The organism is Bacillus sp. J33, from assembly GCF_000518885.1.
Lineage (GTDB): Bacteria > Bacillota > Bacilli > Bacillales > Cytobacillaceae > Cytobacillus.
Map to the genome: position 1 here is coordinate 1 of NZ_JAEL01000005.1, position 115,343 is coordinate 115,343.

Annotated in this window: 129 protein-coding genes and 3 pseudogenes (1 of these 132 running past the window's edge); 19 read left to right on the forward strand and 113 right to left on the reverse strand. The window is 41.2% G+C overall.

All coding sequences use genetic code 11. From position 1 onward, the window contains the following. The 4 genes and pseudogenes from L634_RS33190 to larB form a co-directional block, all read right to left on the reverse strand. A pseudogene (locus L634_RS33190) lies at nt 1–155 on the reverse strand (IS5/IS1182 family transposase); the annotation flags it as partial. 163 nt (nt 156–318) lie between these two features. Beyond that, a complete protein-coding gene (larE, locus tag L634_RS0101685; protein ID WP_026580948.1) occupies nt 319–1,149 on the reverse strand; it encodes an ATP-dependent sacrificial sulfur transferase LarE in 831 nt (276 codons plus the stop codon). Between the two features lie 18 nt (nt 1,150–1,167). Next, complete coding sequence (locus tag L634_RS0101690; RefSeq protein WP_026580949.1) at nt 1,168–1,890, reverse strand: LarC family nickel insertion protein; 723 nt, start codon at nt 1,888–1,890, stop codon at nt 1,168–1,170. Between the two features lie 26 nt (nt 1,891–1,916). Further along, entirely contained in the window at nt 1,917–2,657 is a 741-nt protein-coding gene (larB, locus tag L634_RS0101695; protein ID WP_026580950.1) for a nickel pincer cofactor biosynthesis protein LarB, read from the reverse strand. 58 nt (nt 2,658–2,715) lie between these two features. Here larB and larC point away from each other — a divergent pair, with 58 nt between their 5' ends. Next, the gene (gene larC, locus L634_RS0101700; protein ID WP_026580951.1) at nt 2,716–3,171 is read left to right on the forward strand and encodes a nickel insertion protein; all 456 of its coding nucleotides are present in this window, start codon (nt 2,716–2,718) and stop codon (nt 3,169–3,171) included. A 90-nt stretch (nt 3,172–3,261) separates the two neighbouring features. Here the strand turns inward: larC and L634_RS0101705 are convergent, their stop codons facing one another. The 30 genes from L634_RS0101705 to L634_RS0101865 form a co-directional block, all read right to left on the reverse strand. Further along, the gene (locus L634_RS0101705) at nt 3,262–3,903 is read right to left on the reverse strand and encodes a bifunctional 4-hydroxy-2-oxoglutarate aldolase/2-dehydro-3-deoxy-phosphogluconate aldolase (protein WP_026580952.1); all 642 of its coding nucleotides are present in this window, start codon (nt 3,901–3,903) and stop codon (nt 3,262–3,264) included. A gap of 16 nt (nt 3,904–3,919) precedes the next feature. Continuing rightward, complete coding sequence (locus L634_RS0101710) at nt 3,920–4,876, reverse strand: sugar kinase (RefSeq protein WP_026580953.1); 957 nt, start codon at nt 4,874–4,876, stop codon at nt 3,920–3,922. A 5-nt stretch (nt 4,877–4,881) separates the two neighbouring features. Next, nucleotides 4,882–5,763, reverse strand: coding sequence for a fumarylacetoacetate hydrolase family protein (locus tag L634_RS0101715; RefSeq protein WP_026580954.1), 882 nt, complete (start codon nt 5,761–5,763; stop codon nt 4,882–4,884). 16 nt (nt 5,764–5,779) lie between these two features. Beyond that, nucleotides 5,780–6,739 (reverse strand): C-terminal binding protein, encoded by a 960-nt coding sequence (locus tag L634_RS0101720; protein ID WP_034261747.1) that lies wholly within the window; start codon nt 6,737–6,739, stop codon nt 5,780–5,782. A gap of 68 nt (nt 6,740–6,807) precedes the next feature. Beyond that, a complete protein-coding gene (locus L634_RS0101725) occupies nt 6,808–7,755 on the reverse strand; it encodes a U32 family peptidase (RefSeq protein WP_026580956.1) in 948 nt (315 codons plus the stop codon). Then, nucleotides 7,752–8,735: a dihydrodipicolinate synthase family protein gene (locus L634_RS0101730; RefSeq protein WP_232233686.1), complete on the reverse strand. Its 984-nt coding sequence runs from the start codon at nt 8,733–8,735 to the stop codon at nt 7,752–7,754. Before L634_RS0101730 ends, L634_RS0101725 begins: the two co-directional genes overlap by 4 nt. After that, on the reverse strand, nt 8,680–9,828 hold the full coding sequence (gene dgoD, locus L634_RS0101735; RefSeq protein ID WP_026580958.1) for a galactonate dehydratase: 1,149 nt from the start codon (nt 9,826–9,828) through the stop codon (nt 8,680–8,682). Before dgoD ends, L634_RS0101730 begins: the two co-directional genes overlap by 56 nt. Before the next feature lie 89 nt (nt 9,829–9,917). Continuing rightward, entirely contained in the window at nt 9,918–11,384 is a 1,467-nt protein-coding gene (gene gucD / locus L634_RS0101740) for an alpha-ketoglutaric semialdehyde dehydrogenase GucD (RefSeq protein WP_026580959.1), read from the reverse strand. Between the two features lie 429 nt (nt 11,385–11,813). Then, nucleotides 11,814–12,986: a UxaA family hydrolase gene (locus tag L634_RS0101750; RefSeq protein WP_026580961.1), complete on the reverse strand. Its 1,173-nt coding sequence runs from the start codon at nt 12,984–12,986 to the stop codon at nt 11,814–11,816. Then, nucleotides 12,979–13,275 (reverse strand): UxaA family hydrolase, encoded by a 297-nt coding sequence (locus L634_RS0101755; protein ID WP_026580962.1) that lies wholly within the window; start codon nt 13,273–13,275, stop codon nt 12,979–12,981. Before L634_RS0101755 ends, L634_RS0101750 begins: the two co-directional genes overlap by 8 nt. A 4-nt stretch (nt 13,276–13,279) precedes the next feature. Then, a complete protein-coding gene (locus L634_RS0101760; RefSeq protein ID WP_026580963.1) occupies nt 13,280–14,176 on the reverse strand; it encodes a fumarylacetoacetate hydrolase family protein in 897 nt (298 codons plus the stop codon). Between the two features lie 264 nt (nt 14,177–14,440). Beyond that, nucleotides 14,441–15,208 carry an IclR family transcriptional regulator gene (locus L634_RS0101765; protein ID WP_026580964.1) on the reverse strand — a complete coding sequence of 256 codons (768 nt, stop codon included), beginning with the start codon at nt 15,206–15,208 and terminating at the stop codon, nt 14,441–14,443. Nucleotides 15,209–15,270: 62 nt separating this feature from the next. Beyond that, on the reverse strand, nt 15,271–17,475 hold the full coding sequence (locus L634_RS0101770) for a dihydroxy-acid dehydratase domain-containing protein (RefSeq protein ID WP_026580965.1): 2,205 nt from the start codon (nt 17,473–17,475) through the stop codon (nt 15,271–15,273). A 55-nt stretch (nt 17,476–17,530) separates the two neighbouring features. Then, nucleotides 17,531–18,781: a lactate racemase domain-containing protein gene (locus L634_RS0101775; RefSeq protein WP_026580966.1), complete on the reverse strand. Its 1,251-nt coding sequence runs from the start codon at nt 18,779–18,781 to the stop codon at nt 17,531–17,533. Between the two features lie 43 nt (nt 18,782–18,824). After that, nucleotides 18,825–20,099 (reverse strand): TRAP transporter large permease, encoded by a 1,275-nt coding sequence (locus L634_RS0101780; RefSeq protein WP_026580967.1) that lies wholly within the window; start codon nt 20,097–20,099, stop codon nt 18,825–18,827. Nucleotides 20,100–20,129: 30 nt separating this feature from the next. Next, nucleotides 20,130–20,681: a TRAP transporter small permease gene (locus tag L634_RS0101785; RefSeq protein ID WP_034261750.1), complete on the reverse strand. Its 552-nt coding sequence runs from the start codon at nt 20,679–20,681 to the stop codon at nt 20,130–20,132. Nucleotides 20,682–20,759: 78 nt separating this feature from the next. Beyond that, nucleotides 20,760–21,788 carry a TRAP transporter substrate-binding protein gene (locus L634_RS0101790; RefSeq protein WP_157452327.1) on the reverse strand — a complete coding sequence of 343 codons (1,029 nt, stop codon included), beginning with the start codon at nt 21,786–21,788 and terminating at the stop codon, nt 20,760–20,762. Between the two features lie 160 nt (nt 21,789–21,948). After that, nucleotides 21,949–23,214: a TRAP transporter large permease gene (locus L634_RS0101795; RefSeq protein WP_026580970.1), complete on the reverse strand. Its 1,266-nt coding sequence runs from the start codon at nt 23,212–23,214 to the stop codon at nt 21,949–21,951. Between the two features lie 30 nt (nt 23,215–23,244). Continuing rightward, nucleotides 23,245–23,778 (reverse strand): TRAP transporter small permease, encoded by a 534-nt coding sequence (locus L634_RS0101800; protein WP_026580971.1) that lies wholly within the window; start codon nt 23,776–23,778, stop codon nt 23,245–23,247. Between the two features lie 69 nt (nt 23,779–23,847). After that, nucleotides 23,848–24,900, reverse strand: a complete 1,053-nt coding sequence (locus L634_RS0101805) for a TRAP transporter substrate-binding protein (RefSeq protein WP_026580972.1) — start codon at nt 24,898–24,900, stop codon at nt 23,848–23,850. A 707-nt stretch (nt 24,901–25,607) separates the two neighbouring features. Beyond that, nucleotides 25,608–26,721 (reverse strand): peptide chain release factor 2 gene (gene prfB / locus L634_RS0101810; protein ID WP_157452328.1). Its coding sequence is split into 2 segments (ribosomal slippage): nt 25,608–26,648 and nt 26,650–26,721, totalling 1,113 coding nucleotides; the frame shifts between segments, so codons are not numbered across the junction. Between the two features lie 416 nt (nt 26,722–27,137). Beyond that, complete coding sequence (gene secA / locus L634_RS0101815) at nt 27,138–29,651, reverse strand: preprotein translocase subunit SecA (RefSeq protein ID WP_026580974.1); 2,514 nt, start codon at nt 29,649–29,651, stop codon at nt 27,138–27,140. 313 nt (nt 29,652–29,964) lie between these two features. Continuing rightward, the gene (locus L634_RS0101820) at nt 29,965–30,957 is read right to left on the reverse strand and encodes a nuclease-related domain-containing protein (protein ID WP_026580975.1); all 993 of its coding nucleotides are present in this window, start codon (nt 30,955–30,957) and stop codon (nt 29,965–29,967) included. 275 nt (nt 30,958–31,232) lie between these two features. After that, nucleotides 31,233–32,291: a YecA family protein gene (locus L634_RS0101830; RefSeq protein ID WP_026580976.1), complete on the reverse strand. Its 1,059-nt coding sequence runs from the start codon at nt 32,289–32,291 to the stop codon at nt 31,233–31,235. Between the two features lie 13 nt (nt 32,292–32,304). Then, nucleotides 32,305–32,958 (reverse strand): UPF0158 family protein, encoded by a 654-nt coding sequence (locus tag L634_RS33720; RefSeq protein WP_026580977.1) that lies wholly within the window; start codon nt 32,956–32,958, stop codon nt 32,305–32,307. 241 nt (nt 32,959–33,199) lie between these two features. After that, nucleotides 33,200–35,524 carry a TOTE conflict system archaeo-eukaryotic primase domain-containing protein gene (locus L634_RS0101845; protein ID WP_026580978.1) on the reverse strand — a complete coding sequence of 775 codons (2,325 nt, stop codon included), beginning with the start codon at nt 35,522–35,524 and terminating at the stop codon, nt 33,200–33,202. A gap of 280 nt (nt 35,525–35,804) precedes the next feature. Beyond that, nucleotides 35,805–36,644, reverse strand: a complete 840-nt coding sequence (locus L634_RS0101850) for a DUF1028 domain-containing protein (protein ID WP_026580979.1) — start codon at nt 36,642–36,644, stop codon at nt 35,805–35,807. Nucleotides 36,645–36,657: 13 nt separating this feature from the next. After that, nucleotides 36,658–37,188: a chromate transporter gene (locus tag L634_RS0101855; RefSeq protein WP_026580980.1), complete on the reverse strand. Its 531-nt coding sequence runs from the start codon at nt 37,186–37,188 to the stop codon at nt 36,658–36,660. Further along, a complete protein-coding gene (locus L634_RS0101860; RefSeq protein ID WP_026580981.1) occupies nt 37,185–37,760 on the reverse strand; it encodes a chromate transporter in 576 nt (191 codons plus the stop codon). Before L634_RS0101860 ends, L634_RS0101855 begins: the two co-directional genes overlap by 4 nt. Before the next feature lie 147 nt (nt 37,761–37,907). After that, on the reverse strand, nt 37,908–39,518 hold the full coding sequence (locus L634_RS0101865) for a gamma-glutamyltransferase family protein (protein WP_026580982.1): 1,611 nt from the start codon (nt 39,516–39,518) through the stop codon (nt 37,908–37,910). A gap of 370 nt (nt 39,519–39,888) precedes the next feature. On the opposite strand from L634_RS0101865, the gene L634_RS33200 reads away from it, so the two are divergent. The 5 genes from L634_RS33200 (at nt 39,889) to L634_RS0101895 (ending at nt 43,698) form a co-directional block, all read left to right on the forward strand. Next, nucleotides 39,889–40,017, forward strand: coding sequence for an FbpB family small basic protein (locus L634_RS33200; RefSeq protein ID WP_157452329.1), 129 nt, complete (start codon nt 39,889–39,891; stop codon nt 40,015–40,017). A gap of 66 nt (nt 40,018–40,083) precedes the next feature. Beyond that, nucleotides 40,084–40,473: a sporulation protein gene (locus tag L634_RS0101880; RefSeq protein ID WP_026580983.1), complete on the forward strand. Its 390-nt coding sequence runs from the start codon at nt 40,084–40,086 to the stop codon at nt 40,471–40,473. A 156-nt stretch (nt 40,474–40,629) separates the two neighbouring features. Beyond that, nucleotides 40,630–40,908, forward strand: a complete 279-nt coding sequence (locus L634_RS0101885; protein WP_026580984.1) for a YkvA family protein — start codon at nt 40,630–40,632, stop codon at nt 40,906–40,908. Nucleotides 40,909–41,043: 135 nt separating this feature from the next. After that, entirely contained in the window at nt 41,044–42,021 is a 978-nt protein-coding gene (locus tag L634_RS0101890; RefSeq protein WP_026580985.1) for a BMP family lipoprotein, read from the forward strand. A gap of 12 nt (nt 42,022–42,033) precedes the next feature. Then, nucleotides 42,034–43,698, forward strand: a complete 1,665-nt coding sequence (locus tag L634_RS0101895) for a methyl-accepting chemotaxis protein (RefSeq protein WP_026580986.1) — start codon at nt 42,034–42,036, stop codon at nt 43,696–43,698. Nucleotides 43,699–43,739: 41 nt separating this feature from the next. On the opposite strand, the gene hpf is transcribed toward L634_RS0101895, so the two are convergent. The 6 genes from hpf to flaG all read right to left on the reverse strand — a co-directional run bounded on the left by hpf (nt 43,740) and on the right by flaG (nt 47,857). Then, on the reverse strand, nt 43,740–44,294 hold the full coding sequence (gene hpf, locus L634_RS0101900; RefSeq protein ID WP_026580987.1) for a ribosome hibernation-promoting factor, HPF/YfiA family: 555 nt from the start codon (nt 44,292–44,294) through the stop codon (nt 43,740–43,742). A 504-nt stretch (nt 44,295–44,798) separates the two neighbouring features. After that, nucleotides 44,799–45,185 carry a hypothetical protein gene (locus tag L634_RS0101910; protein ID WP_026580988.1) on the reverse strand — a complete coding sequence of 129 codons (387 nt, stop codon included), beginning with the start codon at nt 45,183–45,185 and terminating at the stop codon, nt 44,799–44,801. 9 nt (nt 45,186–45,194) lie between these two features. After that, complete coding sequence (locus L634_RS0101915; RefSeq protein WP_026580989.1) at nt 45,195–45,539, reverse strand: flagellar protein FliT; 345 nt, start codon at nt 45,537–45,539, stop codon at nt 45,195–45,197. Further along, complete coding sequence (fliS, locus tag L634_RS0101920) at nt 45,539–45,940, reverse strand: flagellar export chaperone FliS (RefSeq protein WP_026580990.1); 402 nt, start codon at nt 45,938–45,940, stop codon at nt 45,539–45,541. The genes L634_RS0101915 and fliS overlap by 1 nt, the downstream gene beginning before the upstream one ends. Before the next feature lie 18 nt (nt 45,941–45,958). Beyond that, nucleotides 45,959–47,476, reverse strand: a complete 1,518-nt coding sequence (locus L634_RS0101925) for a flagellar hook-associated protein 2 (RefSeq protein ID WP_026580991.1) — start codon at nt 47,474–47,476, stop codon at nt 45,959–45,961. 24 nt (nt 47,477–47,500) lie between these two features. After that, entirely contained in the window at nt 47,501–47,857 is a 357-nt protein-coding gene (gene flaG, locus L634_RS0101930; protein ID WP_026580992.1) for a flagellar protein FlaG, read from the reverse strand. A gap of 141 nt (nt 47,858–47,998) precedes the next feature. Here flaG and L634_RS0101935 point away from each other — a divergent pair, with 141 nt between their 5' ends. Continuing rightward, nucleotides 47,999–48,853 carry a DNA endonuclease gene (locus L634_RS0101935; protein WP_034261754.1) on the forward strand — a complete coding sequence of 285 codons (855 nt, stop codon included), beginning with the start codon at nt 47,999–48,001 and terminating at the stop codon, nt 48,851–48,853. Nucleotides 48,854–49,317: 464 nt separating this feature from the next. On the opposite strand, the pseudogene L634_RS34125 reads toward L634_RS0101935, so the two are convergent. The 12 genes and pseudogenes from L634_RS34125 to L634_RS30405 form a co-directional block, all read right to left on the reverse strand. Continuing rightward, nucleotides 49,318–49,434 (reverse strand): annotated as a pseudogene (locus L634_RS34125) (flagellin); the annotation flags it as partial. A 341-nt stretch (nt 49,435–49,775) separates the two neighbouring features. After that, nucleotides 49,776–50,816, reverse strand: a complete 1,041-nt coding sequence (locus L634_RS0101945; protein WP_026580995.1) for a flagellin N-terminal helical domain-containing protein — start codon at nt 50,814–50,816, stop codon at nt 49,776–49,778. A gap of 146 nt (nt 50,817–50,962) precedes the next feature. Continuing rightward, complete coding sequence (gene csrA, locus L634_RS0101950) at nt 50,963–51,193, reverse strand: carbon storage regulator CsrA (RefSeq protein WP_026580996.1); 231 nt, start codon at nt 51,191–51,193, stop codon at nt 50,963–50,965. Continuing rightward, complete coding sequence (fliW, locus tag L634_RS0101955; protein WP_026580997.1) at nt 51,193–51,633, reverse strand: flagellar assembly protein FliW; 441 nt, start codon at nt 51,631–51,633, stop codon at nt 51,193–51,195. Before fliW ends, csrA begins: the two co-directional genes overlap by 1 nt. 15 nt (nt 51,634–51,648) lie before the next feature. Continuing rightward, nucleotides 51,649–52,212, reverse strand: a complete 564-nt coding sequence (locus tag L634_RS0101960) for a DUF6470 family protein (RefSeq protein WP_026580998.1) — start codon at nt 52,210–52,212, stop codon at nt 51,649–51,651. Between the two features lie 54 nt (nt 52,213–52,266). Beyond that, a complete protein-coding gene (gene flgL, locus L634_RS0101965) occupies nt 52,267–53,130 on the reverse strand; it encodes a flagellar hook-associated protein FlgL (RefSeq protein WP_026580999.1) in 864 nt (287 codons plus the stop codon). A gap of 13 nt (nt 53,131–53,143) precedes the next feature. Next, nucleotides 53,144–54,703 (reverse strand): flagellar hook-associated protein FlgK, encoded by a 1,560-nt coding sequence (gene flgK, locus L634_RS0101970; RefSeq protein WP_026581000.1) that lies wholly within the window; start codon nt 54,701–54,703, stop codon nt 53,144–53,146. A gap of 18 nt (nt 54,704–54,721) precedes the next feature. Further along, nucleotides 54,722–55,204, reverse strand: coding sequence for a flagellar protein FlgN (locus L634_RS0101975; RefSeq protein ID WP_026581001.1), 483 nt, complete (start codon nt 55,202–55,204; stop codon nt 54,722–54,724). A gap of 61 nt (nt 55,205–55,265) precedes the next feature. Further along, a complete protein-coding gene (gene flgM / locus L634_RS0101980) occupies nt 55,266–55,532 on the reverse strand; it encodes a flagellar biosynthesis anti-sigma factor FlgM (protein ID WP_026581002.1) in 267 nt (88 codons plus the stop codon). Nucleotides 55,533–55,686: 154 nt separating this feature from the next. Next, the gene (locus L634_RS0101985; RefSeq protein WP_026581003.1) at nt 55,687–56,118 is read right to left on the reverse strand and encodes a TIGR03826 family flagellar region protein; all 432 of its coding nucleotides are present in this window, start codon (nt 56,116–56,118) and stop codon (nt 55,687–55,689) included. A 32-nt stretch (nt 56,119–56,150) separates the two neighbouring features. Then, complete coding sequence (locus L634_RS0101990) at nt 56,151–56,792, reverse strand: ComF family protein (RefSeq protein ID WP_232233687.1); 642 nt, start codon at nt 56,790–56,792, stop codon at nt 56,151–56,153. Between the two features lie 49 nt (nt 56,793–56,841). Beyond that, nucleotides 56,842–57,801 (reverse strand): annotated as a pseudogene (locus L634_RS30405) (DEAD/DEAH box helicase); the annotation flags it as partial. A 210-nt stretch (nt 57,802–58,011) separates the two neighbouring features. Between L634_RS30405 and L634_RS0102000 the strand changes: the two are divergent. Beyond that, on the forward strand, nt 58,012–58,800 hold the full coding sequence (locus L634_RS0102000) for a helix-turn-helix domain-containing protein (RefSeq protein WP_026581005.1): 789 nt from the start codon (nt 58,012–58,014) through the stop codon (nt 58,798–58,800). Here L634_RS0102000 and L634_RS0102005 read toward each other — a convergent pair whose 3' ends face one another. The 4 genes from L634_RS0102005 to L634_RS32145 all read right to left on the reverse strand — a co-directional run bounded on the left by L634_RS0102005 (nt 58,801) and on the right by L634_RS32145 (nt 61,360). Next, entirely contained in the window at nt 58,801–59,376 is a 576-nt protein-coding gene (locus L634_RS0102005; protein WP_198029672.1) for a replication-relaxation family protein, read from the reverse strand. After that, nucleotides 59,369–60,649, reverse strand: coding sequence for an FtsK/SpoIIIE domain-containing protein (locus tag L634_RS0102010; protein ID WP_026581007.1), 1,281 nt, complete (start codon nt 60,647–60,649; stop codon nt 59,369–59,371). The genes L634_RS0102005 and L634_RS0102010 overlap by 8 nt, the downstream gene beginning before the upstream one ends. Before the next feature lie 152 nt (nt 60,650–60,801). Next, complete coding sequence (locus L634_RS0102015; RefSeq protein WP_026581008.1) at nt 60,802–61,071, reverse strand: hypothetical protein; 270 nt, start codon at nt 61,069–61,071, stop codon at nt 60,802–60,804. Then, nucleotides 61,046–61,360, reverse strand: a complete 315-nt coding sequence (locus L634_RS32145; protein WP_051428161.1) for a hypothetical protein — start codon at nt 61,358–61,360, stop codon at nt 61,046–61,048. Before L634_RS32145 ends, L634_RS0102015 begins: the two co-directional genes overlap by 26 nt. Nucleotides 61,361–61,520: 160 nt before the next feature. Here L634_RS32145 and L634_RS33725 point away from each other — a divergent pair, with 160 nt between their 5' ends. Both L634_RS33725 and L634_RS0102030 read left to right on the forward strand, forming a co-directional pair. Then, nucleotides 61,521–61,721 (forward strand): helix-turn-helix transcriptional regulator, encoded by a 201-nt coding sequence (locus L634_RS33725; RefSeq protein WP_026581009.1) that lies wholly within the window; start codon nt 61,521–61,523, stop codon nt 61,719–61,721. Between the two features lie 3 nt (nt 61,722–61,724). Further along, the gene (locus L634_RS0102030) at nt 61,725–62,234 is read left to right on the forward strand and encodes a hypothetical protein (protein ID WP_026581010.1); all 510 of its coding nucleotides are present in this window, start codon (nt 61,725–61,727) and stop codon (nt 62,232–62,234) included. 20 nt (nt 62,235–62,254) lie between these two features. On the opposite strand, the gene L634_RS0102035 is transcribed toward L634_RS0102030, so the two are convergent. Together L634_RS0102035 and L634_RS34130 are read right to left on the reverse strand one after the other, a co-directional pair. Continuing rightward, complete coding sequence (locus L634_RS0102035) at nt 62,255–62,476, reverse strand: LexA family protein (RefSeq protein ID WP_026581011.1); 222 nt, start codon at nt 62,474–62,476, stop codon at nt 62,255–62,257. Beyond that, a complete protein-coding gene (locus L634_RS34130; protein ID WP_232233688.1) occupies nt 62,469–62,696 on the reverse strand; it encodes a hypothetical protein in 228 nt (75 codons plus the stop codon). Before L634_RS34130 ends, L634_RS0102035 begins: the two co-directional genes overlap by 8 nt. A gap of 102 nt (nt 62,697–62,798) precedes the next feature. On the opposite strand from L634_RS34130, the gene L634_RS32410 reads away from it, so the two are divergent. After that, nucleotides 62,799–63,128 carry a YolD-like family protein gene (locus L634_RS32410; protein ID WP_084028803.1) on the forward strand — a complete coding sequence of 110 codons (330 nt, stop codon included), beginning with the start codon at nt 62,799–62,801 and terminating at the stop codon, nt 63,126–63,128. Nucleotides 63,129–63,130: 2 nt separating this feature from the next. Continuing rightward, on the forward strand, nt 63,131–63,490 hold the full coding sequence (locus tag L634_RS0102050; protein ID WP_026581013.1) for a hypothetical protein: 360 nt from the start codon (nt 63,131–63,133) through the stop codon (nt 63,488–63,490). Nucleotides 63,491–63,957: 467 nt separating this feature from the next. On the opposite strand, the gene L634_RS32415 is transcribed toward L634_RS0102050, so the two are convergent. The 26 genes from L634_RS32415 to L634_RS0102190 form a co-directional block, all read right to left on the reverse strand. Beyond that, nucleotides 63,958–64,683 (reverse strand): M15 family metallopeptidase, encoded by a 726-nt coding sequence (locus L634_RS32415; RefSeq protein WP_084028804.1) that lies wholly within the window; start codon nt 64,681–64,683, stop codon nt 63,958–63,960. Nucleotides 64,684–64,727: 44 nt separating this feature from the next. After that, entirely contained in the window at nt 64,728–64,994 is a 267-nt protein-coding gene (locus tag L634_RS0102065) for a phage holin (RefSeq protein WP_026581014.1), read from the reverse strand. Nucleotide 64,995: 1 nt separating this feature from the next. After that, nucleotides 64,996–65,274 (reverse strand): hemolysin XhlA family protein, encoded by a 279-nt coding sequence (locus tag L634_RS0102070; RefSeq protein WP_026581015.1) that lies wholly within the window; start codon nt 65,272–65,274, stop codon nt 64,996–64,998. A gap of 34 nt (nt 65,275–65,308) precedes the next feature. Next, nucleotides 65,309–65,503, reverse strand: coding sequence for a hypothetical protein (locus tag L634_RS0102075; RefSeq protein WP_026581016.1), 195 nt, complete (start codon nt 65,501–65,503; stop codon nt 65,309–65,311). After that, a complete protein-coding gene (locus tag L634_RS0102080) occupies nt 65,500–65,697 on the reverse strand; it encodes a hypothetical protein (protein ID WP_026581017.1) in 198 nt (65 codons plus the stop codon). Before L634_RS0102080 ends, L634_RS0102075 begins: the two co-directional genes overlap by 4 nt. After that, on the reverse strand, nt 65,663–69,364 hold the full coding sequence (locus L634_RS0102085; protein WP_026581018.1) for a phage tail spike protein: 3,702 nt from the start codon (nt 69,362–69,364) through the stop codon (nt 65,663–65,665). The genes L634_RS0102080 and L634_RS0102085 overlap by 35 nt, the downstream gene beginning before the upstream one ends. Continuing rightward, the gene (locus L634_RS0102090) at nt 69,361–70,794 is read right to left on the reverse strand and encodes a distal tail protein Dit (RefSeq protein WP_026581019.1); all 1,434 of its coding nucleotides are present in this window, start codon (nt 70,792–70,794) and stop codon (nt 69,361–69,363) included. Before L634_RS0102090 ends, L634_RS0102085 begins: the two co-directional genes overlap by 4 nt. Further along, on the reverse strand, nt 70,794–74,603 hold the full coding sequence (locus L634_RS32150) for a phage tail tape measure protein (RefSeq protein ID WP_051428164.1): 3,810 nt from the start codon (nt 74,601–74,603) through the stop codon (nt 70,794–70,796). The genes L634_RS0102090 and L634_RS32150 overlap by 1 nt, the downstream gene beginning before the upstream one ends. 15 nt (nt 74,604–74,618) lie before the next feature. After that, a complete protein-coding gene (gene gpGT / locus L634_RS30430; RefSeq protein WP_034261760.1) occupies nt 74,619–74,807 on the reverse strand; it encodes a phage tail assembly chaperone GT in 189 nt (62 codons plus the stop codon). Then, complete coding sequence (gpG, locus tag L634_RS0102105; protein WP_026581020.1) at nt 74,804–75,154, reverse strand: phage tail assembly chaperone G; 351 nt, start codon at nt 75,152–75,154, stop codon at nt 74,804–74,806. The genes gpGT and gpG overlap by 4 nt, the downstream gene beginning before the upstream one ends. A gap of 56 nt (nt 75,155–75,210) precedes the next feature. Further along, nucleotides 75,211–76,293, reverse strand: a complete 1,083-nt coding sequence (locus L634_RS0102110; protein ID WP_026581021.1) for a hypothetical protein — start codon at nt 76,291–76,293, stop codon at nt 75,211–75,213. A 6-nt stretch (nt 76,294–76,299) separates the two neighbouring features. Continuing rightward, on the reverse strand, nt 76,300–76,923 hold the full coding sequence (locus tag L634_RS0102115) for a major tail protein (RefSeq protein WP_034261763.1): 624 nt from the start codon (nt 76,921–76,923) through the stop codon (nt 76,300–76,302). A 16-nt stretch (nt 76,924–76,939) separates the two neighbouring features. Further along, a complete protein-coding gene (locus tag L634_RS0102120; protein ID WP_026581023.1) occupies nt 76,940–77,317 on the reverse strand; it encodes a DUF3168 domain-containing protein in 378 nt (125 codons plus the stop codon). Next, nucleotides 77,314–77,706, reverse strand: coding sequence for an HK97-gp10 family putative phage morphogenesis protein (locus tag L634_RS0102125; RefSeq protein WP_026581024.1), 393 nt, complete (start codon nt 77,704–77,706; stop codon nt 77,314–77,316). The genes L634_RS0102120 and L634_RS0102125 overlap by 4 nt, the downstream gene beginning before the upstream one ends. After that, on the reverse strand, nt 77,703–78,071 hold the full coding sequence (locus L634_RS0102130) for a hypothetical protein (RefSeq protein WP_026581025.1): 369 nt from the start codon (nt 78,069–78,071) through the stop codon (nt 77,703–77,705). Before L634_RS0102130 ends, L634_RS0102125 begins: the two co-directional genes overlap by 4 nt. A 15-nt stretch (nt 78,072–78,086) precedes the next feature. Next, nucleotides 78,087–78,422 carry a hypothetical protein gene (locus tag L634_RS30435; protein ID WP_051428166.1) on the reverse strand — a complete coding sequence of 112 codons (336 nt, stop codon included), beginning with the start codon at nt 78,420–78,422 and terminating at the stop codon, nt 78,087–78,089. Between the two features lie 15 nt (nt 78,423–78,437). Next, nucleotides 78,438–79,604 carry a phage major capsid protein gene (locus tag L634_RS0102140; RefSeq protein WP_026581026.1) on the reverse strand — a complete coding sequence of 389 codons (1,167 nt, stop codon included), beginning with the start codon at nt 79,602–79,604 and terminating at the stop codon, nt 78,438–78,440. Nucleotides 79,605–79,630: 26 nt separating this feature from the next. Further along, the gene (locus L634_RS32155) at nt 79,631–80,338 is read right to left on the reverse strand and encodes a head maturation protease, ClpP-related (RefSeq protein WP_051428168.1); all 708 of its coding nucleotides are present in this window, start codon (nt 80,336–80,338) and stop codon (nt 79,631–79,633) included. Beyond that, nucleotides 80,335–81,474 (reverse strand): phage portal protein, encoded by a 1,140-nt coding sequence (locus tag L634_RS0102150; protein ID WP_026581027.1) that lies wholly within the window; start codon nt 81,472–81,474, stop codon nt 80,335–80,337. The genes L634_RS32155 and L634_RS0102150 overlap by 4 nt, the downstream gene beginning before the upstream one ends. Nucleotides 81,475–81,492: 18 nt before the next feature. After that, nucleotides 81,493–83,178, reverse strand: a complete 1,686-nt coding sequence (locus L634_RS0102155; protein ID WP_034261766.1) for a terminase TerL endonuclease subunit — start codon at nt 83,176–83,178, stop codon at nt 81,493–81,495. Beyond that, complete coding sequence (locus tag L634_RS0102160) at nt 83,175–83,495, reverse strand: hypothetical protein (RefSeq protein WP_026581029.1); 321 nt, start codon at nt 83,493–83,495, stop codon at nt 83,175–83,177. The genes L634_RS0102155 and L634_RS0102160 overlap by 4 nt, the downstream gene beginning before the upstream one ends. 131 nt (nt 83,496–83,626) lie before the next feature. Then, nucleotides 83,627–83,854, reverse strand: a complete 228-nt coding sequence (locus L634_RS0102165; RefSeq protein ID WP_026581030.1) for a hypothetical protein — start codon at nt 83,852–83,854, stop codon at nt 83,627–83,629. A gap of 5 nt (nt 83,855–83,859) precedes the next feature. Beyond that, the gene (locus tag L634_RS0102170) at nt 83,860–84,198 is read right to left on the reverse strand and encodes an HNH endonuclease (protein WP_026581031.1); all 339 of its coding nucleotides are present in this window, start codon (nt 84,196–84,198) and stop codon (nt 83,860–83,862) included. Nucleotides 84,199–84,409: 211 nt separating this feature from the next. Further along, complete coding sequence (locus L634_RS30450; protein ID WP_034261772.1) at nt 84,410–84,604, reverse strand: hypothetical protein; 195 nt, start codon at nt 84,602–84,604, stop codon at nt 84,410–84,412. 140 nt (nt 84,605–84,744) lie between these two features. Beyond that, the gene (locus tag L634_RS0102185; protein ID WP_026581032.1) at nt 84,745–85,143 is read right to left on the reverse strand and encodes a hypothetical protein; all 399 of its coding nucleotides are present in this window, start codon (nt 85,141–85,143) and stop codon (nt 84,745–84,747) included. Between the two features lie 472 nt (nt 85,144–85,615). Next, complete coding sequence (locus L634_RS0102190) at nt 85,616–87,481, reverse strand: DNA primase family protein (protein ID WP_026581033.1); 1,866 nt, start codon at nt 87,479–87,481, stop codon at nt 85,616–85,618. A 98-nt stretch (nt 87,482–87,579) separates the two neighbouring features. Here L634_RS0102190 and L634_RS32160 point away from each other — a divergent pair, with 98 nt between their 5' ends. Further along, complete coding sequence (locus tag L634_RS32160) at nt 87,580–88,410, forward strand: hypothetical protein (protein ID WP_051428170.1); 831 nt, start codon at nt 87,580–87,582, stop codon at nt 88,408–88,410. Nucleotides 88,411–88,437: 27 nt separating this feature from the next. Here L634_RS32160 and L634_RS0102200 read toward each other — a convergent pair whose 3' ends face one another. The 16 genes from L634_RS0102200 to L634_RS34590 form a co-directional block, all read right to left on the reverse strand. Further along, nucleotides 88,438–90,123 carry a DNA polymerase gene (locus tag L634_RS0102200; RefSeq protein WP_026581034.1) on the reverse strand — a complete coding sequence of 562 codons (1,686 nt, stop codon included), beginning with the start codon at nt 90,121–90,123 and terminating at the stop codon, nt 88,438–88,440. A 134-nt stretch (nt 90,124–90,257) separates the two neighbouring features. Further along, nucleotides 90,258–90,503, reverse strand: a complete 246-nt coding sequence (locus L634_RS0102205) for a hypothetical protein (protein WP_026581035.1) — start codon at nt 90,501–90,503, stop codon at nt 90,258–90,260. Next, a complete protein-coding gene (locus tag L634_RS0102210; protein ID WP_026581036.1) occupies nt 90,503–91,231 on the reverse strand; it encodes an NUMOD4 domain-containing protein in 729 nt (242 codons plus the stop codon). Before L634_RS0102210 ends, L634_RS0102205 begins: the two co-directional genes overlap by 1 nt. A gap of 193 nt (nt 91,232–91,424) precedes the next feature. Next, a complete protein-coding gene (locus L634_RS33215) occupies nt 91,425–91,586 on the reverse strand; it encodes a hypothetical protein (protein ID WP_157452332.1) in 162 nt (53 codons plus the stop codon). Between the two features lie 256 nt (nt 91,587–91,842). Beyond that, nucleotides 91,843–92,016, reverse strand: a complete 174-nt coding sequence (locus L634_RS33220) for a hypothetical protein (RefSeq protein ID WP_157452333.1) — start codon at nt 92,014–92,016, stop codon at nt 91,843–91,845. 162 nt (nt 92,017–92,178) lie between these two features. Then, nucleotides 92,179–92,670, reverse strand: coding sequence for a DUF669 domain-containing protein (locus tag L634_RS0102230; protein WP_026581038.1), 492 nt, complete (start codon nt 92,668–92,670; stop codon nt 92,179–92,181). Then, complete coding sequence (locus L634_RS0102235; RefSeq protein ID WP_026581039.1) at nt 92,670–93,017, reverse strand: hypothetical protein; 348 nt, start codon at nt 93,015–93,017, stop codon at nt 92,670–92,672. Before L634_RS0102235 ends, L634_RS0102230 begins: the two co-directional genes overlap by 1 nt. A 105-nt stretch (nt 93,018–93,122) precedes the next feature. Further along, complete coding sequence (locus tag L634_RS0102240; protein WP_026581040.1) at nt 93,123–94,985, reverse strand: AAA family ATPase; 1,863 nt, start codon at nt 94,983–94,985, stop codon at nt 93,123–93,125. After that, nucleotides 94,982–95,275 carry a hypothetical protein gene (locus L634_RS0102245; protein ID WP_026581041.1) on the reverse strand — a complete coding sequence of 98 codons (294 nt, stop codon included), beginning with the start codon at nt 95,273–95,275 and terminating at the stop codon, nt 94,982–94,984. The genes L634_RS0102240 and L634_RS0102245 overlap by 4 nt, the downstream gene beginning before the upstream one ends. Continuing rightward, entirely contained in the window at nt 95,272–95,553 is a 282-nt protein-coding gene (locus tag L634_RS0102250) for a nuclease (protein WP_026581042.1), read from the reverse strand. Before L634_RS0102250 ends, L634_RS0102245 begins: the two co-directional genes overlap by 4 nt. 173 nt (nt 95,554–95,726) lie before the next feature. Then, on the reverse strand, nt 95,727–96,044 hold the full coding sequence (locus L634_RS0102260) for a hypothetical protein (protein WP_026581043.1): 318 nt from the start codon (nt 96,042–96,044) through the stop codon (nt 95,727–95,729). Next, entirely contained in the window at nt 96,044–96,295 is a 252-nt protein-coding gene (locus L634_RS0102265; protein ID WP_026581044.1) for a hypothetical protein, read from the reverse strand. The genes L634_RS0102260 and L634_RS0102265 overlap by 1 nt, the downstream gene beginning before the upstream one ends. Nucleotides 96,296–96,309: 14 nt before the next feature. Next, entirely contained in the window at nt 96,310–96,576 is a 267-nt protein-coding gene (locus tag L634_RS0102270; protein WP_026581045.1) for a hypothetical protein, read from the reverse strand. Further along, nucleotides 96,573–97,799: an SNF2-related protein gene (locus L634_RS0102275; protein ID WP_026581046.1), complete on the reverse strand. Its 1,227-nt coding sequence runs from the start codon at nt 97,797–97,799 to the stop codon at nt 96,573–96,575. The genes L634_RS0102270 and L634_RS0102275 overlap by 4 nt, the downstream gene beginning before the upstream one ends. 74 nt (nt 97,800–97,873) lie before the next feature. Further along, a complete protein-coding gene (locus L634_RS33225; RefSeq protein WP_157452334.1) occupies nt 97,874–98,032 on the reverse strand; it encodes a YqaI family protein in 159 nt (52 codons plus the stop codon). A 33-nt stretch (nt 98,033–98,065) separates the two neighbouring features. After that, entirely contained in the window at nt 98,066–98,194 is a 129-nt protein-coding gene (locus L634_RS34590; RefSeq protein WP_269521414.1) for a hypothetical protein, read from the reverse strand. A gap of 285 nt (nt 98,195–98,479) precedes the next feature. Between L634_RS34590 and L634_RS0102295 the strand changes: the two genes are divergently transcribed. Further along, complete coding sequence (locus tag L634_RS0102295) at nt 98,480–98,725, forward strand: hypothetical protein (protein WP_026581047.1); 246 nt, start codon at nt 98,480–98,482, stop codon at nt 98,723–98,725. 417 nt (nt 98,726–99,142) lie between these two features. Here L634_RS0102295 and L634_RS0102305 read toward each other — a convergent pair whose 3' ends face one another. After that, on the reverse strand, nt 99,143–99,385 hold the full coding sequence (locus tag L634_RS0102305; RefSeq protein ID WP_232233689.1) for a helix-turn-helix domain-containing protein: 243 nt from the start codon (nt 99,383–99,385) through the stop codon (nt 99,143–99,145). Between the two features lie 187 nt (nt 99,386–99,572). Here L634_RS0102305 and L634_RS0102310 point away from each other — a divergent pair, with 187 nt between their 5' ends. Further along, entirely contained in the window at nt 99,573–100,217 is a 645-nt protein-coding gene (locus L634_RS0102310) for a LexA family protein (protein WP_026581050.1), read from the forward strand. Between the two features lie 14 nt (nt 100,218–100,231). After that, nucleotides 100,232–101,587 (forward strand): recombinase family protein, encoded by a 1,356-nt coding sequence (locus L634_RS0102315; RefSeq protein WP_026581051.1) that lies wholly within the window; start codon nt 100,232–100,234, stop codon nt 101,585–101,587. A 34-nt stretch (nt 101,588–101,621) separates the two neighbouring features. Here the strand turns inward: L634_RS0102315 and L634_RS0102320 are convergent, their stop codons facing one another. Next, a complete protein-coding gene (locus L634_RS0102320; RefSeq protein ID WP_026581052.1) occupies nt 101,622–102,167 on the reverse strand; it encodes a hypothetical protein in 546 nt (181 codons plus the stop codon). A gap of 142 nt (nt 102,168–102,309) precedes the next feature. Next, nucleotides 102,310–103,149: a DegV family protein gene (locus tag L634_RS0102325; RefSeq protein WP_026581053.1), complete on the reverse strand. Its 840-nt coding sequence runs from the start codon at nt 103,147–103,149 to the stop codon at nt 102,310–102,312. Between the two features lie 243 nt (nt 103,150–103,392). Here L634_RS0102325 and L634_RS33230 point away from each other — a divergent pair, with 243 nt between their 5' ends. Beyond that, complete coding sequence (locus L634_RS33230; RefSeq protein ID WP_157452335.1) at nt 103,393–103,542, forward strand: hypothetical protein; 150 nt, start codon at nt 103,393–103,395, stop codon at nt 103,540–103,542. Between the two features lie 93 nt (nt 103,543–103,635). On the opposite strand, the gene L634_RS0102335 is transcribed toward L634_RS33230, so the two are convergent. Continuing rightward, the gene (locus L634_RS0102335; protein WP_026581054.1) at nt 103,636–104,316 is read right to left on the reverse strand and encodes a response regulator; all 681 of its coding nucleotides are present in this window, start codon (nt 104,314–104,316) and stop codon (nt 103,636–103,638) included. Between the two features lie 62 nt (nt 104,317–104,378). Next, nucleotides 104,379–105,521: a sensor histidine kinase gene (locus tag L634_RS0102340; protein WP_026581055.1), complete on the reverse strand. Its 1,143-nt coding sequence runs from the start codon at nt 105,519–105,521 to the stop codon at nt 104,379–104,381. Nucleotides 105,522–105,937: 416 nt separating this feature from the next. On the opposite strand from L634_RS0102340, the gene L634_RS0102345 reads away from it, so the two are divergent. Then, nucleotides 105,938–106,576 (forward strand): YigZ family protein, encoded by a 639-nt coding sequence (locus L634_RS0102345; protein ID WP_026581056.1) that lies wholly within the window; start codon nt 105,938–105,940, stop codon nt 106,574–106,576. A gap of 91 nt (nt 106,577–106,667) precedes the next feature. After that, nucleotides 106,668–107,687, forward strand: a complete 1,020-nt coding sequence (locus tag L634_RS30460) for an LCP family protein (protein WP_034261776.1) — start codon at nt 106,668–106,670, stop codon at nt 107,685–107,687. A gap of 40 nt (nt 107,688–107,727) precedes the next feature. Here L634_RS30460 and L634_RS0102355 read toward each other — a convergent pair whose 3' ends face one another. The 8 genes from L634_RS0102355 to L634_RS0102390 all read right to left on the reverse strand — a co-directional run. Then, nucleotides 107,728–108,249: a hypothetical protein gene (locus tag L634_RS0102355; protein ID WP_157452336.1), complete on the reverse strand. Its 522-nt coding sequence runs from the start codon at nt 108,247–108,249 to the stop codon at nt 107,728–107,730. Between the two features lie 139 nt (nt 108,250–108,388). Continuing rightward, on the reverse strand, nt 108,389–109,867 hold the full coding sequence (locus tag L634_RS0102360; protein ID WP_026581058.1) for an O-antigen ligase family protein: 1,479 nt from the start codon (nt 109,865–109,867) through the stop codon (nt 108,389–108,391). Between the two features lie 83 nt (nt 109,868–109,950). Continuing rightward, on the reverse strand, nt 109,951–110,661 hold the full coding sequence (locus L634_RS0102365) for an acyltransferase (RefSeq protein WP_026581059.1): 711 nt from the start codon (nt 110,659–110,661) through the stop codon (nt 109,951–109,953). A 17-nt stretch (nt 110,662–110,678) separates the two neighbouring features. Continuing rightward, a complete protein-coding gene (locus L634_RS0102370; protein ID WP_026581060.1) occupies nt 110,679–111,791 on the reverse strand; it encodes a DegT/DnrJ/EryC1/StrS family aminotransferase in 1,113 nt (370 codons plus the stop codon). A gap of 16 nt (nt 111,792–111,807) precedes the next feature. Further along, nucleotides 111,808–112,941, reverse strand: a complete 1,134-nt coding sequence (locus tag L634_RS0102375) for a glycosyltransferase family 4 protein (RefSeq protein ID WP_026581061.1) — start codon at nt 112,939–112,941, stop codon at nt 111,808–111,810. 24 nt (nt 112,942–112,965) lie between these two features. Further along, entirely contained in the window at nt 112,966–114,183 is a 1,218-nt protein-coding gene (locus L634_RS0102380) for a glycosyltransferase family 4 protein (RefSeq protein ID WP_026581062.1), read from the reverse strand. Between the two features lie 13 nt (nt 114,184–114,196). After that, complete coding sequence (gene wecB, locus L634_RS0102385) at nt 114,197–115,249, reverse strand: non-hydrolyzing UDP-N-acetylglucosamine 2-epimerase (protein WP_026581063.1); 1,053 nt, start codon at nt 115,247–115,249, stop codon at nt 114,197–114,199. Nucleotides 115,250–115,330: 81 nt separating this feature from the next. Next, nucleotides 115,331–115,343, reverse strand: partial view of a nucleotide sugar dehydrogenase gene (locus L634_RS0102390; RefSeq protein ID WP_026581064.1) — the 3' end only. Its footprint extends 1,322 nt past the window's final position; the window shows 13 of its 1,335 coding nt (coding positions 1,323–1,335); its start codon lies off the right edge, out of view; its stop codon occupies nt 115,331–115,333.

The window sequence follows — 115,343 nt, forward strand, 5'->3', positions numbered from 1 at the left end:
CCGTTGTCCTCACTATAATATGGGCGAACCTTATCTAAAATGGTTGAAAAATCTATGTACTGATCTATTTTTCGCAGAAGGTGGTCCGAAGGAACAAGTTCATCAATAGACACAAATTCAATTTCATTTTGCGAAGATTCTTTGGGTTTAAACATGTAAATTCACCACAATCTATAGGATTTAATGGGTTAATTATAACATATTAACGCGGTGAATAATTAAAGTTAACTATTAAAATAAAGGCTGTCGATAGTTTCTCGACAGCCTGTGAGCTGGCCAGTATATGGCCAGCTTTTTTTATAAATGACTGTACTTCTTCTATCCTTTAGCAGTCAAACCCTCCAATAGCTGATTCATGCTCCCGCTCTTATATCCCGTCAGGTCCATTGCAACATACTTAAATCCAATAAGCTTCAATTGTTCTGAAACCTGATCGCGGTATTTCAGGAGAGTAATCATCTCGGCCGGCTCTACTTCTATTCTGGCCATTTCATTATGGACTCTGACACGAACCTGCTTTATTCCATACCCCTTAATAAATTGCTCAGCTTCATCAACTTTCCTTAACTTTTCAATTGTAATTTTTTCTCCATATGCAATTCTGGAGGACAAACATGCGAGTGAAGGCTTATCCCATGTATCAAGTCCGAGCTCCTTTGACCGGATTCTGATATCTTCTTTGGTAATATCAGCCTCTGCCAGCGGACCTCTTACATTTTTTTCGATCGCAGCCTTTACTCCAGGACGGTGATCACCTAAATCATCTTTTATAAGCCCGAATGTCAAATTATGGTATCCTTTTTCAATCATGATTGGATATAGATTTTCAAATAGTCCTTTTTTGCAATAATAGCACCTGTTTGAATCGTTTTCGGAGTATCCCGGAATGGAGAGTTCTGACATCGTAATAATTTGATGTGGCGCATTTAAAGCTTTAGCGATTCGAATGGTTTCCTCAAGCTCGGAGGCAGGAAAAGATTCAGAATCCGCTGTAATAGCCAGGACATTTTCTTGTCCTAAGGTATCCAAAGCCACCTTCAATAAATAGGTGCTGTCTACTCCCCCTGAAAAAGCAATAATAATTCGTTCCATCTCGGAGAGTATACCCTTAAGCTTTTGTTCTTTCAGCAGACTGTTATGTACATCCATTTTAATGCCCTCCTCCTTTTATTGTTCACCCATAACAAACCGAACAACATTTGGGTGAGTCACAAAATCTTTGGTTCCTGCACCATATCCAATTTTCTGCACCTTCATAGACGGCATATTTCCAAATTCATTGGCGAGAGTACGAACAATCGCTGCCCCTGTGGGTGTTGTTAGTTCACTCTGAACACTGGTTTCCCGCAGCGGGATATTTTTAAGAATTTCCAATGTGGCTGGTGCTGGTACAGGATAGAGGCCATGAGCAATTTTTATATATCCATTGCCTGCTGCAACTGGAGAACAGACAACTTTTTCAATATTGAGCGAGTGAAAAGCGATTGCGGTCCCTATAATATCAATCATGGAGTCCACACCGCCAACTTCATGGAAATGCACCTTTTCCAGGGTGCTATTATGAATTTGGGATTCGGCCAGCCCTATGGCTTCAAACATTTTTAAGGCAGTTTCTTTTTCGGCCTCATCCAGCTCTGATTCTTCTATGGCTTTTTTTATGTGTGTGTAATGGCGATGTGAATGCTTTTCCTCTTCTGTATTAATGACCAGCTCTGTACTGGCAATGCCTTTCTTAACAACTTTTTTAGCTGAAAGAGAGAAATCCTCCTGAATAACCGTTTTAAGCTTCTTTTCAACAATGGATAAATCAGCGCCCAACTCTGTAAAAGCAGCCAGCGACATATCTCCCGCAATACCTGATATTCCGCAATCTATAAATAATATATTCACTTTACATACCTGCCTTTTTTCTATATTTATACTCTAAGCATCAAGGAGGCTGAATAGCCTGCGCCAAAGCCATTATCAATATTGACAACTGTTACACCGGAAGCACAAGTGTTCAGCATGCTTAACAATGAGGTGATTCCGTTTAAATGGGCACCATACCCAATGCTGGTTGGCACAGCAATAACAGGCATGGATACCAATCCGCCCACAACACTTGGCAGTGCCCCCTCCATTCCAGCAACAACAATTAGCACATCGCATTTTTTGATTTCTTCCAGCTGCGCAAACAGCCTGTGAATCCCTGCTACACCTATATCATAAAAACTTGAATATTGATGCCCCATCGCTTCGATTGTCACTTCAGCCTCCCTCGCCACCGGAATATCTGAAGTTCCTGCACAGATGACACCAATCTTCTTTTCCGTCTTCATCTCATACCCCTCGGGCTTGTAAAGAAGGGTACTTCCAGCTGAATCGTAAACAGCCTCCTCTACATGCCTGCACACTTCTTCAGCAGCTTTCACATCCACCCTTGTGGCTAAAACGGTTTTTTCCTTTTTAACCAAATGCATGAAGATCTGTAAAATCTGCTCTGTTGTTTTTCCAGCCCCAAAGATGACTTCAGGAAACCCTTGCCTGAATTCACGCTCATCATCCACTTTTGCAAATCCATAGTCTGTAAATCCCTTAAGCTGTTCTTCAGCTTCTTCTATGGAGAGAAGGCCGCTTTTTAATTGTGTTAAAATATGTGTAGTATATGATTGCATGAGTTTCGTCCTTTCTTTTATCTCTTAATCTCGTAAAAAACCAGGAGGCTTATAAAAGATGCAGCATAATCAAGAGCATACCGATCATGAAATGATCAAGATAGAAGTGAACCTGGATGACATACCAGGTGAGTGGCTGGGACATGTTATGGATTTATTATTGGATGCAGGAGCAAATGATGTCTTCTATATACCGATATATATGAAAAAAAACAGGCCAGGCACAATGCTTCAGGTTCTATGCCAAAATAAGCAAAAATCTGAGATGATGGATATCATTTTTAAAGAAACCACTACTTTGGGCGTACGGTATTACCCAATTTCCGTGAAACGGCTTGGCCGGCAATTTAGAAAGGTCGAGACACCTTGGGGAACCGTCTCAGTTAAAGAGGGGCTAATGCAAGGCAAAGTTGTACAGCAAGCCCCTGAATATAGTGATTGCAAAGCAATATCTGATAAAAAAGGCATTCCATTAAAGCTGGTTTTTCAAGAAGTTTGGAAGCAGCTAAAATAAATAGCAGAAATACCCATTCCGGCTTTTCTTTGCAAAGAATGCCTACAAGCTTCTGCGCCAGTTCCTTTTTCGGCTTTTAAATCTTCTAAATTAGAAGGAAAGGCAATTAGTTGAACATTCAGAAATCTGCTTCGCCTTTTCAGTCAGGGTTAAATAATCCTCATCTGAATTTAGATTCTTCGCATTAACCAATGAGCTGCCTACTCCTGCGGCAACAGCACCTGCTTTCAAATAGTCCTGTATATTTCCAGCTCCTATGCCTCCTGTAGGCATTAACGGGATATGGGGAAGCGGCCCCTGCAGGCTTTTAAAATAAGAGACACCCATGACATCGGCAGGAAACACTTTGATAATATCTCCTCCCTGTTCATAAGCTGTCAGGATCTCTGTTGGCGTGAGGGCGCCGGGTATACTGAGGACACCGTAGCGTTTTGCCATTTTAATGGTTTCGGCATTGACGGTTGGCGAGAAAATGAATTCAGCCCCGGACATAATTACTGCACATGCTGTTTCTGGGTCCAGCACCGTCCCTGCCCCGACGATTACCTCATTTCCAAACTCTTCTTTCACTTTTTCAATTAACTTGCATACTTTGGGTGTTTCGACTGTAATTTCAAATGTGCTGATACCGCCGGCCTGCAGCGCACGGGCAATGGGCAAAATCTGCTCAGGGCGTGCACCGCGAATAACTGCAACAATTTTGCGCTTCTTTAATTCTTCTAACTTGTTCATTGATTTTCCTCCTTTTTTACCTTGTTACATCTTCAAGGCCGCCGTTCATAAAGGTTACAAGATCCGTGCGATTTGGCAAACCCTCGGCATCCCCATTTACCATGGCTGCCATCGCTCCCATCGCGTTGCCCCGCAGCACTGCTTCTTCCAGTGTTATTCCGTCCAGCAGCCCTGAAAGCACGCCAGCTGCAAATGCATCGCCTGCGCCAACTGGATCGACTACCCGCTCAACCATAAAGCCTGAAATTCTCGTCATTGGATAAGTTGGAGAGGAAACCAGTGCTCCTTCTTTACCCAGTTTCATAATGACTGTTTCAATGCCAAGGTCATGAAATTTTTCAGCATAATCCTCGGGGGTGCAGGCGCCAAATAAAAATTCGGCTTCGGAAATACCCGGAAGGACTATATCGCTTTCAGAGGCATATTTCTTTAAAAACTGCCGGGCTTCTTCTTCATCACGCCAAATTTTTAAGCGGAGATTCGGATCAAAAACTATTTTCGTTCCATTCCCCTTTGCTATTCCTATTGCTTTTTCAATCATTTCCCTGCATGATTCACTGAGTCCTGGGGTAATGCCTGTAATATGAAGATACTCAGCATCTGAAAGGGAGTTTTCGGGCAGCCATTCAGCACTCATTTTGCTTGCGGCAGAATCTTTTCTATAGTAATACACACGCGTATCGTTCAAGCGCCTGAACTCTTTAAAAAATACGCCGGTCGGTGCACTTTGATCGCGTGTTACATAAGAAACGTCCACTCCTTCACCTCTGATGAATGACAGCATCGCATCACCGAATTCATCCTTTCCAAGGCGGCTGATCCACCTTGAGCGATGCCCGAGACGGCTCAAACCGATAACAACATTCGATTCTGCGCCGCCAAATTTCATTGAAAAAGAATGGGCATGGCGAAGCATGCCCTCTTCATTCGGTGTAAAAAGAGCCATCGTTTCCCCGATTGTTACCACATCCATGTCTATCAGCCCTCTTCCTTCTGTAAATCACCTTTTACGTAATTGGATAGTGTTCCGATGTTTTCAATAGTGATGCTCATTTTGTCACCGTCTTTGAGCCATACCTTTGGATCGCGGCCCATTCCGACTCCTGGAGGGGTGCCAGTTGCAATTAAATCACCCGGCCTAAGCGTCATCGACTGCGACAGGAATGAAATAATCTGCGGTATGGAAAATATCAAGTTGCTTGTATTGGAATCTTGCATGATTTCCCCATTGAGTTCGAGCGAGATGGACAGGTTATGAGGATCACCTGCTTCATCTTTTGTCACGATAACCGGTCCTGTTGGAGCAAAGGTGTCTGCCGTTTTGCCCCTGGACCATTGTCCGTCCTTAAATTGCAAATCACGCGCGCTAATGTCGTTCATGATTGTATAGCCAAAGACGTAATCGCTTGCTTCTTCTTCCTTTACGTACTTTGCTTCTTTGCCAATTACAACGGCCAGCTCTGCTTCAAAATCGACTTCATTTGAATTAATGGGGATCTCAACAGCGTCATTGTGGCCGACAATGGCATTTGCATATTTTGAAAAGATCACCGGCGAGATAGGCGGCTCCATTCCGGTTTCCCTGCAATGGTCAATATAATTCAGGCCGACACAAATGATTTTTTCCGGAAATTGAATCGGCGGAAGAATTTTTATATCGGAAATCTGAAAAACAGCATCCGCATTGATAGGCTGTTCTGTTAACTGTTCAGCAAGAGGCAGCAGCTCTTCGCTTTTTTCGATAAAGGTTCTCAAACATTGCGGAAATCTGCCGTCCAGCGTGTTTAAACTGATGGCTTGCTCTCCTTGAACGAAACCAATATGCTTTTGAGAATGGATGGTAAAAGCAGCTAATTTCATCAGTATCTATCCTTTCTTACGTTAGGGCATAAGGCGTTTTTTCACCTTTTAAAACCTGAACGATATTTTTTGCGGCTTTTTGCCTAAGCTCCACCATTGCTTCCTCTGAATACCAGGCACTGTGCGGAGTAATAATGACATTGTCCATCTGGAGAAGCGGGCTATCGATGCTGATAGGCTCTTCTTCGGTAACATCAAGAGCTGCACCGGCAATAATTCCTTTTTCGAGCGCTTCTATCAGTGCCTTTTCATCTATAATCGGTCCGCGGGCTGTATTAATGATGACGGCATTCTTCTTCATTTGACTAAAGCTTTCGGCATTTAACATATGGAAGGTATCCTTAATAAGCGGTACATGCACGGATAAATAATCTGCTTCCCGGATGATTTCATCCAGCTCCATTTTTTGCACCCCAGCAGCAGCCATATCCTCTGCCGAAACAAACGGGTCATATGCTGCCGCTTTAAAACCAAGAGGCTTCACCTTTTCTATAAACCTCCGTGGAATGCGGCCGAATCCGAGAACCCCTACTGTTTGACTGTTAAATCGATGAATAGGGACACAAGCTTTGAAATCCCAGTTGCCTCTCTTCACTTCATTATTTAATAGAGTCACCTTGCGGGCCCAGGATAAAAGCAAGGCCAATGCATGGTTCGAAACCTCTTCCATCCCATAATCAGGTACGTTTGCAACTGTAATTCCTTTTTCATTGGCGGCATCCAAATCAATCGTGTTGACTCCAACGCCATAGCGGGAAATAACCTTGGCATTATCCAGCGATTCAATGACACGGCGGGATATGGGAGCATATTGATTTAGAATTGCATCAGCCTGTTTGGCCTGCCTGATAACCTGTTCCTCTGTCTTGCACTGCGCTTTGACAAACTCAATATCAAGGCCGCTTTCTGCAAAGACCTCATCTTCATATTTCAGATTTTCAAATTCATAGTCTGTTAAAAGTACTTTAAAAGCCATTCTATTCACCCCTGAAAAAATAGTAAGAAATCCCTGAAACGGATTGGGGCCGCTTCAGGGATAAAAAGTTATTTAGCTAGCGTTTTCCCGGCCTTTGGAACCCCAAGTCCTGCTGCGCCTAACTTTGAGGCGAGGGCTTCCGGATAGTAGCGTTCAATCATTTGAATGCCAATGGAAGCACGGCGGACACGTTCTTTTACCAGCGAGATATTTGTGCTTTCCCATTGCTTTCCGGAAGGATACACATCCGGATGATTGCGAAGGCCAAATTTAATATAAACGGGAGCGAGTACCCGAATGATTTCCGGGATTTCGTAGTAGCGCAGAAATCCGCCGAAATTATCGGGAACCTCTACGTAAAGGTCGATCGGAATATCAATGGCCTGCCGGATCGCTGCAAGCTTTGCGAGCGGCAATGCGGAAGGGACATTATAGGTATTTGCGCCAATATCCTGCATCAGCTTCACAGATACCGGGTTTGCTGAGCCCATTTGAACAGACACCTTTATAACAAAGTCTTCCGGAAGCTGGCCTTTCCTTTTCATTTCCTGTGTTAGCAGAAGCAGTCCTTCATCCGCCACAAGTGCGCCTCTTAAGCCTAGTTCGGCTCCGCGCTTTAAATCCTCCATGGCATAGACAAGCTGGTCGGCTCCTTCGTGGCGAAGCGCCTGTGATTTGCCGCCTGACGTAAACGGAGCTGCACTAATATCCCATGTGCCTCTTGGACCTACGAATAAACTAAGCTCCATTCCGCGTTCTGCAGTGAGTTCACACATTTCTTTGATCTCCTCATCAGTTTGAAGCATAATGCCGCTTCCCTGGGAGACACGGTGAATCGTCAATCCAAGGCGGTCAATCTCTTCAAGCGTGGCTTTTAACGCTTCAGGTCCTTCAACGCTTGGAATTTCAACCCGGTATTGTGCCCCGTCCGGGAATCTTTTGGCGGAAGTCGGCAATTCTTGAAAATCACTGGATGGATAGCCTAATTGTTCAAGCAATTCGCGGGATTCTTTCATAATTGGACGCCTTCTTTCGTTTCGATCGTTTTTAATAGATTTCGAACATTTTCACGTAAATTGGAAGGATATACATCAAACGGAACACGGTGCCCTGCTGCTGTGTCAAACCACCGCATATGAACCGCTTCTTTCATAGTTGTAAAAAACGTCGGGCAATAGCTGTAAACATCCATGAGCTTGGAGATCAGCTGGTGGTTCCTTTGCGCTTCAGCCAAATCGCCTTTTTGATAAGCTTCATATAAATCCACTGATATTTCCGGAGCAAAAACGGCGCTTCCATTAATGCTTCCGGCTGTACCGATCATTTGCGCAGGCAGCATATGCTCATCAAACGCAGAGAAAACAAGGAAATCCGGACGGACTTTCTTCACCTCTGTGATCACCTGGCGAATATGGCCAAAATCACCGACGGTTTCTTTAATGCCGGAAATATTCGAATGTTTTTTGGCCAGATTTACAATTAACTCCACCGGCAAATTTTGGCCGGTTAATTGCGGGATATTATAAATAAACACCTGCAGTTCAGTATGGCTTGCCACAGTTGAATAAAAGCGGTAAAGCTGCTCATCTGTAAGCTTCCAGTAATATGGGCTGACAACAAGCACGCCATCTGCTCCCAGTTCTTCTGCATAAGCAGTCAGTTCAAGGACTTCCTTGAGCGCGGTATGGCCAACGCCAACCATAACTTTTACACGCCCGCGAATATGCTTAATCATTTCCCTTACATAAAGCTTCCGCTCTTCGATGGAAAGAGAAGAAAACTCGCCTGAGCTGCCCATCAGCAAAATACCATGAATATTCTGTGAAATCAGCTTATCAAGATAGCGTCTATTCAGTTCCAAATCCAAATTTCCCGCTTCATCAAACAAGGTGACGACCGGGGGGATGATTCCATGAAAGCTCATTCGTTCTCCTCCTCTGCTACCATTCGGCAATGCTGCCATCTTCATGGCGCCAAATAGGATTTTTCCAATCATGTCCGGACTCCGCTGCCTGTTTGACTTTTTCCTCATTAATATCAATACCCAGGCCAGGCTGATCAGGAATATTCACATAGCCATCTTTATAGGCGAATACTTCAGGATTATGGATATAGTCGAGAATGTCCATTCCCTGGTTATAGTGAATGCCCAGGCTTTGTTCCTGGATGATGAAATTAGGGGTAGAAGCATCCAGGTGAACAGATGAAGCTAGCGTCATTGGCCCAAGCGGGCAATGCGGCGCAACCGACACATCATACGCTTCAGCCATCGCGGCAATTTTCTTCCCTTCCAAAATACCGCCTGTGTGCGAAAGGTCAGGCTGAATAATATCTACATAACCGTCTTGCAGCAGCTGCTTAAACCCCCAGCGCGTATACATTCTTTCCCCAGTGGCAATCGGGCAGGTTGTGTGAAGCACAATCTCACGCAAAGCTTCATTGTTTTCCGGAAGCACCGGCTCTTCGATGAACATTGGGCGAAATGGTTCCAGCTCTTTCACCAGTGTTTTGGCCATGGTTTTATGAACCCTGCCATGAAAATCAACGCCAATGCCAAAGTCCTTGCCGAGTGCCTCGCGAATGGATGCTACACGATCAATGACTGCTTCCACCTTTGAAAAGCTGTCTATGTAGTTCATTTCCTCGGAGGCGTTCATTTTTATCGCTTGAAAGCCCTGCTTCTGCTTTACTTTTGCTGCTGCAGCGACATCAGCCGGACGGTCCCCTCCTATCCAGGAATACACTTTAATTTTCTGGCGTGCTTTGCCGCCAAGCATTTCATAAACTGGTATATTGTAATACTTGCCTTTAATATCCCAGAGGGCCTGCTCAATACCGGATATCGCACTCATCAGAATCGGGCCGCCCCTGTAAAAACCGCCCCGGTATAGTGTTTGCCATATATCTTCGATGTCATTGGGATTGCGGCCAATGAGATAGTCTGATAGCTCATTGACTGCCGCCTTCACGGTTTCAGCGCGCCCTTCAACAACCGGCTCTCCCCAGCCGGAAATGCCTTCATCTGTCTCAATCTTTAAAAACAGCCAGCGCGGCGGAACTTTATATAATGAAAGTTTCGTAATTTTCATATGGGCACCTCGCAACATTTTTATAAAAGGAGATTTCTATTCTGGAAATCTCCTTTTTAGGGTTTAGTGGTTCTCTATGCTTAATTGTTTTAAGAACCTTTAATGAAAACTGTTTTAATGGCAGTATAGAATTCTTTCGCTGCTTCACCCTGTTCACGCGAACCTGTGCTCGAGGCTTTCATGCCGCCGAATGGCGCCTGAAGCTCTACACCAGCGCTTTCTGCATTAATACGGACAAGTCCTGCTTCAATTTCATCAATGAACTCCAGAATGGAGCTGATGTCTGAAGTAAAGATGGATGCGCTCAACCCGTATTTCGTATTGTTTGCCAAGTCAATGGCTTCCTCCAGGTCAACCGCTCTAATTAGGGCAATGACTGGCCCGAAGATCTCTTCCTGGGCAATTGTCATATCAGGTGTCACTTCTTCAAAAATGGCCGGTTTAACGAAGAAGCCTTTATCATATTCTCCGCCTGTCAGCACTTCGCCGCCATGGACCAGTCTTGCTCCTTCGTTTTTACCGATTTCAATGTACTTTTTGAACGTGTTGAATTGGCTTTCGCTTGCACAAGGCCCCATCCAGATGCCCTCTTCCAGGCCATTGCCGACTGTAATTTTTTCAGATGCTTCGATTAGCTTTTGCTTAAATTCGCTATAAACTTCGGATTCCACGATTACGCGGCTAGAAGCCGTACATTTTTGTCCGGAAGATCGAAACCCGCCGCTGATGACTGCTTCAACCGCCTGTTCAAGATTGGCATTTTTCGTAACAATGACAGGGTTCTTTCCTCCCATTTCAAGCTGGAACTTGATGCCGCGTGCCGCAGCCGCTTTTGCTACACTCTGCCCGACACTTTCTGAACCTGTAAACGTAATGGCGTTTAACTTAGGGTGTTCGATCAATCCCTGGCCGATAACAGAGCCCGAGCCAGTTACGAAATTTAATACACCTTCAGGGAAACCGGCTTCTGCAAAGCATTCAACCACCTTTGCAGCTGTGACAGCCGCTTCGCTGGCAGGCTTGAATACAACTGTGTTTCCGTACACAAGTGCAGGCGCGATTTTCCAAATTGGAATGGCAACCGGGAAATTCCAGGGAGTAATGACACCTACCACACCAAGCGGGGCACGCTTGGTGAACATAAGGGCATCTTTATCTGTTGAAGGAATCACATCCCCGTCTTTGCGCATCCCTTCTCCAGCATAGTAACGGAGGATGGTAATTCCTCGCGCTGTTTCCCCTTTGGCTTCAGGAAGGGTTTTTCCCATTTCCCTCGTCATCGATTCAGCAATTTCATCAAGCCTAGACTCCAGGATGTTTGCTGTTTGGAACAGCAGCTGGCCTCTTGCTGCCTGGCCAAGCTTGCGCCATGCTTTCTTCGCATGGAATGCAGCCTCTACTGCCTGGTTCAGCTCTTCTTCAGTGGACCTTTGCACGTAGCCGACTGTTTCCTTCGTAGCCGGGCTGATGCTTTCAATGACTTTTCCGGATGCTGATTCTTTCCATTCATTATTAATAAAGTTGCTGTACGTTTTTGTTTCAATGGTTGTTTTCATGTTTTTAACCTCTCCTTTTTATTAGTCTTTGTTAACTCTGTGTTGATTTCCACTCCAGGGGCTCAGTGAACCGCGGGCAGTCCCACGCTTCTCGGCGCGGATGTTGATTAATCCTCGAGTAAACACTGCAAAACAAGCATTTGGCCGATAAATCTAGCTGTTTGGCCGTTAAACCTTTAGATTTGGCCGATTACTGGCCGGTTTTGGCCGATAAATTCATGAATTTGGCCGTTAGACTAAATTTAAGTTATTGAAAAATACCGGTTGGCCGGTAAATTCGGTAGATTGGCCGGTATTTTCTAATTACGTTTCGGCCGATAAATGCTCTTTTTTGGCCGGTATATAGCAAAAAGGAAATGCCGGATGCATTTTCGAGGGCTCCTTCCTTACCCTCCAATAACTCAACAATGGGCTTAACAGAGCCGTCTATTAAAATGTTGGACCAATACGCCAAATTCCGAAGTCGTGCTGCTTCAATATTTCTGCTTTTGTCAATTTGCCATTTGCTACAGCTTGGATTTCCTTCATGATGCGGCCGCCGACTTCTGGTACTGTTTCTTTGCCGTCCACGATGGTTCCAGCATCAAGATCCATGTTTTCGTTCATGCGTTCGAACATTGGTGTATTTGTTGAGATTTTAATAACTGGAGCAATCGGCGAGCCGGTTGGTGTTCCGCGCCCGCTTGTGAAAAGGACGACTTGTGCTCCGCCTGCTACCATACCGGTAAGCTGCTCTATGTCGTGTCCCGGCGTATCCATCCATACAAGCCCTTTTTTGGACGGTCGCTGCGCATAGTCAATCACTTCTTCCAGACGTGAGGTCCCAGACTTTGTTGCAGCCCCAAGCGATTTTTCTTCGAGAGAGCTTAGGCCGCCTTTCATGTTGCCAGGGCTTGGATTGCCGGTACGGATATCAACACCCATTTGGATTGAGCGGTTTTCCATCATTTTAATGACTGCATACGCTTTTTTGGCGACTGAGTCATTGGCTGCCCGGTTGGCAAGCAAATGCTCTGCACCGATTAATTCGGTCGTTTCGGCTAAGATGGCTGTACCGCCCTGTTCAACAATCATATCGCTTGTGCGCCCAACGGCTGGATTTGCCGAAAGGCCGGAGCATGCATCTGATCCTCCGCACTCCGTTCCGACGATCAATTCGCTGAAGTCGCATAGCTCCCGCTGTACCATGGAAGCATCCTGAACCATTTTTACAGCTATTTTGGCCACCTCTGCAATCGTTTGAAGTGTTCCGCCATGTTCCTGGATCGATACGGTTTGCACCGGCTTGCCGCATTTGGCAATTTCATCGCCAATACGGTGAGCCTGGTGAGTTTCACAGCCAAGGCCAAGGACGATAACACCATACACATTTGGGTTCATCCCTAACCCGGCATATGTTCTTGCCGTCTGGTCATAATCTGTTCCAACCTGTGCACACCCATGCTGATGGATGAATGTAACGGTTCCGCTGACAAGCTCTGTCACCCGCTGAGCCGTTTGTGTTGCACAGGTAATCGTCGGCAGGATCAGCACATGATTTCTTACCCCAACGCGGCCATCAGGACGCCGGTAACCCCAAAACTGAAGTTTATCGTTAAACAACCTTGTCACCTCTTCCTCTTTTGCCTTCCAGATTGTGAACATGTACATGTTCCCCGGCATCTATCGGGACAACTGCTGCCCCGATCACCTCACCATATTTAATAATGTCATCCCCCTGCGGAATGGCTCTGACTGCAAATTTATGGCCAAAGCGGATTGGTTCAAGAATCTTAACACGAAATTCGTTGTCCTCAAGCCTAACTATCACTTCCGCTTCAGCAGGAATATCTGACAGTGCGACAGCTACACTATCCTTTTCGTTCAAATAAAGCGTCTTGTATTCACTCATTTCCTCACCCCTTAGCGGCTTGCCTCGCTTTTTCGCTTTGGACAACCGGGTTATTCAGGATGCCAATGCCCGGAATTTCAATTTCAATCCGGTCATTTCCGGCCAATGTAAAATCGTTGGGCGGTACTACGCACGTTCCTGTAAGAAGTACTGTTCCGTCAAAAATTTTGTTATCAAGCACCAGATAATGAACAAGCTCATCCAGTGTACGTTTAAGCTGGCTGACTTGCGCATCCCCGTAAAATACAAGCTCTTCATCGCGGTATATCCGGCAAATAATCTGCAATTCATAAGGGTCTGCCACAGTCTCTGCCAATACGATGGCCGGCCCGATGGAGCAGGAGTTTTTCCAAACCTTTGCCTGCGGCAGGTAAAGCGGATTTTCCCCTTCAATATCCCGGCAGCTCATGTCGTTTCCAGCCGTATAGCCAAGCACATTACCGTCTTTATCAATGACCAGCCCCAGCTCCGGCTCCGGAATTTGCCAGTTGGAATCTGAACGGAGAAAAACAGGATCATTCGGCCCTACTGTTCTTGCAGCTGTTGATTTAAAGAAAATTTCCGGACGCACTGCATCATAGACTTTGTCATAAAACGTTTCACGATCAAGCTTTCCTTGTGTTGCTTCATAGTTTCGCGCTTCCCTGCTTTTTTTATATGTCACTCCTGATGCCCACACTTCTGGAGCATCGATCGGAGTGGTTAACTGAAGACCTTCCAATGGCTGCTTTTCTGCTTTATCCGCAATTTGTTTTACAATATAAAACGCTGTTTTGTTATCTTCGCGTGCCTTAGCAATCAACGACATAAAATCGCTGAATGGAAGGTCTGCTGCTTCATTCTCACTTGTTACAGCTGCGAGTTGTTTTTCATTTTCCTTTAGGTAGCGAATAATTCTCATCTTTATTCCTCCTGCATGACCGAATGTCGTTTTTTTGTTGTTGATTTATAGTACCCTGTTGATTGGAGCGGAAGGTGCTAATCCCGCGAAAATGCATTTGCATTTCCTTACGGCGAGGTGTTAATTCAATGATGCTCATTCAAAGTCCTGCGGGAGTGCGGATCAAAGGGAGACCCCGCAGGCGCACAGCTCTGAGGAGCTTCGGACCGCCCGCTGACAGCTTGAACTCCTCTCGCTGCAATCAACAGGCAAAGTTAACAGAGCCTAAATTTTTTGATATTCATAGCCGAGATCCTGTGAAATGATGGTGCTGCACTCTTTTAAAAGTCCAACGTAATGTTCGCGGATTTCATCTGTTGCTTTCGCAGCCGGCATGGACATGCTAATCCCTGCTATAACCTTTCCGGAATAATCTTTAATCGGCACTGCAAAGCAGACAATACCTGGTTCATTTTCTTCGTTATCCACGGAATACCCAGCCATCCGGACATGATTAATTTCCGCCAGCAATTCCTCTTTTGAGGATATTGATTTTGGTGTTTGCTTTGTGTACTGATAGTTTTCAAGAAACTGGTCCAGTTCCGTATCTGTTTTCGTTGAAATAAGCGATTTGCCTACAGCGCTTGTATGAACCGGAACACGCCGGCCAATCCGGGAATATAGAACGGTAACTCCGCTTCCTTCAACCTTATCGATGTAAACGCCTTCCTGTCCGTCCAAAATAACCAGATGGACTGTCAAATTCGTCATCGCCGATAGCCTTTCAAGATGTTTTCTGGCAACTTTTCGCAAATCGAGATTGCTAAGAACCATATTGCCCCGTTCAAAAAGCTTCAGGCCAAGCCGATATTTCCCATTCTCCTCATTTTGTGAGATATACCGTTGTTCCTGTAAGGTTTTTAGCAGTGAATGAACCGTGCTTTTATGCAGATTCATCCTTTTGCTGATTTCTGTAATGGATAATTCTCTTTCCCGCTCGTCAAATAAATCCATTATTTTTAATGCGCGTTCCACTGATTGGATAATAGGCAATTTTGCTCACTCTCCTAGTTCGATTTAGCCTAATTTTACAGGATATTTGACGAGCTTGCCTCTTATTTTGCAGCTGCGCTTGTTTCATGAAGCAAAACATCTTTTTCATAATCCAGCACTGCATCCTCTGCAACAGCCAGCGGTACAACACCATTGGCAGCATCTGTATGGCCGTACATGCGATTGCTTGCTGCAACCAGCTTCTGGCGTGCTTTCATTCGCTGTTTTCTCTCTTCCGCAAGTGTTTGCCGATCTTCTTTTAATCTGTCTGAAAATGCATGGACAACCTTGCCTGCGAATAGCTGGGCTCTGTCTACAAAATCAATGCGCCGTCCTCGAAGCTGAAGGTGCACAACATCGCCTGTCTGAAGCAAGCCAATGCCGCCGCCTTCATACGCTTCAGGTGTCATATGCCCAATCGCTGCACCATAGGTAACGCCGGAATAGCGTCCATCACTGATGATGGTTGCCAGTTTTTTCATCACACGGTTGGCATTAATATGCTGCATTGGCGTAAACATCTCCGGCATTCCAAAAGCTACCGGACCCTGCCCTGCAATAACAACTGAAATTTTCAGGATGCCTTTTTCAGCCATTTCGTCAAATAATCTTTCGTATGTTTCTTCTTTAAGCAGTTCCCATTCCTTTTTATTATTGTATTTAAGTGTTTCAAGCAGCAGGTTATGGTCAAATAATTTATCATTTTTGATCTTGTTAAGCAGGTTTGAGTCCAAAAGACTTCTGTTTGCATCATCTTCATTCTCAAAATAAAGAACAAATGCAAGCTTATCATCGAACTGATCAAGCTGAGGCGTCGGCATGCCGCTGATTTTAACAACAGCGCTCTCAAAGAAGTTGCCCTGCAATACATCTACTCCGCTGAACGCCCTGCGCGGTGTTGACAAGATGACCGGATTTTCTTTTACATTTACCGCCTGCAGGCTTCGTGTAATGGCCAAACGCTCTCTCCACGTTCTGGCTGCCACAGTCGGTGCATCCTGATCCATTGGGACGCCATTTTCCAGCAGTTCATAAAAAAGTGTTTCCATTCCCCTGCTCGTGCCGCTGCAGCACTGCATGGCGAGCGAGTAAATGTCGCGTCCTTCTGTGAGGCTGTAGTCAAATAAATCCGGTATCGGATGCTCATGATGGATGCGGTCCAAATCCCATAAGCTGAATTCGTATCCTGCATATAGCATACCTGCCACAATATGCATCATCAGGTTTGTTGAGCCGCCAGAGGCACTGTGAATACGAATGGCATTTTTGATATTTGCAGCCACAATATTGGAAACACCAAATTTTTCTTCATTAATCATGGTGCCAAAGCTGTCAAGAACGGCATTGATCTGCCTTTGTGTCGGCGGGTCTGTCAGCAGCTCTACCGCTGGATGGACAAGTCCCAATCCGGCTACCAAGTGCCTGGAACTGTTGCCCGTTCCATTAAAGGCACATACACCGCCCTGTCCGTCACATGTTGCAACAGCCAGCCTCATTTCAAAATATTTATGCTGCTCTTTTGTTAAAATGCCCCGCTCACAGGCACGCTCGAAAACTCCCTGGAAGGCAGTATTGGATGAGCACTGCAATATGTAAGCCATAGTGTCGCGCAAATCAACCGCCACATCCGCAGCTCCCTCTGCCTCTGCTTTTTTCGCCAATTCTTCAAGCTCTGCAATGACATCATCAGGGATTGAGCCGCCTTCAAGAACATGAGCAGGTGCAAATGTTGCAAAAAATGGAGCCTCGCCGCGGCTGCGCCTTACCCGGTCGACATGTGCCAATGCACTTACAACACCCAGGGGCTGTTTATCGCACCCTTGAATGACGAATGCACCATGATAACTATGTGCCTCAAGCTGATTGACCACCATTTGGGCAACAGCGTTCCGGCTTTGAAGTGAATAGCTCATTCCCTGATTGCTTTGGGCAGTGCCGTCACACATAACCGGTGTGGAAAAGTAAAAGGGAACCCCTCCGTTTTGCCAGATGCGGATGGCTGCGCGTGCGGAAGTTTGATAGTCCATAATGTGAGCCGGATGGTCAGATGAACCGCCGATAATGGCTATGCGCGGGGCATTCATTTCAAGGCGGCTATAGATTTCCTCAAGCGTCCAATCCGGCTTTCCGCCTTCGTAGGAGGAACCGAGTGTCTGTTTTGCGCGGTCCAATAGCCCAGCAACCGTAATCGGTTCATTCGCTTTCCCCTGTACATTGTCACGGTATGGATTTACAGGATTATCTATGAGCGGATATAAATGTGTCATGTTAACACTCCTATCTATTAATCTGCAAGAATCGTTTTTGCAGCTTTCATTCATATTAATCAAGCACCAGTTCTTCAAGCTCTGAAATAATTTCAAGATTGCTATTTTGTTTTGCTTCTTCAATCATGCTCTCTGAGATCCAAATCTCTCCGATGTCTAATGTATTCTTGATCCGAACGGCTTTCACCTTGTTTAGATTAAAGGCGTTGCAAGTTTTAATGGCAGCCTTGACCGCCAGCTCTTTTGTTTCGAGCACCATTGGAAGCTTAACCACTTCGATGACGGTGCTGGTCAATGCATTTGCATAGCCTTTTTCCCATATAATTTCATCCACTGCCGCTTTGGTTGTCATGTCTGCCATGCCAATGCCATTCGCATTTCCATGCGTTTTTTCGGTCAGGCCCAGCACCACGGTTCTTTTTATATCCGGGCCGCCAGCGGCATATGGTGTGGCGAAATTCCCTGTAATATTGGGATCCATCCCATCGCCTGAAATATCTTTCCCAAGCTCGTCGACAATCAGGACATCAAACTCATCAAAATGAATTTTTGGCATTAGGGATTTTGCTTCTTTCAATAGTTCCGGCTCGGCTGTTTCCAACTCCTCTGCCGGAACGGCAATAACCTTTGCAACCTTGTCATAAGCATTTTCAAGAGAAGCAAGGCCGAAAATGATCGGAGCTTTTGATAATGAAATTTTGGCCATTTCCGGCACATGCTCTGCCATATATTTAAAGCTGTAGGCATGGGCAGCTTCCGCCCCTTTCTGCTTCCCAAGCCCGATTGTAATCATTTTCATGAGCCCGCTTTCAACCGGTCCGCGGAACGCTGTATGGGGCTTAACCCGGTTAATGACGGCAATTTTGTCAGCTTCATAGGCGTTTCGGTCAATATAGACCGGGAGCCCATTTGGGAGTTCGCCAATCTTGACAACTTCCATGGACGATTTAATCGGTGCCTCCACAGCTTCTTCCGTCACGCCTAATTGCTGAAGGACATCTAACTGGCCTTCGGCTGTTGCCCCGCCATGGCTTCCCATTGCTGGAACGATAAAAGGCTGCCCGCCAACCCGTTTAATTTCCCTTACGGTTTCGCGCACTAGAACAGGCAAATCCGCCAGCCCTCTGCTTCCAACTGCAATTGCTACGGAATCGCCTTCATTGATTTTAGTTAGAACCTTCGTTTCATTCAGTGTTTTCCGCACCGCTGCTCCCACATCTTCAAGCTGGGGTGCGTGAAACTTCTGCTTTACTTTAACCATTTTGGGTATGGGGATATCTTTTAAAATTTCTTTAATGATGTCCATATATCCTTATCTCCTTCATCATTCTCACTCTAGAGATTACAGGTCAATTGAGCCATTCAAGCGGCACCGTTATGATTTCCGGGAATAGGATCAGGAGCGCCAGCACTATCGCGTGAACAAGCAGGAATGGCCAGATGCCTTTCGTCAAGTCCGCCAGGCTGATTTTGCTGATTCCGCAGCCAACATATAAAACAGTGCCAACCGGAGGCGTAATCAATCCGATACATAGATTGATCACCATTACAATTCCAAAGTAGACTGGATCAATTCCGGCCATTTTAACAAGCGGCAGCAATACCGGTGTAAATATCAGGATAGCCGGTGTCAGGTCCATCACCAGGCCAATCAATAATAGAAAAATCATAATCACGAACATTAACAGCAGCGGACTGCTGACAAGCGAACCCATATAGCCTGCAATTTCTGCCGGAACATTTGCAACGGTTATGAGCCAGGCTGATACCATTGCTGCAGCAGCCACAAACATGACCACACTGGTTGTTTTTGCCGAAGAAATCAGTACCTGATACAGATCATCCAGCTTCAATTCCCGGTAAATAAATAAACCCACAAACAGTGCATAAAATGCTGCCACTACAGCAGCCTCGGTTGGTGTAAAAACACCGCCGCGAAGACCGCCAATAATGATGACCGGAAGCATTAAGGCAAAGCTGGCCTGCTGAATCGCCTTCCAGATTTCTTTGGCGGATTTTCGGGGAGGAAGTTCACTTGTATCCTTCCGGGACATAAAGAACCAGCCAATCATGAGCCCCAATCCCATCATAATGCCGGGAATAATACCGCCCATGAATAAATCTGTAATGGATACACCCGCGGTTACCCCGAATAAAATCATGGGAATGCTGGGAGGAATAACCGGAGCAATAATACCGGATGCACAGATAATGCCTGTAGAGGTGTTGACCTTATATCCCTTGGCAATCATCATGGGAATTAAAATTGCTCCCAGTGCCGCTGTATCCGCAACAGCAGATCCCGATAATCCCGCAAATAAAATACTGGCTATAATCGCTACAAATCCAAGTCCTCCCCGAATGTGCCCTACAAGTGCCATGGAAAAATCAACGATACGTTTGGAAATTCCGCCTGCATTCATCAATTCGCCTGCTAAAACAAAGAACGGGATGGCCATAAGTGAAAAGTTATTGGCCCCATTAATCAAGTTCTGGGCAACAATTTGGCTATCGAATGTACCCATGGCAAACATCAGCATAACCCCGCTGGCAAGCAGGGCGAATGCAATCGGCACCCCTAATGCCAGCGATCCAAATAGCGATCCTAAGAATACTCCTATCATGTCGGGTATTGCCCTCCTTTCCTGCCGTCTTTATTTTGCGATTATCTTATCATCCTGATCAGGGTTAACTTCCGATAAAACGTCGTCTGAGGATTGTATGATCGTTAAGGTTTCAGACTTTCCTCTGATGGCTTTAAAAAGGCTGGAAATGATAAGGATCATCATCCAAATGCTTGATACAATCCCTATTCCATACAAATAGGAAAGCGGCATTCCTGTTGCCGGACCTGTGCTGTTCATATTAAGAATGGTCATTTTCCAGCTTCCTTGCAAAACAAGCCATAGCAGGTAAAGGACCACTGCATTGCTGATCAGGAATGCAGCCTTTTGAAGCCCCTTTGGCAGGGCATTGACGACAATGTCTACGCCAAGATGCATTTTATCCTTTAACGCAGCAATGGCCCCCAGAAAGACCATCCAAACGAAAAAGTAGCGGGACATTTCTTCAGACCAGGTAAGGCCGGAATTGAATACATATCTCAGTACGACATTTCCAAAGACGGAGAGGGACATGGCTGCCAGTGAAAAGGCAATCGCAATGTTTAATAATTTGGTAGAAAAAGAACTGATTTTGCTAAACACGGCTTTTCTCCTCCCTGCAATGAAAGCCTGGAGAAATAAATGGAATTATATTATCCCTCCAAGCCTTTGCTGCTGATATTACTCTGCTTCTGCCCGGATGCGCTCAGCCAAATCCTTTGCCCAATCAAATTCACTGTAAATCTTTTCATATAGAGGCTGCGCTGCTTCTTCCATGGCAGCTGAAAAATCGTCAGATGGTGTCGTGAATTTAAGGCCATTGTCCTCCAGGAACTTCTTGTCTTCTTCATAGCTCTTTTCAAGAAGTTCGAATTCATAGTCTGCGGCTTCCTTTGAAGCCTTTTCAATAATCTTCTGCTGCTCTTCGGTTAAACCATTCCAAAAATTACTGTTGATGATATACAAGTTCGGGCTAAACATATGCTTCGATTCCAAAATATCGCTTTGAACCTCATACCAGCCTGACGCACGAACTGTAGCAATCGGGTTATCCTGGCCATCCACCACCTTTTGCTCCATCGCTGTGAAAACCTCAGAGATTGGCAGCGGTGTTACATTGGCGCCAAGCAATTTTCCAAGTTCGATATAGTTCGGTATATTCGGCATTCTCAAGCGAAGTCCGTTAAAATCTTCTAAGCTATTAATCGTTTGATTGGATGAGAACATCCGGAATCCATTCGCACTCCAGGCAAGCGGCTTTACCCCATGCTCCGATTCAAGGTCTTCAGTCAGTTCTTCGCCAATCGGCCCATTTAATACTTTTTTGGCATGGTCGAAGTCCTTGAATAAGAACGGCCATTCAGGTGCCGCCATTTTCGGAATATCCGCCTGCATGATCAAGCCCGGAATTCCCATCTCAATGGTCCCGTTGCGGACCCCGTCATAGAATTCCTTTTCAGCACCAAGCGTGCTGTTTGGGTATAGTTGAACTTCAAGCTCTCCGTTGCTTTCTTCTTCCACAATCGTTTTAAACTTTTCTTTTAAGGCAACATTCTGGGGATGATCTTCAGCAAAGTAGTGCGCTACTTTGATCACTTTCTTTTTTCCTCCCCCGCCTTCGCCTCCTGCCTCTTCCCCGCCGCATCCGGCAAGGAACAAAAAGCTTGCCATAACAGTGGCGCCCAGGCCAAATAACTTCTTCTTTTTCACCTTCATCTCCCCTTCAGAAAATTTGCTGTTACCTTCTAAAGCTGATTTTGTTCTACATTGTAAAACTAAGTTTTGTATTATGTGCAAAAAGTGAACAGCATTTTTCAAAACAGATAAAATGCTGTTTTAATAGAGATAGATTGATAGCAGTAGAGACGTTTTATAAGAACAGCAGTGAAAGCTGCGGCACGACAATGATAATCAGCAATGTAATCAGCATCGCAAAGAAAAACGGCACAATCGCTTTTGATAACTGCTCAAGTGACAAGCCGGAAATTCCAGCACCCACGAACAGGTTTACACCAAGCGGAGGTGTTATGAATCCAATTGAAAGGTTTACGATCATGATGATCCCGAAGTGAATGGGATCGTAGCCAATTTGAAGGGCAACCGGCAGCAGGATTGGCGTTAAGATAATAATTGCTGCAATCGTGTCCATAAAGCAGCCTACTATTAATAGCAATAACGTAATCAGCAGCATGATGATGAGCGGTTCGCTGGAAATCGACATCATCGCTTGCGCAATCTGATTCGGAATCTGTTCGATTGTTAAAAGACGGCCAAATGCGGTTGCAGCGCCCACAATTACAAGCACGGTAGCTGTTGTTAATGCGGAATCCACAAAAATCTGCGGAAGATCTTTGAATTTCAATTCTTTATACACGAAAACACTGACGATTAAGCCGAATACTACTGCGACAACGGCTGCTTCTGTCGGTGTAAAGACACCTCCATAAATGCCGCCTAAAATAACCACTGGAATGAGAAGCGCCCATTTGGCCTCCCAAAGGGCTGTGAAAATCCCTTTAATAGTTGTTTTATGATTCGTTCCGGTATAGCCCATTTTTTTCGAATGGATATAAGAATAGATCATCAAGCCAATCCCAACGAGAATTCCCGGGATGATCCCTGCAATAAACATATCCCCAATCGATACACTTCCGGATACACCGTAAATAACCATTGGAATACTAGGGGGAATAATGACCCCGATCGAACCTGCTGACGCGACAACCGCAGTCGCAAAGCGTTTATCATATCCTTTTTGAACCATAGCCGGAATCATGATCCCGCCGATCGCTGCCACGGTTGCAGGTCCTGAACCGGATATTGCTGCGAAAAACATACAAGTGATGATGGTTGCCATCGCAATACCGCCTGTTTTATTTCCGACCATTGAATCTGCTACATTAAATAGACGCTTGGAAATTCCGCCCTTCCCCATAATTTCGCCGGCGATAATAAAGTAAGGAACAGCCAATAGCGGAAAAGAGTCAACAGAGTTGGTTAATTCCTTCATCAGGAATTCAACAGGCATTCCGCCGGTATATAAAATAGTGAATAATACCGCTAAACCGATTGCGATTCCTATGGGAACCGTTAAAAATAAGAAAGCTGCAAATGAACCGAATAATACCCCTGCCATTTTAGAACGTACCTCCTTCACAAAAATCTTCTAGATCACATTCATATTCTGCTCTGCATCTTTCGGAAGTTCCTGGTTTTTATCGAAGTTTTTAATCGCTTTAATATTGCCGATAATGTTTTGAATCAATCGGATTCCCGCAAGCCCCATGCCAACGGGCGGAGCAAGATACACAACTCCGGTTGGAATTTGAAGTGCGGGTGTCGTCTGGCCAAATAAAAGCAGCTGGGATGCAATGCCATAGCCATAGATCACAACATACACACAGAAAACCAAAAAGAGGATATTAGAAATGAGTGAGAAATAAATTTTCGTTTTGTCTTTAAAAAGAAGGAGTGCAGCATCTACTTTAATATGGCGATGCTGCTTGACCGCGTAGCTTATTCCGATATATATAAGCCAGATAAAGCAGTACCGGGCCAGCTCCTCCGACCAGGATAATGAATTTGACATCACATAGCGCATAAATACCTGTACAAATATCACGGCAACCATGATAGCCGATAAGAGGAACAGTATGTACTTTTCGAGGTTTTCATCAAGCCATTTTAATGGTTTCAGCAAACTGGATCGCCTCTTTTCTTTAAAAAGCGGCCGGCCATCAGGCGACAACCGGCTGCTCTTTTTTTAAAATTATTTTGCCTTTTCAATCTCAGCAAGGAATTCGTCTACAATTTCTGCGCCGATTTTATCTTTATACTTATCAATAACCGGCTTCACAGCTTCCTGGAACTTTTCAAATTCTCCATCCTTGATTTCTGTGAAAGTCATTTCCTTCTTTAAAGTTTCAAGAGATTCTTCAGCCACTTCACGGTTGCGCTGGCGGTTAAACCCACCAGCTTCTACTGCAGCCTTTGAAATAATTTCCTGCTGCTCAGCAGATAGCTCTTCCCAAATCTTTTTGCTGAACAAGAAGATAAACGGCGTGTATACGTGATTTGTATTTGAAACATGTTTCTGAACTTCAGGGTACTTACTTAACAAAATGGTTGGATAAGGATTTTCCTGTCCATCAATGGTGCCCTGCTGCAAGGCAGTGAATAATTCCGTAAATGCCATTGGAGTAGGATTTGCACCAAGTGCTTTCCATGCATCTAAATGGATTTCATTTTCCATAGTCCGGATTTTCAACCCTTTAACATCTTCCATCCCTGCAACAGGCTTCACATCGTTTGTTAAGTTACGGAAGCCATTTTCCCACCAGGCAAGGCCAACTAGTCCCTGCTGGTCAACCATCTCAAGCATCTTGTCGCCAAACGGTCCATCCAGTACCTTGTCTGCCACTTCCTCATTTGGAACAGTGAACGGAAGGTCGAATACCCCAAACTCCGGAATGAAGTTTACAAGAGGTGATGTAGATGGAATCGTAATATCCAGCGTACCAAACTGCAGCATTTCAATCGCAGAACGGTCATCGGCAATCTGGCCGGAATGATAAACTTCAACTGTTAAATCGTCGGATTCTGCTTCCACCAGCTCTTTAAATTTCATGGCACCTTCATATTCAGGATGCTTGTCATTAACCCCGATACTAACCTTTATAGTACGCTTGCCGCCTTCGCCGCTGGCACTATCTGATGACCCGCTATCAGATGCGCCGGTCGAGCTTGAATTCCCTCCGCAGGCTGCCAGCACCATTGTGCTGATCATTAAAATACTCAGAAATAAAATGGACAATTTCTTCATCAAATTTCCCCCTCAATTATTTTAAAAAATGATAGTGTACTCTATCTTTTGCGCTATCATTGGAAGTTCAATAAAGGCTTTTTGGAAATAAAACGCTTTCATAGACTCTCAAAAAAATTTGTTATGTAAATCACCTCTTTATTTTTGTTTTACATTATAAAACTCTGTTCTGCATTGATGAACTTATTTGTATTGTACTTTTGTGGTTTTTATTTGTCAAACTATTTTTTATATTCTAAATGGATTGTAAAATTGAAACTATCTTAAGAAAATATGATGGATGTTTAGTGTGCAGAACATAAAGGAGGAAGAGGATTTAATGCTATACTGGCAAAGGTTTTTTAGCGAAAAAATTTTTCTTTCATTGAAAAAGCTTTGCTGGTTATGAGGTTCAATAGTTATGGGCTGGTTTGGAGTCAAAATCTCTTAAGAAAACTAATTCTTCTCAGCTTTTTGGTGCCGTTTTGCCGGCTGTATTCCGAATTAAGGGGAAAATACTAGCTTTAAAAGCTATTTTATATATATATCATCAACTTTGGCCGTTTTTTCATCAACTTCGATGATATATCGGCAACTAAGCCATTTTATCAGCAACTTTTTCAGATATATCATCAACTGGGGCAAAAATGCCAAGTTTCAGTTTTATTTATAAGTTTATTTTTCACAAAAAAACCAATGCCAGGTATTGCCGGCATTGGTTTTGGTTTTTAGTCCTGGGACAAACTCAATCTTGACCGCAGGTATGCGTTAATAAAGATATCAAGGTCTCCGTCCATGACTCCCTGCACATTTCCGACTTCTGTGTTGGTGCGGTGGTCTTTCACCATGGAGTATGGATGGAAAACGTAAGAGCGGATTTGGCTTCCCCAGCCGATTTCTTTTTGTTCGCCGCGGATTTCAGCCAGTTCTGCTTCCTGCTCTTCAATTTTCTTTTGATAGAGCTTGGCTTGAAGCATTTTCATGGCGCGTTCGCGGTTTTTGATTTGGGAACGCTCTGTTTGGCACGTTACCACGACATTGGTCGGCAAGTGCGTGATCCGGACAGCTGAGTCAGTGGTGTTGATATGCTGGCCGCCGGCGCCGCTTGCACGGTACGTATCAATTTTCAGGTCTTCAGTACGGATATCAATTTCAATTTCGTCATTGAATTCCGGCATGACTTCACAGGATACGAATGAAGTATGGCGGCGGCCTGATGAATCGAATGGTGAGATCCGGACTAGACGGTGTACGCCTTTTTCAGCTTTCAAGTAGCCGTATGCGTTGTGTCCCTTTATGCTGAGCGTAACACTTTTGATGCCCGCTTCATCACCAGGAAGGTAATCAAGCGTTTCAACTTTGAAGCCCTTCTTCTCTGCCCAGCGTGTGTACATGCGAAGAAGCATGCTTCCCCAGTCCTGTGACTCGGTTCCGCCTGCACCAGGATGCAGTTCAAGGATGGCGTTGTTTTTGTCATATTCTTCGCTTAAAAGAAGCTGAAGCTCGAAGTCTTTCAGGCGCTTCACTAAATCTTTAAGCTCATCAACAAGCTCGGCCTGCAGGTCTTCATCGCTCTCCTCTTTTACAAGCTCATACGTTAATTCCAGGTTCTCGAACGTTTCGTTTAAATCATAAAATTCATTTACCTGGTCCTTCAGGGCATTGGATTCATTGATGACACCCTGTGCCGCCTGCTGGTCATCCCAGAATCCAGGCTGCAGCATAACATCGTCAAGCTCGGCAATACGCGCCTCTTTGTTTTCTAAGTCAAAGAGACCCCCTAAAGTCCGCTAAAATTTTAGCTGTTTTTTCAAGTTCATTACGAATATCTGCTAATTCCATTCCTGTCACCTCAAAAATTATTTTCACCTATTATAGCGTGTTTATCTTGAAAAGGCATATTTGTTTCAAATTATAAAGGCTCTCTTAACTTTGAGTGTTGATTTCCGCTGAAGGCACTCGCTTTCCGCGGGGCGGGCGGTGAGCCGCCTCGGCGCACCCCGCCTGTGGGGTCTCACCTGTCCCGCTGCTCCCGAAGGAGTCTCCCACCTTCCGCTTCAATCAACACGTAGCTTCCACACCGTGTTTAAAAAAGGGGCTAAAAATCTAAATGGCATGGGCGGAGTCTGGATTCGCTTCCTATAAAGGTAAGCTGGCTTCTTAGGCGCCAGTCAAATTCCTCTACCCTTTCCATAACGCGGAGCCCTCACCTTTATTACAAAAGGAGAAGCCGGCAAAGCTGTTGCCGGCCCCGTTGCTTATTTCTCTGCACCACAGCAGTTTTTATATTTTTTGCCGCTTCCGCAGATGCATGGATCGTTGCGTCCGATGTCCCTCTGCTTGACGACTGGCTTTTTCTTAACCTTCTCACCGTCTTCTTTCGGGTTGACGGCCTGTCCTTTTGCAACTTCCTGGCGCTCAAGGTTGTTGCGGATTTCAGCTTTCATGATGTACTTGGCAACATCTTCTTCGATGGAAGCGACCATGTTTTCGAACATGGCGAATCCTTCTCCCTGATACTCACGAAGCGGATCTGTCTGGCCATACGCACGAAGGTGGATACCCTGGCGAAGCTGGTCCATGGCGTCGATGTGATCCATCCATTTGGAGTCAACGGCGCGCAGCACGATAACTTTTTCGAATTCGCGCATTTGCTCCGGACTAAGCATTTGCTCTTTTTCATCGTAGCGCTCTTTGACTTTCGCAAAAATGGTTTCGACGATTTCTTCTGTATCCTTGCCGCGGATATCGTTAATTGTCAGATCGCCTTCATTTAGAAGGTTTCCATTTACATAGTCAATGATGCCCTGAAGATTCCAGTTTTCTTCGTCTTCATGACCAGGCGCATAACCTGCCACATTGCGCTCGATGCTGGTCAGGATCATCTTCTCAACGATTTCTCTTAGGTTCTCAGACTCAAGAACTTCATTACGCTGACCGTATAGGATTTCACGCTGCTGGCGAAGAACATCGTCGTAGGATAGAAGCTGCTTACGTGCATCAAAGTTGTTGCCCTCAACGCGTTTTTGCGCAGATTCAACAGCTCTGGAAACCATTTTACTTTGGATTGGCTGGGAATCATCCATGCCAAGGCGCTCCATCATTGATTTCATATTGTCAGAGCCAAAACGGCGCATCAGTTCATCTTCCATAGAAAGGTAGAACTGCGTTACCCCTGGATCTCCCTGACGGCCGGAACGTCCGCGGAGCTGATTATCAATACGTCTGCTCTCGTGGCGTTCTGTACCAATCACACATAGTCCGCCAAGTTCCTTCACGCCTTCACCAAGCTTGATATCCGTACCGCGGCCCGCCATGTTTGTGGCAATGGTTACAGAGCCCTTCTTGCCGGCGTCCGCAATGATTTCCGCTTCACGGCCATGGTTCTTCGCGTTCAGGACGTTATGCGGAACGCCTTTTTTGCTAAGGTATTTTGAAATGATTTCAGATGTTTCGATTGCCACTGTACCGACAAGCACAGGCTGTCCCTTTTTATGGCGCTCGGCGATATCTTCCACAACCGCACGGAACTTCCCGTCCATGGTTGCGTAAATTAGATCTGGACGGTCGTCACGGGCAATTGGGCGGTTTGTCGGAATGACAACAACATTCATATTGTAAATATTGCGGAATTCCTCTTCTTCCGTTTTTGCTGTACCAGTCATACCGGCAAGCTTTTCATACATACGGAAGTAATTCTGGAATGTAATCGTCGCAAGTGTCATGCTCTCGTTCTGGATTTCCAGGCCTTCTTTCGCTTCGATTGCCTGGTGGAGTCCATCGCTGTAACGGCGGCCCTTCATCAGACGGCCTGTAAATTGGTCGACAATAACAATTTCGCCGTCCTGGACAACATAATCCACATCAAGGTGCATGCTGGAATGCGCTTTTAGCGCCTGTGTAATATGGTGGTTAAGCGCCACATGGGAGATGTCGAAAAGGTTATCGATCCCAAATGCCTTCTCTGCTTTTGTCATCCCTTCTTCAGTCAGCTGAACCCCTTTTGTTTTTTCATCATACGTGTAGTCCTCGTCTTTTTTCAGGCGGCTGACAAAGGCATTTGCCTGGATATAAAGCTGGGTGGACTTTTGCGCAGAGCCGGAAATGATAAGCGGCGTACGCGCTTCATCGATGAGGATGGAGTCGACTTCATCGATTACGGCGTAATGAAGCGGGCGCTGAACCTTCTGCTCTTTGTAAAGAACCATATTATCGCGAAGATAGTCAAAGCCAAGCTCATTGTTCGTGCTGTATGTGATATCGGCCGCATATGCCGCCTGCTTTTCTTCCTTGGAAAGTCCATTCAGGTTAAGGCCGACAGTAAGGCCAAGGAATTCGTAAAGCTGGCCCATTTCTGTGGCGTCACGGCTGGCAAGGTATTCATTGACTGTTACAACGTGAACACCTTTGCCTGTTAATGCATTGAGGTAAACCGGCATGGTCGCAGTCAGGGTTTTACCTTCACCGGTTTTCATCTCGGAGATATTGCCTTCGTGCAGGGAGATTCCCCCCATTAACTGGACTGGATATGGATATAAGCCAAGAACACGCTTTGCTGCTTCACGGACAACCGCAAATGCTTCGATCAGCATATCGTCCACGGATTCACCTTTTTGGTAGCGATTCTTGAATTCTTCCGTTTTTGCGCGCAGCTGCTCGTCCGATAATTTTTCCATATCAGATGATAGCGCATCGATTTGTTCTGCCATTTTGGTGAGACGTTTTAGTTCGCGTTTATTTTGATCAAACACTTTATTTAAAATCCCAAGCATTAAAAACGCTCCTTTATGTTGGATATGAGAGTCATTTGCTGATCCGCCTGTTAAAGTGAAACTTCAACCAGTAGAGGCTTTATCCCACTGATTGTTAGTTGAACCAATCGGGCCTTTACGGGCAGCTGGACTCCCGCTTTTCATCCTTCGATTCCTCTGAGTCTTGAAGAGGAGTCTTACTGACCGTTAGACTGCGATAAATAAAAAAGATTCGCTTTTTGCCGGCGGAATCCTCCCATAAAAATTCACATTATTTCTTATTAATATTACCACTTTGGGAGGGGGGTGACAACTTATGCTAATTTTGAGGTGTTTATTCTAAAGCCTTCATTCGCTGATAGTGCGGCATCGGGAAATAAACCCTGCCCTTTTTGGTGCCGGAATAGGGCAGCTGCATGCTAATTAGAAGCTTTTTAGCTATATCACCCGATGAAAGGTGCAAAAAGCGGGAGATTTGCTGATTGGTTAAGGGAGTATGGTTGTTTAGGAGGAAGAGATCATTGATGGCTTGGATGTGAGCATGTTTGTCTTTGGCCTGGCATTTGGGGCAATACCATGTTCCAAAGTGGCGCTTCATTGGCTTATTTGAACAAACACTGCATATCACCCCTGTTTGGATTTCGGATATTGGGATTTCATAGTGCTTTAAAATATCAAACGTTTTGGGAGAATGCTCTTTTAAAAGGGAGCGGGACATTTTCTTTAAGTCTTTTAATGACAGGAGCTCATTTTTGTAAGTTGTTTTCATTTTTTCGATTTGTTTGAGGAGGTATTGGACATGCAGAACTCTTTGCAGTGTTTTGGCGTAGCCGGGAGCAGCTTTGAGGATGGTTGAGGGTTTGCTGATGATGACGAAAAATTCAATTGGGATATTAACATTTCGCTTCTGGAGCCATTTTTTCAATTCGGTACACTGTTGGCTGGCTTGTTCAATCGGATTTGGATATCCTTTTGTTTCTCCTCTGCTATTTGTTTGAATTAGCTGGTGGAAGTCCGGGTCAAAATATAAGGTTCCCCCGCAGTTTTTAACTTCTAAAATTAGCACAAAAGCGGAGTTAAGGAGCAGAGTGTCGATTTGGAAGAAATGCTTTCCGTTTGAAAGGCGGAGATCATGGAGGATTAGATACTCTTTTTCCGGCAGTTTGCTCAAGTGGAAATCGATTGCTTGCTCTCCTTTGCAGCCTGCAATTCTGTTCGTTTGGTCAGACTCAATTTTAGTCCGCTTTGGGTGATTCTGCGAGATTCTTTTTAGCAGGGCATGATTTTTCTGTATTCTGATGGGCAGAAATCGTTCTTTTTCAATCAAAAGCAACACTCCTTATTGGATTTGAAAAGAAGATTCGCCTTTGGAAGAAAATTCTCCTGCATTTTTTCATCATTTTTCAGCTTCAAAATATATATCCGTCACCTTGCAGGATTTATCGGTCAGTTTTTGATTTTATCAGTCACTTTCTGGATATATCGGTCAGATATCAATTTTATCGGTCACTTTTTCAATATATCGGTCAGTTCGCGTCCTATCAACATTACTCCATTCACAAGGTGAAAAAAGAAAAAACGGAGAGCCCGCGCCCTCCGTTTTTATGAATTCGACTCCTCGATTAACTGGCGGATTGTATCCTCAACTTCATTATAAATCTCACCATAATACGTCGACACGCGGCTTGCATTGATGCCATATTTTTCGCCGACTTCTTTCTGAGTCAAAGTTTCCTGTGTATCAGCTATGGTAGTAACTAAATAGCGGAGACCTGCAACGTAATTGCCCGGCTTTTTCACCTGTTTGCGTGTCTTCTCGCAGTAGTCCATCCAAAGCGAAATTCCCATGCCGATAATCCATGGTTCTTCCCCTGCTGCGATCATATCGTCCCTGAATATTTCAGCCACCTGCTCAGCACCCTTGCTCGGCCAGTCGAAATTATCCATTGTCGGGACAGAAACCGATTTTGGTGTCTCGTGCATAAGATCGACGAGATATTCTGCCAGGTACTCTTCCGGGTCATCATATCCTTTATCATCAAATGAATATCGAATATAATCTTCAAAATGTGCAGCATTTTCTTTCGGCAGATCAAAAATAGCCGGAAATGCCAGGTATTCTTCTCCATATGGAAGAAGCATCGCAAAGGCAAAACTGCCTTCCTCAAAGCCATTCAAATCGCCAAAAAGCGAAACATTATAGATTGTTCCTGTTAGGGTATCCTTTATGACAGCCCGATCTTCTGAAACTTCAGTGAAGATCCCAGCCACTGCCTTGCCTTCTGTCCAGGATTGCAAAATGCTTTTCAACCGCGGACGTGCAATGTATGGCAATTTTTCATGAATGAATTCGTCCATAACGGAGGCTTCTTCCTCTAAAGTACCGAAAAGGATAAACCAGAAGGTATGAACAAATTCGTAAAACTCTTTTTCTTCACCTTTGATATCCTCGAGAATATCCAAAAGATCGACAAAATCAGCTTTTATGTCCTCCCCATAATGAGTAAGGGCAAATACCCTCGCTTCCTTTTGAAGCTCAATGACTTCATGGTTCAATACGTCTTTAATGGAAACAGCATCCTTGCTGCCGCAGCACTTCTTATATTTTTTCCCGCTGCCGCACGGGCATGGCTCATTTCTGCTTACTTTTACTGTTGACATGCTTTAAATCCTCTCAATCAATAATTAATCCCTTAAGCCAATTCTCTATTTCTTTTTTGGCATATTCGTGTTCAAAGGAGTTCCATTCATCCCATAGCTCCGTTTCATAAAGTACATCTTTAAAATGGCGAAATGGCTTTTTCTTGCTAAGGGCACGATAAATTTTTTCAGCCACCTTTTCCTTCTCCAGGCTTTCTGCGAAGGATTCCCTTAACTTATATGCTTCGAAGCTATCCATCTTGGGGATCGCCACATATCTCTCTTCACTTTCCTCGTCATCCCAGTCAATTCCAGGCTCCCCTGTTATGAGAGGGTTCTCATCAATAACGATCGTTTTTTCCGTAAGGTCATAATAATAGGATAGGTAGTTATCGCCCTCTAAATAAACATCTATCAAATCTCCAACATCATGCATTCTACCACGCTCCATAACTTTTTTTCTACTTTCAGCACAATTACCATTTGTTTTACCATTTTTCCAAAAAAACGCAAAATAAGATACCTGATTTTTCAGGCATCTCAATCGTTTTTCCTTTTCCAGGAAGGTTCCTTTTATAAATAGATCATCGTAAGAAAGGTCATCATCATTTTCGTCTATCATTTTATCACATTTTGAACAGGAGATAAATGTATCTGTGATATGAAATCCAACATATCCATAGGTCACCTCTTGTATATCCCATATGGTTTCCCACTCAATTTCAAAAGTGTGGCTGCAGTGCTTCAGTGAAATTCACATGTACCAAAATCTCCCTTTTTCTTCTTATTCCGTTTAGACTTTCTTTTTCCCAATTTATTGCACCTCTAATTCATATCGTTACAGCATAGTGCTTTACAAATGGATCTTCACTTAAAAGCGCTGATTCGATTCTTTCCAGAAATTCCGTCATATTTGGTATCCTTTCCTTTTAAAATAACTTCATCTGCTCCGACAAATTTTCCGTTTTCTTAATCTCATAGCCCATTGCCTTGTAACCTTCTAATCGCTTCTCAAACATTTTCTTTAAAATAGGGACTTTCTTGTCCACATAATCATACACTCTTACTTCTTGTTTGTTGGAGTGAATTCTGTGAAGCCTGCCAACATACTGCTGCAGGGTACCTTTCCAGGCAATCGGCATGGCGAGGAACAGTGTGTCCAGCCTTGGATCATCGAAGCCCTCCCCTATAAATTTGCCTGTAGCAATCACTAATCGCTCCTCGTCATCTGAAATTTTTTCCAGCCGCTTTAATTCTATTTTTCTTTCTTTTTTCGACATATTTCCTGATAAGATAATAATATTTTTCGCAAACCCTTTGAATTGCTTTTTCATCCTTTCAAGGTGTTCAATCCGTTCAGTTAAGATGATGGGTGAACGGCCGGCTTCGAGTTCATTAAGGACATCATTGAACAATTGCTGATTTCGCCCTTTGTCACTTAACATTGTTTTATATATCTCTTGAATTTCAGCCGATGATGAAGTAAAACTAGTTACTTTTTGGATAAGACGATGTTTAAAAGGACGGATTTTCGCCTGTGTCTTCCCATCAACTTTATAGCGAATGGGTCCGCATTGCATAAAAATGATGGGGTGCAATCCGTCTTTGCGAATAGGAGTAGCTGTTAAGCCATAAACATATTTTGCACGAATGGCTTTTAAAACCTTCTCAAAGCTAAAAGCAGAAATATGATGGCACTCATCTACAATAACTTGTCCATATTGAGTAATAAACGATTTTAGTTCACCTTTGGATTTGATGCTTTGGATAGTGGCAATATCTACTTTTGCGGTTATTTTCTTTTTCCCTCCGCTGTATTGTCCAATCTCTTCAGGAGGAAGGGCAAGGAAAGCCGCAAGCTTTTCTATCCACTGATCAAGCAGCTGAGTCCTGTCAACAATTATAAGGGTATTAGTCTTCCTTTTGGCAATCATAGCTGCGGCAGCAACCGTTTTGCCAAATCCTGTAGTTGCCGAGAGTACACCGTTGGTATGGTTTAATAACTCTGAAACGGCTTCTTCCTGCTGAGGAGTTAGCTTTCCGTTAAAAGTTACATTTATTTCTTCACCTTCATAATATTCTGGAATGTAATTAGCCTCAATAGAGTAGTCATGGAAGAGTTTTTCTAATTCTTTCTTGCAGCCGCGGGGCAAAATGATATGCTCCACATCCTCATCGCTGCAGCTGATTATTCTTTGCAATCCATAGGTAGACATTCTTTTAGCCTGTGCTTTATAGAATTCTGGATTTTTAAAAGCAGCAATAGCTAATATTTTTGAGAATAGCGAGGATGGAATGTGTTCCTTTTTAATATAAAGGCCATTTTTCACCAGTATATCTATTTGGGCTGGATATGCAGCTGTGAAAACAGGCTCTGCTTTTTCATGTGATTTAAGCTTATTTAGAACGGATAGGATGTTATTTGCCGAAAATTTTTCAACTGTGGATAAATACATCCATTGATCTTGATAAGGAGTAAATGTTTCATCAACAAAGACGCTGTTCCCTGCTTTTTTCGAATGGAGCTGCAGCGGCAGCGCGATTAAGTTTCCAAAGCCGCCTCTTGGAAGGGTATCCTGATTAGGAAACATTCGATCAAATGAATCAATCCCAATTTCATGCCTGTTCTCCATTGTTTTTTCCAGAAGAGCCGAGCCTAATTTTCTAGCTAATGAAGCAGCAACATCTTCAGAGAAAAACAGCCAGCAGTGTGCGCCATTTCCCGACCTTGACCGTTCTATATGTATAGGAACATTGAGTTCTTTACAAACTTTAACAAAAGCCAAAACATCTTCTTTCCAGCTATGTTTATCAAAATCGAAAGCTAAAAAAGCACAAGTTTCATCAGGCAGCATTGGATAAAGTCCGATTGTTTTCTTACCGCTTAGGTGATCAAAAAGAACTTGATTCGTTAGCGGGAGCAGCTTTCGATTGCTGCACTCGCTGCATTTAATATTCGGTTTTTCACATAGGGGCTTTTGCCATTCGTGCTTACAGGCTGGCATATAACCGGACTTGCCGTTTTTCGATTCCCAGCGAACGGCATAAGCATCTGTTCGTCCTTTAAACAGTGACTGGAATAATGTAATTTTTTCCTGGGGAAGTGAACGATTGGTTAATATCCTAATTTCTGAAATGCTTTCAGTACTTTCATTTGCCTCCCGCTGATGCATCATATTAGAGAGCAATTTTTTCAAGTATGCATTTTCTTTCTTCAGCCGTGTCAATTCTTCTAAATGAGTGTCATTTTTCATTCTGATCCCTCAGATTAATAGATTGTTTACTATATATTCTATCGAAATGAGTAGATTTTAAACAAATCCAGCAGATGAAACTATATTTTTTAGAAAAGTATAGTTTCCTTCTGCTGGACTGTAGAGATATCGGTCAGTTTTCTGATATATCGGTCACATTTTATTTTTATCGGTCAGATTTTCAATATATCGGTCAGTTCGCGCCATATTAGCTTTACATAAATTACATAGTAAAAACAGAAAAAACGGAGAGCCCCCACTCCCCGTTTTTCCGCAAACATTATTGATTTTTCATATATTCCAGCACATCCAAATCAATCTTGCCCGGTTCCTGTTCGCGGGCTTCGAAGTTCTCAGTATGGATGTGGGCTGTCAGCGCTTTAAAAAGCTGGTCATCCTCCTGGCCGCTCTCTAAATACTTAAGACGCATCAATTCCCGAACCAATTCTTCTTTTACCTCACCTTCGATCGCTGCAATACGGTCGGCCTTTGAAGGAGCAAAATAAAGCTGCTGGAGATGATAAATCCGAATCAGCTCCGTAATCGGTTCCGGATGGTCATCGACCCGCAGATCAATAAAGCGGTCGTTGAACCCTCCGTATCCGCCAGCCTCTTTTACAACCAGCAGTGCTGCCGATTGCTGGCCGCGGCTGTCACCGCCAGCTAACTGGCCTGCATTCAAGGCTGCAAGCAGACGCTCTGCCAAAGATCCCTCCGTACTGATGAATGTCTGTCCCATCGCCTCAACCGTTTTTTCGTCCACTAAAATATTCCCCTGTGCAGCAAAGTGCGGTCCGGTCATTCCGCCGGCCCAATCATAGCAGCCTTCCCCCGTAAAGGATGCCGGATTCCCCAGGGCATCCAGCAATCCGACCTGGCGAAGCTCTTTGTCAGGATCATCTTTTGTGATGATTTCAAGCGCTTCTTCAGCTGTTTTGCCTTCCTCCATTAATTGCAATGCACGCGGGCCATAGGCTGTGTTGGCGTAAGACTGAGTAGCAACCGCTCCAACCCCGGCTTTGGCAAACGGCACAACGGCTCCAACGCCTAAAAATTTCGATTGAACTGCAATTCCCCATTCCTTTTCTTTAGGATCGTATCCCACAATAGAAAATGGCATATATGAATCCTCCCTATCCTAAAACAAGTCCCCCATAAACGAGTGCTCCGGCAATGACATAAGCCGGATGCACTTTGAGCTTTTCCATTAGGAAAAAGCTCAGAATTCCAATGAAAAGGGTCTGCCAAATGCCGGCGCCTTCATATGCGGAGAAAAAGAAATCATATGTCATGATGCCAAGCAGGACGGCGATGACCGGCCGAATATAAGTAGTCATCCGTTTGACGCGCGGCGATTCCTTATACTTCATCAGCAATCCGAGCAAGGTAATCATTAAAATCAATGATGGCGCCACGGTCGCGAAAACCCCGACAATCGCTCCAAGCACTCCTGCCTGCTGGAAACCAATATAGCCGGCCATTTTCGTTGCGATCGGACCTGGAAGCGCATTGCCCATTGCCAGCATTTCACTGAATTCACTGGTTGTCAGCCATTCATAATTGTCTACCACTTCATTTTCAACCAAAGGAATGGATGCCGGTCCCCCACCATATCCAAGAATCCCAGGGATGAAAAATGCCAAGAAAATCTGTACATATATCATGCTGGATTCTTCTCCTTTTGCGCTTCATTTTTTTCAGCTGCATCCTTTTTTAAAAGAGCGGCCACTAGCAAAGCAAAAATAATGATTGCAGGATGAATATTTACAAATTCAAGAAGAACCAAGCTTGCCGCCACAAAAAGGAGTGTCCAGCCCCAGCCCAAGGATGACTTCGTCGACTTTTTTACGAAATCCCATGTCAGTGTTGCGAGCATGACGGCTACAACCGGAATGACTGCCTTTGTCATGCCTGCGACCCATGGCTGTTCCTTGAATGTATTTAATGCCGTAAGAAGAATAATCATAAGGACAATTGTTGGAACCATTGTTGCTACAAGCGCGTTTACCATGCCAAATATACCGCCGACACGAAAGCCGATATAGCCGGCCATTTTCGTCGCAATGGGGCCAGGCAGCGCATTGCCGAGAGCCAGCACATCGCCAAATTCATCTGTATCCATCCATTTATATTTATCGACAACCTCTTTATGGACAAGCGGTATGGACGACGGCCCGCCGCCATAGCCCAGAATGCCCACCCTGAAAAAAGCCATAAAGATGTCAACCTGCTTCATGGATGCTACCACCTCTTTTCATTCAATCGTTCACCCTGCCTCCCTATCTTGAAAAAGCAGGTGAAGGAGCGGCTTCCCATGTCCGCTCCCCAGTATCTTATATATGGTTATTTTACTCTGATATTCGAACTGCTTCCTCTTTTTTTATTACCAAGCAGCAATGCTTCCGTCTGTACGGGGCTCCGTTCCGCCCATAAGGACGCCGGTTTTCGGATCACGCCAGATGATTTGGCCGCGGCCGAATCCGCCGGTGTCAACGGTAACTTCGATTTGGTGCCCTTTGCGTGCCAGGGCCTGTGCTATGTGATTAGGGAAGTTTGGTTCCACTTGGACCTTTTTGCCTTCAATCCACTGCCATCTTGGCGCATCCAGTGCTGCCTGCGGATTCAGATGGAAATCAACTGTATTCATGATAACCTGCATATGGCCCTGCGGCTGCATATAACCGCCCATCACACCGAATGGCCCCACTGCTTCGCCGTCTTTTGTGAGGAATCCAGGAATGATCGTATGATACGTTTTCTTGCCTGGCTTTAGTGCGTTATGGTGCTCCGGATCAAGCGAGAAGTCGTGTCCGCGGTTTTGCAGGGCAATACCGGTTCCCGGAACGACAAGACCGGAACCGAAGCCCATGTAATTGCTTTGGATGAAAGATACCATATTGCCTTCACTGTCAGCTGTCGCCAGATATACGGTTCCGCCTCGAGGAGGCTGATATGGCTCAGGTGTCAAAGCTTCATCGCCAATTTCGCTGCGGCGGGACTCACCATATTGCTCGGAAAGCAATTCTTCAACCGTTACTCTCATATCCGCCGGATCCGTTATAAATGCCTTTCCATCGGTGAATGCCAACTTCATGGCTTCGATTTGCTTATGATAGGTATCCACCGTGTCTTTATCGCCGAACTCAAACCCTCTGGCGATATTCAAGCCCAACAGAGCCACAAGCCCCTGGCCGTTCGGCGGGATTTCCCATACATCATAGCCGCGGTAATGGACCTTGATTGGATCAACCCATTCCGCTTTGAAATCAGCAAGATCCTCCTTCGATAAGAAAGCATTATATTTTTTTGAAAAAGCATCGATCTTATCTGCTATTTCACCGCGGTAAAAGCTTTCGCCATCTGTTTCGCCAATTGACCTTAACGCAGCCGCATGGCCTTCAGAACGCCATACTTCGCCAGCTTCAGGACATTTTCCATCAGGGGCAAAGGTTTCAAACCAATGCTGAAACTCGTCATCTGTGAGAATTTGCTTGAATTTTTTATAAGCAAACTTCCAGTACTTTCCGAGGATCGGTGTTAATGGATAGCCTTTCTCTGCATAATCAATTGCCGGCTGAAGAACTTCTTTTAACGGAAGCTTGCCGAAACGCTTGGATAGCTCAGTCCAAGCAGATGGCGCGCCTGGAACAGTTACAGGCATCCAGCCGTGAACCGGCATTTTTTCATAGCCTCTTTCCTTTAAGGCTTCGATTGAAATGGACTTTGGAGCGGGTCCGCTTGCGTTCAAACCATGCAGTTCCCCTTTAGTCCAGACAAGCGCAAAAGCGTCACCGCCAATTCCGTTTGAAGTCGGTTCAACAACGGTTAAAGCTGCAGCTGCCGCAATGGCTGCATCGATCGCATTTCCGCCTTTTTTCATGATATCCAGTCCGGCTTGAGCAGCCAGCGGCTGGGATGTGGCGACCATGCCATTATTGGCCATCACCGTCGTTCTCTGTGATGTATATGGATGGTTCTGAAAATCAAAGTTCATGTGGTTCACCTCTGCTAGTGTCTTAAAATCATTAATTCTGATTATATCAAATTATATAAATGTTATGTTAGTTTTTATTTCGTATAACTAAATTTGCTAGCTTCCAGTTGATTTTCTTCTAAAAATTTTGTATGATTTAGCTATAAATTGAATAGTCATTCTCCTAAAGGGGAGTAGCTTTTACAGCAGAGTCGTCATTACGGAGCATATGCTCTCGGCTTTGCTGGCAATTTTAACAATTGTTAGCAAGACCTTTACCAATACGGTAGAGGTCTTTATTTATGGGCCTTTACCAGCTGTGGTAAAGGCCTTTTTTATATACAGGCCCACACAACAAATGGTTTTACTTTATAAAATGGAGGAATAGGATATGAAGAAGAAAATACGATATACAATGGATGAATTAATTAAGCGAAATAAAGAAGAACTGATGAAGGACAGATCACAGCTTGAAAAAATCGAAAAGAAACTGGACGAGAGAAAGGTGAAAATGATGTAAGTGTACATGAAACTTTCTCATCCGTTTCACGTAACTAATGTAAAAACCATAAGAGGAGAGATCTAATTGATTCTGAGAAAATACATGTCCATGCTGGGAATTGGTTCTGCAAAAATTGACCTGCAGCTGCCCAAGCATGAATACACTCCAGGGGAAAATGTGACCGGCACCTTCCTCATCGAAGGAGGTACCATCGAGCAGCAAATTAAGCGGATTGAGTGTGACCTCGTCATGACAACACCTTTCAGCGAGAAGGAAGAGGTAATTGGGACATCGACCATTCTATCCACAAAAGTGATTGAATCGGAAGAAACCAATCGGATGGATTTTAACTTTCAATTGCCTGAAGACATTCCATGCTCTGCTCCGGAACGCACGTTTCAGTTTAAAACAAGGCTCATTTTTAACGAAGGCATCAAAAGTGCGGACCTGGATCAAATCATTATCACTAACTAATTCCTGCCTGATTGAACGCGGCGGCTTTGCAAAATTGGCTTATCATCCTAATTTTTTAAAATATACTCACAACCAGCTACCGATCGGCTGTCATGCTTGAAGTAACCAGGTGGCAGCCCCATTCCAGCGAACGAACCAGAAAAAGGTGAAATATATATGAAATTTATCAAACGCATCAAATTTGTATTGAAATTTTGGAAGTTCCTGCCCTTCCTGAAAGACTACTTTCTTTCAAGGGAGGTATCAGCCGGGAAAAAGCTGTTCCCGATTGCAGCCGGACTGCTCTATATTCTCCTGCCGCTGGATCTTGTGCCAGACTTCCTCTCGATTTTCGGCTTTACGGATGATATTGTCATCACCTCGTTTGTCTTGCAGCAGATGGTGAAGATGGCACCAGAGACGCTGAAGGAGAAGTATAAGGTGCTAGAGGAATAATGAATGACAAGCCTGCGATTTGCAGGCTTTTTTATTTTGCCCTTTTCATAGGTAAAAGGTCTGACTTCAGACTCAAAAACTCCTCCTTTCTGCCGATATAATCTAAGGCTAAATTTTACAACATGGAGGATTACCTTGAAAAAACTACTACCTATTCTGCTTATTTTCACTTTGCTTCTATCTGCCTGCACAGCAGCAGAAAAAGGCATAACAAAAGATAAAGAGTATAAAATTGGCATTCTCTTATCTGACACAGGGCTTGGAGATGAGTCTTTCAATGACTCTGCATTCCGCGGACTGGAAAAAGCCCGTGACGAACTCGGCATTCTTTTTGATTACAAAGAAGCACCTGACGGCAACTTTGAAAAGCCGCTGGAAGAGCTTGTTATAGCAGACAATGACCTGGTGATAGGTCTTGGCTTTTCCGCACAGGAAGCACTTGAAAAAACGGCGAAGAAATACCCGGATCAGCAATTTCTGCTGATAGATGCTGTATCCGAGCTTAATAATGTCGTTTCCTTAACTTTCAAAGAGCATGAAGGCAGCTTCCTTGTCGGGATGCTGGCAGCCATGATCAGCAAGACTGGCAAGCTTGGATTTATCGGAGGCCTTGATGTTCCGGTTATCCATCATTTTGAAAATGGGTTTATCCAAGGAGCCAAGCATTACAACCCGGAAATTGAAATAATCACCGAATATGCAGGATCGTTTGGAGATGCGGAACTTGGCGGAAAAATGGCCGAGAAGCAAATTGCTGCGGGTGCAGACTTTATTTACCCGGCAGCCGGCTTTACGGGTTTTGGGGCGCTGAAGAAAGCAGAAGAAAAAGGCGTCCTGGCAGGCGGTGTGGATTCTGATCAGTATTTTGTCGCTGAAAAAGCAGTCGCGGCATCCATGATGAAAAACATCGACGTGGCTGTATTTAATATGGCCAAAACCCTGGCGGAAAACGGAAAAATTGAAGCATCCTCCTACGAATGGGGACTGGCTGAGGACGGCGTTGGCCTATCCGAAGTCCGCGTCATCTCCTTATCAGAGGAGCAAAAATCCGCTCTTCAAAAGGCAACCGAAGATATTATTGATGGAAAAATTTCAGTAAAGGCTAAGAAATAAAGGAGCTTCATGATGACATTACGAAAACGCCTAATTATTATCACATTAATCCCGCTCATCTTATCTGTCAGCATGATTGGTTTTATCATATTCCAAACTTTAACGATCCAAAGCTCTGCTGAAAATGATGTGGAGCTCCTTCTTAAAGTGAAGGATCTTGAACAAAGTCTTGTTGTGACAAGCCAGTCACTGGCCAATTATACATATAATTCAAGCGATGCCAACCAGGATCAGGCACTGACGATGCTGGGAGAAGTTCAGGAAAACCTGGCTTCCCTCTCTTCTATTGCGACAATTGCTGAACACAAAAGGATTATCGGCAGCATCGAGGCAAAGTACGCAGAGCTCTCGAATGCATCCGCTGATGCCTTCAACAAAGGCAGCAAGGCAGAAATCAAGCGCCAAAGCATTAGGATTTCAGGCATCTTAAACGATATGCACCTTTTGAAAAAGCGCACAAATGAATGGTATGAAGGGATTCTTCAGGAGACAAGCAGGAAAATCGAGTTCATCACCACGTCTTCTCTGATTGGAAGTGTGCTGCTTATCCTTCTTTCTGCCATTTTCTCATGGATAGCAGCCCGAAAAATTACCAAGCCGATCAATGCGATTGTGGAAAAAGCAGAAAAAATATCAGAGGGCGATTTAACGGCCGATTTAGCACAGCTTTCTTTTACAGAAAACAGCCGCTATGAAGTGGATAAACTATCAGAGGCTTTTTCAAAAATGGTTGTGAATTTAAAAGGAACGGTGCAATCCATTGAAGAAGTCAGCCAGAATGTAAAGGGGGTTGCCGAGGATGTGGCAGCCTATATGCAAAGCTTAAATGAAAGCAGCAGCCAGGTGGCCCTTGCCACAGACGAACTGGCAAGAGGAAGCCAATCGATTTCTGAGGATGTCCAGTCAACGGCAGAGCTGATGGGCATTATGGGCGAGCAATTTTCGGCAGTGCATCAGTCCAGTGAGCAAAGTGCAGGCCAAAGCACACAGGCACTGGAATCTATTAACCAGGGCAGAATCTCGCTGGAAAAACAGATGAAGCTGGCTGAAGAAATCTCGAGCTCCTCTAATCACATAAAAAGCTCAGTCAGCGAATTTGCACAGTTCGCGAAAGAAATTGAGGGCGCGTCCAATACGGTCAAAGACATTGCCGACCAGACAAATCTCCTTGCACTGAATGCAGCCATTGAAGCAGCCCGTGCTGGAGAAGCTGGGAAAGGCTTTGCCGTCGTAGCGGAGGAAGTCCGAAAGCTGGCAGACTCTTCTTCAAAAGCAACTGATTTGATTTCATCCATGGTCAGCCAAATCCAGAATGGAATCAGCCAAATCCATTCTGCGGCCGAACAGGGACACAGCCTATCAAGGGAGCAGTCACAATCGATGAACGAAACGGAAATGGCCTTTGAAGCGATTTCCGAACACGTTTCAGGAATCAACGGACACCTGGAAAGGCTGGTAGAGGACATGAAAGCATCCAGCGAAATGAGCCAGCAGGTCATTTCAGCAGTAGAAAATATCTCAGCGGTAACGGAAGAAACAGCTGCGGGAACTGAAGAGATTTCAGCTTCTACAGAGGAACAGCTTCGGGCCTTCGAACAGGTGATGCAGAAAGTGGAACAGCTTCAGGAGATGACTGGCGTGATGGAGAAGGAATTGGAGAAATTTAAAATCCAGTAACAGGAGAACCCCTGCTTTATTCGCAGGGGTTCTTTTGTTTATTATTGAGCTTCAATCAAGCCATAACGGCCGTCTTTACGCTTGTACACCACGTTTGTTAAGCTTGTCTCCGCATTCGTGAATACGTAGAAGCTGTGGCCCAGCATGTTCATTTGAAGGATCGCCTCTTCACTGTCCATTGGCTTCAGGTCAAAGCTCTTTTGGCGGACAACTTCAAGGTCATTCTCTTCTTCTTCTGCTGCAGGCGGCTCTTTATCATCCAGCTGCGCAAACACTGCTGTCATATTGCCTTTTTCGCGGAACTTGCGGTTTACTTTTGTTTTGTGCTTGCGGATCTGGCGCTCTAATTTATCTGTAATCAAGTCTATTGCTGCATACATATCTTCATGATCTTCCTCTGCACGAAGAACCAGGTTCGGCATCGGAATTGTTACTTCGACTTTAGAACGGTTATTATTGTACGTTTTCAAGTTTACATGTACATTTGCATTAGGAGTTTCAGTAAAATACTTTTCTAACTTCGCAATTTTCTTCTCTACATACTCTCGAATTGCTGGAGTTACCTCAATGTTTTCACCACGAATGTTGTAATTCATAAGTGAACTCCTCCTTTTTATTATACATTGCGGCATCTTTCCAGAATCACTATTCCCCTGGCTGATAAAAAACAGCCATATCCAAAGAGCGTCTGAAAAATTGGCCTAGTCTTAAAAGTATATTAAGACTATGTAAATATATTTCTATTTTACCCTGAAAAAATCCTGCTGAAACTGAAAAAAATATGCAAAATTGTGGCGGATTGGTTACAAGTGTGTAACAAAATTATAGGGGGAAAATAAAGTGAAACTTCCAGCAATTGATGGTTAGTTGAACCTGTCCAGCTACAGCGCCTAGGGGCTTGAGTCATAAGCCGTGCCCCTGCAGAAGGCAAAGAACGCCTTCCTCCGGAGCTCGTCTTATGCTTGTCGCCCCTGGTCAAGGCGCTTCCGCTTTTCGTTCAATCGGGCTTTTGCGGGCAGTGGCCAACTTTCGAATTCCCTTGAATGGGGGCTTACTGACCGTTAAAAATCAGAAAGAAAAACCGCTACTTGGGGAAGCGGTCAGGATTGGATATATGGATTGAGCTCTTGCTGAATGGATTTATGCCACTGAGCAAACGATGGATAAAGCTTTTGCAAAATGATTTCCTGCCTGACTGGAAGGTCCTCAAAGTATTGCAAAAGAAGTTCGACTTGATCGGCCACATGACTGATATCCTTTACCGTTTTCTGCAGCTGTTGATTATCCTGGAAAAGCAGGATGAGCTGCTCATTGGCGGCCGCCACCTGCGGCAAGGCCTGAAAAATATCGCCTAGCAGGCGATTTCCTTCGGTTTTACTTAAATCACTAAAACTTTTAACAATATAATCAAACGCCTCATCAATTGTAAATAAGAGGTCGCTGTATTCCTTTAGAAATATGTAGTGTTCTTCAGTTAGAGTCAGCAATGATGTCACCTATTTTCTTTTATCATAAAACATGCCGTCCGTCGCCATGGATTGATAAGGGTTGATGTATTTATTGGATGATTCTTTTTTAATGCTTAAATCTTTGATGTCTTTTTGGATGAATAATTTTTCCCGCTTCATCAGCTGTGTTGCTTTTTCATTTAGCTGGAGGAGCTTTGCTCCCAGTTCCTTTTCTGCGTCTGAATAAGGTGGAGCCATGTTGGCCATAGCCTGCTGGCGCTTTTCGAGCAGTGTTTGAATCCCGCTGATTTTGGTATCGCGATCTAGCTGCTGGTTTTCTAAAACGGCTATGAGCTCAAGGGTCGCATCATGAAAGCTAAGTACGGAACTCACTACACTGTGCCGCCTTGTGTGAACTGCTTCTGGCGGTTTAGCTGGATGACTTCCTTCCATGTGTTGCGGAACTCGGTCACAAGCCCCTCAACATCATCAAGAATCACTGTGTCATTTTTGATATTAGCCTCTATTAATCTTCGGTTCATATAATCATACAGAGACATCATATTTTGGGAAATCTCTAAGTCCATATTGAGTGTGACCATTAATTCCTGGATGATATTCTGCGCTTTTTGAATATTGGTGTTTTTCGCCTCTATGTTTTTATCCGCTATGGCTTTCTTGGCCTGATGGATAAACTTCAGGCAGCCGTTATATAGCATCAATGTCAGCTCTCCAGGAGATGCTGTATTTACTGAGTTTTGCTGATAGGATTGGTATGGATTGCTTACTGCCATTTGTGACACTCCTTTTTATTACATGCCGCCTCCAAATTGGTTCATAAGGAACATGGATTGCTCGTTGGAACGCTGGATTGCTTTTTCCATGGCGGTGAATTGGCGCCAGTAGCGGTCTTCGACTTTTAAAAGCCGATCCTCAAACCTGCTAATTTGATTATCAAGATTGTTCAACAATCTGCCGAGGGAAAAAGTATTATTAACACTTGATGCTTTCCCTGCTTTTTTCTCAATATCGGCCATAGTCGATTTAATCGAGTCACGCAATCTCCGTGCTAATCCCTTTTCTTCAGTCGTATTGCCTTCCTTCTGAAAAAGTTCATATACACCATTTGGGTTTTCTGCGATTGCTTGCTTTAACTTATCAGGATCAATAATCAGCTTGCCGCCTTCAAGATAATTACTGGAGGTTTTGATGCCTATTTGGGCAAGCTGCGATATTCCCTGCAGCCCGCTGACTGGAGCATACAAATCCATTCTCATTTTATTCAAGCTGCCGGATAATATTGAGTCTCCGCGTAATGTGCCGCTTTTGGCTTTTTCTTCCCATAGTTCAATTTCTTTCTCTTCCATTGATTCTCGCTGTTCCTTGGTAAGCGGCTGATAATCGCGATATCTCTTTTCATCCAGTTCCCCTTTAATCTTGCCGATCACTTCATTGTATTTATCCACAAATTTAACAATGGTGTCCATAATAGCATCAACATCAGGTGTGGAGGAGAAGGTAACTGGCGTTGTCGTTTCATTTTTCAACGTAAATTCAACGCCATTTATTTGGAAAGTATTAGATGGACGTGTTGTTAATAATCCATTATAGGTAAATTCGGCATTTTCCCCATGTGTTCCAGCCATACTATCAGCTGCCAAACGATTATTTGATGCCAGCTTCAGATGTGTACTCAAGAAGTCTCCAGTTAAAATGATTTCCGGTTCATTTTCCACAGTATTCGGATCATCGATGCCGCCTGTGTTTTTTGCAGTAAATGAAATCTTCTTTGTTGCTGTATCAAAAAAGGCTGTTACACCTGAATTTTTGTTTATTTTTTCAATAATGCTGTTGATGGTTTCTTGGGTAGGATCAAACTCAAGGGTATAGCCTTTTGTATCCATCACACCATCTTTGGTAATGGCTTGAATTTGAATGGTCTGAGTTCCGGTCACTCCTTGCTCGCTAAGCTTTTTAGCCGGATCTAATGTGATTTCTGAGCCGCTGAACATCGTAGCTGAAGTAGCCAACTTATTTACTTTAAGCGATCCATTAAATTCTGCAGTTGAATTAATGTTTCTAATGGACACTGCATTGGGATCTGATATATTAATCGTCTTTTTAATGTAAGAAGACTGCTTGCCAATGTCGTCAAATATTAAATTATCAAGCTCAAAGAGCAGTTTATTCATTTCACGGTAATCGTCCCGCTGCCACTCCATGTACTGTTTCTTTTGATTGAGCTTATCAAGCGGAATACGCTCAGCCGTCATTAATTCCTTGACCATCGAGTCTATATCCATTCCGCTGGCAAGTCCGCCAATGCGCATAATGGTTCACTGCCTTTCTATTTGTTAAATCTTCTTATCTACTACCAGACCTACAAACTCTGCCATGGCAGCATATAAATCAAGAAGCTTCTTGGAAGGAATCTCCTTTACTACTTCCTGGGTGACATCATCCACTAGAGTGACATAGTATTCATTTAATTCTTCGTGAAGTTCGAATTTTAAGGAAGTGTGTGAAGCTTCAAGAAATTTATTCAAGCTATCTACTACTTCAGTTACCTCTTCCTTTTTCTTAGCTGGGCTAAAATTTTCTGGTACCTGCAAATTATTTGGTGTAACTATCTTTTTATTTTCATCGGAATTCTCATTTAGGATAGCTGTTCTGGATGTAAGAGAAATATGTTGAGATACTCGATCGATCATAGCAATCTCCTACCTTGTAATTAATCTTAGTAATAATATCGGCAGTAATTTAAGGTTGTTTACTCAAACCTTTATTTAAGCTGTTAAATAGGATAAAATATACACGAACATATATTCTTATTTTGTTACGAGGTGATAATAATGAATTTTGAAAACCTCACCCTAGTTCAACAAAATATCTTATTCGCCAGTATAATGGCGGACGGAGAAATAACGAAATGTTATCCTGGCAGCCGAAGAAAAAACAATAGTTACCGTGAGCATTTTGGCGAACATCAAAGAGATTATCGCAAGTGGAAGGCTTCTTTTTATGAAGGTCAGCTGTATATTCGGCCAAATAACAACTATCTCGTATCCAAATCTGACCCTTATTTCACCCAATTATATCCGCACTTCTATGAAAACTCGGGCAATAAGAAGATTCCTGAAAAATTATTACCTTACTGTTCACTTCCACATTTTTTAACAGTTCTTTATCTCGATGACGGATCCTTATGTATAACCAAAAGAATTAATCATCATAAGAAACTCATTTATTTAACTCCAAGCATTTTTCTTTATTTGCAAAACTACCCTCGAGAACAACTGCTCATATTAAAAGCACATATTTATAACAGATTCGGTTTTGACTTTAACATAAGCAGGAGAAAAGATGGGTACGGTTATATACTGAAATTGACAACAATTAAAGCTAGCCTGGAATTTCTCGCTGTTGTAAATGAAATTGCTAGTGACTGTATTCAAATGGATTATAAATACAACTGGGAAAAGAGATTACAATTAGAAAAAGAAAAGATAAAAAACATCTATACTAGCTATCAGATCCAATCTTCTGACTCAAGCCGATATAAAAACTATTCTGAGAATGAAATTGCCGAACTGATTCACCTTAAGAAGAATGGAAAAACAGATAACCAAATTGCAATCGAGCTTCAAAGATCCTACTGGTCTGTTGTTTATAAACTGCGGGAATTGAGGAAGGATGGATTTTTGTAGATAAAATTTTAAAAAATGATTATTGGAGATTAATTGATTGCCAAAAAGAAAAGGGGCTCTAAAAACAAGAGTCCCTTTTGAAAAAGTTTTAAATTAACGAAGAAGTTGTAAAACTCCTTGTGGTTGTTGGTTCGCTTGCTTTGCGACTGTACCTTTCAGTTACAGAATAGACTATATCTTCACCCTCGTCTTTCAAGGGGCTGGGCACTTCGAACAGTTTATACTGCCCTACGAGATTCATAGCCGTAGCTTTTGCCTTAGACCGTGTTCTCTAGTCGTTGAACCTTCTCCAGAGTTTCCTCACAGGAGCTTGGCTGCTGATTATCCATTGTTTCATCTTCATCATTTTCAAACCATCACGCTGACCGTTTCCAGTTACATTGTGGTTGATGAAGCTTTAGGAAGTTCCAGCAATTCACCCAGTTATACTCTAGCTCGTTGCCAAGCTAGACGCCCTCTATCAATTATCTCAGAAGTTGTAGAACTCCTTGAGGCATTTGATTTGATTGAGCCAACATTGCTTGTGCTGCTTGAGAAAGAATAGAGTTCTTTGTTTGGTTCATCATTTCTTTCGCCATCGTGCGAACATTTACTTTCATAAATGACCAGACTATATCTTCACCCTCTAATAATCTAGTAGGGGTCGGGCACTTCGGATTCACAATGCTGATGACCATTGTTTCACCTATGGATTTCATCATCATAGCTTTCGCCTTAGATGGTCTATCCTAGTCGTTGAACCTTCTCCACTCTTTCGAGACAGGAGCTTGGCTGCTGATTGCCCAATCTTTTCTTTTTTCAAACCTTCACGCCTGTCGTTTCCAACTACGTTGTGGCAAGAAAAGCTCTAAGGGGTTTCCAGCAATTCACCCGATTATTATCGCTAGCCGTTACCAGCTAGGACGACTGTGCTTGTTGCTGCTTATGCAGCTAAAGCATAATCTACGTCACGGATACGAGATTCCGCAGCAGTTAGGTTTTCAGCTGATGTACCTAGGTTGTTGATTGTGTGTTCTAAGCGATTTTGGAATGCTCCTAACTTAGAACGTTGTGCAGATACGCTTTCAATTGCTTTGTTAATAGCAGTAGTAGATGCTTGTGCACTTTGAGAACTAGTTACATCAATATCATCAACATTTAAAGCAGCAGCTCTCATATCACCAATACTAACATTCATTGTTTGTGATGAATTTGCACCAATCTGCAATGATAAAGAAGTATCCGTATTATCATATGAAGAAGTGGTTGCACTGAATGTAGCTTCATCTCCAACACTCATTGAAGCTCCAAGAGTCAAAGTAAACGCTCCAATAGCTTGTGTACCGCCAGCAGCAATATTAGTTGCAGAACCAGTAACACCTGCTTTATCTTCCCAACTTAAATCGTAGCCAGTTATAGCACCTGTACCATCCCTAACTATACCAGTAACCTTCACATTATAAGTATTATCTTCACTAGTTCCAACCGTCGTAATAGCTACACTTGCAAATGAATCATCTTTGTTATCAAATGAAACAGATTCAGTAGTTGAACTTGTACCACTTAAAGCTCCATCAATTAATTTCTTAGTATTAAATTCAGTTGTATTACCAATACGATCGATCTCTTCAATTAATTGATCCATTTCTTTTTGTAATTCTTCACGATCCGTATCAGTATTACTATCATTTGAAGATTGAACAGCTAGTTCACGCATACGTTGAAGAATATCGTGAGTTTCATTTAAGGCACCTTCTGCAGTTTGGATTAAAGAAATACCATCTTGTGCATTTTTAGAAGCCATATCTAATCCACGAATTTGTCCACGCATTTTTTCAGAGATTGCTAAACCAGCAGCATCGTCACCAGCACGGTTAATACGAAGGCCTGAAGATAATTTTTCCATTGATTTTGATTGTGCACCATTTGCAGTTGATAACTGACGATAAGTATTTAGCGCCGCAATATTATGATTAATTCTCATTGTTTTGTTTCCTCCTTGAGTTATATGTCCCCACATCCATGTGGTTTGTCTGCTGAAGGCAGAAAAGTCGGCCGCCTTTTTGCTGTTCAGCTTCATTGGTTATATCGACTTATTTTGACAGGAGTTTAATGGTTTGGAAAAAATTTTTATTTCTTTTTAAAAAAATTGCTTAGGCTGTCGAACGCACATGCATCTGTTTGTGTTGCCTGGCTGTTTTCCTGCTGAATGGATAAGTAGATTTCTTTCCTATGTATGTCGACATTTTTCGGAGCGCTGATACCCAGTTTTACCTGGTCTCCTTCAATGGAGAGAACAGAGATTTCAATATTGTCTCCGATCATAATCGATTCTTTAAGTCTCCTGGTAAGTACAAGCATTATTTCTCCCCCTGTTCTTGAGGAGTCACGATTTTGTGTTTTGTCCCGTAGGTAGAGCCATTAAGAATGACCTGTTTCCCAAGCTTTTTTGTCTGATTGATGATTAACGGTGCCTGCAGGTTGGCTGTTGTTTCTTGGAATGGTTCTTTTACTGTTAAGATTGCAAAGGCAGCCACGTCTTTTTCCGATTGAATCTCTAATTTCTCTAGCGTCTCTTCCGGCAGATCAAATTCATACTGCGGAAAAACAACAAACGGATCAGTCATTATGAAAGCTACTTCAATTGTTTTAACTGACTGAAGGACAAAAAGATCCGTTCCTTCAAGAGGCAGAATATAAAACTCCTTTTCATCTAAAAACCCAGGTATCCCAAATGGAAACTTAATAATATCTTCTTTTTTTATTTCCTGCTCACCATGAAACTTCGTTTGTATATTCATTTTTTCACCACTTTGCTAAATTGTTAAGTTTATAAAATCAATGCTTAATCTATTTTTCTCAATAATCTCTATGCTGACTTTACCAGGTGTGTAATGGTGAATCGGCTTTCTTATCTCAACATCTATTTTCGGTTTTTGCGGCTGGGCCTCAATGTTCACCTTTGCTGGTTCGTATTGGATCTTTACACTATTGTGGGATGGAATCCAGCCAATGTTGAACTGCTTTGGCGGGCCTTCGCTGTTTTCTTTGGCTTGATAGGAGATTGGATTGCCGCCGTTTTCGATTTTCATGAGCTCCGTTCCCTGGCTTGCTCTTCTTTCAAGTCCTTTTAACCAATCCTGGTATCCGTTTTGCGCGAACTCTTCTACTCTTTTACGGATGCTTTTTAAATCGACGTCCTCTCGAGCTTTTGTTTGGTCGATTGTCAGTTTTCCCGGGATTGTTTCAATTTCCAGAATGGCTTTCGGCTGCTGGATGGATTGGATGGCAGGAGGCTGTTTGATTTCCTGCACTGGTTTTTCAATCTTTAATCCCATCCGGATAAAATTGGACTCCAGCCTGATTTGGAACACGTTCATGTTAGTCACCTCGTTTATGAAAAAAAGCTATCACCTATGGATAGCTTTTCATTATTACCTTAAAAAGTCAGTCAGGGTTGGCTGAATAATTCTTGCCCCGACACTAAGCGCAGCACGGTGGACGCTTTCCTGGGTGGTGAGCTCAATGATCGCTCTTTCCATATCAATGTCTTCATTATCAGATAGAATTCTGGTCGAGAAGACTTCCTGCTGGGAAAGGCGGTCCTCCATGAGGTCGACACGGTTTTGCTTAGCGCCGATCAGAGCCCGTGCTGACAGGAATTCATCAATATTGTCATCAATAGTTTGAAGCATATCTCCCATGGCAGGATCATTCGTTTCAAGCGCAGTGATTAGCTTCTGAATATCTCCGTCAGGAGCAAGCATATCTCCAAACAGCTTGGAACCCTCTGTATTCACCTGAATTTTGATGCCTGAGAACACTTCAAGTTCAATACTTCCGTTCGCAAAAGTTTCTGATTCAGATGGCCTTGCATTTGTCTGATTGCCGTTAAAAATATATTTTCCGCCAACCTGTGTATCCCCGATATTTATCAGGTGCTCTTTCAGCTGCTTAACCTCTTCAGCAATCGATTTCCGCTGATCTCCTTCAAGCGTGCCATTGCTGGCCTGAACCGTAAGCTCACGGATCCTCTGCAGGGCAAGCACACCTTTATCCAATGCATCATCCGTACTGTCGATCCAGTTTCTCACTTCCCCGATGTTGCGGGTATATTGCTGAATACGGTTTAAATCTGTCCGATAATTCATGCCCATCATCGCCGCAACCGGATCATCGGATGGTTTCGTAAATTTCTTTTGGGCTGCAATTTGGTCCTGAAGCTTATCCAGCCTGCTATAGCTGTTGCTTAGATTCCGCAGCATGTTATTGGAAAGCATTGATTGCGTTACGCGCATATTAATTCACCGCCTATCTGCCTACAACGCCCATGCCGTTGATGATTTTATCGAGCATTTCATCGACAACTGTTATATTGCGGGCCGATGCATTGTATGCATGTTGGAATTTAATCATATTGGTCATTTCTTCATCTAATGACACAGCACTGACCGATTGCCTGTTCTGTTCGACCGAATCTGCGAGAATCGAAGAGTTTTTCAAATCCTTCTTGGCACTTTGGGAGTCGACTCCCATACGGCCAATGATTCCTGAGTAATATGAATCAAGATTCCCGCTTAATGTAGCTTTTTCTTCATCGGAAAGTGAAGAATAGTCACTAAAGCTTTTTTTTCGCAGATCCGCCAATTCCTGTGCATTGGCGTTATCTCCCGAAGCACCGCTCGTTTTGCCTGCAGCGATTTTAGAAGAGTCATCCAATATTACCTGATTCACTTTAATCGATTGAGCCGCATTTCCGGGTGTAAACTGGAAGAAGTCCAGCCCAGATGGAGCATTAGCTCCCAGAGAATACCCATTTTTGTGAATTTCATTAAACTCCTTGGCAAAAGCCTCTGCCATTCTATTCAGCTTGTCCAGCATTTCTGGATAGATTCCTTTAGAGCCGCCTTCCGCCTCATATCCAAAGCTTTTTATCAGTCCGGCAAGCCCTCCTGAGAGATTGCTGAAATCCGGGATTGTATTCTCTCCAATTTTCAATCCCGATACCAGCCCGCTGTCAGGGTTCTTTTCGAGTTCCAGTTTGCTAATGCCCGCGATACCTGACTCTTTGGTTACAGATACCAGGCTAATAGGGGGATTGAACGACTTTCCATCCTGCTGGACGATTTCAATATTATATAATCCCTCTGCAATTTTTTTGGCGTTGCCGTAGTCATTAGGAACAACTTTTGAAACCTTCACATTCACAAGGCTTGATAGACTATCGACAAGCATATCGCGCTCATCGTATAAATCATTCGGAAGATAGCCATGCGGCTCAACCGCAGCAATTTGCTTGTTGAGATGATCTATCTGTTCCACAATCGCGTTTATTTCTTCTACTTTCACTTCAGCCTGGCTGCCGATATCGTCCTGCACCCTTGTCAGCGAGTTATAATAATAATTTAAAGTGTCAGCAACCATTTGGCCGGATGCTGCGACAACATCCCGGGCACCGGTGTTTTCAGTATGGCTTGATAGATCCTGAAGAGCATTCCAGAACTTCTCGAGCGTGCTATGCAGTCCGCTTTCGGATGGTTCATTCATGATCTCTTCCATCTTGGTAAGAGATTCACTCAGGGATCCGTAGTACCCCATTTTGGTGTTCTCTGTCCTGAATTGGACATCTAAAAAGGATTCTCTTATGCGCTGCACGCTCCCTGCCTCAACCCCTGTACCCATTTGCCCTGGAAGCTGGGGGCGGTTCATGCCCACTGAGGGGTATGGTGTTGTCTGGGCAAAATTAATCCGCTGCCGCGAATAGCCTGGTGTGTTTGCATTTGAAATATTATGTCCGGTTGTATATAAGGCGCTTTGCTGGGTGAACATGCCGCGGCGGGCTGTTTCAAGTCCCATAAAGGTTGAACGCATGTTTGTTCCTCCGTTCTGCTACACTTTCGAATTAAAAATCCCCTGGGCGTTCTTATTAGCTCTACGTTTTCCTGCCGGCGGGCCGTAGTTTATGTTTTCCGGCTGCGGCCTTAAAAGATTCATAGAGACATTGACAAACTGCAGGGAATGATGGACAAGCTGCTGGTTCAAGTAATTTTGTTCCTTTAGTTCAAACACCAGCTCAGTCAGCTCATTTGCAATTGCCTCGAGCTTGAGCCTTTCCGCCTGCGGCATAACAGCTAGGCAAGCTGAAACGGTAGGCGCTTCCACTCCAGGAGCAATGATCTCTGCTGCCTTCTGCCTTTCCATTTCCATCCGATTGATTGCAGCAATATGAGTCTGCTCATCTTTTAGCATTTGGTTTAGGGCGTCCATGTCGCCGTTCTTGATGATATCGGTTTTTCTCACTGCAAGCTCATAAAGGCTTTTATGCAGCTTGAGCAGCTTTTCCATAGCGGCAATTAGTGCTTTGGCGGACATGCCGATCCCTCCTTTTTTGAATAGGGGGTGCTAAACTCGGTCCCCCTGAATTGTGGTTTAATCATTGCTTTTTATAAAAATTGGCTAAGCTTTTCGCCACTTCCTTAGGATTGATTTTATAGGTGCCGTTCTCCACCTGGACCTTGAGCTCTTCTACCTTTGCTCTGCGGTTTTCTGACAGCTGGGAGACCTGCTGCAGTTCCTTTGCAGTTGAGCTGATTTCAACTTTATCTGCAGCTGCTTTGGCTGGCTTTCCTGCGCTTTCCATTTTTTTCATCTGGCGTTTATATGGATTCACACCTGAAGGTCCAAAGTTATTGATTTTCATGGCTTTCCCTCACTTTCCATTCCGGTCGGTTTCATCTATATCTATTATCGGCTAATCAATTCGTTTCTTTAAATACTAATTTATGTTTGGCAAAAAATACATCTAAACGCCTAAATACGCTCCAAAGAAAAAGCCATGCGCACCTGCCCATAGCTTAAAAATGCCTCTTTATTTTTTCATCAACGGCAAAATAGGTATTTTGCCTCTCTCTTTTTCTCAATTCCTTTTTCCGCTCTTCCTCTGCTGTGTGCTGCTGGAGATCATTCCTCAAAGCCTCTGCACATTCCCCGCATATCTTTCCTTCCCGGATGCTTGAACCGCATTTTTCGCAAGGATAGCCGAGATTCGGAAAGTGCGCGAGCTTGAGTCTGCCAGTTTTAATGAATTTTATAATCAGCGCTTCTTCCACTCCGGTTGCATCCACAACTTCATGCATTTTTGCTGTCCGGTTTTCCCGCTTGCGGATGAACTGGTAAACTGTTTCGTAAGCCTTTTCTTCTTCCTTCCAGCAGTTCTGGCATACGTCTCTGAACTGGTTCCTTACATATATTTCATTGCATTTCGGGCAGTTTGATAGCTCAGCCATTACTGCTCCTCCTCTTTCAATTCATTACTTATTTAGCCCCTTGCAATAGTAAAAGAGCTTACAGACTCAGCGCCGGCCTTCTTAAGAAGTTTTGCAGCATGGTGAAGCGTTGAGCCGGTAGTATATATATCGTCAAGGATGAGGATTTTTTTATTCTTGATTTTATCAGGGGCTGTAATTTGAAATACCTGTGGAATGTGAATCCTTTCAGACCTGGACTTTTTCGATTGTTTTTCGGTGTGGGATCTGATTAGCAGAGACTCTGAGTGCAAGCCCATTGCATGAACGATAGCATCTGACTGGTTAAATCCCCGTTCGTAAAGGCGTTCTTCACTTAGTGGAATAGAGGTAAGGAGGTCATAGCGGATTGAATTCAGTTTGGCCCTCAGCAAACTGGCAAATGCATATGCGAGAATATAATCTCCGCGAAACTTATAGCGGGCCATTGCTTCTTTGCAAAAATCATTATAAATAACTATTGAGCGGTTCCTCTCAAGGCAGCCTGTCCATTGGGGGTCCCTCTCCCAGCGCAGGCAATCAAAACAGAGATTATCCTGCTTATACTCTGTATCCACAAGAGGACGATCACATTTTTCACATGTTTCACCTTCAATAAATGTAAACCTGCTCTGGCACATATTACATAAATACTGTGGTTCCTGTTTTGAAAACAAATAATTCCAGCCTATAATCGGCATGATTTCTTCATGACAAATGAAACAATTAATAATCGATCAGTCCTTTCTTTCTCGCTTCTTCGTTCATTTTGAGGATTTGTTTGCGGGCTTTAACCATGCTTTCGGTTTTGCCGTAATGAAAAAAGGTAATGTCTCCGCCCGGGAATTGTGCACTCCTGCCGACCCTGCCGGCAATTTGAACAAGGGCGCTTTCTGTAAAAATACGATCCTCTGCCCCCAGGACAGCTACGTCTACATTTGGGAACGTGACGCCCCTTTCCAGGATGGTGGTGGTTAAGAGTATAGGAATCTCTTTGTCCCGCATTTTTTGGACTTTGCTTTTTCGGTCTGGGTCTTCCGCGTGGACAAATTCGGTTTTTGGGTCAAGTTTACGGAGGATGGCGAGGACTTTTTCCATTTTATCGATTTTGGGGAAGAAGAGCAGGCACTGCTTTTGAGCGTCAAAACGCTTTTTGATCCATTGGGTCACTGGCGGCGGTAGCTTGTCCTTCCTGAGTGCCTTCTCCCAGTTGCCGCACCATTTGAAGGTTGGTACAGGCAAAGGATGGCGGTGATACCTGGCAGGAATGGTAACATACTCTCTTTTCCTGTTCCGGCATTCATTCTGCCATCTTTGATTGGGGGTTGCGGTGAGATAAATCATCGAAGAGATGTCTTTGCGGGATTGGCGGACAGCGTGCTGAAGGCTTTCATCAGCAGTATATGGGAAGGCGTCTACTTCGTCCAAAATAACGGTATCAAAGGCTTTGTAAAAACGGAGGAGCTGATGAGTAGTGGCGATTGTCAGGGGCGCCTGAAGATGGCGGTCTTCGCTTCCGCCGTACAGGACAGCAGCGGGGACGTCTGGAAAGACGGATTTCAATCGCGGACCTAGCTCAAGGACAACATCTGTCCGTGGTGTGGCGATACAGACTCTTTTTCCCGCAGCCAATGCTATATTTATTCCTTCGAATAGGACCTCGGTTTTGCCTGCACCGCAAGTAGCTAGTTATGAATACTAAAAAAATTCATAACTAAAAACAAAAGAGCACAGCGTGTATAAGAAGTGCTACCAACACTCTTATACCGTCCGCCTACTCTCATTAGGCAAACACTTTGCTGTACCCTTAGGTGTAGTTTATTACATTATGGGTTTCTTTAGCAACGGTTTGCTTACCTGGCCGTTGCTTTTTTGTTTCCAAGGGGAGACATATTAATGAAGAAGCGAATTGATGTAATAGCTGGAGAAGAATCTTTTAATAACCTTTCAACATTTAACAATATTGAAGAAATGAATAAGACTGTTCGCACCTACAAAGACCAATTAAAAGCCACTGTGAAGCGTTCTGATGTACAGGATAGACTAATTGTATTGCTGGAACTTTTAAAGCGTCACAGTTGCAAGCAAATCGGTGTTAGCTATATGTGCAAGAACACCATTGCCGCCAAAATGGAATTGTCTTATAAAACAGTCCAAAGATTGATTAAGAAATTAGAAGACCTGAACATGATCCGCCAGGTGTCCATGAAGCGTAAGAAAGATATGCTGCAGACTGCCAATGCAATTATTATTCAACCTGCTAAAAATGATGTGTCCGACAAGAACCCACCGAAAAAGTCCGGGAAGTGTCCGACCATTAAAACAACCCCTTTTTCTTTAAAACAAAATATTAATAATACACGTAAAGCAGTGGCTCAATTCTCCAATTCCAATTTCATTGCTCATTGGGTACCAGAAGCATTTGCCTCACTTGCAGGATCCTTCTATGCAAAAGCTGAGACTATTCAAGAGTTCTGGAAGGTTGTTAAACAGTGTAACCGAGTAATTAACCACGAGACAGAAGAACGAGCATTTACAGCAGCTGGAGAACTAGAGATTGGCCTTAAAGCATTCAAGGAGTTTGTTATGAAGGTGAAAGCAGGCAAGAGGATGAATAAAGGAGAATTTGCCTACTTCAACGGAATTGTAAATAAGCTAATGGATAAATATTATTGGTCCATGTAATTATCTTAAATCTTCCTTGGTGAAAACCATACACAGCATGCCTACAGCTGCACAATAATTGTTTAATATCTCCCTTCGGCTTTCAGTTGTGGTGTAGAAAACAAGGACAGGCTTATGCTTATATTGCTTTTCGATGGCTGGAGATAGAAGTTCATATTGCTTGATTTTCTTTTTATTCTCAATCATGGATTGAGTCCGATCTACTTCTAAAAAGTGAAAAACTTTATGATGGGTGAAAGTTGCATCAGGGATAATCGAGGACTCTTTGTAGGTCAGCCCACTTTGATATTTGAAGGTGATCTTTTCCTCTATCCTCCAATCTTGTGGACGGTTGAAATAAAGGTACATGTCGTTTCTGAGAAGGTGATGATCTACAGTTAATGACCATTTCACTTCTTTATCAGATCCAATGAGATCCCTGCCGGCATTGTTTAAATAATATACATATTTGCCGTTATGCATTTTAATGTGCAGAAAGTCTTTCATCCTGTTCAGCACCTTAAGTGCATTCCGATCAGTTCCTAATCCATGCAGCAATTGAAGATGTTCTCTTGAGGCAAAAACCAACTTATCCAAACTTAACAAGATCTTCTCCTGCCGGCTCTTCTTTTTCTCGATACTCGACAACATTTTCTGGCGCTCCTTTCATTGATTGTGGGACCTGGTATCTCTCTAATCGTTTCCACATGTCATGATCTTCTAAGAGTGGTACCTGCATTTTCTGGAGCTCATGAGTTTTATAAAGTCCCCTGCCTTTAACATCTGATGGCAGTTCCTCAGCTCCCCTTTCATCAATGGCCACTTCTGAGGCATAACCGGATGGCAGCCTAAAGGTTACTTTACCATCGGAATTTTGTTTTATAGAACGAGGCAAAGTGTCTGATGTTGGGTATTGGGTGCAGAATACTTCTCTATAGCCCAAACCTCCACCAATACGGGTTATTTCACCTAAAAAGTATTGGCACATACCTAACATTTCTTTCTGTTCTTTTTTCATCCACTTCTCAGGGGCCAGCTGGGCTGCTTCATCCACAATGATGAACTTCCTTTTCTTAATGGGTGTATTAGAAATGTTTGTATAGAAATTTTCTTGAAAGTACTTATATTCCTCCTGCATCTGATTGTGGATGCCATCAAGCATGATAGCAGCTTCCATTGGATTGCTGGCCACCCCTTTTACCTGTTCCAGAAGCTTATATCTTCCAAACTCCAGACCTCCCTTTAAATCGATGATATACAGCTCCACATCTTGTGGATGGTATTCAATCAAATAAGACACCAGGACCTTCAAAAAGACTGTTTTTCCAAATCGCGTGGTACCTGCCACAGTCATATGAGGAATCTGTTCAAAGTCATGCCAGAGCATTCCTTCCAAAACTTTTCCTAATGGTATTACCCACTTGTTTTCTCCTGCCTTCTTATGATCTTCTGGATAAATAGGGCATTCCGGAACAAGATCATAAGGGAATAAGTCTGGAATATCCTTCTTAAACACTTTAATCACTAAATACTTTCGTGGATCCTTCGGAATCACCCAGGCTTTAAATTCGACCAATACCGGCCGGCTTAAACCATCAGAGAAAAAATGCACCTTCTTTTCCATCTCAGCCATTTTGGTAGCAGGCAAGCCTAATGGGATCTGAAAAACATACTTTGTTCCAATTTCCTCGTTCCCATCCACAATAGGATATTTCTTTTTGAATTTAGGGAATTGAGGTTCCCCATTTTTATTGGTGATCCCATACCCTGTGTTTTCAAATATAGTCTGTATGTTTTTCCTTTCATTGCTCCCTTTAGGGATGGCTGCAGCTCCTGCCACCAACAGGGGAAAAGCTAACCATTCAATCATTGAACATGCTCTCCTTTCCAAAATGAACTTGTGGAACAAGTGAATGAGGACTTTAGCGAAAAGCTAAAGGAATTTCACTCAAACTGAACCAATAAATACAAGCTCTATCCATTGAAAACATTGACATCCGAACCGACCGGAGAACTGACTGCCTAAAACCCAATGACCAGGCTGCGTATGAGTGGGTTCTTAAATACAGCCCACCCGAGTGCAAACAGAATCCCTCCCAGACCAACTGCCCGAACAGTCGCTTCATTAATCGGCACGCCACATTTTTCTAAAAAAAAGAGGGCCATTAAGACAGCCCCAGTGCCCACAAAGAAGGTAAGTCCCCCATCCACCATGGACAATAGACCTGGATCTGGAGCCATATAGGAATAACCAGAAACAAACTGCTTAAAAGGAATAACCTCGATTCCCACGTCTCTCTTCCTCCTTCAGCTTCCTTTTTAATTTGGCTGCTGTTTGATAATAAACTTCGTCATAGCTTTCAATTCCAGAATCCACACATTGGTACCGTTCCAGATAGTTCATGATGGTCCAGCAATCATCTGCAGTTTTTGCGCTGAAATACAGTTGATTAAGATAGTCAGAGGAAAATAGATATTCAGTTTCATCCAGTTCATTAAAACTGCTTTCATACATTCTCCTCTTAGTCACCTCACTTTCCCTGTAACCATCAAAAATGCTTCTTATTATTCCATTAATCATGTATCTCCACCTCTTTCTGTCAGTGTCTGATACAATATATGGGCATTTGACTATAAAATTGCCTGTCTTTCAAAGAAAAGTTAAATTTTTATCAAACTTATCTTTAAAGGAATTCAAATCAAAGTGTGGAAATGGTTATAAAAGCTATTGGAGGCCACATATGTTTAAAAATAAAATAGATTATTGGATGGATAAGCAGGGGTTAAAGAACAAACATATCGCTAAAGCTTGTGAAGTAACGGAAACCACCTTTTCAAAATGGAGACAAAATAAAACTCAGCCAGATTTGAAACAATCGGCAATTATTGCACGTAAATTAGGAGTATCTATTGATGATTTAGCAGATCTTGAGGAGGATTAAATAATGTATTATTTGTTTGTTGGGCTTTTTGTAATAACAGTCGCATTAGGAATGCTTACTATTTTCTTTTTGTTCAAGAGGGAAAAATACGGCGCCAAGCGACTTTCAATTAGTGCATTAGCACTCGTTGTCTCGGTATTAATTTTAATACCTCTTGGGAATTCACCAGTAGTTGATGAAATGTCTGACGAAGAAACTGATCAATGGTATGAAGACAATGTTGCACCAAAATCAACTGAAGAAGCAGCGAGTGTAGTCCAGGAGGTTAAGGAAACGGAACCATTAGTAAGCAAAGCTGAATCTGATCTAATTCATAAAGGAATGACTTATGAGGAAGTGGTGTCAATTATTGGGCAGGAAGGAACTTTAAGCAATGAAACTAAAATGAGCCACGCCACTTTAACCTCATATAAATGGGAAAATGAAGATGGTAGTTATGCCGCTATTTTTTTCTCTGACAAAAACACAGGGGTACCTAAAGTTGAAGATTTTATATTCAGCAACTTAAAATAATAAAAAACAAACCGTCTCAATTAAGAGGCGGTTTTTATTATGCGCAGCGTTCTTGGTTGTGTTGGCTCCCAGCTGATATATCCTTTGTCTTTTAATTTATGAAGCAGATCACTAACTGTGGATGGTGATTTTAATCCCAACATATCTGCAATGTCACGAAATGCCGGTGGATAATTGTGTTTATTTATATATTGATTTATGGCTTCTAAAGTTTCCTTTTGTCTCTTCGATAGTTTACGCATAATTTACCCCTCTTTTTCTACGTTGTTTGGCAGCTGATAAAATGTTTGCTCGTTTAAATGATCTCAGCTGCTGTTTACCAATATCAAATGCCAGGATGCCCTCCACGGTTATTTTTCTAACTATAACAGACCTTTGGGAAAGCTCACCTGCATTATTCATGTAGATTAAATCAATTGGTAATTTATTTTCCAGAGAGGATTTAAACAAGCAATTCATCATTTTCAGCTCCTTTGACATAATAATATACAAACACGCGTTCGTTTTCAAGTTGATTTTCGAACAAATGTTTGTATAATTTATAGTATAAGGAGATGACAGGAAATGATTCGTGATCGCGGAAAAAAGAAATGGCAATCTGCATTCTTCATGCCCGAGCATGTAAAATTGCTAAAACAAATAACCTTTGATGATAAGAAGCAAATGAAGCCCCAGCTGGATGAGCAGGAATTCGAGGAGATTGGCTTTATAGTCATGGAGTCTCTTAATTACAGTGTTCCAATTAAAGTGACGGTCTGGAGGGATGGGTTTTTTCAGGCTTTAACAGGAATAGTCGATAAGGTGGATATGCTAATGAAATACATACTATTTGAATGTGATGACGGAAAAAGAAGGGTCATTATTGAGGAAATTACAGCTGTTGAGAGGGTTTAACGATGACCAGGATTCCAGAAAAAGACCGCGATATTTTAGAGCAAGCAATGTACCTGCCTATGCTGCTAACCATCCTTGAACGTGATCGGATTATATTTGATAATGCGGGCTTTAAGCTGAAAGAGCCTTATCTTCAGTTAATTGAAGAAACAATAAAGGTTGTTCAAAGTGATTTAAAAGAAGCGAAGTTTGCCATGAGGAAAGGGCAGATGAAGGTTGAGCAGGTAGCTAGAGACGAGGCTTTTACAATGTTTTTATTCATATACAAAGGATTTGAGGAACAGCATAATTACTTCAATCCCCGGATCCGGAATAAGGTTCAGGAATTATTAGAGTTTTATTTATTTAAGAAATTTAGATAACAAGCAGTACCCCTTTAACTTCATGAATTAGACATAAGAAATTAACCAATTTGTTGATAGGGAAAGGGTAGATTTAAATTGACTAGACTCCGTGCATATGATGTTAAAGTAATTAGAAGAAGATATCAAAGGGAAATATTAAGGGATGAAGGAAAGCCAAGAGAACTAATTGAGGAAATTGCATGTGAATTTGAAGTAAAACCATCATGTATATATAGGATTATTAAAAGAAAGACCTGGAAACATTTATAAGCCCCTCTCGATTGAGAAGGGCTTTATTTCCTATAGAGAACATTACTTCTTCTTTGGTATATCAGAAGTCTTAATTGTCCCAGTGATAATTCTTAATTTCTTTGGGTCTCCAAGATATTCTTCTTTGACGTAATTATTGTGACCAGCATTTTCTTGCATTATATTTCACCTCACTATTAAATATGGGCACATCTCAAAGGACAAGGACTTGTAACTTACTTTAAAAAGTTTTCAACTGCTTTCGTGACTGCAGCTCGATCCTTACCAGATAAATTAATGAGCTTATCTGCGTATTTATCTAATCCATTCATCGTGCCGCCTACCACATACAATTTCTTTGCCACTTTTTTGTTAGGGATTCCACCTCTAAAGAAAAGTGGGGCCTGTAGCCTTTTACATACTAATTCAGCATCATCAATATCAGGGAATGCTCCAACTAAAACAGCTTCTTCTAACATTTCATCTTCCTCCTTTACTACTTTAGAAACTAAATTCGGCCTCTTGCCATTCTGCAAGTCTCTTAATGACAACCCACCCATCATTTCAAGGTGAGGATAATCAACGAAGCCTTTCCAATCCCCGCCCCAAGCGAAACCTAGTGATTTGGCAATGGCAGCGACTCTTCGCCATTTTGCATTAACGGTCCACAGCGCTCTTTTGCCGTCATCGCTAACAAGGAAATAATCAACTGCCAATCCATAGTTATGGTTAGATTGGCCACCTTTAGCATTCGTGACGACATTTCCGGGTTTAGTTCTCCCTTGTGCATATAGCGCATTTTGTTCTGCAAAGGAGCGATAGCCACTGGAGATTTGCACGTATATTCCTTCCTCATAAGCCCTTTTGATGACTTCCAATGCAGATTCTTTCACAACAGGATGCACCCCAGATCCCATATTACGGATGGACCGGTCAATAAGAGTTTTTAATTGTACGGTCATTTTTACCACTCCCTTCAAAAATAAAAGCCACCCCGAAGGGCAGCTTATTTAGGCCATTGATATCTTTTGGCTTGATGACTATCTTCAATCCCTTTTGTTGTAGGGTCATTTAATGCATTCCAGATGCTGACCACTATAAGAAACAGAACATAAGGATTAGAAAATGCACCGGACAGCAAATTAAAAACAGAACCCCAAGTAGTGAGGTCCTGCGCAGTTAACCCAAAATATCCAAGTATTGGTGCAAAGAATGCTAAAAATAATTGTGCAAGAAATACAGGATTTTTAAATCTTACTTTCCAGTTGATCATTTTAACTTCCTCCTTTAAATACCGTGAATATAATCGCTATGCTGCCACCAATAATGCCCGTGCACATTGCGGTAATTATGGCGCCAGTAATTGTCCGCTTTATCCAAGTGGTGTTTTCATCAATTTTATTTAGCTTCTCATTAATAGAGAATATTTGCTGATCGTGTTTATCTGTGGTTCTTTCTAATTTGCTTACCCTTACTTCAAGGGACTTTATTTCACCTTGCATTTCGGTTATTTTTTGTTCGTATCCATTCACAACTGTCGCCTCCTGTGTCACTCACAATCCCCCCTTGAAGGCAATAAAAAAAGCCTTATTCGGCTTCCTTAACTGGCACAGGACCAGCAATTTTTGCTAGCTCTTTCTTTAATTTTTCATTTTCCTTTTTCAATGCCTGGTTCTCTTGTTCTCTCTGAGTTGCTGCAGCTGAGAAAATTGCTTTATCTCGGCTTAAAGTGGCAATTTGATTGGATAAATCTTGTATAACTAATTCAATATCAGCGTTCATGCTTTTTCACCTTCCATCCATTTTTTATTTTTCTTATTCCATTTTGGCAACTTCAAATCATCTGGAGGTCTTGCCCTTTTGATATTGGCTGGCAGAGGTATGTCTTCAGATATTATTACTACTCCCTTAAAGACTCCCTGATCATCATGTTCATATGCTTCAATTCGCTGGGGTCGCTTCTTCCATAATTCCATCGGTATCCTCCTGCAAGATTGACATATCTGCCCAAAACGCACCCGCATGATCAACACGCTCTCCTACAATCCGACAGTCTGCTGTGCCTTCTCCGGCTATCACATAATAGTCATAACCTTTTTCGATTATTTTCCCATTGTTCGGGAACACCGCGAAGTCTGTTACAGATTTACGATACTGTGGATCAAGGAATACTTTCACACCATCAGCATTCAAAGGAATGGAGAAATCAATATACTCAATCAAAACTTGAGGACTATCTATAGGTGACATGCCCAGATTCTCTCCGTCAACTACGATGGATCCCCCTGTTTTACTACCGTCTGAACCGAAGGAGTGTTTTGCTACGCCTCCGAAATAAAGGACTGCAGATCCTGAGCTGTATGCAAGATAATCTGAAGTAGACCTTTGAAGACGGGCTATGTTTCCGGTCATGTCAATTTTACATCCAGTATTCGCCCAATCCATCACATTAGTGGACACTCGTACCACTGTAGTATTCTCATAGCCTAAGTATAGGATGCCTCCGGCAGCACTTACGGTCACATTTCCGTTATTATAATCACGGAAAAGATAGCCATTATTTGTACCAACAATACCGCTTGCTGTGTCAAGTTTGATTCCGCTGCTAGTCCCGGTTAAGTGTATTCTTCCGTTTGAAGGCATGTACAAATCCTTTGTTACACGTAGTTCGCCTACAACTTCGACTACTCCCGAACCTGAGTTACCGTTGTTTGCCGCACTGATCTTAAGCTTGCCGCCTGGCAATCTAGTTCCGGTAGATACATACACTAAATCTTCATAGACAATGGACGCTCCGACTCCTACGATCGGTACACCGCCATCCATTGCCTCTTCATCTATATACTGCCATACAGCCCCTCCGCCTAGTTGATTGTATTGAAAGGACGTACCACTAGGCCAGTATTTAAACAATCCGGCTGATAAGCTTGCGCTGTTAACGCCGTCATTCACGTTCACGCTTCCTGTGTAATTACCTGTAGCACCTGACAGCTTTCCGGCGTATGCCAGATCCCCGTTGCTGTCTGCGGAAATCATATCCGTCCACGTACTATTTATAAGCTTTTGGACCTTAAACCCATCTGTAGCATTAGCAATAGTGCGTACCTTTCCATCGGAACGAATAGCCATAAAACCTGAAGTAGCGTCAATCTTAACGCCGTTATAAAGGATTCCTTTATAGAGATTGTCCTCAACCGCTGGGCTCCAATTCGTTGCCTTGTCCCCTTCTTCAATCTGAACCTCTAAAAAGCGTATCCAAGGAGTAGTAGTAGGTGTTCTAGCCCCTAGCAGTAAACGGCAATCCGCAGCAGTGAAAGGCGCTGTAAACGTAAACGTTACTCTTCTAAAATCTTCACTAGTTGCATCATCGGCAACAATAGGATGGTCTGCTAAAACGATATTTCCTAAGTGCTGATTTGCATTACTGTTAGAAAGTAAGTAACAATAGTCCAGTTGCGTGATTGCAGAGTGATTAGACACTAAAAATGAAACTGTATATTTCATACCTTGCATAACAGCAAAATAATTACCAGCACTGTCCTTTAAGTGGACAGCTATTGCATTTCCGGATGTTGTACTAGCCGTATACCAAAGCTGAAGAACTTTACGGACTGCTCCATTAATGGTTCGGTTCTGAATAGACAATGTGGAAGCTGTTGTATTCCAGGCTTGCCAGTAATCTAAAGAATGGTCCCCTATATCCGTGTGCTTATGAAGGTTACGACCTCCGACTTTCAGTGCATTCACATAGGCTTTTGCATTGGATTCCGCTGTATTGGCCTTTGACAGTGCGCCTGCAGGAGTTTCTTTGGTGCTTGGATCGTATCCGGTAGCAAAATTTGTAGTAGACCCAATTTGTATACGTTCTGCATCTAAAACACCCGTTTTAATGACGCCAGCGTCTATCCCGATAGCACTAAACATCTCGGTTGTGACGGTAATGGCATTACTCCACTCTGTGCCATTCCACCTCTTCCAAATATACGGGCTTACACTTGTATCTATCCATAAATCGCCAGTAACAGGATTAGACGGAGCAATAGTACTCTGGCTGATCTTTTTATTGGCATACGTCTCTACAAAATCTGTGGCAGCTGCTTCCGCATCCGCGGCTTTGCCGGAAGAAATACTATCCAGCGCTGCAGCATGTGCAGATTCATAACGAGTTATAGCCAATCGGTATTCTTCTGTTTTTAATTCCAGATCAGAACGCTCAGAATCAGATATAATTTTATCAACGATCACAGCATCTATAACTGAAACCAAAGCGTTATATTTTTGGTCAAAGTTTGTTTTTGATGCTGTCAACTCCGTTTGAACAGTATCATCATATAATTGGGGATGATTATTTACGGAATTGAAACGCTCATCAAAAGCTGCTTTCTCTTTCAACAGCTGAATTTTATGCCCTTTTAGTTTCTCAATTTCAGATAATTCAACGGCTATGGCTTCGGCATATTCTTTGGCATTGCCTTCAGCAGTTCCGGCTACCTGTTCAGCATATTCTCTAGCAGCCACTACTTCTGCCTCAGATGCCTTCTTCTGCAGAACCGCTTTTAATGCTTTGAAAGTGGCCATGATTTCTTCTTCTGTGTATTCGATAAAATCACCAAGAATAAACGTCTTTTTCGAACGATTGGACACCGCACGTTTTACCGAAATAATCCTGGCATCCAAGTATAAAGGCGGCACATAGGACGTGTCTTTAATCCTTACTGTGTCGCCTTTTCTTACTTTCTCATGTTCATATCCTAAAATATGTTCAATAGAGACAGCATCCGCTTCATATAAGACGGAGGTATTGATACGCTTATCCAATTCCGCTCTCGTTAATGTTGTGAGACGCGCTTCTGTCATGTCCAGGTCACTGGTTTCTGGCGTATAGATTCCCCATAGATGACGAACGGTGCCGTCTGGTCTTTTTTTCGCCCATCTCTGCAGGGCATCTTCATCTTCTACCCGAACGACTAATCGTGTCCCATCTTCCTTTTCAGGGCCAAGACCGATTAAGGCCGTTACAATATCCGAGTTTTCACGGCGTTTCACACCAACCAGGTCTTTTCCTAGTACAATTTCTTTCCCATAAAAAGCGCCTTCCCGCTCGATAAAATCCACATATCTGCCTGTGATTCTATTTGCTTTTGTTTCAACCCGAAAACGGATTTCTAATTCAAACAGGCTTGCGATCTGCCGAAGGGCTGACAGGGCATCGGTATGTTCTGTAAACTCAACTTTTCGAAGATCAAGGCCTTCCGCTATTCCCAACTGCCAGTCAGTACCTGGAAGGATGTGATTCGCAGCTGTTTGGATGGTCTGCCCCTCAAGCACAACTGGATCGATAATCTTTTGCTTAGCAATATCCGTAAATGAGGCATTACATTTAACCTCTTTCTTACGGTCATATTGATAGGTTTCGAGAATAATAAACTCCCGGAAAAATCCATCCTCATCCGGAATGACAACTAAATTCCGCTTACTGACAAAATCGGCAGCAGGCACCGTTGCCTGCATGGTAAAATCAAATGTTTCCTGATTATTTTTTAATGTGTCCTCGTGGATATCGTTCCAGAAGAGGGCAGCGTTAGGCTTATTTTCAAGTGTTGTTAGAATTTTTTCAGTCTGATAGTCAAGCACATGAATCATCTAAAGCGCTCCCTCCATTCGACTTCAATATCCACAGAATTGAAATCAGAGACGCCAATAATGTTTTGCCCTTTTACTAATGGAAAATAACTGGCTCCAAAGTCTTTGAGGTCCGTCCGGTCTTCTCCATTAATTCGGATGGAGCTGGCAGCATGATCAATTTCTATAACGTCTCCTGCGTGAGCAATATAGGGAATCTGATTCTCTTGTTTCTGATTAATTTTATAAATCCTCATCAATTGAAAAGATTGACTTGTAGGTGTGAACGTTCCATATTGCCCAAGATGCAGCTGGATTTGAGTAATTGGCGCCTGGTATTTATTATTAAGGTCATCATATCCCACACCCCATGTCCGATAATGTTTGAACTTACCGTCCCGTGTACGGTTAGCGATATAGACATACCAGCGTTTCCCGATGCGTTCCAGACGAATAATACCTTGGAAATTATTCCACCAAATATTCGTTTTTCCTGTTGTGCTGACCATGGTATGCCCGCCTACATCACCCAGTCTGACTTCGGCTCGATTTGATTTTGTGTGGCGCCATGGATCCGCCATTTGCACCATAGCAACCACATTATTGTTAACATCAAGCAGATAAATCATGGCTCTCCCAATCATGTTTGGGTCTGCATGATTATCCTGCCGGAAATAAAATTCTGCACGGAAATCCTGCAAAGCCTCTGAAAAAGACTTTTTTAAAGCTGGTCCGTGCCAAGCACTTCCCGTTCCATAGCTGCTGGCTATAAAATCATTTCCGTCAGATGCCATGGTGCCTGCCACAGCACCACCCTCTACATAGGATGCGGACACCCAGCCAACAGTGGATTTCATATCATCATTTAAGATGAGTTGTTCCCTTACAAAAGGCGTTTCCTTTACCTGATAAGGTTCCCCAATCCGCATATATCCCTGGTCAGTTATAATGTCCAAAAAAGTAATGGATTCTTTGGCAGTTGCACGAAAGATAGGGTAAGTTTCAACAGATCCATCGTACACAACCGAAGAAGCCTCTGCAGGAAGTACCGCGAATTTACTTACGCCATATTTGTAGGGGTCAGGACATACAAATGTAATTGTGCCACGCCCAAATCGTGCAATATCTTCAATGTCCAGGGATCCATCAACAACGGCATAATAAGTCCTACCCGGTTCATCATCAAAAATTAGCGCACCCGCCTGTTCAGTTATTAACCATTCAGAAAGGTCTTCTTCAAGTTTCCTCACGTCTAACCGATCGTGACCATTAATGACAATTGGCTGCTCAATAATCCTGACTTCGGTGTCGGTACTTTCCAAATAAGCACCCGGTCTTCCTGGAATCTGTAACAAATTTCGTTTGATTGGAGCGAAGGCAGAGCGCCTTTTGCCTCTTTCTAATATAAGGTAATCTTTTTTTATGCCATTAAAAGACAATGAAAAGAGCATCAGAACGCCCTCCCTTCAAATGCTTTATTTCTATCATTATTGAAATCTAGTATTTCCTTTACATGTGGAGAAATCGTGTATGCTAATTCTCTTCCATCGACATTGAATGAAGTATCTTTTTGAAGAATTCTCAAAAGGATTTGGTTTTGTTGTAAGGTTGCATTTAACAAATTCCTTAATAAGGAATCATCATTATTTTGGTTTGGAATATTAGGCAGTTGATTTGGCCGCTTATTCCCTGTAATTTCCCGACCTGCCAATGCCAATAGTTTCATAGCTTCAGTTCTTCTGCTTGGATCCGTTGGAATAACCCACTCTGGCCAACCACCTTCAGCCAAACGATATAAGCCTTCATTGTTTATCAAACCGCCTGTTGCATAACCCACACCTCTATACGCTTTTGTTAAACTGCCATAACGAGCCACTGCATAACGGATAGAAGCAAGAATGTTAGACAGAGGATCATAAATGTTTGAATTAAATCCTGGCATTGCGTATGCCCTGAATGTAGGGTCAATAACCTGCATTAGTCCCTTTGATGGAATCCCACGCTTGGCGTTGATATCCCACAAATTAATAGCTCGTGGATTGCCCCCAGATTCTGTTTTCATCTGGTAAAGCAATCTGTCTAAATTAGCTTTAGTATATTGCCCAGTCATCATTAAAGCCTTTGCAGCTATTCCAGACCAGCGTGAAACACCTGATCCAGAAGATACACTGCCGATATCACCAAACCAGTTATCCCACATTTCTTTAATGCTGCCTTTTGCCATATCTCCAATAACAGATAATGGATTTCCAATATGATTTTTCATCCAGGAAGGGAAAATACCATCCGTCAGATTAAACTTGTTTTTAACTAGGTCCCACACATTACCGGCACCTTTCAGAAATACATCGAAGTAATCACCAATTCCATCTTTATAGCCAGGGAATCCATAAGATTTTAATAAATTTTCTGTGAGTGGATTTGGTAAAACGGAAGAGCCTTTTGGTAAATTACTATGGAATTCAGCTCCTCTCATACCTAAGAGGGTTACTCCTTTTCCAGGAATATGTGCTAACTCCGGCCCTTCCTCACCAACAATAGCAGGACCACCAGGATGACCACTGGATGGCGTACCAATGGCGTATCCAGGAGCTAATCTAGCATTCTGTCTTCTTTGCTTCTGACGTCCTGTTTCTTTAAGAGATCCCCTCTTAGCTAATGGCTCTTTCCCAAATAGGCCTCGAACCCAGTTCCAAGCTTTTAATACACCATTATACATAGAATCCCATTTTGCCAACACTTCGCCAGTCTCCCAGTTAACTTTATCGACATGTTCGCCAGCCTGTGCCTGGGCTTCTTTAACGACATCGTAGTGCATGTCTTGTGCTTTGGTTACTGATTCATCTCTTGCACGTTCAGCCTCTTTTATCATTGCATCAGCTTCATTTTTCTTGATAGTGCCCGTTACATCGCGACCGAGTTCTATTGTTGCGATTTTTTGATCATATTCTTTTTGAGCCTCTTTAACGACTTTATCACGGGTTTCTACGGATTTTCGGACTGTATTTGCAGCAGTTTCAGCTTCGATAATGCTTTTATTCGCTTTTAAATTATTGAGGATTGTTTCTTGTTCTTGTTTACTCTTAGACAGCTCTTCCACAGCTTTTACTCGTTGACTGGCTTGAAGTCTTTCTAATTCAGCACCTTCAGCTTCTGTAATTCCTCGCTTTTCATCAACTGCTGTTTGCCAAATTTCCTTAATTCGTGCCTGAGTCGCATTATGTGCCTCGATTTCCTCTAGTTGTTTCGCTTTTAATTGTGCCATTCTTTTAGCCTCTTCTTGCTCAGTCAACACATCACTTTCAGCAAATAATCGTTGCTGTTCTTCCAATTGCTTAGTGTGATTTTCTTTCATTGCTTGAAGGACTTGGTCACCCATCTCTTGATATTTAGCAACCATATCATCTGACATTGTCTGAGTAATTGTAGCCTGTGACCAAGCAAGGGAGTTTAATTCTGCAGTGGCATCTTCATCTAATTTCATATAACTGCCGACAGCCTTCTCGGTGGCCTTTGATATTTCACCAGCGAAAATATCTGACTTGATGATAGGTTTGTCCATTTCTTTATCAAGAGCTAAAAATCCAGCACCCAGGCCAGCTATTCCTAAAACGGTAAGACCAACTGGACCTGATAAAAGCCCTAATCCAGTAATCAACCCACTTATTCCAGTTGCCGCAAAACCTAGACCTGTTATTAACGGACCGGTTGCTGCAGCTAAACCGCCGATAACAAGGATAGACTTTTGCCCTTCCGGAGATAAACCTTTCATCCACTCCGTAAAATCTTCAACTTTTTCTGAAGCAGCATCAAGGGCAGGTTCAATAGTATCCATCAATACATTAGCGAGAGGTAAAAGAGATGCTCCTAGTTCCCTTAATTCTCTCTGTACGCGGGCTCCAAGGTTTTTTTGAAGGGTTTCGCCTGCCTTTTCAGTCGCTCCTTCCAGTCCAGACAATTCACCCTGAACGTTCCCCATAGCATATATGGCATCGCTCTCTAAGTCTTCCCATTGGGTTCCGAAAACACCAACAGCAATCTGATTAGCCTTCACCTGATTATCCATGTTGGATAATTCTTTAATAATGGCATCCATCACTTCTTTACCGGTGGATTTACCTTTAAGAAAGCTTTTCCAGATCTTTTGTGTGCCTGAACTAAGTTCTCCCATGGCATCTGAAGTAGTTTTAGAACCATCTTTTATACGGATATTGAATTCTTTTACAGCATCCCCGACTTTATCAAGATTAAAGGCTCCATTAACAGCACCTTGTTCTAGAATGCCGAACATTTCCTCGGCACTCATTCCCATGGCAGCGAACTGTGGTGCGTATTCGTTTACCGTGTCTAGAAACTCTCCACTAAAATCGAGTCCATTCTGAAAACCCCAAGTTAATAAATCAAATGCCTCTTTACTGGTTGAACCAAAATTCATCATAAGAGCATTTGCAACTTTAGTGGTATCATTAACATCTGCCTCAAACCGTTCAAATAGAACCGATGCACTCTTTCCGATTTCTTTAAGTTCATCTTGAGTAGCCCAGCTCAATGCACCCATGTTTTTCTCTACGGTGGTCATTGTTGCTGATATATCTTCAATATTTTCTCCAAAGCCTTCCTTCCACAGGTTCTGAGCAGCCTTTGTTAACTTCTTTGTTTCATCCTCTGTTAATCCCAAAGACGCCTGCATTTTACCCTGGGCTTTTCGAAAATCGTCTGCAGATTTTAATGCTAATCCACCAAGTCCTATAAGAGGGGTAGTAACAGACATTGTCATGGTTTGCCCAATGCCTTTTAGCTTGTCACCGACTCCAGATAAAGTTGATCCTGCATTTTCTGCGGAACGATTAAACCTTACCCAAAAGCCTTCACTTCGTTCCTGCTCTTCTCTTAAATCATTTAATTCTTGGGTTGTACGGTCAATAGATCGTTCTAAGTTCCTCAATGCTGCTATTTGATTGTTATAGCTCCGGGCAGCTGCTTCTGCTTCCCTTGAACCTTCTCCAAATTCCCTGACCATTCTTTCATATTCTTCTCTAGAAGCCTGGACGATTCGGTTTTGCAGTGTGAGCTTCCTGTTCAATCCCTGTAAGCGTGTCTCATATTTCTCTACAGACCGATCAGCCCGATCAAACGCTGACAAGTTTGCTGTCATCTCACTGTTTAGTGTTCTCATTCGATCTCTTAGACCAGTCAAACCCCGTTCAAGCGTCAATGAATCAAGGTCCAGCCCTATAGATAACCCTTCGATTCTTTCCATATTCACCCTCCCTTCTTAACCACCAAATGCAGCGATGAGAGATTTCTCTTTCTTTGGTTTGTTGCGTTCGCTTAAAATTTCGATAACAAAATGATAAGGCATAGCTAAAACCTCATTGATATCCTTGCCTTTTTCCACAAATGACAAGATTAGTTTGTCCAGGTATTCTTTTTGCTTTTCTATAGTGAAATCGGCATCACTCAATTCTTCTTCGCCAAATACTTTTTTGTTTCATCTGACTGTTGACCCCTAGATATAAATAGAATTTGTTGCTGGAGGACATCAATCGCATCAGGAGCATGCAGGCCATTCATCAACTCATCCTTGGTAAATTGACCCTTGTATACATCGTTAGCCACGAAATCAAGGAGCTTATCAATCATTTCTTTTTCGTTAGTTCTTGAGATCTTTTCCATATCTGCAGATAAGTCAATCGCTTGATAAACCACTGAAAGAGGAATAAATACAGGTGTCAGATATTTTTGAGTAACGATTTCGCCTTCTTTTACTTCCTTAACCAGTTCAATCATATTTCGTTTTAAATTTGCCATTTTTCATCCCTCATTTTCTAAAGTTTTATAAACAACAAAAAAGAGCAGGCAATAGCCTACTCAACTTCTTTAATCACTGGAGCACCGAATTTGTTATTATTTGAAAGCAGCTCTTTTAGGCGCTTCTTAGAAACTTTTTTATCTACTGGCTTTGGAAAAGCCTCTCCCTTTTCATAAAACTTGTTGTCATCCTGCAAATCAATAAAAGGATAAATTACTTCATACCTCATATCATCACTCCTCTTTTCAGCATTAATAACATCCTTTATGGCTTTTACATATTCAATCGATGCTTTGCTGCTGTCAATTCCGTTAAAGTCATCTTTAAATGGTGTTCTATTTACGTATTTACCTTTAAAAAACAAGCTCTGATGATCGTCTATCACACCAGCATTGTGGAAAATCTTTGTTTCATAATATCTATTTAAATCATTTGTCGGCCAGCAAAAATCCAACTCACGGTCACATTTCACTGTTTTTCCAAAATGATATACATTCCATAACTGAGCCCACATTTCCGCTGTCCATTTTTGAATAGGAACATATCCTGAACCATTCTTACGAACATACTCATTCTCTACTGCTGATAAAAATCTATATAGTCTTACTGAATCTTCATAGACTTTTCTCCAGTATTCATAGGTCGGATTCTTTATAACCCATTGTGCACCACCAGCAGGGTTATTTTTTCTAATAATTGATGCATCAATCCCGATTACATCACACATGCGATCCAATAAATCTGAGCCTTTACTATCGATATATTCGACGTCAATATAACCTGTACAATCTGAGGCAAACCACACATTCTCTGTTGGGATTACATTTGGAATTTCTCTTAATAAAACATCACTATCCAAATAAAAATAAGAACCGTTTTCTCTTGAACGGTCCTCCTCTAAGTAATTCATCCACAAATAAGGCTTTACAGATGGAATATAACTTTTATCTCTAGGTGTATCGTCATAAACATGGACATCAACCTGGTATTTTTTTTGAAGATATATAGGTATTCCATCGTCCCACTGCGCAAACAGCAGGACAATGTCTTGAATACCTAATTTCTTTAGCCGTGTAATACATACTTCCAGTTCCCATTCAAACCGCTTGATAGCTGGCTGGCATAATATGAATTTCATATGCTATTAAACTGCTGCAGTTGTAGTTGTGGTTGTTGTGGAAGTGCTTGGATATGGCACACCAAAAACAGCCTGGAATAATGCATCACGTTTTGTAGTCGTATTGACTTCATCGTACGCAAATACAACGGATTTTTCTTTAGTGAAGCCTGCAACTTCACGATCCATGAACTCTGCAGAAATTTCATCATTCTGGAATTCAGTATTTTCCTGCTTTGTTTGAGCATTAATATTTGGACGCATAAAAATACCTTTCGTTAAGCCAACCCATTCCCTGCTGCCATCTTCATATGTTTTAGCAAATACACATGCCACATATGGAGGTGTATCTTCGCTCCCATATGAATGTAAACCAGCAGCTGTCGCCTCGAGACCAAGTAAGATTTTTCGGTCCTCAATCGGCAACTTGTGGAAGGCTCCAGTAACACTGATATTACCAGCTGATACAGCGATTTCAGCCGTTCTGTTATCACCGTATGCCCGGACAGCTTCTTGAGGCATTTCAACTGTAATTGTTTGGGCAAATTCGATTCTTTCTATAGAACCTGAAATAATCGCTGTGCCTGTCGGATCTAGGACTCCATAATAAAATTCATCTACTCCAGTTGATGCACGATAATTTTTTTCCATGTTCATCCTCCTAAAATTAAATTACATAACTTTTTCCACGATACCTCCTGGCATCACGATAAATGTTTAAGTCTTTGTCCCATTCGTCTACACCGCCACCGGTTTGAGCGAAACCCACCTTGTCCCACATAACTTTGCGAATTTGTTTCGCTACAGCGTCCCTATCAGCTAAACTTTTTGACCAAACTTCTATTTGAAACAGATGATCTTCAGTAAGCCATTTGTTATCAGCATAATCTTTTGGAGTGGGAGTATCTAATGGGTCAATCACAATATACGGACCTTTTACTAAATCCGTTGTGGATGGGTACTCATAGAACTTAATTCGACTGCCGACTTTCTCTTGAATAAGTGAATCAGCCAGGAAGGATTCATAAATTTTATTAATCATCATATCCCCCTCCTGACTGCTTCTTCAACTGCTCTTTTATAGGCGTTTTCAGAATTTCTTAAGGCACGGGCAATAGCCCCTTTTCCCTTAGGATTAGGATTCTTGACCGTTCCCCACTCATTTAAATGGATAATTCGGTAACGATCCTTTGGACCTCGCCAATGCACCTTAATAGACCGAACACCAGCCACGCTCATTGGCTCAGATACTGTTATTTCATCAATGGACGCTCCGGTATCTTTAAAACTTTCAAACTGTGATTTAAGTTCCCTCACAAATGCCTCTGCTCCAGCTTTGAGTGCTTCATCGCTAACGGCTTGCATTCTTTCTCTGCCCAGGCGCCTTTCCAAATCGTTCAGCAATCTATTAAGACCACTAACCCTTGCGCTCATGATGTTACACCCGAAATAACTTTAATAAAGTCCCGATTTTGCAAATCAGGCTGAGCGTGTTTTACGTTGTACCGCAAATGCTCATATTCAGGGGCATGAACCTGAACATAGTGTTTATTTGTTGGAAAGAATACACCGTGTGAATCTCGAATTGTAATTGTCAAGTCAGATAAAGTTCCATTCGACTTAGCTATTTCAATATCTTTGCTCCATACCTCATCAATTTTGGCCCATGTCTGATATAAAATATTTTTATGTGTCTCGCCTGGTAGTGGACCATCATTTGGTGCAAATTCATAAAAGGTGACACGCGTCCTCAATTCACCCGTATTAACTCTGGGTGGTTTGTATTTAAATGGCTGCACCTCTAACACCTCTTTTTAAATTACAGTTGTTGTCGTGGTTGTGGTGCTTGTAGTGGTTGTGGTGGTATCATCTTCTAACACGATTTCCTCTAGAGCCTTATCTATCGCTAAACCATTAATCTGGCTTAAAAAATTAGTTTCAAAGTATTCTAGAGCATCGTTATATACATAGCGTGAACGCTCGAAAACAAGCTCCTTAAACTCTTCATCTATGACTAGATCATAATCACCGCACGACCTCCTCAAAGCCTTAACAGACGCAGAAAGGATGCGTCTTAGGTTAGAATCTTCATGATTACCTAAGTGCATCCTTTCTTTAAATTCTGTTAATATTTCATCCGTGATGGTCATTTACATCACTTCCCATTAAACTGCTGCGGTAGTTGTTGTAGTGGTTGTTATAGATAATGTGTAAATGGCTGCTACTTTGTTGTCACGTGGCTTACCGAATGCGAAAGTCTTTGCAACGTGTAAGTTGCAATCTTCAATCGCTAATGTTTGCTCATACTCTTTTACCTCAACACCACCACCACGGTATGCATCGTAACGATCTTTAACAAAAGCGATTACTTCACCAGATGTTGCAAACACAGATTCAACAAGTGTGAAATTGAATGGTAAAGCAGTGATATAGACACCTAAAGAGTTTTGAGTAGTAAATTTTGCTTTTAAGTCCCAAGCATCTTCTGGGTTAATAATTAAAACTACTTTTCCACTAACATTTAACGGTTTACCGTTTTCTTTTTTGGACAATAATTTACCGATTGCCGCAAACTCTTTAATGGTTGTTTGTGAGTCTGCTAAAGTGAGTGTGCTTTGAGCCGCTTTTTTAGCGTGACCGTTCGTTGGATCTACTGCCGCTGCTAAATCACGAATTAAACCGATTGGCTCATGTTTAGTCGGACCGGCACCATTAATAATTGCATTCTCTAAAGCTACCGCGTACGTTTCTGTGATTTGAGCACGCACGTATGCTTCAACCCATGTTGGACCAAATTTTTTCAAATCTTTTGGTAATACAACGAATGCTGTTAATTTAGATTGAGCGATATTCTCTTGTTTAAATGCTGCATCTAATTGTCCTTTAATATCTCCAAAAATTGGACCCCATACAGCTGCACCTTCATATTCAGAAGTGATTGCTGTAAGCGTAATAGTTCCAAGGTTTCGGAAGTTGATCACTGATAATAACGGATGATCCGCCGTTAATTCTTCATAGATACGCTCAACAACTGTTTCTGGTAAGATTACATTACTTGTGAATCCATCTGATTGAACAACCGCATTGAAAAATGTTCTCTCTTCTGTTGTTAACACGTTCGTTCCACGAGAAGTTAAAACCATATTATCTAAGTTGTCGTTCGTTACCTGTTCCTTTATTTGAGTAGATAAAGAATTTACCAGAGCATCCTGCATTTCGCTCCAAGCTGTTTCAATTTGTTCTGGTGTAGAACTTTCGTTTTTAACTACTGCAGCATAATTTTTTTTCGCATTTTCATAAGACTCAGTGTGATTGTTTAATTTCATAACCATTATTTGTTTCCCTCCAATTTTTATAATTAAAAAATGAACCGCGATTTCGCTACAGCTGGTGTAGGTTTCGGTTCATCATTTTGATTTTTCTTTAATTGTTCTAATTCGTTTTTCATTTCATCAAATTGTTTCTTCATTTGATTGAATGCTTCTTCGTCAACAGTGGTTGATGTTTTCTGTTTAAATGCAACAATTTTATTGTTGAACTTATCTGCTTCGTCTTTAAATACTTCTGATTCTACTGTTTCTGGATCAGCATCCACAATTTCATCGGCTAAACCTAACTCTACAGCTTTTGTTGCTGAAAGATACGTTTCTTCATCGAGTAATTTCTTAGCTGTGTCTGCATCAATTCGATGCGTATATGAAGCTAAGACAGATTCTCCAATACTATCTAAATCGTCTGCCGCTTTTCGTAATTTTTTTGCATTTCCAGCTACAATTGTCCAAGCATTATGAACCATTAATTGAGTATTTGAATACATTCTGATTTTGTCAGCGCCCATACAAATAACTGATGCCGCACTTGCAGCAATACCAGTTATAGTAGCTGTAACATTTCCTTTGTGGCCTCGTAATGTATTCATGATATCAATTCCAGCAAATACATCACCGCCATACGAATTGATTTCCAACTCAATATCTTCATCTTCTTTAACACTTCTCATTTTGTAGTTAAAATCCCAAATACTTGAGTTCCAACTTGTAATATCACCTTTAATTTTATGCTTCACTGATTCTCACCTCCTTCAACTGCATTGGCAGATTGATAGTTTTTAGTTAATACGAATTTGTCTAGCTCTGGATCGTCTGAACGTTCTGACCCAAACAATTCCCTCACCTCGTTCCTTGTGAATGCACCAGAGGCAACAAGCTTGTCTACCGCTTCAGCATGTTCAATTAAATCTTTTTCTGTTAAACCAAAGACATCAATCCTATAACCATTTAAGTATTGTTGTTTCGTGATCAGTTTTGCATTTAATTCATTTTGTATCTTCTTAACAATAGGCCCATTACAAAACTTAACATATGCTTTAATACTTGTTTCATAATCTGATAGATCCCCGTGTATAAGAGCATTGGGTATGCCTAAAATGTTAGCAACATCATCAATTAACGATCTTTTCAGCTTAGTTAGTTCATCGATTGATTGCCCGTTATTATCCCCACTGGAAACTTCGTCATATTCAAAGCCTTTAAGCTTCGGAACAAGAGCCACAGAGTTTTTCCTAAAAGAAGTAAATAGCTTATCAATGAATTTTTGCAGTTTGGTTTGATTTTCCTCTGTAAGTTGTTGAGTAGAATCTAAACCAACCGTACCCCGAATCTGATTTTTCCTTAAACTTACCTCGATCATTCTGCTGAATAGGTTAGCATAATCATCAAACATTCCATTCATAAACTTAGTTAGTTTTTCGTTATTGTAGGTGATGTGAAGAACTTCATCCATTCGGAATGTTCGTTGGAAAGTATAATCCTTTACCGTTACGTCTCGGAAAACATCCGGATATACTGCAAGCTCGTCTCTAGTAAAATCATCAGCAATTAATAAATCATTAGTATCAGTTAAGATAACTAACACTTCATTCTCATAAATCAACTTGTAAGTGAAATCCTGCCAGAAATCTGCAGCACTTTGATCGGTATTAGGCCTTACATTAAGGAGGTAATGCCAATCATCAAATTGACGGTTTTTCTTAATCATAATTCTAAAATCCGACTGGCTTATTGTTCGACTGATAAAATTAATACACGTTTCCAGCGCCATTTTCTTTAAATAGGCTCGTTCTGTTGTTTCGTCTATTAAATCTAAATCAAACATCCATTCCAGCTCACTATTGCGTTTTAATACGTCACTTAACCACCCCACTTTTTATCCTCACCTCCTTTAAAAATTCAGGGCATCTAGTACATCAAATGAATCTTCAAAATTAAATTCGCTTATTTCGTCTATGCGATATAGTCCACAAACAAATGCCTGGAAGCCGTCTGTTTTGCGACGGATAGGTTCCTTTTTTTGATACTCTTTATTTCCGTCCTTCTTGATTACAACCAAAACATTATTGGTGTACCAGCGCATCAAAGGGTTGTCCCCAAAAATAAATTGTTGGTTGGCAAATCCGGTTTCTACGCGTGGTGCTAATAAACTATGGATAGCTTTTGGATTCCTTATAACTTCTACTTCAAATCCCGCTTCCTCAAGGGGAGCCCTCAAAATTTCCATTCTGAAGTTATCGGCAATTATTTTTTTTATGATGTAATACTTGCTCTTCTCAACAAACCACTCAACAACATGTTTTGGATTAATTGTGGCTTCATCCAGTACAGTAAGAAGTCTATCTCTTTCCCAATCTCGAATAGGGGCAAATTTGCGTTTACCCGCCATTTCCGAATCATGCTTTTTAGAATAACTGTAGAATTTATCAACAAATTCTTTTCTGACAAAAGAATGAGTGAGAAATGGATATTTTCCTTCATGTTTGAATATAAGCCCACATGCAGCGAAGTCTCGAATGCTGGCAAAGTCCAAACAGCCAATACACTCTCTGCCTAATAGATCCGGCATCTCCTGGTTGGTTGCTTCAATTTCTTCCCATTTAGCAACGGAGCGCTCAAGGTCTGTAACCGGCAAATTCATACGTTTGGTCATGAACTCCTCACGGTTGCTTGGATCATCTTCCAAGGCTTCAAATTCTTCCATGATGGTATCAAACAAACTTTGAGCATAGCTGCTTCTTGGATGAGAGAGCATTGGATTGGCAAGTTCCCAATTGTCTGGCTCATTAACTTCTTCCTCATTATTGAGCTTGCAGATAAAAGGGAAGATAGCATTTGGCCGAGCTTCTCCTTTCAATACTTTAGAAGCCAGGGCCTTCATATTGTCCAGGAAGCCATCACGGACATAACCATCTGTCCCGATATAAAACTCTCGGGGATTCGGTTTTTTACCTAGACCTGAAATATGGACACGAACATCTTTATTACTTTCAAACTGATGGATTTCATCAAATACAACAGCACCATCACGCAAACCGTCTTTTGTTTCACCATTGCTGGTACGGAACTTTAAAATGGATCCGGTCTTTTTTGATGTGATTTTTTCTTTTGTCCTGGAAAACATATTCTTTAAGGTGCCGCTTCTGCCAATAACATTGTACGTCTCATCAAAAGATGTCTTTGCCTGCTCTTCAGAGTTAGCAACAATAGAAACGTTGTATTCTTTTATTCCATGAAGTGGAGTGGTTAAGAAATGGGTAATAACAGAAATTAATCCGTTCTTTCCACCACCACGACCTAACATCCAAAGATGTTTACGGTAAAAAACACGATCATTCTTTTTATAAAACAAAAAAACGAAAGCAATTAAGAACTTCTGGAATGCCGAAAGTGGGAAATACCACTTCTCACCAAACCGAATACACTTCTCAATCATTTCGTCATCAAAATATAGATCGTCGCGACTTAGCACATGCTCCTCTAAATATTCAATAAGCATGCTGCGCTCTTTATTAAACTTAATCCTTCCAGATTTCCAGAGATTAATATATTCCTGAACGTACTTGTTGATTTTCAAATTAGATCATCATCCGAATATTCATCTTCATCTGAAGGGGAATGGGTCCCTTCATTGACAAAATTAAACGTTTTTTCAATGGCCAACAGCTGGGCACTAACTTTTATTTTGTCATTTACAGCTGGGTGACTTTTGACAAAACGCTGTGGTCCATTTTCAGTTATAACCGTGGCACCGTCGCGCTTGATATCTTTATCCAGCTTCTTATTTAATTTGACCAGGCTAATATATCGCTCAACCTTTTCAACTTCAACCAGGTCATCAATATCTATCTTGCTCATCAGCTGCTGCTGTAACTTTGAAATACTTACCGGCATCCCATCCCCCCCTTACGTGAAGTTTTTCTCTGAAAATCTCGACGGAACAGCCTTTGCCCCGGTGTTCCATATGGAAAAAAAGCCAAAACTTTTTGACCGGGGGGTATTCTGAAAAAATTTTTTAATTTTTTTTATGAAATTATTATTTCATTTTCATAAGTCACAGTTTTTAAAATTCCAACACTCTCATAATAAGAAATCGTTACATTCTTTAGAGTCTGGTGTTTATGATTAGTTGACCAATCTACACCAAGATGAACAATCTTCTCAATCCTTTGTCCATTAACAATTACTACTGGAGCGTTAATTGCTTGATCAATCTCAATACTCAAGAATGGTTTGCTTTGTTCATTCTCCAATACTCTTACCACCTTTCATCATGCTGCCATTTGTTTGGCTTCTTATTCCTGAAGTCTCGACCATGTTCTTTGTTATGACAATCAACACAAACAGTCTCCAGGTTATCTTCATCGAGAGCCAGGTCTGGATGATGCTCGAGCTCCTTGATATGGTGAACAACCAACTGGATCTTCTTACGTCCTGCGCTCTCACTGTATTCATTTGTATCAATGCTCAGTCGTCCTTGCCGTTTGCATTCCTGGCATTCATAGTTGTCACGCTTCTTGATCTCTGCCCGCAGCTTCTTCCATTCACCACTGTTATAAAACTTACTCTTTTGTTCCTGTGTTTTATATTCAGTCATATTCCTGGATCCTACCCACCGAGTGACTTGTGTGTAATAGCTAAACATTTCTCACAGTAAAATGTAGCAGAGATATTTCTTATTGCTGGTTTACTATCTGCGTATACATTTGTTATTTGTTTATCTAACACTTGGTATTTGTGCTCACATACTTTCGGCATAGACTTTGGCGCAACAGGTCTTTCTGGCTTATTTGTAAAAGAAGGTTTGTTCATCTTCTTCTCACAGCTCCATTCACTCTTTTATAAGTATCCCTATGCTTACCCATCAGATCTTCTATATCTCTTCTGGAAAGATGTTCTTGCTGCTTCTTCGGCTTTGCCTTTTCCTTTTTATTTCTGCTGGATCGTCTGAGCTGATTAAAATGCTGAATGGTTTCCTTATTTAAATGATCAGCAAACTTCATAGGCTCACCTCAAAAGAACATAAAAAAACGAGCAAAATCATTAAGAAATCGCCCGTTTTTTGTCAGTTTTCTATGTTCTTATGATATCTTGCTTTTTCAATAGATTACATATTTTCACTTGGGTGTAAGTTTTATGCAAGTTATTGAAGTGAAAGAGATTCAGCAAACTTAATCATTCTTATTATTTCAGCATGCTTTTTATAAATATAACTGGCACTGTAATTTAGATCCTCTGCTATGGTCTCCAGTGTCATGCCATCTACGTATTTCATTTTAAGTATTTTATGATCTAATCCTTTAAATTTATCAACAAGACACAACAGCTTTTTCATTTGCTCTCGTTTGAATTGGAGATCAACTTTAATCTTCTCAATAATCTCTTCAACCTTTGCTCCCTTTGAATCTGGTTGTAATTGAATACCGGATAAGTCTCCACCTATCATCCAGCGTTTCAACTCACGTTCTGTTTGTTCAAGGTTAAATTCTAAGTAGGTGATTTCCTCTTCAAGCTTTTGATAATCGCGCAGCCATTCATACAACATGCTTCACCTGCCTTTTTGATGAAAATGCGGTAACAGAAGGTAACAGATAACAAATTCATCTGTTACCTCCTTAGACCCTTGGTACTACTGGGTTTTCATTCACTTTAGGGTCAAAAGGTAACAGATAAACCCCCTTATTTTCTTATATAGAATTACTTCTTTTTTTTATTTAATATTAATAAAGAAAGTAAATCTTCTGTTACCTGTTACCGACACCCCTCAAACCATTGATATGATTGACTTTTTCGAGGTAACAGATAAGGTAACAGGTAACAGATAACGCCTGTTTTTTATTGAAAATCGTCTAAAATGGTCACGTTTTTACCCATTTTCGTGACCGTTTTTTGCCACAATAGATTTTAAAACCCTTGATACATAAGGATGGAGAAAATAATTTTGACCAAAAATGGTCACGAACCTTTGACCATTTCCCCTTTTTCAGGGTGATTTTGGGTGAGCGCGAAAAAAATTACTCACTTTTAATGAAAATGCGTTTGTTTTTACCATCAACTTTTTGTTGTGTGGAAGTGTAACCAAATAATTGTTTTATTTGTTTACTGAAGCTGATATTGCTAACCGGCTGGAAACCATTATCTGAGCAATACAAACGATATTGGTCATACACATCTTTAACCACTCCACGCTCCAGCTGCACATCTTCATTCTGTACAAAGCTGATAATCGGATTGTTTTCTTCTTGGTACTTCGATAGCTCGTCCTCAACAGCTTTGGATTTCGTAAATTGTTTGTTTTCAAGGAGTCGTTTGAGCGCTTTTAATGCTAAGTTCAAAACATAATGCAATGATTCTTCAGATAACAGCTTATCGGTAATGAAAGGATCATAGTCTTCATCATGAACACTGAATTTAGCTTTAAATGGTACAATCTGCAGGCGTCTTCCTAAACCATCCGAATAATCATTAATTCTTGGCATTTCATTGGCAGAGAAAATTAATTTTGCATAGTTAGTGAAATCAAACGGATCTTTTCCTTTTCGCTCCACATTCAAGGTTTCTCCAGTTGATAATTTCTTAAATACCGAGGATTCCTTGATGTACCCCTTTGAAATATCATCACCAATGTTAACAAGCTTCCCAAATAATTCTGCCGTTTTAAATCGCTGATCAAGCTCTCTCAGGTCCAATGAAGATACGTTTTCTGTGCCGGCCAACCTCCGGATAATTTTCAGATAAGATGATTTTCCGTTGGATCCGTCTCCAGTAAGAATAAATGTTGCTGCAAATTCGTTTCTTCTGAAGAGAATGTAACCCAATATTTCTTCTAAGATGGCACGTACTTTTTTATCATTTACTGCCAACTTGCTGAACGTTTTATCTGTCACTTCATAATAAGCGTCCTTTATATAAGCCACAGGAATCTTATTTCTTGTAATAATCTCAGGTGAAAAGTCCATCAGCTGCCATGTTTCTAAATTAAATACTCCGTTTTTCACAGGAACATATTTTGTGGATGCAAAGTGCTTGTCCTTTGCCTTCAGCTGTAGATATGCCAAAGTTTCTTGACGCTGCATGCGTTTTAGTGATGGAATATGTTTGATCATGGCCTCTTCAATGTCAGCCTGGTTGTCTGAGTAAACACCATCTTTATAAATGTGAAGCAAGTTAGCAATCTTGCAAATATGATGTTCATTTATCAAAAAATCACCGAATTTTTCATGTTGAAAAGAGTTTTTTACAAAAAAGGACTCTTTCATAAAGGCGTCATCACGTAATATTATGTTTAACTCATCTTTACCAACTGGATCCTCTAAGATATAGGTATTAATGATTGAAATCGTTTCTTTAATATCTTTCTTAGCCAATCCTTGCGACTGCATTTTTAAGATATAAGTAAACAATTTATCATTTCGCCCATCTCCAGCTGAAAGCTTGGTCAGGTTTGGATTTTTCTTATGGTAAGGATATAACCAGGCTGGCAGAGGAGCATGATCTTTTACCTTCCGGATCCATTTTCTTGTTTGGCCATTTATTTTTAATGGATCTGCTGTATTTTTGATTCCAAGCTTGTAATCACAGAGAATGCCAATATTGGAATAACACTTTATTTTATTTGCTGTGATATCATATCCCTTAAAATAAAAGTGCATACCTCCGGTTGTCTCCAGGACTGAACATTGAATATTCTTATCCTCCACAATATCCAGAAGTGTTTCCGCATCATCGATATCATCAACATCCACCATGATGAAATCATCTTCCAAAATACCAACAAAGGAATCTTCTTTTCTTGCTGTATTATATGAAAGCAATTTACCACCATCTTTAAATGATGTAGCAGCATGCTTCCCATTCCCCTTTAGATATCCTTTATACAAAATTACTCACCTACTCTCTTTCCCCTCACAAAAAACAAATTGTAAATATCCTGGGCCAACTGTATAATTTTCCTAAAATAGCTAAGGAGATACAAAATATGACAAACCTTGAAATTGGCAATCTATTCTTAAAAACAAGCCTTTATAGTGAATTTGATTTTCCTTCAAATTACCAACATCTTTTTCGCACTATCTTTATTGATAACGAACATCTTCAGTTTGATGCGTTTTGTATTCATTGCCAAAAAGAATCTACATTCAAATTTAGCAATAAGTATATTAACAATGCGTATCAAACTTATCAGGCAGCTGTTGTAAGTAATAATGTTGAAAGGTACTGGAATAAACTTAAAGCTCCTATTCAAATTACCTTTGATTGTCAAAGAAATAAGGCTCATAATTACTCCATAGCCTTTACTTTACATAAGAACAAAATAACCAAATCAGGTCAGTATCCCTCACTGGCTTCCATTGAACAACACGACATTAAAAAGTACCAAAAAGTCCTTGAACGAGACTATAAAGATTTCTCAAAAGGAATTGGTCTAGCATCTCATGGAGTTGGCATTGGATCTTTTGTTTATTTAAGACGCATATTCGAAAATCTAATTGAAGAAGCTCATCTAATTGCAAAAAATAATTCATTTTGGAACGAAGAACTTTATTCTCAAGCCAGAATGAATGAAAAGATCAATCTGCTTAAGGATTATTTACCAGCGATCCTAGTACAATCGAAACAACTATACGGGATTATTAGCAAAGGGATCCATGAACTCGAAGAACAGGAATGTTTAGACATGTTTCCTCATATTAAGTTAGCAATAGAATTAATTCTTGATGAAAAACTTTATGAATTAGAAAAAGAAAAAAAGGTTTCTGAAATAAAAAAGTTTGTTCAGGAAAAACATATGGAATTACAAAATAAGTAAGGAAAACTGGCAAACGCCAGTTTTTTTCTATTCCTTCCCTAAAAACGCATTTATCCGATCTATGGCTAAATCCAAGTACCACCAATAATCAAGTTTCCCCGGAACCTTTGCACCTGTGATATCATCATTGACAATAAAGCAGCATTCCGGAACATACGATATCTTCTCTGATGATCCATTCTTTACTTTCGTTAATTCTTTATCGTTTTTATCTATGCTGGCAAATATGCGGAAAACTTTTTCATGCATCCTCCTGGTGCCATATCTGGCATAATCGTATTTATTGCTGATTTTGACGATCCTTTGAAATTTAATTAGCTGTTTACATCCGAAAATAGTTTCTTCTGGGTCGATGCCTTTAACAAAAAAATTTACTATCGCTTCATTTACAATGGGAAGGTCATTATCCAGGTTATTTAATTTCTTCACATATGAGCCTTTTGATTTGTATTTCCCCTCTGAATCTACCAAGATATAATTATTAACATCCTTCTGAATAACCTTAGTAAACTCTTCAAATTCAAGCTCCATTTTTGTCCTTTGCTCCCACTCATAACAAATGTCATCGATTAAATCATAATCATCATAATGTCTTAATTTGACCAGGACACCATCCGTATTGGACTGGATGATATCGCAGTATGGTTCAAGCTTTTCGATTAGATCAAGAAGCAATGTCATGCCACCGATGCAAACATTATTAGCCATCAGAGGATCGTAGAGGCCATTGTATTTATCTTTCATAGCACCGTATGTACCGTTGATGACAATTTTCAATGGTGCCTGGCGCTTATCTTTAGCAGCTTTATATTTCAACCTGGTATCACGTATCTCCCGGAACTTTTCTGGGTTTTTGACGTTACGGCTTAGATATCCGTATTCGATCATGAGTGCCGGATAATAACTGGCCACATCGATGTTCAAGAAATGACCTGTTCCATAATAATTACTCCTTGCACCGTGCAGGCCTCCCCATGCAAATAAATGGGGAACGCCTGCAACGTCAATTTCGAAGACCTTGCTATAATCTTTGTTTTCCATATAGAAGTTAAGAACTTCCTTATATTTATCAATTTGCAAAGTGTTTGGAAACGAAAAGTCAAACTCATCATTTCTTGGTACCGTCGGCTGCCTTGCTTCCAAAATTACAGCTGCAAGCTGCGCTTTGGTTTTCGAGACATTTCTCATAGGCAGATTGAACATCTTTAAGAGTTCCATTTGAGACTCAAATTCGGTTATGTTCTCCATGAAAATGTGCATCGTTTCATGAACATCGTGGCGGCAATACTTAATGACCTCATCAATTTCTTCTTCAGTTAACTGACGATCAATGGTGAAGTTTACAGAAGATTCACGAATGTCATGTCCCTGGAAACCCTCGAGCTGCTTTAAGGACCTGAGCTTATTGGTCATAACATCGAAATTGAATAGCTGTATTTTCCAGAAGTCTTTATAAAACTTCCAGCCAGGCTCTTTTTTAACGATGATCCATTCATTAATCTCCTGAGGAGAGAACCCGCAAATTATAGCCTTTAAAATGTACTGATCGTAATGCCGGCTATTGTAACCAATCCAAATATTTTTCTTTTGTTGGTTGTAAAACTCGATTAAAGCTTTAGCATTATTTACAAAGACCTTTTCTGATTTTGTATCTGTATCTGTAACAACAACCAGCCAATCATATTTAAATACCTCAAAGTCATAAAAGAGCATGTCTTCACACCTTACTTACAAAGCTAATGTCTAAAACGAATTGACAACCACATGAGCAGCCAAATTTAATTCTATTTTTAGCTCCCCAATACTTTTGTGAATAAACAGCATATCGACATTTAGGGCAAAATGCTTTATACGTCATTGTCCTTCACCTGAAGCACTTGCTCAGCCATCCTTACACAGGATGCAGCTGTTTCAATTAACTCCCGATAGACACCATCAAAGTCATCTTCCTGCATCGCCTGAGCTACTTCCCCGGCCTCTTCCATAATCGTTATAAACCGCATTGGCAGAGGTAACTTTTGAGGATGGATTAAGTCCTGGCGTTCTCTTTCAGAATCAATATCATTTAAAATTCTTTCTCTTACCTCTTTCATTACATCACTTCCTCAAAGCTTGAAATTTCTTCATATTCATCAGCCCACATAAATAGCATTCCAGCGCTGGTTTTAGTTTTCTTATTGCAGTTATCTAAAACTGATTGGTAAGAACGATAATTTTTTCTCCCTGCTTCTCTTGATGATCGATACTCATCTAATACATCAAGTGTTTCAGGGTCAATTTTTACTACAGGTCTTGCTTTCGCTTTATGAGCAGTTTTCTTCCCTAACTCTTTGTTGCTGATATATTCTAAGTTACCGGCAAAATCATCTGTGACAATACCATTTTTATGGTGAAGCACTTCACCAGGCTTTGGATCATCCAGAAAATGATGAGCAACTAAATGGCCAGTTTTCATTTGCTGGTATTTCCCTTTGAACCATACCTTCACCATTAAGTGTTTTCTGTGTAGAAATGGGAGGATGAAGGAAGAATGATTTTTATACACGCGCTGCACCCGACCATAGCTTGAAATGAGGAACTTTCCTTCTGATCCTTCAACTTCCTTCCACACTTCCTGATGATATTTTTCTTTGACGTACCATTCTTTTCTCTTGGCAAGAGTTACTTTTTCATCAACTAAATAACAGTTGATTTTAGCTAATTTCGAACCCTTTGACATCATCGATTTAAGACTTGATTTTGTAACTCCTGCAATATCAAGAACATAATCAAAAGTAGTTTCTGTGAGAATATTTGTCCTGGGATCATATAGATATAGCATCCCTTTTCCTCCTAACAAACTGATCTATCAAAAAGTTTCTATTGTTTTCCAATAGTGCATAATTTACAATGGTCATTGGAGAGTTGCAAAAACATGGATCAAATGGGAGCACCCCAACCATTGCGCAACTTTCTTTTTTTTTGCCTCCTAATCAACTGAACTATCATTTTGTTTCACTAAACCTTCGAATTGTTTAGCAATCATAATGACTAAAAATTTCATTGCCACAAAAATTACACCTAATCCTTACTATTTCTTCGCCTGTGATTTCGATACTTATATCATCTTTCTTAGAAAAAGCATCGTTCTTTTCTTCCTCATATTTGCAGTTTGAACACTTGATATTAAAAGCCATTTCGTCTCTCCTCACTACGCACTTTATGTCAAATGTATATTTACTTAAGCTAATGGAAAATTTATACTTATCGAGCAAGGCCAGCAGCCATAATTCAACCCACTTAAGATTCCGGTCCCTTGCTCGCACTAACTGTTTCAATCTTTCAAAACCCCAACTTTAACCCAATACCGTCTCCAATTATGTTTAATTATTTCCTTACGACGACTGGCCAGAGATTTTCTCAATCGTCTCCTCTGTTTAGTTTTATTGGCCATTAAAACCACCCACTCCCACCACTTGGAACATTTACTTCTCTGTAGGAATCCTCGGAAAGAGCCTTTCTCCTTCTCTGTAATTCACACGCTGCAGCATACCGATCTCTCATTCTCTCGTTCTCATTGGTTGCAATATCATATAGTTGCTGATCTGTAGCCTTAGATAAATCCATATCAGCACACCCTTTGGTTTACTTTTTAAATTTTGTCCCTCTATAAAATCCAAACCAATACATTCCCAAAAAAAGAAAAAATCCTAAAATGTATTCAAACAACACATTTCACACCCTAACTTCGTATATTAAAAGGGAGCCCGGTGAGCTCCCCCTATTCAATTATTCAACTTCAAATATTTCAACGATCTTGAATGTATCGAATCCATCCTTATTCGTGCCTTTTTCAAGCAGATATTCAAATTGCCCATCAATCTCTTCATGAATATCTAGAATCAAATCAGCATAAGCTCCAAACCCAGTGAATTTAACATCATCCTTTTCGCAATCCCAAAGCGCACGCAGCATTTCATTGTTTTGGTGAACCTGAATGCCAAATGCTTTATCGTTTTGCGGCTGCATTACTTTGTTGTAGAAAATACGCTGATTTTCATAATCACCGTCTACAACCTTGAACCAGATTGATAACATTGGATCACCTTTGGATGATTCCTTAAGCTCCATCTTTTCAACTTCAACCTCATACTGCCCATCCGGAAGTGGCTCAAAATCACCGCCGCCATTTTCCTCAACTTCTTTTACATCTTCCGCAAGAGCTTCCAGATCCACCTGCTTGTCAAATTTACCCCAATCAAACTTTTTATCCTCTGCCATTATTGTTCATCCTCCTCATCATCGTTGCCAATTTGTGATCCATCAAAATCTTCTTCCTCATCATGGTTTACAGAAACAGTACCATCAGTGCCAACGCTATATTCAACACCCTCATGCTGTTCTTCTGGCTCTTCTTTTTTAGAAGGTCCATTTTCCATAATTTCACGTGGCGTATCATAGCTAAAAGCCAGGTCAACCAAGAAATAAGTGCCGTATTTATTGTGCTTTTCACTAATTTTAAAAGATGTTAAATAGATATCACCCTTTGCTTCTTCAACAACCTTTTCAGCCTCTTCACGAGTGTCAGCGTAATGCTGCTCCTTTGTATTAAGCTCTTTAACTGCCATTTTCATTACCTCCAAATAGTTTTATTGTTTTATTGTTTTATTAAAATGGCAGGTCATCATCTGAGATATCGATGACCCCACCATTGTCTGAAAACGGGTCATTGATTAACTTTTTTTTTCACGTTCTCTTCTTGATCTACGACTACGAGTTCCCTTTTCATCCCCTTTAGCTTCTGCAGAGTCTTCTTCACCTGGCGGCGTATCATCTTCAGTCGGCTTACGGGAACGGCGCTGGCGTCCAGGCTTTTCTTCATTTATAGGAGCATCTTCCGTTTTGCGTGAGCGTCTTTCACGCTTTGGTTTTTCTTCAGGAACACCGTTAACATCATCTTCTGAATCTGGTGTTGTCATTTCTATTTCTTCTTCATCCGTTTCAATCTTTTTACGGGATGAACGTTCACGCTTAGGCTTTTCGTCACTTTCTTCTTTCTTAGCTCGTCCAGTACGCTTCGCTTTCTCTTTGGTTTTAGATGCTTTGCCTTCCTGGGCAGCTGTTAACTCCTCAATAAATGTTTCCATTTCCAACGGGATGGTATCGACTTCAAAATCAAAACGGCCTCCACCGAATACATTTTGTTTCTTAGCCAACTGCAGGAATCTTTCATCCTCAGAATTCACGAAAGCACGTAATGTTAAATCCACAGTGCCAGTAAGGAAATTGGCGACCTTGTCATTAATATTTGGTTTAAAGGTTGTTCGCTTGGATCCACCCTTCAAAGTGATTTCTTCAACCTTTTCTTTACTGATATAAATCAATTGATAACCAAGAGCTTTCAAACGCTTCATGGCGTTATTAAATTCAGTTGTAACCTTAGACCACCCTTTACCATAAGAACCGTCAGATTCATGCTCCCAGCCGTTCTTATCAAACACATAGACACGGCAGTGTTCGTAAATATCCTCAACCAGATCCAGGGCAACTGCTTCAAAGTCATTCTCTTCCGTTTCAAGTTCTGATAAGGTATCCAAGAAAACATCCCAGGCTAATTTACGATTTGTAACCCTGCCAGTTTTTGTGACAACATCTTTAATTGATACAACTGGAGCAGTGGTGTTATCCGTGTTCCCATCAGTATTGAGGAATAACACGTTATCCACACCATCCACAAATGTGGACTTACCAACATACGAATCTGCGTATATCCAGAAATCTGGCTTCGTATCGATCTTTCTTTCACGACGTTCATTTTTAGGCAATGCCATTAAAATCTCTCCCTTATCATTTTCTATAGCTTCCAAGTAATTGGGCCTGAACCGCGGGTTGCAGCTGAAGCATTTTCCACTGGCATTCTTTTTAGAGTAATCAGTAGTTTTCTCAATTTTGTCCATGCTGTTCTTGAAGTAAATGGACTCCATTTCATTAAATTCAATTGGGACAAACTTTACTTCTGATGCTTCAACTGTTTCAACCAGGCGTTTACGGAAATGGAATAAATCCTCTTTATCTTTTTGCTTTATGCTTGTCTTTGGAACGAATAGATAAGCCAGCTTTTTAACATTGAACCCATCTTGCTCTAGGTAGTCTTTGTAAATATGTAGCTGTCCGGATTCTAAATAGTTCTTGATGTTGTTCGAATACTTGAAATCCATTACCATGCAAGTATCATCAGGTGCCTTTATGATCAGATCCACAAACCCGAGATAACGTTCGTGATCGATTTTGTATTCATGGATAAACTCACAATCTGCGAAACTCTGATTCAAGAAATCCTTTACTTTGGGAATGAGTATTTCTAACTTTATTCCTTCTTCAATAATGGCATCCGTTAAGACTGGAAAAGCATTGTAGTATTCATGAAGAGAAGTCTCCACATCATGCTCAATTCCAGAGTGCAAAGCACGGCCAATTATTAAAGGGGTATCAGCATCTAATTTTGGAATTTCAGTAAGCTGCTGATTATATCTAAGATCAAAGTGATAGGGACAGTCATTGAATAATGAAACCCGGCTGTAACTGTATTGGCTCATAACTTAGCCACTTCCATTAATGCTTCATTGGAGACTTTGATCTGGTCTAGATAGCTTTTCAAGTCTTTAACAGCACCTTTGTTTACCAATAACTCATTACGGGCTATAAACTTTAAAGCGCTATGAATGGTCTTTGAATAACCTTTGAATCGCCATTTCGTGACTGTCTCTTTTTTAATTGGATTGAACACTTCTTCCAACCGTTCAACCACTACATTTAGACCGTCATATTCTTTAATACGGACATTGCCAATTTCGATGAGGATAGCTTTCTCTTTAGTTTCAGTCATCCAAACCACCTCACTTTCCAGGACTCAAAATCTTTAGGCCGAAGCACATAGGCCTCTCCACCTGAGTCTTTTATTTTCCGGATATTGTACAACTGCAATTTACTGGCCGTACCCACATCGGTTTTTAATTCAATGCCATGGAACTTTCCATCGATGCAGGCCAAGATATCAGGAATTCCTTCTTTGGTGTATTGACTCCCGGCCCAATACTTTACATGCCATACTTCTTTATCTTTTAAATACTTGATGACTTTTTTCTGAAATGCAGATTCTCTCATCTGATGTCACCCCAATCAAGCTTGGAGCCACAGCCAGGACAATAATTAAATTCCTCATCCAATTTTGTTTCACATTTTCCACAGAACGGTTCTGACTCATCCCCTGCAGAAAAATAACTTTGATAAGCTTCAGTCCATTGGACTTTTACAGTTTTTACTATTTTTAAAGGCATTTATTTCACCTTGATTGTTAAACTAGCACTACGATTAGTGACTTTAGGATAATCAGCCATGAGCTCTGCATAATGGTCAGGCTCTTCATTTTTCAGCCTGGTCGTATCTAAAGATTTACTTGTACTTGCTGCTGTTCTAGTGATTTTTAGCAAGTCATTATCAATCGACTTGATTCCAAACTCATCCATTGCCTTGCCAAGCTCTTCTTTAAGTTTGGCAGTTTGATCTTTTAATAATTTTTCCTGTTGAATATGCTGTGCAACATTTGCCATCAATAACATGTGTTTGCTTTCAAATGCTTGTAATTCATTACTCATTACTTGTCACACTCCTTCAGAACGATTTTCATATTCACAAGAGAAGGTTCAAGGCACTTAATTTCCCCGTAAACAAGATCAATCTCATGAATACTTTTTAATGTTTTCGGTTCTTCCTCAATGTTGTAATCTCCAGATGCAATACGACCAACTAGACTTTTCACTTCTGAATCCCGCTCATACATATGAACCTGATCCTCAGTAAAATGACCTCTGTTCTGTCTTGTGACAACCAGGTATCTTTTTAACATTAAAGCTCAACTCCTTAACCGGAATACCTGGCAAAAGCAACGCCATTTTCTTTAGCTAATTTTTTACGTTCCCTACGGTTTAAAATCTCACCATAATCTTTTTTGATTGCTGTAGAAACAGCCGATAATCCAAGTTCACCAGGTTGATAGGGTTGTTTGGTACTACGTGGGGCTTTAGCTCTTACACCCTTTTTCATTTCAGCAAAATCACGAGCAATCCCAGCTTGTTTGGCAACCCTAAAAGCTTGCATTTGGTCTATAAATCTTCTTAAAAAACTCATTCCATTTCCTCCTTCTCGAATAAAGCATCTGTATAATCTTTTCGCTCTCTCAGGACTTCGAGCATTCTCCACTCAATGGATCCATCTGTGAGCAGATAATAATAAAAGCATGGTTTCTCCTGGCCAATCCTGTGAATCCGTTTCTTGCTCTGCTCAAACAGCTCGCTCTTATCTGTGAGGGTAAAGTAAACGATCTTGTTTGCTTTCTGCAGGTTAAGACCCATTGCGCCTGCCTGGTACTGAATGAGCGTTACAGAGTTTCCATGCTCCTCATAAGCTGATAAATCTTTTTGATCACCATTGACTGTGCTGATTGGTTTATTGATAAGATCCACTAATGCTGCGTATTCCTTTTTAAAGTTGTAGAATATGATCATTCGATCATTCGTACTATCGATTAAATCTTTTACATACTGCAGTTTGTTTTGGTTGTATGCCCCTGCCAATTGCCGGAGATACAACTTCTTAGCAGCTGGGGTATCACCGATTAATTCTTGCTCACCAATCTCAATGATGTGGTCCTTTGTAAACTGCTTGTATTCTTTGGTGCCTGGTATCTTTACGATTTGGTCATTAACTGCAGGAAGATCAAAGACCTCTTCCGTCTTCATAAAGATGGCACCATATTGCCGAAGCTTTGCTTTCAAGCGTTCCACATTTTTATAACCGGTGATGACAAACTTTTGATTCCGGTCATCCCATTCCTGGACAACAAATTGCTTTAAAAATAGTTTTTTTGTAATCTTCCAACCTAACAAATGCAGTTGTGACCATAATTCTTCATATTTTCCACCTGTAGGTGTTCCAGACAGAAGAATTACATTGTCAGCTGCAAGCTTCAGAATGAATTTACTCCGATTGGAAGATTCATTTTTTATCATGGAGGACTCGTCCATCATTAAAGTAAAATTCCTAAGCTTTAATAATTCCGGCCGCCTCCAGACTTTGTCATAGTTGATGATTAAGACACTTTCTGGAGGAATATCCTCAATGCGCTGCTGATCAAAAACAATAACTTCATAGTCATAAAACTGATGGAAATGATCTTTCCAATCATCGATCTTTGATTTTTGACAGATTACAAGATTGTATGGGGTATTGAGCTCCCACATCTTTTCTGATCCAACGAATGTCTTCCCCAGACCCATGTCCAAGTAATAAGCAACACGGTCTTTTTGATATGTGTCATTCAATGCTCGTTCCTGGTGTGGAAAAAGTTTCATTTACATCACATCGTTTCGTGCTATACTTTCAGTGTGTGTATTTTCTTGTGGCCACTTTGCAGAGTGGTCATTTTTTATACTGCACGATAGCAGCTGACTTGCTGATTGCCAATCAGATATGTTTTTAAATTTCCTTCTAACACCACATCATTTCCAAAAATGAAGTAGACATCATTTGAACAAATTTCATCACCGAATACATCTTCAACTGGATGATTTTCACAAGTTTCCACTATTCTCACCTCCCTTCAAATATGTAAAACCAATTAATCAATAGGGTTATCAAGCATGAATTGAACAGTTACAATTTCGCGCAAGCTTGTGCTGTATTTGATGTTTTCCAACTTTGTGTGCCAATCACCATCAGAAACACTTGATAGTAACTCTTTGCTCAATTTTCATCACCTCCTTTTAGTTGAAAATCTCCCACACGATACAGGTAAACAACCAACCAATGAAGATCCCCAGTGCAAATGAACGGTAATTATTCACCTTAATTTCACCTCCCGGCTACTCAGCCCAACCCTTGGCCTTTCCAACTGCAAAACCAGCGAATAACAATGTGATAAAGACGATTCCAAAGCATCCAATGCCGAACACGTCAGGTACCTCCAAATGCATAAATTTTTTATTCCAATAGATTTCCTTCCGGTATAATAAAATTGGAAGGAGGTGGTAATATGAAACTCATAGAAGTTTTGAATAGTTTGTCGCCTATCAATGCAGAAAAACATGGACTGATAATTGACTTTCCGGATATAATTCAATCTTGTAAACTACTTGGCCAGGACTCGAGTGAAATGATCGAAGTTAAACTCCATGAATTAGAAAAACAAGGGCTAATTAAAGTTGTTTGTATGGATGATCCTGGCTTTGAAAATTTAGTCATTGGTGTCAAATTAACTAAATGGAACGATTCCTTGTGATTTTCCTTACCGGTCATCATAATTAGATTTTTTCTCAGCCTCTGTTAAAGCAGGGGCTGATTTATATTGTTCTCCATGACTTTACGTCGTTATGATTTTAGAACTAAATTCGTTCATCAAGTTTCGCCATGTTGGTAAAAAGATAAGGCTGCTAATCAGCCTTGCTTGCAAGTTCTTAATTTTCTACATAAGTTAGATATGTCCGAAGTTTCCCATCTTCCAGAGAGACCTTTCTCTCGTAATTATTTAAAAAATGTGGGTCCTCAATGGTGTCTCCTTTCTGTTTAAGGACCCAAACTCTTGAATGATTTAAAAGATCAGATAGTCCAACTGGGATAGGGATGCTATGACCCTCTAATTTGATATGAGTGACTTCTAGGTCCTCCATTAATTTCAATTTACTTTCTCCCCTCCACCTTAAGTAGTTGATTCATCACCATTTACTCTACTTAAAGTAGAACCCTGGTTAAAAAAAATACAATCATAACTCATTTCTAAGATATCCGATAGCTTCTTTGCTTCTCTAACAGTAACTTCATCTGGATGCTTCTCCATCTTGCTGTATGTTTGCACATGGACTCCAAGCTTACTGGCTATCTCCCTCTGTGTAAAACCTTTTAGCAACCTAGCCTGTTTCAGTGTGAATCTCACCGTTCTCACCTCGCTTTTCACCTTTCACAATCACATCTTATTCTACTTTTAGTAGATTGTCAACGATAAAATTCTCACGAATTTCTACCTTGAAAATAGGCAACTTAAATAAAAGTAGATTTTTTTCGATATAATGTTGAACATTGTCTACTTTTAGTTTATATTAATCATATAAATAGTGCCGGAGGGAAATAAAGTGAGTATAGGAAAAAATATTAAAAAGTTGAGAGAACTACATAATTTATCACAAAAAGAACTTGCAGAAATCGCAGGAGTATCTGATAAAGCAGTCTCTACTTGGGAGAACGAACTTAAAGAACCTCGTATGGGTACTATTCAGAAAATCGCAGATCATTTCGGAATATTAAAAAGTGATATCATTGAGGACCAAAAAGTAAATAGATTGAATAATGACACTCTCAATGCGGATTCCATTCCAGTTCCTTTATTAGGATCAATAGCTGCTGGAGTTCCATTGGAGATGATTCCAGTAAAAGAAATGGTGAATGTACCAAGAGAAGTTGCAGAAACGTATCCAGAGGCTTTTTTAGTTCAGGTAACGGGAGATAGCATGAATAAAATTGTTCCTTCAGGAGCTCTTGCATTGATTGATCCTACAGAAGAAGTTAAAAATGGTGATATTGCTGCTGTTACAGTCAACGGATATGATGCAACTTTAAAAAGGTTTTATAAATTTCAGGATGGAATTACATTAGAACCTGAAAGTTATAACCCTGAAAACTCTACTCAGTTTTATAGTTCAAAAGAGCAAGAATACAACCCAATCCATATTAAAGGAAAATTAGTTTGGTACATGGCACCTTTAAACATTAAATTTTAATCCAGGTGATATATATGACAAAAGCTGCTATCTATATCCGCGTCAGCACTCAAGACCAGGTTGAAAACTATAGTATAGAAGTACAAAAAGAACGGTTAGAAGCATTTTGCAAAGCGAAAAACTGGGAAATTCATAACATTTATATTGACGGTGGCTACTCTGGAGCATCACTTGACCGTCCTGATCTTCAGCGTTTACTTAAAGACTTAAAGGCCATTGATGCTGTTGTAGTTTATAAATTAGACAGATTATCCAGGTCTCAAAAAGATACACTTGAACTGATTGAGGAACATTTCTTAAAAAACAAAGTTGATTTTGTATCAATAACAGAAACACTTGATACATCTACACCTTTTGGAAAAGCAATGATCGGCATTCTGTCTGTATTTGCTCAATTGGAACGCGAAACCATTGCTGAGCGTATGCGAATGGGGCACATAAAGAGGGCTGAAAATGGACTTAGAGGAATGGGTGGAGATTATGACCCAGCCGGATATTTGCGAAAAGACGGGAATTTAATTATAAACAAGGAAGAAGCAGCGCATATACAAAGAGCTTATGATCTGTATGAGCAATCTCACTCAATAACACAAGTTCAAGAAATGCTTAAATTAGAAGGCTATAAAGTTTGGAGATTTAGACGGTACCGGGACATCCTTTCGAATCCTTTGTACATAGGACTTGTCAGTTTCGCCGGTAACCTATACGAGGGACAACATGAATCAATTATCTCTAAAGACCAATTTGAACGCGTACAGAGGCTCCTGGAAAGGCATAAGGGTAATAACGCCCACAAGGCTAAAGAAAGCTTACTATCTGGATTAATCAAATGTGAGCATTGTGGCGAAAGTTTTGTATCTTATAGTACAGGCATATCGAAGAAGAACCCCAAAAAATATTATTACTACATGTGTAGGGCCAGAAGATTCCCTTCTGAATATGACGAGAAGTGCAACAATCAGAATTGGAGCAGACCAAAATTAGAAGCTCTAGTTATAAATGAACTTAAGAATCTTACCATCGAAAAAAGCCGTTCAAACAAAAAAGATCGTATTGTTAATTATGAAAAACAAATAAAAGACATTAACAAAAAAATTGAACGACTTATTGAACTATACACCACAAATTTGGACATGGATAAAGATATATTAAATAAGCAAATGAATAAATTAAACGAAGAAAAAAAGAAGGTTCTAGAAAAACAAAAAGAGGCAACACCAGCTGCAGAGGAAATTACAGATGATATGCTAAAAGATATCCAAGTTGCTTTTGACGAACTGGACTTCAAAGGTAAACAAATCGTAATTAATAAATTCATTAAAGAAATTAAAATAGATGACAAGAACGTCATAATTGAATGGCGTTTTTAATAGCAATAATTTTTATGTATTCATATCGGGCTGTTCAAACGGCCCAGACGAGAAGCTCAGTGTTGTCAATGACGGCCTTCTTCACCCGGCCAGAGGCGATCTGCTGTCCGTCAGAAAGTGTGCCTCTCCAAACTAAGGGATTCTCTTTTTCGGCACGTGCAGGCTCTGGCCCAGTCCAGCTAATCAACGGTGCGCAGGCACTCACCCGCCCCATTATGATGCACTTTCGGCAATAGCTGCACTTCTCCTCTCCGCAGCGGGCACAGGGAAAGCTTGCAAAAAGTGAGCTATCCTTATTGCCGCACCTTGCACAGGCAATCTTGTTTTTCAATTTCATAATGCCTTTTCGGTAAAGGATATAGCCGTTTTCGTAGTGTTCTTGAATTTCTTCCAGGGGAAAAGGGAGATCATCCGGTAAAAGCTGTTTTCCGTAGAGTAAGTGATGGAGTTCTTCGTTATAGGGGTAAGTTTCATTGAGTGATGGCTTTGGAATGGTTTCGATTGAGGAAATTGGAAGGCTGTCTAGGGGCCTTTCTTTTAAATATGGAGTTACTTTTTCATTTTTTAATATAAATCTCAAAAAATCACCTCATACAAAAAGAGAGTTCTATTCCTCAATTTTGCCATTGTCCCCCCTGTTTTTCAAGCCAATTCCATAATTTCACAATTTAGACAAAAAGAAAGCACCATCCCCTTAACAGGATGGCGCCTTCTAAAATGTATCACTTCTTCACCCAGCCAAATCCCATCGCACCTTCGCCCAGATGGGTTCCGATCACAGGACCAAAATAGCTGATCATAAATTCCACGTTTGGATACTCCGCCTCAAGCTCGGTCTTCCATTCACGCGCTTCTGCTTCTCTGTTAGCATGAATAATAACCGCCTTATACGGATCACCGCTCTTAACGTCTTCCCAGAACAAATCCACCATCCGCTTCATGGCCTTTTTCCGGGTGCGGATTTTTTCAAAAGGAACGATTTTCTTGTCTTCAAAATGAAGCAGCGGCTTTACCTGCAGCAGGCTTCCAATCAAAGCCTGTGCACTTGAAAGGCGCCCTCCTCGCTGAAGATGGGATAAGTCATCCACCATGAAATAAGCTCTGACTGATTTCTTCATCTCTTCAAGCCGCTCAATGATTTCCTGAGGGCTTTTTCCAGCAGCGGCAAGTTCAGCTGCTTCAATGACATAGAAGCCCTGCACCATACAGCTGATTTCAGAGTCGAACGGAAAAACCTGAATCCCCTCAACCATACTGCCAGCTGTAACGGCACCCTGGAAAGTGCCGCTGATGCCGCTTGATAGGTGGATTGAAACAACCGCATCATACTCCTTCGCAAGCTTCTCGAACAGTTCGGCAAACTGCCCAACTGGCGGCTGTGAAGTCGTTGGAAGTTCTTTGTGCTTCACTTCTTCATAAAAATCCCCGGCAGTGATTTCTACTTCTTCCTGGTACGTTTCACTTCCGAAAATCACGCTAAGCGGAATCATATGTATGTTTAATCTTTCTCTTAAATCCTTTGGGATGTATGCTGTACTATCTGTGACAACAGCCGTTTTCATAAATAGAGGTACCTTCCTTATCTTTTTTCTCTACTATATGTTCATGTACCATTTTATATGAAAGCAGGAGAAAATGCATTAAGTTTAAGGCGACACCAAAGAAGACTTCGTTTTCGACAAATTTCGGGTGGTGCCTGGTACTCATACAATACCCATGCCCTTTATTTATACGATAAATTAATGTAAGATTTTTACATAAGGATTGTATATACATAGAAGGAAGATTAATAGGGAGGGATTGTAATGTGGTTTTGGATCGGGGTTATTGTATTGCCTTTTGTGATCTTAATAGTCATTGAGGAGATTTTCCAGTTGGTCATGAAAAGATATATGAATGGGCCATTTAAACTTGAAATGAAGCTAAAATCACTTTTCACCAAAAACTCCGGATGATGTTTTAATAGACAAAGAAACAAAAGCACGCGATGCATTTAAACATTCGCGTGCTTTTTATTCAATACTTTTCGACATAACTCGACTAGAATCTTATCGTACTTCCACCCAGCCATTCTTGATAGCAACAACCACTGCCTGTGTGCGGTCGTTTACATTCATTTTTTGCAGAATATTGCTTACATGGTTTTTGACTGTCTTTTCACTTATGTAAAGTGCTTCGCCAATTCCGCGGTTGCTTTTTCCATCAGCCAGAAGCTGAAGAACTTCGCATTCGCGGCGAGTAAGCAAGTGGAGCGGACGGCGGATTTCCACTTGAGAATAAGAGCTATTGGTAGTCCCCTCTGCCGCTAGACGACGATATTCATTAACTAAGTTGTGTGTAACCTTTGGATGTAAATACGATCCTCCATCAGCTACAACTTTTACTGCTTCCACTAATGCATCAGCATCCATTTCTTTTAAAAGGTAGCCGCTTGCTCCCGTTTTTAATGCATGCGTTACATAGTTTTCATCATCATGGATCGATAGAATAATAACCTTTGATTCTGGATATTTATTGATCAATTGGCGGGTTGCCTCTACTCCATTGGTATTTGGCATGTTAATATCCATAATTATTACATCGGGATCATATTCCTCAACCAGCGACATGGCTTCGCTTCCATCGTCACCTTCAGCAACCACATCGAAGGATTTTTCAAAATCTAAAATGCGTTTTACCCCTTCTCTGAATAATTGATGGTCATCAATTATGACAATCTTTGTAGTCAAATGTTTCGCCTCCCAAATCTCCGGATAGTTTTATCTATTTCTATTTTCTAAGACGTTTTAAGCTACTCTTTTATTGGAACTTGCATAATGATAATGGTTCCTTTACCAATTTTGGAATCTATGGACATCTGCCCGTCCAATAGTTCAATTCTTTCTCCCATTCCCATGATTCCAAATGAGCCTGCCCGCTTTTCACGAATATTAAAGCCTTTACCATCATCTTTTATAACAACTGCTACCCTTGTATTGTTGATCTCTATTTTCACATGAATTTCTTTGGCATCAGCATGCTTCAGAGCATTGGTAACAGATTCCTGTATCAAGCGGAACAATGCTACTTCATATTGTGGAGGGAGCCGCCTATCTTCTCCCACATTCGCAAAGTATATTTTTGTGTTCTTGTGATACTCTTCTATTGTTGCCAAATATTTTTTAAGAGTAGGAATCAAGCCTAGGTCATCAAGTGCCATTGGGCGCAAGTCATAAATAATTCTTCGGACTTCATAAAGAGCGTTTCGAACCATCTTCTTCAGATCTTTAATCTCCGTAATTGCTTCATCTGACCCGCGTTCTTTATAGACCCTCTCAATTAAGTCGGATCTCATCATTACATTTGCCATCATCTGTGCAGGTCCATCATGGATTTCACGAGATACTCTCTTTCGTTCTTCTTCTTGCGCCTCAATAATTTTTAATCCGAAATCCTGTTTAATCTTCGCATCCTCTATAATCTCTCCCATTTGTTTAAGATCACTTGTTAGATAATTCATAACCACGGTGATTTGAGAAATGAGGTGTTCTGCTCTATCAATCGTTTCGCTCACGCCAACAAGCCTTCGTTCTATATCATCTCGGCGATCTCTCAATTGCTTTTCAAGCTGCCGGTTCATAGATAAATCCATTTGCAGCTGATGAGCTTTCTCATATGCTTCCCGCACTTCAAACTCTGAATAATCCTTAAAGTGCATGCTTACTTCAGAGAGCCGCTTTCTGGCAAATCGGGTTTGTACCTCCAGCTTATCCCCTTCATCAATCACTTTGAGGACCAACTGTTTAACTTCTCTTAGTTCATCTGTTAAAGTTTGATGATCCTTTCGACATTGTTCTCCGATGCGGAATATTTCGTCTTTACTGGTCCCCACTGTTTGAACCATTTTTTCCAATATAAGATCCAAAGTTTTTGAATCCAATTTTTTAATACTCATTTCCATTCCTCCAAGGGTAAAAACCCTTCCGCTATGTACCTATATTTTAGCGTTAAATGAGCTAATATACTATCTTTCAAGTCAGAAAATTATACCAAATCAACTAAAATTCGGTAAAAAGACTCAGACTTGCGAATGTACCCCATGTCTTATATCCTAAATAAGAGAAGGGTAAACCTTACTATTAATGCAAAGGAATATGTATATTTATACCACATTAAAATTAAAAACGACACATTTTTCACTATAGTAGTATAAACATCAGAATAATTCATATTATAACATGGGAAAAAATGTTCTATATTAAAGTTTCATTACAATCTGTTGAAAAATAGATGTTTGAAACCTTGTCGAATTATAATGAAATAAGTCACTTTTTTTAACGACTTTTTTGATCAGAGGAAGGAGCGGTTTTCATGTTGCCCCGTTACTATACAGTAAAGGGTTATGGAGAAACTGAAATAGTTATAGAAAAGTCAAGGTTTATTGCCTATGTTTCAAGAGCTGAAACCGAAGAAGAGGCACAGGATTTCATTCAAACTATTAAAAAGAAACATTCAAATGCAACTCATAATTGTTCTGCATACTTAATTGGCGAGAATGACCAGATTCAAAAGGCAAATGATGATGGAGAGCCTAGTGGAACTGCCGGTGTTCCGATCCTGGAAGTCTTGAAGAAAAAGCAGCTTAAAGATACGGCGGTTGTCATAACCAGGTACTTCGGAGGAATAAAATTAGGAGCAGGCGGATTGATTCGTGCTTATAGTAAAGCCACCTCTGAAGGGCTAAAAGCGGCTGGGATTGTCGAACGAAAATTAATGAGGATTATGCATACAAAGGTTGATTATACCTGGCTGGGAAAATTGGAGAACGCACTCAGATCATCAGATTATAAATTAAAAGAGATTAATTACCTTGATGCTGTTGATATAGAGGCATACGTTGAAGAAAGCCAAATAGAATCTTTTATGGAATGGATGACTGAGTTTACGAATGGTCAAGGAAAGATAATGAAGGGGACTCAACTTTATCTCGAGGAAAACATTAAACTATAATTAAATTTCCACCACTTATTTTAATCCCTTCTATATATTATAATTAATTAATGTAAATTAGGACTATATTTTTTATTAAAGGATGTATACTATGGAAAATTCTGATAGAGATATTAGAAGCAAGAGACACTATCGAAGAAAAAGAAGAATAAGATTATTGGTTTTCACATTAGCAACTGTTTTTTTTGCTGTCTTAACCTATTTCAGCTATGCAGCTTACCACACCTATAAGGCAGTAGATAAATCATACGCAGAAGTAGAAGGAAGAAATGAAAAGTCTAACTTAAGGGAAGAACCAGTTTATGTTTCAAATGATCCCTTCTCAGTCCTTTTGTTGGGAATCGAGAATTATACCGATGAAAATGACCATGGAAGATCGGATACAATAATGGTAGCTACCTTTAATCCAAAGAATCAAACCATGAAGCTAATCAGCATCCCTAGAGATACACTCGTGGATATACCGGATTATAGAGAAGATAAAATTAACCATTCCTACTCAATAGGCGGAAAAGAGAAAGTTATAGAAACAGTAGAAAATTTCCTGGATATTCCTATCGATTATTATGTAACAGTAAATTTCAAAAGCTTTATTAATATTGTTGATGTGCTTGGCGGAGTGACCGTCGATGTACCTTTTGACTTTAACGATATTAATCAGAAATGGGAACGATTTTACTTTTATGAAGGAAAGCAGAAATTAAATGGGGATGAAGCGTTAGTTTATGCACGAATGAGAAAACAAGATCCTCGCGGAGATTTTGGCCGAAACGAGCGACAAAGACAGATAGTAACAGGAGTAATAGATAAGGTTACTTCACCCTCAACCCTTTTAAAAATAGATGAAATTGCTGAAGAAATCGGGGATAATATTGAAACCAATATGAAAGTAAACGAAGCTTTAGCCTTTATTAAGAAATACCCAGACTTTCGCTCTTCTTCAATTGAACAGCTCGAAATTACCGGTCATGATAATTACATTGACGGAGTTTATTATTTTAGCCCAGACGAAGAAGCAATGGAGGAAATTACACTTATACTCCAAGAGCACCTTTCCTATCAAAGAACATCACAAGAAACAGATGAATACAATTCAAACAAACTGGAATAGAAAAAGCTGCTGAACATGTGGTTCAGCAGCTTTTATAATTTTAGTCCTTGAATACTTCTGGAAGTACTAGGATAAATAAGCTTAACATTACCCCTGCAAGAAAACCGACAATCGCCCTTTGTACAGGTGAAACCCTAGGCATTTCCGAAACAGTTATATTATCAGCAATTTCGGTTTTCTCCAAAGTAGGTATAGTATAATTAAGATCGAATTTTTCTATGACCTTATCGATTTTTTCAAATTCCGAATCTGTATTTTCTAATTCCGCTATAGCACTTTCAATTATGTTTAATTTCATTGCGTATTTTTCATTACTTGCCTTTAGTACCGCTTCTGTATAAAGGGACAGATCCTCTTCTATAGCGGCTTTGTCATTCCCTGATATCGATAATGTCATCTTTTTTTCAGGGGGAGAAACATCAACATTCAATTTTGATCTCAGTTCATCTAAATCAATATTGTATTTTTCTTTAACCTCATTTACAAATTTATCTGTTTTTATATAAGATTTCATATATTCCGGCTTGGTTAAATATTCATTTTCAAAGTTGCCGAACTTCAAACTGACGCTTCCCTGATAGCTGACTGGTGTTTGGGAAGCCAGGAAATAGGCTACTGCAGAAGTTATGATCGGCAGTAAAATGATCAGCCATATGAGCTTCCGCGCCCTTAATAAAATACTTTTCACTCTGCGATTGAGATTATTCATTGATTTGCTCCTTACCTTCAGTGTTCTTCTTATAACGTGCGTTAATATATCCGGCTGCGATTGCAAACAAGATCCAAACAAAGTTCAACGTCATGATCGAGCTGGGACTTATACTTGCTACGGAAAAGGCAATTAAGCTTGTACATAGTGCCTGGCTAATTAATCGGTCTTTCCAATGTTCTGCGCTTTTAAATAGTTTATACAATATAACCATGAACCATAAATAGATTAGCACATAACCCATAAAAATAAGAACTCCGTAATGGACTAACAATTCCGCCCACCAGTTATGTATATTTAAAGTCCCCATGGTTGGAAATAATCCCGCAGCTTTCATATAGGTCTCTGCATTACCTGCTCCAATTCCGAAACCCAATGAATTGGCAATAAAGATAAGAGAGTTTTTAAGTAAATTTTTCCTTATATCCATTGAAGCATCACCTGTATCAGTAAAGGCAAATATACTTAGGATTTGCGATTCTACTTCTTTGAATATAGCTGTTACGGCAGCCGGTGAGACGGCTAAGACAACAATAAAGCCTGCCGATCCTAAAAGCAATAAATATCTTTTCTGCTTTATGCTCGTAAAAAGAATGAACCAAAAAAATCCAGCTAACATAACAGCCAGCAAATTAGCTCTTGAGGATGTAACTAAAATTAAATATAAAGTTGTGCCTAATAAGGCGAAGCCTAACAATTTTAATAAAAAGGACTTATGAAATTGCAGAAATGCCAATGCTATAAAAACGCTTATAGCCATATAGGTGGCAAAATCATTTTCATTTGTAAAAACAGCTGTCGGCCTGTCCCTTATATACATTGGTGCATTATACATTCGGGAAATGGGAAGATGCTGCAGTGTTAAGTGATTCCAAAAACCTAATCCAACCATCAACAGTAATACAGCCATCCAGAGCCATAATAGGTTATGGTAATCTTCTCTCTCTTTAAAAAGGCTGATAAATAGGAAAGTAAACAATAAGCCTGAGCATAAAAAGATAATATCCTTTATTCCTTCAGATACTGACAAAACCCATAATAATGAGAGAACAGCATAGGCTATCCAGAAGTAGTAAAAAAGAATAATGTTTTTTAACGGCTCTCTTCCAGCTGAAAAAAATTCATCTTTTACAAACCATTGGTAAAGGAGAATTATTACAGCAACAGGCAGGAGCAATCGATAAGGGAAAATGGAAATGGGGCCAAGTTTGAGGTTTAAAATGCCAGGCCCTAAAAAAGCTGAAAAGACAAAAGAATAAAGGATAATTTTGGTGATAGAATATTTTTTTAATAAAACAGCCACTAATTTAAATGAAAAAAGTACAGCAAGAAAAGATATTCCCATAAGAGCAAACGACCTGCTGATACTAAGGCCAGGAAGAATAAAGACAATCATCCAGCCCAGAATGGATGACACTAAAAATGCCCCTATCATTTGATGAACTGCTTTAAATTTGTAGACATTTTGCATGATTCTTCTCCTTCTTGCAGTTTAAAAAAAGGTCATTTACATGGTATAAGAGGCTGATGATTTTCATCAACCTCTTAAAGTTTTTATTGATTTCTTAACAATTGGTTTTCTGGAACTTTACGAAGTGGTTTGGCAGGAGATCCAACCACAAGATCTTCCTTGCCAACGTCTTTGGTAACCACGCTTCCAGCTCCGACAGCTCCATCTTCCTCAATGACTTTTCCAGGAAGAATGGTGGAGTTAGCACCGATACGGCCGCCATTTTTAATGGTTATGCCCTTGAATTTATCAAGTCTTTCTTTAGAGCGGGCCATATAGTTATCGTTCGTTGTGACTACTCCTGGGGCAACAAAAACATAATCTCCAAGCTCGGAATAAGCAGTAATGTAGCAGTTTGTTTCCAACTTACATTTCATTCCAATTTTACAATCATTTTCAACTGCTGCTCCCCGGCCAACAATCGTTCTTTCGCCAATTGCTACACGCTCTCTTACTGTAGCAAGATCAGCAATAAAAACATCATTTCCAATTTCGGCATTGGCATAAATGATGGATGAAGTCCCAATTGTGCATCCAGATCCAATTATGGTTGGCGGCAGCTGATCTATATCAGGAAGGATAGAATTTTTAGCACGGCTCGGCTGCTTACCAATCACTACATTATCTTGTATAGTAACTTCATCACCAATTTGTACACCTTCATAAATGATTACATTATGGCCAATAACAACATTCTCCCCGAATGTCACATTTTCTGCTATAACTACATTATTGCCTTTCTTAACAGGATTCATCTTCGGATACCCCTCTCTTATTTAGAGTAAAACTCAACAATCTTTCTTACTACGTATTCTTGCTGTTCAAGTTTTAGCTCAGGAAACATTGGGAGTGATAGCGCTTCTGTACATGCTTTTTCTGTTTCTGGTAGGTCTCCCTCTTTCCATCCAAGGTCAGCAAAAACTGGCTGCAAATGTAATGGTTTTGGATAATAAATCATTGTGCTAACGCCATTTTCTTTAAGGTATTCCTGCAATTCATCACGTCTTGGCACACGGATGGTATATTGATGGAACACATGATCATTATGCTCTTCCACAAAAGGAGTTACAACAACGTCTCTCAAGCTCTCGTTTAGAAGCTGTGTATAGTTATTAGCACGTTCGCGACGAAGTTCACTCCATGTATCAAGATGAGGGAATTTCACATTCAGAACTGCTGCTTGAAGCTCATCCAGGCGGCTGTTGTATCCCAGCACATGATGGTAATACTTCGGCTTGCTTCCATGTACACGGATAACTCTCATTTTTTCAGCTAAATCTTCATCACTAGTAACAATCATTCCCCCGTCTCCATAGGCCCCGAGGTTCTTTGTAGGGAAGAAGCTATATGTTGCAGCAGTACCAAGCTGTCCAACTTTTTTCCCTTTATACTTTGAACCAATTGCTTGAGCAGCATCTTCGATTACTGCCAAGCTGTGCTTTTTAGCAATTGCTGCTATTTCATCCATGTCTGCCATTTGGCCATATAAGTGAACCGGAATGATTGCCTTTGTCTTATCAGTGATCACTTTTTCAATGCTCTTTGGATCAATATTAAAAGTCTTAGGGTCAATATCCGCAAAAACCGGCGTTGCGCCAGTTCTAGCTACAGCACCAGCAGTCGCAAAGAATGTAAAAGCAGGTACGATTACTTCATCTCCAGAGCCTACTCCGCTTGCCTGTAAAGCGATATGTATTGCATCACTTCCATTTGCCACTCCAATTCCATAACCCACACCGCTATACTCAGCAACATCCTTTTCAAGTTTCTTAACATTTTCGCCCAGAATAAAGTGTGATTTGGACATTACATCATCCAGGACACTTAAAATCTCCTCTTTAAGGTTTTGATACTGTTCTGTTAAATCCAGCATGGTTACTTTCATTCTAATCCCTCTTTCCTTAAATTTCTGAAACAGCTTTTGTTTCAGACAGGGTTTGATAAAGGTTAATTAATTTTTCACTTTCGCTTTCCCAGTTATAAATCTCTTCAACTGCTCTTCTGCCGTTTTCGCCCATTTGTTTTGCTTCCTCAGGGTTTTCGATAATCCATTTCATTGCGTTTGCGATTTCCTCTACATTTAACGGATCTACGCATAACCCGCACTTATTTTTCTCAACAATATCTTTCCAAAGGGGAAAATTGGATGCTATTACAGGAACTCCTGCTGACATATACTCAAACATTTTTATAGGCAGAGAAACGATAAATCTGGGTTCAGGGTGAAGAAGCACTAAGCCCATACCCGCTTCAGTCAATACCCTTTTGACATTTGCACGGTCAAGAAAACCAAGGTAATCGGTATACCTAAAGCCTGGCATTGCCTTTACTTCCTCTTCAAGGCTTTTGGGGGCAAATTCCCCAGCAAGTACAAATCTGCACTCAGTGCTTTCATTTACTTTTTCAATAGCCCGCACCATTTCTCTTATACCCCTTAATACATAGATGCCGCCAATATACAGAGCACTGCGGTTTCCATGCTCCCGATCAATGTTATCTGAAGCTAATTCATTAAGCAGCGGGTAATTATGAAGAGTAACTGTGCTTTTATTATAATTTTTAAAACGGCTGGCAATTGTAGGAGTAGCACATACGACAGCGTCCAATTTGGCTGATACGTAGCCCTCATACCTTTTGACCAGGATTGAAACAAGTTTTCTTAATGGCTTGGGAATCCACTGTTTGGACAGCACTTGTTCCGGAACATCTTCATGAACATCATAGATTACCTTTTTCCCTCTGCTCTTTAGTTTTAATCCAATAGGCATAAGTTCAGGATCATGAAAATGATAGACATCAGCATTAACTTCCAATGCTTTTTCAAAGACTTTCTGTGTCGTTTTTCTCATTCTGCCTAACTGGCCTTTTGCATCGGACTGCACACCGATAATCCGCACACCAGATACGGTCTTGCTTTCAGTATTTGGAACAATGTACGTAACATCGTACCCGCTCTGCACTAAAGATTGGCATTCTTTTATAAATATCCGTGTATCGTTCATTGAATGAACGGATGTTAAATGGCAAACCTTCATATCATTCACTACCTTAAAAGGAGGTTACTTCCCTAAGTTTTTTAATAAATCATCGACAATGAACTTCCAGGAGTATGAGTTTTCGACAAACTCCCTGCCTGATTGAGATAGCTGATTATATTCAGCATCATCAAACGCTGCACACCGTATGATCTTATCCGCTATGGATTCGGGGTTCTCTGGTTTAGCAATTACACCGCAATTGTTATTTTCAATTAAATCGGCACTTTCTCCTTCCCCGCAATACAGAACTGGTACACCGCTAGATAGTGCAGGAAAGATTTTTGATGGCCTAGCTCCTTTAAATAGTTCAATATTTTTCAGGGATACAATTGAAAAATCGGTAATTGAGAAAACATCCGGCATATCACTTACCGGCACGGAATCATGAAAGATCAAGTTGCTTAACTGGAGCTCATCTTTCAGCTTTATCAAATTATCTTTCTCAGGACCGTCTCCAATAATTAAGAAACGGATATCCTTGTCTTTCTCTTCAACAATCTTTGCAGCTTTCAAAATGGAGTCCAGAGCTTGGGCATAGCCTATTCTTCCGGCAAAAGTAAATACTCTTTTCCCTTCAAAGCCCAGCTTTTTCACCCAGTCTTTATTAGCAGGCCGTGGTGCAAAGGTTTCTGTATTTACACCGTTGGGAAGCAGGAAAACCTCTTCCCTGCCTTTGCCCTTTTTTATCATATATTCATGTATTCCTTCAGTTGCAGCAGCAATTTTCCAGGATTTTTTGTAAAGCCATTTTTCAAGCCATTCAGCAAGCTTGATGAACGACTTATTTTTTACAAGCCCGAGTTCAACAGCTGACTCCGGCCAGATATCAGCGACGTTGAAAACGAATTTTGCCCGTTTAATTTTAGAGGCAAAGTAGCCTGTAATCCCCAGGAATAGTGGAGGCGATGTACAAACGATGACATCCGTTTTCTGAGATTTAAATACAGAATAGAAGGCGCTGAATGTAAAAGAGAAATAAGATGCCAGACGCCTCCAAAAGCTTCCTTTTGGGCTGGGATAAATCCAGCTGCGATGGACAGGGATGCCTTCATACTTTTCAAATTGATAAAACTTTCCTTTATACTCGGGCGGGATAATCCCGTTTGGATGATGAGGGAACGCTGTTAGAACTTCCACTTCATACCCTCTTTTTATAAGTTCTTTACTGACCTCATATAAACGGATTTGCGGTGCACCTGTTTCCGGCGGAAAGTTTTCACTTAAAAATGTTATTTTCATAAAAATGTACCTCTTATTTAAAATGCTCCGCAATCTTTATAGAAGCATCTCCATTTCCAAAATACTCTTTGTACGCAGGGTTCAGTTCCGCTGCCACAGCGTCAAGGATTTTCCCAGGGTCTGTGCCTGTAAGTATATTAGCTGAATCCTCTAGTGTTTCTACCCACTCAGTTTGCTCTCTTAATGTAATGCATGGCACTTGTAGGAAATATGCTTCCTTTTGGATGCCGCCTGAGTCCGTGATAATCTTTTTTGCGTTGCTTTCCAAAGATAGAATATCAAGATATCCTACTGGATCAATAACCATCAGATCCGGTACCGAAGCCAGGTCAATCCCCAAATTTTTTATTATATTCTTAGTTCTTGGATGAATCGGCCATACTTTTTTACCTTCGATTTTTGAGAATGCGGCAATGATATTTTTTATGTTATTCTCATTATCGGTGTTTTCAGCCCTGTGAACAGTTATAAGATAATAATCCTTCTTTTTTAATCCAAAATCATCCAGGATAGCCGACTTCTCTTCGGACAGTTGCTGATTATATTTAACCGCATCATACATTACATCGCCAACATTAAACACATTTTCAGTAATATTTTCATTTTTTAGGTTTGCAATTGCTGTATCTGTTGGGCAGAAAAGGAAGTCCGAAATGTGATCCGTCATAATGCGATTAAGTTCTTCAGGCATTTTTTTATTAAAGCTTCTCAGTCCTGCTTCGACATGGATGACAGGTATGTGAAGCTTTGCTGCAGCCAATGCTCCTGCCACTGTGGAATTGGTATCTCCGTATACAAGCAGATAGTCGGGATTTTCATCCTGAATAATCTTTTCAATTCCAGCCAGCATATCTCCAGTTTGCTTTCCATGGCTTGCCGAGCCAACATTTAAATGATAATCGGGTTTGGGAATATTGAGTTCATTAAAGAAAATATCACTCATATTTTTATCATAATGCTGCCCCGTATGAATATAGATTTCCTGATGATTCTTTCTTAATTCTCTCGAAACAGGCGCTGCTTTAATAAATTGCGGCCTTGCTCCAATAACGGTGAGAAATTTCATGTTATTAAAACTCCTTTGCATAACAAAATACGAATAAGTAGCATAGAACCTTATTTCTATGCTACTTTTCAGACAAACCTATCAGAGCTTCACA

Excerpts from the sequence above, each read along its gene's own strand:
- L634_RS0101780 (WP_026580967.1), bottom strand. The coding sequence starts at position 20,099 with ATGATAGGAGTATTCTTAGGATCGCTATTTGGATCGCTGGCATTAGGG.
- larE (WP_026580948.1), bottom strand. The coding sequence starts at position 1,149 with ATGGATGTACATAACAGTCTGCTGAAAGAACAAAAGCTTAAGGGTATA.
- L634_RS0101705 (WP_026580952.1), bottom strand. The coding sequence starts at position 3,903 with ATGAACAAGTTAGAAGAATTAAAGAAGCGCAAAATTGTTGCAGTTATT.
- L634_RS32415 (WP_084028804.1), bottom strand. The coding sequence starts at position 64,683 with ATGACCGTACAATTAAAAACTCTTATTGACCGGTCCATCCGTAATATG.
- L634_RS0102370 (WP_026581060.1), bottom strand. The coding sequence starts at position 111,791 with ATGAAAGTAACCATGCTGGATTTAACAGAACAGTATCAAAACCTTAAA.
- L634_RS0102035 (WP_026581011.1), bottom strand. The coding sequence starts at position 62,476 with ATGCGTAAACTATCGAAGAGACAAAAGGAAACTTTAGAAGCCATAAAT.
- L634_RS0101830 (WP_026580976.1), bottom strand. The coding sequence starts at position 32,291 with ATGTCAACAGTAAAAGTAAGCAGAAATGAGCCATGCCCGTGCGGCAGC.
- L634_RS0102160 (WP_026581029.1), bottom strand. The coding sequence starts at position 83,495 with ATGCCGGTAAGTATTTCAAAGTTACAGCAGCAGCTGATGAGCAAGATA.
- L634_RS0101855 (WP_026580980.1), bottom strand. The coding sequence starts at position 37,188 with ATGATATATGTACAGATTTTCTTGGCATTTTTCATCCCTGGGATTCTT.
- L634_RS0102230 (WP_026581038.1), bottom strand. The coding sequence starts at position 92,670 with ATGGCAGAGGATAAAAAGTTTGATTGGGGTAAATTTGACAAGCAGGTG.
- L634_RS0101760 (WP_026580963.1), bottom strand. The coding sequence starts at position 14,176 with ATGAGAATTATTCGCTACCTAAAGGAAAATGAAAAACAACTCGCAGCT.
- L634_RS0101885 (WP_026580984.1), top strand. The coding sequence starts at position 40,630 with ATGAAATTTATCAAACGCATCAAATTTGTATTGAAATTTTGGAAGTTC.
- L634_RS30450 (WP_034261772.1), bottom strand. The coding sequence starts at position 84,604 with ATGAAGTTTGCTGATCATTTAAATAAGGAAACCATTCAGCATTTTAAT.
- L634_RS0101845 (WP_026580978.1), bottom strand. The coding sequence starts at position 35,524 with ATGAAAAATGACACTCATTTAGAAGAATTGACACGGCTGAAGAAAGAA.
- L634_RS0102085 (WP_026581018.1), bottom strand. The coding sequence starts at position 69,364 with ATGATTCATGTGCTTGACTATCAGACTGAAAAAATTCTAACAACACTT.
- L634_RS0102235 (WP_026581039.1), bottom strand. The coding sequence starts at position 93,017 with ATGGCAGTTAAAGAGCTTAATACAAAGGAGCAGCATTACGCTGACACT.
- L634_RS0102340 (WP_026581055.1), bottom strand. The coding sequence starts at position 105,521 with ATGAGTATTAAAAAATTGGATTCAAAAACTTTGGATCTTATATTGGAA.
- L634_RS0102125 (WP_026581024.1), bottom strand. The coding sequence starts at position 77,706 with ATGAGCGCAAGGGTTAGTGGTCTTAATAGATTGCTGAACGATTTGGAA.
- fliW (WP_026580997.1), bottom strand. The coding sequence starts at position 51,633 with ATGAATATACAAACGAAGTTTCATGGTGAGCAGGAAATAAAAAAAGAA.
- L634_RS0101770 (WP_026580965.1), bottom strand. The coding sequence starts at position 17,475 with ATGACACATTTATATCCGCTCATAGATAATCCTGTAAATCCATACCGT.
- L634_RS0102325 (WP_026581053.1), bottom strand. The coding sequence starts at position 103,149 with ATGAAAACGGCTGTTGTCACAGATAGTACAGCATACATCCCAAAGGAT.
- L634_RS0102265 (WP_026581044.1), bottom strand. The coding sequence starts at position 96,295 with ATGTTAAAAAGATACCTGGTTGTCACAAGACAGAACAGAGGTCATTTT.
- L634_RS0101865 (WP_026580982.1), bottom strand. The coding sequence starts at position 39,518 with ATGAACTTTGATTTTCAGAACCATCCATATACATCACAGAGAACGACG.
- L634_RS0102200 (WP_026581034.1), bottom strand. The coding sequence starts at position 90,123 with ATGCTCTTTTATGACTTTGAGGTATTTAAATATGATTGGCTGGTTGTT.
- gucD (WP_026580959.1), bottom strand. The coding sequence starts at position 11,384 with ATGAAAACAACCATTGAAACAAAAACGTACAGCAACTTTATTAATAAT.
- L634_RS0101860 (WP_026580981.1), bottom strand. The coding sequence starts at position 37,760 with ATGAAGCAGGTTGACATCTTTATGGCTTTTTTCAGGGTGGGCATTCTG.
- L634_RS0102115 (WP_034261763.1), bottom strand. The coding sequence starts at position 76,923 with ATGGAAAAAAATTATCGTGCATCAACTGGAGTAGATGAATTTTATTAT.
- L634_RS0102120 (WP_026581023.1), bottom strand. The coding sequence starts at position 77,317 with ATGATGATTAATAAAATTTATGAATCCTTCCTGGCTGATTCACTTATT.
- L634_RS0102380 (WP_026581062.1), bottom strand. The coding sequence starts at position 114,183 with ATGAAAATAACATTTTTAAGTGAAAACTTTCCGCCGGAAACAGGTGCA.
- L634_RS33215 (WP_157452332.1), bottom strand. The coding sequence starts at position 91,586 with ATGGCTTTTAATATCAAGTGTTCAAACTGCAAATATGAGGAAGAAAAG.
- L634_RS0102365 (WP_026581059.1), bottom strand. The coding sequence starts at position 110,661 with ATGAATCCTGTTAAGAAAGGCAATAATGTAGTTATAGCAGAAAATGTG.
- wecB (WP_026581063.1), bottom strand. The coding sequence starts at position 115,249 with ATGAAATTTCTCACCGTTATTGGAGCAAGGCCGCAATTTATTAAAGCA.
- flgL (WP_026580999.1), bottom strand. The coding sequence starts at position 53,130 with ATGCGCGTAACGCAATCAATGCTTTCCAATAACATGCTGCGGAATCTA.
- L634_RS0101895 (WP_026580986.1), top strand. The coding sequence starts at position 42,034 with ATGACATTACGAAAACGCCTAATTATTATCACATTAATCCCGCTCATC.
- L634_RS0102140 (WP_026581026.1), bottom strand. The coding sequence starts at position 79,604 with ATGGTTATGAAATTAAACAATCACACTGAGTCTTATGAAAATGCGAAA.
- larC (WP_026580951.1), top strand. The coding sequence starts at position 2,716 with ATGCAGCATAATCAAGAGCATACCGATCATGAAATGATCAAGATAGAA.
- L634_RS0102245 (WP_026581041.1), bottom strand. The coding sequence starts at position 95,275 with ATGACTGAAACTAAAGAGAAAGCTATCCTCATCGAAATTGGCAATGTC.
- L634_RS0102080 (WP_026581017.1), bottom strand. The coding sequence starts at position 65,697 with ATGGAATTATGGAAGAAGCGACCCCAGCGAATTGAAGCATATGAACAT.
- L634_RS33725 (WP_026581009.1), top strand. The coding sequence starts at position 61,521 with ATGTTTAAAAATAAAATAGATTATTGGATGGATAAGCAGGGGTTAAAG.
- hpf (WP_026580987.1), bottom strand. The coding sequence starts at position 44,294 with ATGAATTACAACATTCGTGGTGAAAACATTGAGGTAACTCCAGCAATT.
- L634_RS0101935 (WP_034261754.1), top strand. The coding sequence starts at position 47,999 with ATGAATTTTGAAAACCTCACCCTAGTTCAACAAAATATCTTATTCGCC.
- L634_RS0102315 (WP_026581051.1), top strand. The coding sequence starts at position 100,232 with ATGACAAAAGCTGCTATCTATATCCGCGTCAGCACTCAAGACCAGGTT.
- L634_RS0102030 (WP_026581010.1), top strand. The coding sequence starts at position 61,725 with ATGTATTATTTGTTTGTTGGGCTTTTTGTAATAACAGTCGCATTAGGA.
- L634_RS30435 (WP_051428166.1), bottom strand. The coding sequence starts at position 78,422 with ATGACCATCACGGATGAAATATTAACAGAATTTAAAGAAAGGATGCAC.
- L634_RS0101960 (WP_026580998.1), bottom strand. The coding sequence starts at position 52,212 with ATGAACGTGTTCCAAATCAGGCTGGAGTCCAATTTTATCCGGATGGGA.
- secA (WP_026580974.1), bottom strand. The coding sequence starts at position 29,651 with ATGCTTGGGATTTTAAATAAAGTGTTTGATCAAAATAAACGCGAACTA.
- L634_RS32150 (WP_051428164.1), bottom strand. The coding sequence starts at position 74,603 with ATGGAAAGAATCGAAGGGTTATCTATAGGGCTGGACCTTGATTCATTG.
- L634_RS32160 (WP_051428170.1), top strand. The coding sequence starts at position 87,580 with ATGACAAACCTTGAAATTGGCAATCTATTCTTAAAAACAAGCCTTTAT.
- L634_RS32145 (WP_051428161.1), bottom strand. The coding sequence starts at position 61,360 with ATGATTAATGGAATAATAAGAAGCATTTTTGATGGTTACAGGGAAAGT.
- L634_RS0102110 (WP_026581021.1), bottom strand. The coding sequence starts at position 76,293 with ATGAAATTCATATTATGCCAGCCAGCTATCAAGCGGTTTGAATGGGAA.
- L634_RS0101710 (WP_026580953.1), bottom strand. The coding sequence starts at position 4,876 with ATGGATGTGGTAACAATCGGGGAAACGATGGCTCTTTTTACACCGAAT.
- L634_RS0102205 (WP_026581035.1), bottom strand. The coding sequence starts at position 90,503 with ATGAAAGAGGTAAGAGAAAGAATTTTAAATGATATTGATTCTGAAAGA.
- L634_RS0101925 (WP_026580991.1), bottom strand. The coding sequence starts at position 47,476 with ATGCGCATTGGCGGACTTGCCAGCGGAATGGATATAGACTCGATGGTC.
- L634_RS0102210 (WP_026581036.1), bottom strand. The coding sequence starts at position 91,231 with ATGCTATATCTATATGATCCCAGGACAAATATTCTCACAGAAACTACT.
- L634_RS33200 (WP_157452329.1), top strand. The coding sequence starts at position 39,889 with ATGAAGAAGAAAATACGATATACAATGGATGAATTAATTAAGCGAAAT.
- L634_RS0102250 (WP_026581042.1), bottom strand. The coding sequence starts at position 95,553 with ATGAGAGAATCTGCATTTCAGAAAAAAGTCATCAAGTATTTAAAAGAT.
- L634_RS34130 (WP_232233688.1), bottom strand. The coding sequence starts at position 62,696 with ATGATGAATTGCTTGTTTAAATCCTCTCTGGAAAATAAATTACCAATT.
- L634_RS0101805 (WP_026580972.1), bottom strand. The coding sequence starts at position 24,900 with ATGAAGAAATTGTCCATTTTATTTCTGAGTATTTTAATGATCAGCACA.
- L634_RS0102295 (WP_026581047.1), top strand. The coding sequence starts at position 98,480 with ATGAAACTCATAGAAGTTTTGAATAGTTTGTCGCCTATCAATGCAGAA.
- L634_RS33230 (WP_157452335.1), top strand. The coding sequence starts at position 103,393 with ATGTGGTTTTGGATCGGGGTTATTGTATTGCCTTTTGTGATCTTAATA.
- flgK (WP_026581000.1), bottom strand. The coding sequence starts at position 54,703 with ATGCGTTCAACCTTTATGGGACTTGAAACAGCCCGCCGCGGCATGTTC.
- csrA (WP_026580996.1), bottom strand. The coding sequence starts at position 51,193 with ATGCTTGTACTTACCAGGAGACTTAAAGAATCGATTATGATCGGAGAC.
- L634_RS0102075 (WP_026581016.1), bottom strand. The coding sequence starts at position 65,503 with ATGAACGCTGATATTGAATTAGTTATACAAGATTTATCCAATCAAATT.
- L634_RS0102000 (WP_026581005.1), top strand. The coding sequence starts at position 58,012 with ATGAAGAAGCGAATTGATGTAATAGCTGGAGAAGAATCTTTTAATAAC.
- L634_RS30460 (WP_034261776.1), top strand. The coding sequence starts at position 106,668 with ATGGAAAATTCTGATAGAGATATTAGAAGCAAGAGACACTATCGAAGA.
- L634_RS0101985 (WP_026581003.1), bottom strand. The coding sequence starts at position 56,118 with ATGGCTGAGCTATCAAACTGCCCGAAATGCAATGAAATATATGTAAGG.
- L634_RS0101720 (WP_034261747.1), bottom strand. The coding sequence starts at position 6,739 with ATGGCTTTTAAAGTACTTTTAACAGACTATGAATTTGAAAATCTGAAA.
- flaG (WP_026580992.1), bottom strand. The coding sequence starts at position 47,857 with ATGATCGATCGAGTATCTCAACATATTTCTCTTACATCCAGAACAGCT.
- L634_RS0101725 (WP_026580956.1), bottom strand. The coding sequence starts at position 7,755 with ATGAAAGAATCCCGCGAATTGCTTGAACAATTAGGCTATCCATCCAGT.
- larB (WP_026580950.1), bottom strand. The coding sequence starts at position 2,657 with ATGCAATCATATACTACACATATTTTAACACAATTAAAAAGCGGCCTT.
- L634_RS0102275 (WP_026581046.1), bottom strand. The coding sequence starts at position 97,799 with ATGAAACTTTTTCCACACCAGGAACGAGCATTGAATGACACATATCAA.
- L634_RS0101775 (WP_026580966.1), bottom strand. The coding sequence starts at position 18,781 with ATGGACATCATTAAAGAAATTTTAAAAGATATCCCCATACCCAAAATG.
- L634_RS0102090 (WP_026581019.1), bottom strand. The coding sequence starts at position 70,794 with ATGCTCTTTTCATTGTCTTTTAATGGCATAAAAAAAGATTACCTTATA.
- L634_RS0101945 (WP_026580995.1), bottom strand. The coding sequence starts at position 50,816 with ATGAGAATTAATCATAATATTGCGGCGCTAAATACTTATCGTCAGTTA.
- L634_RS32410 (WP_084028803.1), top strand. The coding sequence starts at position 62,799 with ATGATTCGTGATCGCGGAAAAAAGAAATGGCAATCTGCATTCTTCATG.
- fliS (WP_026580990.1), bottom strand. The coding sequence starts at position 45,940 with ATGGCAGTAAGCAATCCATACCAATCCTATCAGCAAAACTCAGTAAAT.
- L634_RS0101730 (WP_232233686.1), bottom strand. The coding sequence starts at position 8,735 with ATGATTGGAAAAATCCTATTTGGCGCCATGAAGATGGCAGCATTGCCG.
- L634_RS0102345 (WP_026581056.1), top strand. The coding sequence starts at position 105,938 with ATGTTGCCCCGTTACTATACAGTAAAGGGTTATGGAGAAACTGAAATA.
- L634_RS0101755 (WP_026580962.1), bottom strand. The coding sequence starts at position 13,275 with ATGAGTGAATACAAGACGCTTTATTTGAACGAAAAGGATAGTGTAGCT.
- L634_RS0102050 (WP_026581013.1), top strand. The coding sequence starts at position 63,131 with ATGACCAGGATTCCAGAAAAAGACCGCGATATTTTAGAGCAAGCAATG.
- L634_RS0102170 (WP_026581031.1), bottom strand. The coding sequence starts at position 84,198 with ATGACTGAATATAAAACACAGGAACAAAAGAGTAAGTTTTATAACAGT.
- L634_RS0101975 (WP_026581001.1), bottom strand. The coding sequence starts at position 55,204 with ATGTCCGCCAAAGCACTAATTGCCGCTATGGAAAAGCTGCTCAAGCTG.
- gpG (WP_026581020.1), bottom strand. The coding sequence starts at position 75,154 with ATGGCAAATTTAAAACGAAATATGATTGAACTGGTTAAGGAAGTAAAA.
- L634_RS0102360 (WP_026581058.1), bottom strand. The coding sequence starts at position 109,867 with ATGCAAAATGTCTACAAATTTAAAGCAGTTCATCAAATGATAGGGGCA.
- L634_RS33220 (WP_157452333.1), bottom strand. The coding sequence starts at position 92,016 with ATGGATTTATCTAAGGCTACAGATCAGCAACTATATGATATTGCAACC.
- L634_RS0102375 (WP_026581061.1), bottom strand. The coding sequence starts at position 112,941 with ATGAAGGTTTGCCATTTAACATCCGTTCATTCAATGAACGATACACGG.
- L634_RS0102240 (WP_026581040.1), bottom strand. The coding sequence starts at position 94,985 with ATGAGCCAATACAGTTACAGCCGGGTTTCATTATTCAATGACTGTCCC.
- flgM (WP_026581002.1), bottom strand. The coding sequence starts at position 55,532 with ATGAAAATCAATAACTTTGGACCTTCAGGTGTGAATCCATATAAACGC.
- L634_RS0101850 (WP_026580979.1), bottom strand. The coding sequence starts at position 36,644 with ATGCCATTTTCTATTGTGGGATACGATCCTAAAGAAAAGGAATGGGGA.
- dgoD (WP_026580958.1), bottom strand. The coding sequence starts at position 9,828 with ATGAAAATTACGAAACTTTCATTATATAAAGTTCCGCCGCGCTGGCTG.
- L634_RS0102270 (WP_026581045.1), bottom strand. The coding sequence starts at position 96,576 with ATGAGTTTTTTAAGAAGATTTATAGACCAAATGCAAGCTTTTAGGGTT.
- L634_RS0101795 (WP_026580970.1), bottom strand. The coding sequence starts at position 23,214 with ATGGCAGGGGTATTATTCGGTTCATTTGCAGCTTTCTTATTTTTAACG.
- L634_RS0101715 (WP_026580954.1), bottom strand. The coding sequence starts at position 5,763 with ATGAAATTAGCTGCTTTTACCATCCATTCTCAAAAGCATATTGGTTTC.
- L634_RS0102010 (WP_026581007.1), bottom strand. The coding sequence starts at position 60,649 with ATGATTGAATGGTTAGCTTTTCCCCTGTTGGTGGCAGGAGCTGCAGCC.
- L634_RS0102065 (WP_026581014.1), bottom strand. The coding sequence starts at position 64,994 with ATGATCAACTGGAAAGTAAGATTTAAAAATCCTGTATTTCTTGCACAA.
- L634_RS0102260 (WP_026581043.1), bottom strand. The coding sequence starts at position 96,044 with ATGAGTAATGAATTACAAGCATTTGAAAGCAAACACATGTTATTGATG.